Source organism: Stutzerimonas nitrititolerans (assembly GCF_003696285.1).
Classification (GTDB): Bacteria; Pseudomonadota; Gammaproteobacteria; order Pseudomonadales; family Pseudomonadaceae; genus Stutzerimonas; species Stutzerimonas nitrititolerans.
The window spans coordinates 1-92364 of the sequence record NZ_RFFL01000018.1 but is presented as its reverse complement, the minus strand read 5'-3'; the positions used below and the strand labels follow the sequence as shown (position 1 = coordinate 92364).

Here is a 92364-nt window from a genome sequence, read left to right as displayed (position 1 = left end):
AATTCGCCACCGATGTAGTTGCCGTAGCGCGGCTTGAGGGAAACGACGGCGCCTGCGGTACCGGGTTGGGCGTAGATCATGATGGGCCTCTCTTTCTTCTGCGTGTCAGAGCCTGCGCCAGAACGGACGCAGGGCATGAGCCGATCTTAGGCAGCGCCCACCGCCCTCGGTATGCACCCATGGCAGCGGAGGGTTCCTCATTTGGTAGTAGATGCCAACGGGTTCAGGGGCGCTTCGATTCGCTGCGGCTGATGCACGCGGACGCCAGGCTGAGCAGCAAGAGCGTGCTGCGCAACATGTTGCACAGCCGAGAGGTTTTCCATGAGCAAGCGCACAAACAAGCCAGCCTTCGGTTGTCTTCGGGGTCCGGTTGCCGTGCAATGATGCGCTCACGCTCGGACAAGGATGTCGCTCATGCAAGGAAAGCCTGCCGCCCGGGTCTCGGACCCAACTGCCTGCCCGGTATCGGGCCATGGCACCAGCCCCATCGTCTCCGGCTCGCCCGATGTCTTCTTCGACGGCCTGCCGGTGGCACGCCAGGGGGACCCCTCCGCCTGCGGCGGCACCCTGTCCGGAAATCTGGTACCCAACGTTTTCATCAACGGCTTGCCCGTGGCCACGCTCGGCAGCATTGGCAGCCATGGCAATGTGATCATCGGTGGCTCCGGCACGGTGATCATCGGGACGGTGCATACCGCCGCGCCGGCGTCCTCCATCTCCTCGCCGGTTGCAAAGCCTGGGCTCTGCCTGCCCTGCCTGCTGGCAGCCGCGGCGCGCAATGACGCCTTGGTGCCTCTGGAAAGCCTGGTAGCCAAGCCGTGAAGCCAGCCTCTGTGGTTCGCTCGATCGAAGAAGCACTGCGTCTGGGGCGGGCGCATTCACCAAACCTGCTGCTCTATGCGCTAATCGACGGCGCTCGCTATCGAACCCTCGGTGACCGACTCGATCGCGAAGCCGGTCTGCACTGGCAGTGGCTGCTGGCGGGCACCGAGCTGAACGACCTTCGACAGGCCGGCCCCGCCCTGGTCCGGATGGACCAGGCGAACGCATTCAGGGACTGGCTGATCACCCGCGACCGCAAGACTCCGCTGGTGTCCTGGCTGCTGAGCGACATCGACTTCGAGGCATTGGCCCGTCATCTGGGCGACCAGCTGTTCGTTCGGATGCCCGATGGACGGCGCGCCCTGTTTCGCTACTACAACCCGCTCGTGCGTCGCGCGCTCGAAAACGTGCTCTCGGGCGAGCAACGCGCGCAACTCATGGCACCCATTCCCTACTGGCTGACCTGGCAGCCCCTTGAGGATCGCTGCTTGGTCATCGATGCACAGGGGTGGCGTGATGCTTGAGTTATCCACCAAGCAGCTGACCGAGCTCGAAGCGGTGCGCCGCGACGAACTCATCGAGAAGCTCTTGCTTGAGGTTCGCGCGCAGGATCCGGACTGGTACGACCGTCATGGGTTGGCCGGCGGCATCAGCTACCTCGCCGGTTATCGGCGGGACGCTGAAACGCTCGGCCTGACCGAGCGCCAATCCATCGAGGATTTCATGCGCTACGGGATGATGTTTCCCGGCTTCAACCGCGAGCAGGCCTTCGTGGAATGGATGGCACGCCCGAGTGCGGACGATCCGGATCAGCGTTTTCGAGACTACCAGCGCGTCATGGAATTCGTGTGGCAGCTGAAGCACGGAGCATGGCAATGACAAGGAGTCGCTCGACATGACAGGTTTGATTTCGGGAGCCGGCGCGACGCTGGGCAACCCAGGGGGTGCGGCCATGGGCCTGCGGGCTGCGCCACGATTCGGACCCGGGCTCCCTCTGGCGCGCCCGCCCCTGCCCCGCTTTCCGGTGCCACCGGCTCGGCCGGCACCACGCTCGCTACCCGAGGCCTTGCCCCAGTCCGGAGCGCGTCTGGTGCCACGCCCCATTCCTCAACCGCAGGTCATGCCGCAGACTCGGACGAAGGACGACGCTCGGGAAGGCACACGGGATTGCGATGCACAGCGAGACCGCGAATGCGTGGGTTGCCCGCCCACCGAAGGCATGATGTCCGTGCCCAACGATGGCAAGGGCCACTCCATGTCCGATCTGTCGTCGCGCTACCAGGGATGGGTGACGGGTTTCGCGCCCCCTTACGAATGGCGATGGAACGCCACCTGGTGGGACGGTTTCGACGAGCCGCGCTGCACGGCTCGAAGCTAAGGCCAACTATGCCTTCATGTTCGTTCCGGTCGTGGGCATTCCGAAGCCTTGGGCACCAGTGAAGTCGGTCCTCATTGACCCGGCACGTCGACACTCGGCGAAGGCTCGGCCAACTCCGCCAGTAAGAGTGGAATGGCACTTTCTGCAACGCATTGTCTATGAGTACTGCTCGTCACAATATCGTCGGTCGGGCTTGGTGAATCTCAACGCATTCTGGAATCCGATGCCCGACACCCCGGAATATGACGACTATCGTGAGCAGCGAAGCCAGGAGCAAAGGGAACTAGAGGACTATTACCGTAGCAATCCCGATTTGCTGGCTTAAGTCTTGAGGTAATTGATGAACAACTTTCAATCCTTCGTCTTCCAGATGCGCTTCGACAAGCAAGCCATCTCGAAGGTATCGCATGACGAACAGATAGAGCGGATATTCCGTTATCTACACGCGCTGGGCGAATTGCGCCCGTTATTGGGCCGCTGGTTCTTGCAAGCAGACTCCTTGTCTGAAGCGCTCAGTCTGAACGTCATGAACGCCCCACATCTGCTGGAGCAGGCGGTCACCAAAAACTTCGATGCGGATTTCCCCGCCTGGCTTTCCCTTTCGGTCTGGAATGGCGAACAGAACCCCCTGAAGGGGGGACTTTCATTCCAGTACGACGCTCATGATATGGAGTCGGTGGCGAGCATGGGCTTCGAAGATGCCGGTGCCTTGGTTATGGCACTGGATGATCCTCAACCGATACTGTTGGCCATGATGCGCATCGCGGTTTCGATTTGGCCTGAAATCGACTGGGGTGTGATCGCTCCCGAGGAATACTACCTGGATGGCAAGGTTTTCCCGGACCGACAAACGATCGGCTGGATCGGTTTCTGCCCACATGCCCTGCACCCACGCGACTATCCCGACGCAACCAAGCTGGTCGAGCTACCCGGCAGGGGTACCCTGGTCGTGTCCTGCCCCGAGGTGATGGACCCTGCCAATCGCGAGCACTTCAGGGCGGTAGGCACGATCGACACCAAGCTGGTGGAGCTTGGTTACTTGCCGACGTTCAACAATTGACGCCGCCCCTTGGTAAGCGAAAACTGAGAGAATATCCCATTGCCAAACTCTCTGTTCAGGTAGCCATGAACGCAACCGAGACCTAAACGTATCCAGCTGCCGACGCAACAAGCCAAAAGTTCGTATTTCGTCGCGAGCTACATTGCCTGCTAGCGCCGTTTGCCCTGGATGCCCCTAAGAGCCGAGCCTGTTCTTGCGCAATTGAGTTATTCGCCGCTCGTTTGAAACCTTCCCCCTTCACGTCTCGTGCTTTACCTCGTGCAAAACGGCCCCCGCGTACCGCGAACAAAACATCAAAAAACCGACAAATAGCCACCCAAAAAACCGGCCAGTTTGACCGGTTATGCGTATGCGCAATTGACCAGAAACAAGAACGACAGAGCGCATCGAAAATATTTTCGCAAGGCAAAAAAAATCCTACCAAATGCCCGCAAAACCGACCCCAAAGTCCTATTAGTCAAGCCGTTCCAAGCACCTAGCTTCGAGGTGCAACACCGCTGTTCCGAAAACCAACCGAGGAGAAATGCCATGCAGTGGATCGATCCCGACTTCTGCGACCTTCGTCTGGGCTTCGAAGTCACCGCGTACGTCTACGTACGCTGAGCCTGGGCCGGCGCGGCGGTTTATGACCGTCGCGCCGGTCAGCGAGGAAATGGACATGACAACGAACATATCGCCGACCTGCCGTTACGAGATCCGCCCACCCTTCCTGTTCCGCTGGGAGGAGTCGCAGCAGGCCCACGTGCTGCTCTACCCCGAGGGCATCGTCAAGCTCAACGCCACCGGCGGCGAAATACTGAAGTGCTGCGACGGTAGAACCAGCGTTGCCGAGCTGATCGAGCAGCTGGCGCGCCGCTACAACGCATCCGATATCGACGCCATCAGCAAGGGCGCCCTGAATTTCCTGGAGGTGTCCCATGGCAAAGGCTGGATCCGAGCCAAGGCTTGATGGCAGCGGCAACCCGGTCTGGCTGCTGTTGGAGCTGACCTATCAATGCCCGCTGCAATGCGTGTTCTGCAGCAACCCGCGCAACTTCGCCGATTACCGCCAGGACGAGCTGAGCACGGCCGAATGGATCGACGTGATGGCCCAGGCGCGCGCCATGGGTGCCATGCAGATCGGTTTCTCCGGCGGCGAGCCTACCCTGCGCAAGGACCTCGAGACGCTGGTCGCCGAGGCGGACCGCATGGGTTACTACAGCAACCTGATCACCTCCGGCATCGGCCTGACCGAAGCGCGCCTGCGCGCGCTGAAGGAAGCCGGCCTGCGGCACATCCAGCTCGGTTTCCAGTCCACCGACCGCAACGTCGCGCACCAATTGGCCGGGGTCGACGCCTGGGAGCGCAAGCTGCGCATGGCACGGCTGATCAAGTCGATGGATTTCCCCATGGTGCTCAACGTGCCGATCACCCGGCAGAACATCGGCCAGGTGCCGGACATCATCGAGTTCGCCGTCGAACTGGGTGTCGAGTATCTGGAGCTGGCCAACGTGCAGTATTACAACTGGGCGCTGCTCAACCGCGACGCCCTGATGCCCACCCACGCCGAGCTGCAGCGCGCCGAGGATCAGGTGCAGCAGGCGCGTGAGCGCTACAGCGATCGCCTGACGATATTCTTCGTCATCCCCGATTACTACGAAGGCCGCCCCAAGGCCTGCATGAACGGCTGGGGCGCCATCCACGTGACCATCGCGCCCAACGGCGACGTACTGCCCTGCTCCCAGGCCAGCAACTTCAAGAACCTGACCTTCCCCAATGTGCGCCAGCAGCGACTGGAGCGAATCTGGCACGACTCGCCGGTGTTCAACCTCTACCGCGGCGACGCCTGGATGCCCGAGCCCTGCCGCAGTTGCGATGAAAAGGAGAAGGACTTCGGCGGTTGCCGCTGCCAGGCCCTGCTGTTGACCGGCAACGGCGCCAACGCCGACCCAGCGTGCAGCAAGTCGCCGCACCACCAATTGATTCGCCAGGCTGTCGAGCTGGCGCAGAGTGCCACGCAACCGCAAGGCACGCTGATCGCCCGCCACGCCAGCCAGGGGGTGGAACTTGAAACCGCCCCATGACTCGTTCGGCGGCACCGTCAGCACAGGTCTCGTACTGACGCTCGGCTGCTATCTGCTGCTGCGCGTGCTGATCTAGGAGGCACCATGCAGTTGCCCGTCCTCGATGTGCTGGCCCGTTATGCACACCTGCTGTTCGCATTGGTGTGGATCGGCCACAACTACGCCAATTTCATCCAGAACCCGCGCTTCGTGCCGCTGCAGAACGGCATCGACACTGCCACGCTGAACCATGACCTGGAGGTGCGGATGAAGCGCGAGCACGGCATCTTCCGCTACGCCTCGCTGGTGGTCTGGGCGTCGGGGATGTTCATGCTCTGGCAGCGCGGCTGGCTGGTCGATGCGCTGCTGCTGCAAGGCCCGCTGGCGGTCATCGGCCTCGGTGCCTGGATCGGTACGGCGATGCTGCTCAACCTCTGGCTGGTGCTCTGGCCGCACCAGAAAAAGCTGCTCGGCTTCGTTCCGGCGACGCTGGAGGAGCGCGTGCGCTGCTCGCGGATCACCTTTCTCTCCTCGCGCAGCAACACCATCCTCTCCTTTCCCTTGCTGTTCCTGATGGCGGCCGGCGGTCATGGCCTGCACCTTTTCTGAACGACTCGCCCCTTGCAGCTTCGCCGCCGGCCCGGCGATGCTGCCGCGCGAGGTGCTGGCACAGATCCGTGAGGACCTGCCGGACTGGCACGGCAGCGGCTTTTCGCTACTGGAACAGTCCTTTACCGGTACCGCCTTCAAACAGCTGATGGCCGATACCGAACAGGATCTGCGTGCGCTGCTGGCGATTCCGCACAACTACCGGGTGCTGTTCATGCAGGGTGGCGCCTCGGCGCAGTTCGGCCTGCTGCCGCTCAACCTGCTGGAACCGGGGCAATCAGCCGATTATCTGGAAAGCGGCCTCTGGGCGCACAAGGCGATCGGCGAGGCGCGCCGGCACGCACCGGTGAACGTCGTCGCCAGTGGCGCAGCCGGTGGCTTCACCGCTTTGCCGCCCGTCGCAGGATGGCGATGCAACCCGTACGCCGGCTATTGCCATATCACCAGCAACGAAACCGGCAACGGCCTGCAAATGCCGGGCTTCCCCGAACTGCCGGTGCCGCTGGTAGCGGACACGACGTCGGACTTCCTCACGCGACCGATTGCCGTCGAGCGCTTCGGGCTCATCTACGCCAGCGCACAGAAGAACCTCGGCGTAGCCGGATTGTGCCTGGTGATCGTTCGCGAAGATCTGCTCAGGCCACCGCGTCGCGGCCTGCCCTCGGCGTTCAGCTACCAGGTGCAGGCCATGCAGCAGAGCCGCTTCAACACGCCACCGACCTTCGCGCTGTATGTCGCCGGGCTGATGCTGCGCTGGATCATTCGCCAGGGCGGGCTGACGCTCATGGCGGCACGCGCCCGAGAGAAGAGTCGCCGGCTATATGAGTGCCTTGACAGTCATGACTTCTATCGCTGCCCGCAGGTCGCGGCGGATCGCTCGACTATCAATGTCTGCTTTCAGCTCGAGAACCCCGGCTTGCTCGATGATTTCTTCCATCAGGCCGCACGAAACGGGCTGCACGACCTGCAAGGCCACAGTGCGGTTGGCGGCGTACGGGCCAGCCTGTACAACGCCGTGGAGATGGCGGCCGTCGAGCGGCTGGTGCATTTCATGAACGACTTTGCGCACCACCATGGCTGAAATCACGGCGTTGCGTACGTTGCACAACCGGCTGCAGCAACGCCTTGCGCTGGACCTCGCCCAGGCCGCAAGTCGCATTCCGGCTTTCGCGGCACCCGGCCAGCCGGTACGGGTGATGGAGCTGGAGTTTCCCTCCCCGCTGGGCATCGCCGCCGGTTTCGATCGTTACGGCCACCTTGGCCGCCGTGCCTCGGCGCTGGGCTTCGGTTTCAACGAGATCGGCAGCCTCGGCCCGGCCGACATGGCACGACTGCGTTCGCCTGCCAGCAGCGGCTCGGCCCGGCTGGGCATCAATCTCAGCCTGGACGCCAGGCATTCGGCAGAGGAGCTCGGCGCCATGTTCAGGTCGGCCTGGAAACAGGCGGATTACCTGGTCGTCAACCTGATCGGACCGACCAGCGAACCCTTGATGCAGCGGACGGAGCGACCACGCCTGCGCCGGTTGCTCACGGCGCTACGGCACGAAACACACACCTCGAATCTGTCCGGCACACGCAGGGTGCCGCTGGTTGCCAAGCTGCGCAGCCTGCCGCAGCAGCCTCCGCTGGAACTGGCCGAACTGCTGCTGGAGCTGGGTTTCGACGGCCTGCTCGCCGCCCATGATCCAGGCCCGCCGGCCACCCGCCAGCGCTACCGTGACTGGCAGCACGACATGCAGCAGGCCCAGGCCTGCCGGCAGCTGGAGCAACTTCACCGCCTGTGCGGCCACGACCTGGCGCTGATGTCCGTCGGCGGCATCCAGACCGCGGCACATCTGCGAGCACGCCTGGAAGCGGGCGCCGAGCTGGTACAGGTGCATACGGCGCTGATGCATCAGGGTCCCTGGCTTGCGCGCGGTTTGCTGGCAAGGGATTCCGAGCGTTCGTGATGCGCCCGACGATGTTCCTGGACGCATGACGGACGAAGAGCTGGCCGTATCCATCGCCGTCACCTACGCCTGCAGCAATGAAAACATCGCCAACCATCATCGCCGATGATATTCACCTTTGCCTCGTTCGATTTCTGCTGCACGGCACGACCGCGCAGACTCCCGCCCATCGATAAATCCGAGTTGTGGAGTCAAGCATGGAATCTTCCCTCAACGCCTTGCGTTTCCCTCTGGTCGCGCTGGTCATGATCGTCGCCGCCGGGTGCGGCAAGGCGCCCGAGGCCACGCAGTCGGCAGCCGCGCCACCGGCAGTCAGCGTCGCCCAGGTCATCAAGCATCAGGTCACCGAATGGGACGAACTCACCGGACGTCTGGAGGCGCCGGAATCCGTGGAAATCCGCCCGCGCGTCTCCGGCTTCATCGACAAGGTGGCGTTCGAGGAAGGCGCCCTGGTGAAGAAAGGCGACCTCTTGTTCCAGATCGACCCGCGTCCCTTCGAGGCGCAGGTCAAGCGCTTGGAAGCCGAGCTGCAGCAGGCCCGCGCGATCCAGCAGCGTACTGCCAGCGAGGCCCAGCGGGGCGAGCGGCTGCGCGTCAACAACGCGATTTCCGCCGAACTGGCCGACGCACGGGTCAGTGCCGCCAGCGAGGCGAAATCCGCGGCGGCGGCGATCCAGGCGCAGCTGGAGGCAGCAAGGCTCGATCTTGGCTTCACCCGCGTCACCGCACCCATCGATGGCCGCGTGGGACGTGCGCTGATCACCGCCGGCAACCTGGTCAACGCCGGCGAAGCGCTGCTCACCACACTGGTTTCCACCGACAAGGTTTATGCCTACTTCGAGGCCGACGAGCGCACCTACCTGAAGTACCGCGAGTTGGCCCGCGAGGGCGCGCGCGGCGAGACGACGCCGGTGTACCTCGGCCTGTCCAGCGAGGACGGCCATCCGCACCTGGGCCGCATGGACTTCATCGACAACCAGGTCGATCCGCACACCGGCACCATTCGCGGCCGCGCGGTGTTCGACAACCGCGACGGCCGCTTCACCCCCGGGCTCTATGCGCGGCTGAGGCTGGTCGGCAGCGCCACCTACGATGCAGTGCTGATCAAGGACGTGGCCGTGGGCACCGACCTGGGCAAGAAGTTCGTGCTGGTGCTCGGGGAGGACGGCAAGGTCGATTACCGCTCGGTCGAACTGGGACCGAAACTCGAAGGCCTGCGCATCGTCCGCAACGGCCTCGGTGAAGGCGAAACCATCGTCGTCAACGGCTTGCAGCGCATCCGCCCGGGCAATGCGGTCGAGCCGCAGAGCGTGCCGATGGCCGACGCCGATACCCTCGCCGCGCTGCAGGAACAGCACCGAGCTATCAGTGCCGCGCTCAAGCCGCAGGTGGTGGACCGCAGCATGCCGCAGCCGCCCAGCACCTGAGCCCGGCGCTGCGCCAGCAGTCGCGCCGCACCACACAACAACAGATTCCGCCAGGGTGCGTGATGCGCACCCTCTCCCCCGGAGTGCGTCATGAATTTCTCGCAATTCTTCGTCAAGCGGCCGATTTTCGCCGCCGTGCTGTCGCTGGTGATCCTCATCGGCGGCGCCATCTCGCTGTTCCAGCTGCCGATCAGCGAATACCCGGAAGTCGTCCCGCCCACCGTGGTGGTGCGTGCCGAGTTCCCCGGCGCCAACCCCAAGGTGATCGGCGAAACCGTCGCCTCGCCGCTGGAACAGGCCATCACCGGCGTCGAGGGCATGCTCTACATGTCGTCCCAGGCCACCGCCGACGGCAAGCTGACGCTGACCATCACCTTCGCCCTCGGCACCGACCTGGACAACGCCCAGGTGCAGGTGCAAAACCGCGTGACCCGCACCATGCCGAAGCTGCCCACCGAGGTGCAGCGCATCGGGGTTACGGTGGACAAGGCCTCGCCGGACCTGACCATGGTGGTGCACCTGACCTCGCCGGATAACCGCTACGACATGCTCTACCTTTCCAACTACGCCGCGCTCAACGTCAAGGACGAGCTGGCGCGACTGGACGGCGTGGGCGACGTGCAACTGTTCGGCATGGGCGATTATTCGCTGCGCGTCTGGCTCGACCCGAACAAGGTCGCCTCGCGCAACCTCACCGCCAGCGACGTGGTCGCCGCCATCCGCGAGCAGAACCGCCAGGTCGCCGCCGGTGCCCTGGGCGCGCCGCCGGCGCCGGGCGCCACCGATTTCCAGTTGTCGATCAACACCCAGGGGCGGCTGGTCGACGAGGAGGAGTTCGAGAACATCGTGGTGCGCGCCGCCGAGGACGGCGAGATCACCCGCCTGAAGGACATCGCCCGCATCGAGCTGGGCTCCAGCCAGTACGCCCTGCGCTCCTTGCTCAACAACCAGCCGGCGGTCGCCCTGCCGATCTTCCAGCGCCCGGGCTCGAACGCCATCGCCATCTCCGACCTGGTGCGCGAGCGCATGGCCGAGCTGAAGCAGGAATTTCCCGAGGGCGTGGATTACGAGATCGTCTACGACCCGACCATCTTCGTCCGCGGCTCCATCGAGGCGGTGGTGCACACCCTGCTCGAAGCCATCGTACTGGTGGTGCTGGTGGTGATCCTGTTCCTGCAGACCTGGCGCGCCTCGATCATCCCGCTGGCGGCGGTGCCGGTGTCGCTGATCGGCACCTTCGCGGTGATGCACCTGCTCGGCTTCTCGCTCAACGCGCTGTCGCTGTTCGGCCTGGTGCTGGCCATCGGCATCGTGGTGGATGACGCGATCGTCGTGGTGGAAAACGTCGAGCGCAACATCGGCCTCGGCAAGTCGCCGGTGGACGCCACCCGCCAGGCAATGAAGGAAGTCACTGGGCCGATCGTCGCCACCGCCCTGGTGCTCTGCGCGGTATTCATTCCCACCGCGTTCATTTCCGGCCTCACCGGGCAGTTCTACCAACAGTTCGCGCTGACCATCGCCATCTCCACGGTGATCTCGGCGTTCAACTCGCTGACCCTGTCGCCGGCATTGGCCGCCACCCTGCTCAAGGCCCACGATGCGCCGAAGGACGGCTTTTCGCGCCTGCTCGACCGCTTGCTCGGCGGCTGGCTGTTCCGTCCGTTCAACCGCGTCTTCGACCGCGCCAGCCACGGTTATGTCGGCGTGGTGCGGCGCATCCTGCGCGCCAGTGGCATTGCCCTGGTGGTCTACGTGGGTCTGGTCGGCCTCGGCTACCTGGGCTTCGCCAGCACGCCGACCGGCTTCGTCCCGCCGCAGGACAAGCAGTACCTGGTCGCCTTCGCCCAGTTGCCGGACGCCGCCACCCTCGATCGTACCGAGGCGGTGATCCAGCGCATGTCGGAAATCGCCGGCAAGCACCCGGGCGTGGAGAACACCGTGGCCTTCCCCGGCCTGTCGATCAACGGATTCACCAACAGCCCGAACAGCGGCATCGTCTTCACCCCGCTCAAGCCCTTCGACGAACGCAAGGACCCGGCCCTCTCGGCCAATGCCATTGCGGCCGACCTCAATGGCCAGTTCGCGCAGATCCAGGACGCCTTCATCGCCATCTTCCCGCCGCCGCCCGTGCAGGGCCTGGGCACCATCGGCGGCTTCCGCGTGCAGGTGCAGGATCGCGGCAACCTCGGCTACGAGGCGCTCTACAGCGAAGTGCAGAACGTCATCGCCAAGAGCGCGGACTATCCGGAACTGGCCGGGCTGTTCACCAGCTACCAGGTCAACGTGCCGCAGGTGGACGCCGACATCGACCGCGAGAAGGCCAAGACCCACGGCGTGGCCATCGACCAGATCTTCGACACCATGCAGGTCTACCTCGGCTCGCTGTACGCCAACGACTTCAACCGCTTCGGCCGTACCTACCAGGTCAACGTTCAGGCCGACCAGAGGTTCCGCCTGGCGCCCGAGCAGATCGGCCAGTTGAAGGTGCGCAACGACCGCGGCGAGATGGTCCCGCTGTCGACCTTCGTCAAGGTCAGCGACAGCGCCGGCCCGGATCGGGTGATGCACTACAACGGCTTCCTCACCTCCGAGATCAACGGCGCCGCCGCGCCGGGCTACAGCTCCGGCCAGGCCGAGGCGGCCATGGAGCGCCTGCTGCGGGCCGAGCTGCCCAACGGCATGAGCTTCGAGTGGACCGAGCTGACCTACCAGCAGATCCTCGCCGGCAATACCGCGATATTCGTCTTCCCGCTCTGCGTGCTGCTGGCCTTCCTGGTGCTGGCCGCCCAGTACGAGAGCTGGAGCCTGCCGCTGGCGGTGATCCTGATCGTGCCGATGACGCTGCTCTGCGCGATCGCCGGGGTGATCCTGGCCGGCAGCGACAACAACGTATTCACCCAGATCGGCCTGATCGTGCTGGTGGGCCTGGCGTGCAAGAACGCCATCCTGCTGGTGGAGTTCGCCAAGGACAAACAGGAGGAAGGCATGGACCGCCTCGCCGCGGTGCTGGAAGCCTGCCGCCTGCGCCTGCGGCCGATCCTGATGACCAGCTTCGCCTTCATCATGGGCGTGGTGCCGCTGGTGCTGTCCAGTGGCGCCGGCGCCGAGATGCGCCATGCCATGGGCGTCGCGGTGTTTTCCGGGATGCTCGGGGTGACCTTCTTCGGGCTGCTGCTGACCCCGGTGTTCTATCTGGTGATCCGCGCCTTCGTCGAGAAACGCGCGGCGCGCAAGGCGGTATTCAAGGAGATTCGTGCATGAAGTTCTTCGCCCTTCCCCTGCTCGCCCTGGCCGTGACCGGCTGCGCCGTCGGCCCTGACTATCGGGCGCCGCAGCCCGAGCCCGCGCGCATCGCCCATGCCGAGGACAGCGACTACGACCGCTCGCGCTTCGAATCCGCCTGGTGGCATCAGTTCGAAGACCCGACGCTGGACGCTCTGGTCGTACAGGCCCTGGCCGAGAACCGCGAACTGCGCATCGCCTATTCGCGTCTGCGCGCGGCGCGAGCGATCCGCGACGACGACGCCAATGATCGCTTCCCCACGGTCACCGCTGGCGCCAGCGCCGATATCGGCAAGGCACAGCAGCCCGGCGTTACCGAGCGGCAGGTCAATGCCGAACGCTACGACCTGGGCCTGGACATGGCCTGGGAGCTGGACCTGTTCGGCCGTATCCAGCGCCGCCTGGAAGCCAGCGAAGCCCAGGCCGAGGCCGCCGAGGCCGAGCTCTACCAGTTGCAGGTCAGCCTGATCGCCGAGCTGGTCGACGCCTACGGGCAACTGCGCGGCGCCCAGCTGCGCGAGCGCATCGCCCGCGACAACCTGGCGAACCAGCGCAATTCCCACGAACTGACCGAGCAACTGCGCGATGCCGGCATGGGCAGTGAGCTGGACGTGCTGCGTGCCGACGCGCGGCTGGCCGCCACCGAGGCCAGCCTGCCGCAGTTGCAGGCGCAGCAGGCCCGTGCGCGCAACCGCATCGCCACCCTGCTCGGCCAGCGCGCCGACCGGCTCGCGGTGGACCTTTCGCCGCGCGAACTGCCGGCGATCGCCAAGGCCCTGCCGATCGGCGATCCCGCGGAGCTGCTGCGCCGGCGGCCGGACATCCGTGCCGCCGAACGCCAGCTGGCCGCGGCAACCGCCACAGTCGGCGTGGCGACCGCCGACCTGTTCCCGCGAGTGAGCCTTTCCGGCTTCCTCGGCTTCATCGCCGGGCGCGGTTCGCAGATCGGCTCCAGTGCGGCCGAGGCCTGGGGCGTGGCGCCGAGCATCAGCTGGGCGGCGTTCGACCTGGGCAGCGTGCGCGCCCGCCTGCGCGGTGCCGAAGCCGATGCCGACGGCGCGCTGGCGAGCTACGAGCAACAGGTACTGCTGGCGCTGGAAGAGTCGGAGAACGCCTTCAGCGATTACGCCCGCGCCCAGGAACGCCTGCTGTCGCTGCTGCGCCAGTCCACGGCCAGCCGCGCGGCAGCGCAACAGGCGGAAATCCGCTACCGCGAAGGCACGGTGGATTTCCTCGTGCTGCTGGACGCCGAGCGCGAGCGGCTGGCCGCCGAGGATGCCCAGGCGCAGGCGGAAGTGGAGCTGTATCGCGGCGTGGTGGCGCTGTACAAGGCGCTCGGCGGCGGCTGGCAAGCCGAGAGCTGAGCGTTTGGCGCTTGCTGCGAACGTCCGGTGCCCAGACTCCACCGGACGTTCGCCCACAGCAAAAATGTGACTTGATTCCGTTCCCGTCGTGTTGGTCATGCAAAGCGCTTTCGATCGTCATCCATCTTTGGCATAAGGAACGGCTGAAAGTCTAAACGCATCCGGCGGCTGCTTCAGACCGAACGGACGCACTGCCAACCAACCAGAATAAAGAGTCTTTCATGAAACCGATCATTACCCTTGCCGGGCTTGTGCTGGCCGTCGCCAGCGCATTCGCCCAGGCCGAACCCATCGTCATCAAGTTCTCCCACGTGGTGGCCGAGGACACGCCCAAGGGCAAGGGTGCGCTGATGTTCAAGCGCCTGGTCGAAGAGCGGCTGCCAGGCCAGGTATCGGTGGAGGTCTACCCCAATTCGTCCCTCTATGGTGACGCCAATGAACTCGAGGCACTGCGCAACAACGAAGTGCAGCTGCTGGCGCCGTCGCTGGCGAAATTCGAGCAATACACAAAGCAGCTCCAGGTCTTCGACCTGCCCTTCCTGTTCGATGACCTGGACGCCGTCAATCGCTTCCAGAAGCGCGCCAAGGGTCGCCAGCTGCTGCGCGCGATGGAAGACGAGAACATCACCGGCCTGGCCTACTGGCATAACGGCATGAAGCAGCTTTCGGCCACCCGCGCCTTGCGCATGCCCAGCGACGCATCGGGACTCGCCTTCCGCATTCAGCCTTCGGCCGTGCTGGAATCCCAGTTCGCCCAACTCGGCGCGGCGGCCAACAAGATCGCTTTCTCCAAGGTCTTCACGTCGCTGCAGGATGGCACCGTCCAGGGCGCGGAAAACCCCTGGTCGAACATCTACAGCCAGAAGATGCACACCGTGCAGCCCTACATCACCGAAACCAACCATGGCGTGCTGGACTACATGCTGGTCAGCAACACACGCTTCTGGTTCGGCATTCCGCACCAGATTCGCACCGAGCTGGAAGGCATCATCGACGAGGTCACCTACGAGGTGAATCGTGCTGCCGAAGATGCCAACCAGGCCGACCGCGCAAGCATCCTCCAGGCGGGTACTTCTGAAATCATCACCCTGACCCCCGAAGAGCGCGAAGCCTGGCGCGCGAAGATGCGCCCCGTGTGGCAGCAGTTCGGATCGGTGATCGGCGAAGACATCATCAACGCGGCACAGACCGTCAATCGTAAGCAGCGCAACTGACCATCACCCCAACCCTGGGGCCGTTCCCGTTTCGTCAACGGCAACGGACCCAGGCGTCACTCCCGCCCCGCCGCCATCGGCGGCTCTTCCTCCAGCCGATCGCTATGCCAGCCTCCACCCAGCGCGGTGATCAGCTGGACGCTCGACGTCAGCCGGCTGCCCAGCAGCGTCAGGTTGGTGCGCTCATTGTTCAGCGCCGTCGTCTGCACGGTGGCCACACTGAGGAAATCCACGGTTCCGGCGCGATACTGGTTCTCGATCAGGCGTAGCGACTCCTGCGCCGCCTCCAGCGCCTCCTGCTGCACCACCGCTTCCTCCGCCATCACACGCAGCTGCACGAGGTTGTCCTCGACTTCGCGAAAGCTGTTCAGCACCGTCTGCCGATAGCTCGCCACAGTCTGGTCGTAGCTCGCTTCGGCCTGCTCGATCTGCGAGCGGATCAGGCCGCCGTCGAACAGCGTCATGGCGAACTCGGGGCCGATGGACCAGAAGCGGTTGGGCGTCTCGATCCAGTTGTCCAGCGTGCCGCTGCGATAGCCGCCCGCCGCACTCAGGCTCAGGTTGGGAAACCATGCGGTCTTGGCCACGCCAATCTCGGCGTTGGCGGCCATGACGTCACGTTCAGCGGCGGCCACGTCGGGCCGGCGTTCCAGCAGCTGCGATGGCAGCAGGCTGGGAACCTCGGGTAACTGTGGGAGCGCATCGACCTCGGCCAAGGCAAACTCCGCTGGCGGCACGCCGATCAGCACCGCGATGGCGTGCTCCAGTTGCGCGCGTTGGTAGCGGAGATCGATGGCCTGGGCTTCGGTGCTCTTCAGCTGAGTACGCGCCTGAGCGATGTCGGCGCGCCCGACGATGCCGGCACGGTACTGGTTCTCGCTGATGCGCAGCGAGCGCGCATAGGCCTGCACCGTGGCGTCCAGCAGGCGCTGCTGGGCGTCGAGCACCCGCAGTTGCAGGTAGTTCTGCACCAGTTCCGATTGCAGGCTGAGGCGTACCGCTGCCAGATCGGCCGAGCTGGCCTGCATGCTCGCGCGGCTGGATTCCAGCCCTCGACGCAGGCGTCCCCACAGATCCAGTTCCCAGCTGGCGGCGAAACTGAGGTCGTAGCTCTGGGATATGCCCCCGCCGCCCGAACTGGTGACGGTGGAGCCGTCCGGCAACCTCGTGGTGCTGCTGCCCACGCCTCTGCCGGAGCGGGTCTTGCCGGCATTGCCGGTCAGCGACGGGAAGAATCCGGCTCTGGCGCCACGCACCAGCGCCCGGGCCTGGCGATACTGGGCTTCGGCGACCGCCAGATCCTGGTTGGAAAGATTCAGCTTCTCCACCAAGGCGTTCAGTTCGGCATCGTCATACAGCTGCCACCAGGCGTCGCCGAGGAAGTGGTCGGAGGGTGCGGCCAGTTTCCAGCCTTCGGCCTGCTTGAATGCCACCGGGGTCTGCAGCTCCGGGCGCTGGTAGTCGGGGCCGAGGGTACAGGCGCTCAGCGACAGCGCCATGATCAACGCGGGCAAGGGACGCAGGGTGTTCTTCAAGGACAGGGTACTCATAACGGATTTTCCAGGGCGGCATCGGTGCGTATGCCGCGCCAATGATTGAAGCGGTGACGCAGGCGATCCAGATACAGATAGACCACCGGTGTGGTGTAGAGCGTGAGAATCTGGCTCAACATCAGCCCGCCGATGATTGCCAGCCCCAGCGGCTGGCGCATCTCCGCCCCCTCGGCACCGCCCAGCAGCAACGGCAGTGCGCCGAGGATGGCGGCCATGGTGGTCATCAGGATCGGCCGGAAGCGCAGCAGGCAGGCACGGCGAATGGATTCGGCCGGCGCCAGACCGTCGTTGCGTTCGAACTGCAGGGCCAGGTCGATCATCAGGATGGCGTTCTTCTTCACCACCCCGATCAGCAGGAACAACCCGAGCAACGAGATCAGGCTGAACTGGTCGCCGGTGAGGATGATCGCCAGCAGCGCACCAACGCCGGCCGAAGGCAAGGTCGACAGGATAGTGAGCGGGTGAATGTAGCTCTCGTACAGCACGCCGAGCACGATGTACACCAGCAGCAAGGCGCCGAGAATCATCAGCGGCTGCCCTTCCTGGGTCGACTGGAACACGCTGCCGGTGCCACCCAGACGCCCCTGCACGTCAGTGGGCATGCCGATCGCCGCAATCGCACGCTCGATGGCCAGGGTCGCCTGGTCGAGGCTGACGCCCGGCGCCAGGTCGAAGTCGATGTTCTCGGCCGCGAACTGCCCGTCGTGGCTGACGCGGTCTTCCTCCAGGCTCCGTTCGTAGCGCGCGAACGCTGCCAGCGGCACGCGCCGGCCGTCCTCGGTGATCACGCTGATCTGCTCCAGTACCTCGGGATGCTGGGCGTAGGCCGGATCGACCTCCATCACCACTTGGTACTGGTTGAGCGATTCGTAGATGGTGGAGATCTGCCGCTGACTGAAAGCGTTGTTGAGCAGCGTGGTCACGGTGCTCATGTCGATGCCCAGTCGCTTGGCCGCGTCACGGTCGATCTTGAGGCTGATCTGCTGGGCGCCCTCGCCCTCGTTGGCATCGATGCTGGTCAGCTCGGGCAGTTCCATCAGCGCGCGATTGACCTGTGGCACCCAGGTGCGCAGAGCCCCCAGGTCGCTGGCCAGCAAGGTGTAGGCGTATTGCGAGCTGCTCTGCCGGCCGCCACCGAACTGCAGATCCTGGTCGGCCATCAGGAACAGCCGGCCGCCGGGCACCTTGGGCTGGGTGGCGCGAATCCGTTCGATGACCTGCTGCGCGGATATCCGGCGTTCTTCCAGCGGTTTGAGGCGAACGATCATGAACGCATTGTTGATGCCGCCCTGCCCGCCGATGAAACCGGCGACGCTTTCCACCGCCGGATCGGCGAGCACGGCCTTGCGGTAGATCTCCATCTTCGGCTGCATCACCTGGAACGAAAGGCCGTCGTCGCCACGGATGAAGCCGATCAGCTGGCCGGTGTCCTGCTGCGGCAGGAATATCTTCGGCACCTGGACATAGAGCACCACGTTCAGCGCGATGGTCGCCAGCAAGGTGAACAGGGTGATTCGCCGGTGCCGCAGGGCCCAGCCCAGCGAGCGGTCGTAGTGGCGCAGCAGCCACTGGTGTGCATCGTGGCTCCAGCGATGCAGGCGGCCCTCATGCTGCGCATCGTGCGGCTTCAGCCAGCGTGCGCAGAGCATCGGCGTCAGCGTCAGCGACACCAGCAGCGAGACCAGGATGGCCGCCGCCAGGGTGATGGAAAACTCGCGAAACAGGCGCTCGACGATACCGCCCATGAACAGGATCGAAACGAACACCACCACCAGCGACAGGTTCATCGACAGCAGCGTGAAACCCACCTCGCGCGTGCCGATGTAGGCCGCACGCATCGGCGAAACGCCTTCGTCGATGTGCCGGGCGATGTTTTCCAGCACGACGATGGCGTCGTCCACCACCAGGCCGGCCGCGAGGATCAGCGCCATCAGCGACAGCACGTTGAGCGAGAAGCCGAACAGGTACATTACTGCGAAGGTGCCGACCAGCGACACCGGCACCGCCAGCGCCGGAATCAGCGCGCTGCGCAGGTGACCGAGAAACAGGAACACCAGCACGATGACCAGGCCCACGGCGATCATCAGCGTGCGCTCGGCCTCGTGCAGTGTGGCGCGAATCACCGGCGAGCGATCCATGGCCACCGCCAGTTCGACGCTGCCCGGCAGGATGGCCTGCAGCGCCGGCAGTTCGCTGCGAATGCCTTCGATGGTCTCGATGATATTGGCGCCGGCCTGGCGGTTGACGATCAGCAGCACCGCCGGATCGTTGTTGAAGAAACCGTCGTTGTAGCGGTCTTCCACCGCATCGTGCACCCGGGCGACATCGCGCAGGCGCAGGGCGGCGCCATCCTGGTAGCGGATGATCAGCGGCAGGTAGTCGGCGGCGCTGTGCAACTGGTCGTTGGCGCGGACCTGCCAGTGGCGCTCCGCGTCCTCGACCATGCCCTTGGGACGCCGCACGTTGGCCGAGGCGATGGTCTGGCGCACTTCGTCGAGCGAGACGCCGTACTGCTCCAGTTGTTGCGGTTGCAGCTCCACGCGCACCGCCGGCAACGAACTGCCACCGATCTGCACCTCGCCGACACCGGGAACCTGCGACAGCTTCTGCGCGAGGATGGTCGAAGCGACGTCGTAGAGCTGGCCCTTGTCGAGGCTTTCCGAGGTCAGCGAAAGCACCATGATCGGCGCCTGTGCCGGGTTGACCTTGCGGTAGGTCGGCATGCTGCGCATTCCGCTGGGCAACAGGTTGCGCGCGGCGTTGATCGCCGCCTGCACCTCGCGGGCGGCGCCGTTGATGTCGCGGTCCAGATCGAACTGGATGGTGATGCGCGTCGAACCCTGGCTGCTGCGGCTGCTCATCTGGCTGACCCCGGCGATGCTTCCCAGGGAGCGTTCCAGCGGAGTGGCCACGCTGGACGCCATGATCTCCGGGCTGGCGCCCGGCAGGCTGGCCTGCACGGTGATCACCGGAAAATCCATGTCCGGCAGCGGCGACACCGGCAGCAAGCCGAAGCTCACGCCGCCCAGCAGCAGAATCGCCAGGCTCATCAGCATGGTGGCGACGGGACGGGCGATGAAGGGAGCGGAAAGGTTCATAGGCCAGAAGCCGTTCGAGGCTGAAGGCTGGAGGCTGGACGAAGAAAGCCGAGGTACCGGTAATGAGCTTTTCGTTCAGCCTCCAGCCTCCAGCGCTTTTTCGAAGCATTCATGCCTCTGCCCCTTGCCCTACCCCATCCCTCCGAGCAAAGCGATTACCGAGCCGATCGAAGAACAGATAGATCACCGGCGTGGTGAACAGCGTCAGCAACTGGCTGAGCAGCAGGCCGCCGACCAGCACCAGACCCAGCGGCTGACGAAGTTCGGCGCCGGAACCGGACGCGAGCATCAGCGGGATCGCGCCGAACAGCGCGGCCAGGGTGGTCATCAGGATCGGCCGGAAGCGCAGCAAGGCGGCGCGGAAGATGGCATCCCGCGGGCTCATTCCCTGGTGCCGTTCGGCCTCCAGGGCGAAGTCGATCATCATGATCGCGTTCTTCTTGACGATGCCGATCAGCAGAATGATGCCGATGATGGCGATCAGTCCCAGGTCGTTACCGGTCAACAGCAAGGCGAGCAAGGCGCCCACCGCCGCCGAAGGCAGTGTCGAGAGGATGGTGATCGGGTGGATATAGCTCTCGTAGAGCACGCCGAGCACGATGTACATGGTCACCACGGCGGCGAGAATCAGCAGCAGCGTGCTCGACAGCGAAGCGCGAAACGCCTCGGCGGCGCCCTGGAAGTGACTCTGGATGCCGGCCGGCAGGCCGATCTGCGCTTCGACACCCTCGATCACCTCGACGGCCTCGCCCAAGGACACGCCCTCGGCGAGGTTGAACGACAGCGTGACCGCGGGGAACTGGCCGATGTGGTTGATCAGCAGCGGTGCCGAGCGCTGTTCCAGGCGCGCCAGGCTCGACAGCCGCACCGGCGTGCCGCCCTCGCTCTGCACGAAGATCTGTTCCAGCGCCTGCGGCCCTAAGCGATCGCCCGCCTCCGCTTCGAGCACCACGCGGTACTGGCTGGCCTGGGTGAAGATGGTGGATATCTGCCGCTGGCCGAAAGCGTCGTAAAGCGCATCGGTGATGGCGGACACCTCGATGCCCAGGCGTGCCGCGGCGTCGCGATCGATGTCCAGGAATATCTGCAGGCCATTGCTCTGCAGGTCGCTGGTCACATCGGTGAGCTCCGTTCGCTGGCGCAAGGCTTCCACCAGTTTCGGCGTCCATTCCTGCAGCAGCTCGCTATCCGGCGACTCGAGGCTGAACTGGAACTGGGTGCGGCTGACCCTGTCCTCGATGGACAGGTCCTGCACCGGTTGCATGAACAGCTGGATGCCCGGCAGTTTCGCCAGTTCCGGACGCAGGCGATCGATCACCTCGCTGGCCGTGACGTCACGCTCGTCGTGCGGCTTGAGATTGATCAGCACCCGCCCGCTGTTGAGCGTGACGTTGTCGCCGTCCACGCCTATGTAGGAGGAAAGGCTGGCCACCGCCGGATCGGCCAGGATGATCCGGGAAAGCGATTGCTGGCGTTCGCTCATGGCGCTGAACGAAACCGACTGCGGCGCCTCGCTGATGCCCTGAATGACGCCGGTGTCCTGCACCGGGAAGAAGCCCTTGGGCACCGCCAGGTAGAGCAGCACGGTCAGGCCCAGAGTGCCGAGCGCCACCAGCAGCGTCAGCGTCTGGTGTCCCAGAACCCAGGTCAGCCAGCGCGAATAGCCGCCGATCAGCCGCTCGACCCAGTCCGGCCTGGTGCTTTCCTCCTTGGCAGGCTTGAGCAACTTGGCGCACATCATCGGCGTCAGGGTCAGCGACACCACCAGGGAAATCAGGATGGCTACCGCCAGGGTGATGGCGAACTCGCGGAACAGCCGCCCCACCACGTCCTGCATGAACAGCAGCGGAATCAGCACGGCGATCAGCGAGAAGGTCAGCGAGATCAGCGTGAAGCCGATCTGCTTGGCGCCCTTGAGCGCCGCATTCAGCGGCGTCTCGCCCTCTTCCAGATGCCGCGTGATGTTCTCCAGCATGACGATGGCGTCGTCCACCACGAACCCGGTGGCGATGGTCAGCGCCATCAGCGTCAGGTTGTTCAGCGAGAAGCCCGCCAGGTGCATCACCGCGAAGGTGCCGACCAGCGACAGCGGTACGGCTATCGACGGGATGATCGTCGCCGAGAGTTTCTTGAGGAAGATGAAGGTGACCATCACCACCAGAATGGTCGCCAGCATCAGCTCGTGCTGCACATCGGTGACCGCCGCGCGGATGGTCTGGGTGCGGTCGGTGAGAACCACCACATCGAGCCCGGCCGGCATGCTGGCGGAGACTTCCGGCAGCAGCGCCTGGATGCGCTCGACCACCTCGATGACGTTCGCACCCGGCTGGCGCTGGATGTTCAGCAGCACCGCCTGGTTTTCGTTGGCCCAGGCGGCCAGTCGTTCGTTCTCGGCCCCGTCGATGATACTCGCCACGTCGCGCAGGCGCAGGGTCGCGCCCTCCTCGTAATTGAGGATCAGGTCGGCATATTCCTCGGGGCTTTTCAGCTGGTCGTTGGCATCCAGCATGGACACCCGCGTGGGGCCGTCGAAATTGCCCTTGGGCTGATTGACGTTGGCGCTGGTGACCAGGCCGCGCACATCGGAGAGGGTCAGGCCGTAGGCGGCCAATGCCTCGGGATTGACCCGGATACGCACCGCCGGTCGCTGCCCGCCGGCGATGCTGACCAGCCCCACGCCGCTGATCTGCGCCAGTTTCTGCGCCATGCGGGTATCGACCAGGTCATGCAGCTGCGGCAGCGGCAGGCTTTCGGAGGTCACCGCCAGGGTGATCACCGGCGTGTCGGCCGGGTTGACCTTGTTGTAGATCGGTGGCGCCGGGAGATCGTTGGGCAGCAGGTTGTCCGCCGCGTTTATCGCGGCCTGGACCTCCTGTTCGGCGACGTCCAGCTTCACCTCCAGCGAGAAACGCAGGGTGATCACCGAGGCGCCGCCGGAGCTGGTCGAGGACAATTGCGTCAGGCCCGGCATCTGGCCGAACTGACGTTCGAGCGGCGCCGTAACGGCGCTGGTCATCACTTCGGGGCTGGCACCGGGGTACAGCGTGATCACGCGGATGGTCGGGTAGTCCACCTGCGGCAACGCCGCCACCGGCAGCATGCGGTAGGCGATCAGGCCTGCCAGCAGGATGGCGATCATCGTCAGCGTGGTCGCCACCGGCCGCAGGATGAACAGCCGCGAGATGTTCATCGAACCGGGCGCTCCCGGGTTTCCTCGCCACCCACCTTGGGATTGGCCGCGGCTTCTTCGGCCAGCCGGGCCTTGTCCACCACCTCCACCTCGCTGCCATCACGCAGGCGATCGGTGCCTTCCATCACGATCCGTTCGCCTACCGCCAGGCCGCTGGTCACCACCGTGGTTTCGCCATTGCTCGGGCCCACTTCGAGGGTGCGCAATTCGACCTTGCCGTCATCACCCACCACGTAGGCGAAGTTGCCGCGCGCACCGAATTGCAGCGCGGCGGACGGCATCAGAACGGCATCCTGCAGCGTCTGCACACGCAGCCGGACATTGACGAACTGGTTGGGAATGAGCATTTCCGTCTCGTTGTCGAAACGCGCCTTGAGCCGCAGCGTGCCGGTGGTGGCGTCGATCTGGTTGTCCAGGCTCTCCAGCACGCCTTCGCCGAACAGCACGCGCTCGCCGCGGTCCCAGGCCTGCACCGCCAGCTCCTCGCCCTGCCGGAAGCGCTGCAGGACCGGCAGCAGATCGCCCTCGGGCAGGGTGAAGCTGATCGCCATCGGTTGCGTCTGGGTGATGACCACCAGCGGCGTGGTGTCGTTGGCGGCGACCAGATTGCCCTGATCAAGCTGGCGCAGACCCAGGCGCCCGTCGATGGGCGCCTCGATGCGAGTAAAGGCCAGGTTGAGGCGGGCTTCGTTGACCGCGGCACGGTTGGCGGCCAGCGTCCCCTCGTACTGGTTGACCAGCGCCTGCTGGGTATCCAGGGTCTGCTTGGCGATGCTGTCTTCGGCGAAAAGACCACGATAGCGATCCAGATCGAGCTGGGCATTCTTCAGCAAGGCCTGGTTCTGCTTCAGCGTGCCTTCGGCCTGCTGCAGGGCGACCTCGTATGGCCGCGGATCGATGACCGCGAGCAAATCGCCGGCCTTGACCCGCTGCCCCTCTTCGAAACGCACCTCCACCAGTTCGCCGGCCACCCGGCTGCGCACGTTGACCGTATTGAGCGGCGTCACCGTCCCCAGCGCCTTGTAATAGACCTCGAACGCCCCTTGCTTCACCGGCGCCACACGTACGGGCACCGGACCACTGAAGGCGCCGAAACCCGGCCGCCCACCAGGGCCTTGGGACTGTTCGGGTGCGGCGGGCCAGAGCCACCAGATCAGCAGCCCGAGCGCTGCGACCAAGAGAAAAATGATCAGCCAGCGACGGGACGACTGCGCGGAAGAAGAATGTGCCTCGGACATGAACTGGGTTCGCCTGGAAAGGAGCGTGAACCTTAAGCAGTCCGAGCCCTCTCGCAAAGGGGCTTTACTGCATTTTTACGTATCAGCGCATATCCGATGCGAAGGCAGCGGCCCACCGGCTGGAACAAAGCGGGCGGCGTCCAGTCTATGCAAGGTCCGTTGGCTGCATGGACACGGCCGAGTCCGGCCGAGCGCAGGCAGTTGTCATTTGGCAAGCAGATCGAGCACGGATGCGGGTCGTGCCGTTTCAGGATCAAGGAATGAACGCATCACTGATCATACTGGCGCTGACCGTCGCCAGCTTTCTTCTCGGTTTTCTCCGCGACCTGTTCATCGCGCGGGCCTTTGGCCTGAGCTGGCAGGCCGACCTCATCTTCGTCGCGCTGATCCTGCCGATGTTCTTCGAGAACTTCCTCGGCCTGGCCCTGCGCGATGCGATGATCCCCTACCTGCAGAAGCTGCGCAGCCAGTCCGAGGCGCTGTTCGCCTCCGTCGGGCGCATGCTCTATTGGCGGGTGATGGCGCTGGGCGTCGTGGTCAGCGTCATCATCATCGCCGCGAGCCACTGGATCCTCACGCTGCTGGCGCCGGGCTGGAGCGATGCACAGATCGCCAGCGGTCAGTTGGTGTTCTGCGTCGGGGCGCTGCTGGTGGCGGTGCAGGCGGTGCTCTATTGCCAGGGTGCGCTGCTCAACCTGGACAACGTCTTCGTGCTGCCGATGACCCGCACCGTGCTGCTCAATGCCGGCGCGATCATCGGCATCCTGCTGTTCCAGCCGACCGGCATGGTGATCTTCATCGGCATGCTGCTGCCGCAACTGGCACTGATCCTGGCTCAGCATCGACGCATCGGTTATCTGCATGACTCGTCGACGTCCACTGCCCGGGGGCACGGCGGCAAGTTCGGCCTGGCCTTCGCCCCGGTACTGCTGGCCGCGGGCGCGCAACAGGCGTGCATCCTCGCCGAACGCATGTTCGCCTCGTTTCTCGACGAAGGCAGCATCACCATGCTGTCCTTCTCGTTCCGCATCGTGACCATCCCGCTGACGCTCTATGCGTTGTCGATACTGGCCGTGCTGTTTCCACGGTTCGCCTCGAGCTGGAACGACGGCGACCACGACAGCCACGCCGCGGTGATCCGCAAGGGTTTGCTGGCGACCCTGCTGTTCCTGGTGCCGGCGACCGTCGTGCTGCTGTCCTTCCCCGATGCGATCGTCTCGGTACTGCTGGAACGCGGTGCGTTCGGCTCCACGCAAACCGCCGCCACGGCCTCGCTGGTGGCCATCTATGCACTGGGTTTGCCGGCGATGGGCCTGGCACTGCTGTGGGGCCGCGCCCTGCTCGCCCAACATCGGGCCCGCCTGTTTCTGATGGTCACCCTGGCCAGCTCCGCATTGACCATCGGGCTCGACGCCCTGCTCTATCGCACCTACGGCGCCGAAGGCCTGGCCGCGGCCTTCTCCAGCGGCGCGGCCTTGCAGGCGTTGCTCATGGGAATCTTCGTATATCGGGCGTCCCCACGCGGGCTGGGTACGGCATTGCTGCTGCGCTGGCTCGCCACGGCGGCGGTCGTGGCCACGGCACTGCACTGGTTGCCCAAACCTGACGGCCTGCTGCAACTGTGCCTGTACATCGGCATGGCGCTGGCAGGATTCGCCGTGGGGGTCGGCTTGCTGGGCGAGCGCGACCTGTTCAGACCCGGCTATTGGTCGATGCGCGAGGCTTGACCGCACACGCAAAAGAACCGCTGGGCAAGCGGTTCCCTTGCGCTCTGGTTCTTCTTCAGCCGTTCAGGGCCACCCGTGTGAGCTCCAGCGGCACCGTCGCCGCCTCGGCCTGCTGCAACACGATCTCCAGCGCTCGACTCGGCAGAATGTCCACGTCGTCATAGGTGATTATCTGGCCGGGTTCGACGGCACGCTTGAGCGCCGTCTTGCGCAGCAGGCCGATGGGCACGTGGTCGGGATGCTCGGCGAGCTTCACCGCCTCGCCACGGAACTGGAAACCACCGATACCACGTTCGATCAGCTCACCCCCGCGCATGGGCCGCTTGGCGATTGCCGCAACGCCCAGCGTCGGCGCAGTCGAGTTGTTCAGCAGCACGCCACCACCGGCGAGAACCCGGCGCACCGTCTTGCCCACCTCGAGCGAGCACAGGTGGAACGGGCGAATCAAGGTGTAATAGGGACCGGGCCCCAGCTTGAAGTATTCGATCGCCTGCTGCTGTTCGGCATCATGCCGGCAGACCAGGAACACGCCGCCCGCCGGGAATCCGGAGGGAATGACGTAGTCCGTGATGGGTTGGCCCAGGCGCTCGGCCAGCATGCCGAGGACGCTGGCGCTGTCATTCAGGTTGGTCGAAGCGATCCCTTCGAGCCCCTGACGCGTGATGGTCGCCCCCAATCCGTTGCCCACCACCACCTGTTCGATCTGCACCTTGGTGCCATCGGTGAAGGACGTGGTCTGATCGACGCTGATGCCCTGGAGCCGCGCCCAGTAGGCCATGTTCTCGGGCGTTGGATCATGATTCAGATAACCCTTCATGTTGCCGTAGACGAGCGGTTTGAAGCCCATCTGCAGCGCTTCTTCATGCAGCGCTGCAAGCGAACCCGGCTGATCCCCCTCCGCCTCGGTGATGAAGCCTTTGCCGGCCAGGTACGAGCCAGTGGTCACCTGCAGTTCGGCGTTGACCGTGACCACCGGCAAGCCAGCCTCGAAAGCGCGTTCGATGACTTCGGTGCCATGGAAAACATCACCACTGCATTCGACGATAAGGTCGGAATGATCGACCAGGTCGTCGATCGAATGGGTCAGCCGTTCGGCCAGTGGAAAATCGCTGAAGGAGTTGAACGGGCGTCGGGTCAGAATCCGGGAGATTTCCAGGTCCGGATAATGTTGCTTGATCAATCGCAGGAAACCCCGCGCGATCATTCCCGTGCCGGATACACCGATCTTTTTGGAATGCGGGTTGGGCATAACTGAATCCATTCAAAAGGCATCACGTGCTAAGACCGCAACCGGCGTGAAAGATTTTTGTAATCAGGCAACTATCCGCCTGGTCACCGCCGTTGCGAACCGATCGCTGCGACTTGAGGCGCAAACGATTCTGGCAAGCTAATAGCCCGCCAAGACTCCAGCCAATTGATGGCGACAAACGGCAAGGGGATTGCCGACGGTTCTACGTCGCCGGGATTCGGAACAGAAGCGGAAGCGGCGTTCCAGAGCCTCGCCGCTTCCGCAGGTAGCAGTTACTTCAGTGAAGCGATCGCAGCCTCGTAATCGGGCTCGTTACCGATTTCAGCGACCAGCTCGCTGTGCAGTACCTTGTTTTGCTCGTCGATGACCACGACAGCGCGCGCCGCCAGACCCGCAAGCGGCCCACTGGTGATCGCAACGCCGTAGTCCCGCAGGAACTGGCTGCCACGCATGGTCGACAGATTGATGACATTCGCCAGGCCTTCCGCACCACAGAAGCGTGCCTGGGCGAATGGCAGGTCCGCCGAGATGCACACGACGACGGTGTTGGCCAGCTCGTTGGCCTGGGCGTTGAATTTGCGTACTGAGGTGGCGCAGGTCGGAGTGTCGACGCTCGGAAAGATATTCAGCACCTTGCGCTTGCCGACGAAGGATGCCAGCTCGACATCAGACAGGTCGGTGCCGACCAGACGGAACGGTTTGGCCTGCTGTCCCGCTTGCGGAAAGTCGCCTGCAATCTCGATCGGGGTGCCCTTGAGGGTTACTTCAGTCATGTGAACTCCTGATTTTTATAGTGAAGGGCCAGGGGCAGAAACCCATGGCCCAAGGATTATCAGACCGCAGGCGCCAGCCGGTCGCGCGCGAAGTATTCCTTGGTCAGCTTGACCACCACCGGGCTCAGCAACAGCAAGGAGATCAGGTTGGGAATCGCCATGAGGCCGTTGAGCGTATCGGCCAGCAGCCAGGCGAAGTCCAGCTGGGCCACCGCACCGAAAGGCACGGCCAGCACCCAGATCACCCTGAACGGCCAGATTGCTTTGGTGCCGACCATGAATTCCCAGCATTTCTCGCCGAAGTAGCTCCAGCCGAGGATGGTGGTGAAAGCGAAGACCACCAGCGCAACGGTCAGCACCGCTCCACCGATGCCTGGCATGGCCTGCTCGAACGCAGCTGCCGACAATGCCGCACCACTTTCACCGCTGGTCCAGACCCCCGAACAGATGATGGCGAGACCTGTTATCGAACAGATGATGATGGTGTCGATGAAGGTACCCATCATGCCGATGATGCCGGAGCGCACCGAACTGGTGGTGGTGCCGGCCGCCTGGGCGATACCAGCCGTCCCGAGACCCGCCTCGTTGGAGAAGATGCCGCGCGCCACACCGAAACGGATCGCTGCCATGACCGCAGCGCCAGCGAAGCCACCAGTGGCAGCGATCGGCGTGAAGGCATGGGTGAAGATCAGATTGAAGGCGGTGGGGATCGCATCGACGTTGACCACCAGCACCACGATCCCGGCGATGATGTACGCCACGCACATGAAGGGCACCAATGCCGCCGCGACCTTGCCGATACGCTTGATGCCGCCGAGGATGACCAGCCCCACGACTACCATGGTCGCCAACCCGGTAACCCAGAGTGGCACGTTGAACGTCGTCTGCAGCGCATGGGCCATGCTGTTGACCTGCACCATGTTGCCGATGCCGAAACCGGCCAGTCCGCCGAAGATGGCGAAGGCGCCGCCCAGCCAGAGCCACTTCTTGCCCAGGCCGTTCTTGATGGCGTACATCGGCCCGCCGACATGCTCGCCGCGGTCGTCCTTCTCACGGTAATGCACGGCCAGTACCACTTCGCAGTACTTGGTGGCCATGCCCACCAGCGCGGTGCACCACATCCAGAACAGCGCACCCGGCCCGCCGAGGAAGATGGCGGTAGCGACACCGGCAATATTGCCGGTACCGACGGTAGCCGCCAGGCAGGTCATCAGCGCCTGGAAGGGGCTGATCTCGCCTGTCGTCTCATCACCCTTGTCACGGCCTCGCCATATATAGGCGAAGCCAGTGCCCAGACGGCGCAACGGCATGAATTTGAGGAGGATCATCAGTATGAAACCGGTGCCCAGAATCAGCACCAGCATGGGCGGGCCCCAGACGAGGCCGTTGACGCTATTGACGAGGTTATTCAGCAATTCCATTCGAGACACCCTTTATTGTTTGTTCCAGACATCCTGGCCTTGGTGAGTCGAGTGCACGGCTAGCGAGCGCGGCGCGAAGGTACGCAATCGCCAGGCAGAATCGATCCATGCTCTCAGGCTCGGCTACATATACGAGCCATCGGTGCGAGCCGGCCCCATCGGATGCCATGCAGGGAAACGACCGACGGATCGTACCACCGTCCTAAGCGCTGGACGCAAGGTCGTTTTCAGGGTTTTGTCATTGGCGTGTCGACTGGTTTCGATACAGACGCACAAGGAAGGCTTATCGGCGGCTCCGCCCAGGCTCGATCATCGATGTCCTTGGCTCAATGGCAATCCAGGGTATCGGCCAGCACATAGGCCTGGAACGCGACCTCATCAATCCAGAACTGAACCAGCTCCTCCAGCCTGCCCTCGCCTTCCCAGGCCTGGATCAGCGCATCGACACGCGCCCTTAATGCGCCGTTCTCGGTACCGATGCGCAACACCTGCTCTGCGTCCGGCAAGGCAGGCAGCAAGGTGTTGTAGCGCCGCCATTCGGGCAGTTTGGCCATCTCGGCGAGCAGGCGATGGTCGTCGACCACTGCCCTGCACTCACCGAGCTTGAGGCCGATCAGCGCATGGGCGGCGCTGGGGTATTCGCGTGGTTGCGCACCGAAGCGCTGCACGATGAACTGCGTATAAGGGCTTGCAACGGCGATGCAGAAGGGCTGCCCCCGCAGTTGCGGCCAATCGACGGCGCCGCCTTGGTTGGCCGTCAGGGCAGCCGGTACGGCCTGGTAGTAGACCGGCCCGACCTTCGCCGGGCCCAACTGCAGGTCGGCAGCCTCGGAGCGCTCCGCAACGTCCACCGTCTCTTCCAGGGATTCAGCCAGTGCCTGCAACAATGCCGGCTCGAAGCTCTCGCTTTCGCTGCTGGACAGCACGCGATATTCGGGCAAGGCAGCGCGCAACGGCTCGGCGCACGCCAGGCCCGGCGCCAGCAGGGCCGATAGCAAGGCGAGAAACGGCAATGCGCGCATGGCGAGAACCTCAGACGTATTGGTAACGCAGCATCCGTTGCTTGAATTTTTCCAGCACCACCTGATCGATCAGCGTGGCGAGGATGGCGATCACCAGGATGTTCATCATCACGCCGCTCATGTCGGCGATCTCGCCGGAATATGCCAGTGAACGCCCGAGTCCCTGACCGAAGCCGATCAGCATCTCGGCGGAAATCAGCGCCCGCCAGGCGTTGCCGAAGGCCAGCTGGGCACCGGTGATCAACTCCGGCATTACCGCCGGCAGGTAGACGCGGCGCAGCAGCTGCCAGCGCGAAGCACCCATCACCCGCGCGGCCGACACATGCACCGGCTGCACGCTTTCGGTGGCGTTCATCACCGACAGCGCCATGGGGAAGAATGCCGCCAGCGCCACCACCACGATGATCGGCAGGTTGCCGAAACCCATGACGATGAGGAACAGCGGCACCCAGGCGATCGAGGGAATCGACTGCAGAATGACGATGGCCGAGCGCAGGATTTCGCGAAAGAAGAACAGCACCCCGCCGACCAGGCCGAAGCCTATGCCGAACAGCAACGCGAAGCTGTAGCCACTGCCGAGGCGACTCATGCTGCCGTACAGGCCTTCGCGAAACTGCGGTTCTTGCACCGTGGCGAACAGCCGTTCGAGCACCGTGGGGATTCCCGGCATCAGGAACGACGGCAGGCTCCAGGCCGCGGCCTGCCAGATCAACAGGATGAACAGGACCGCCAGCGCTACGGCGAGGTATTTCTTGGGTCCGGTAAGACGACGAGGCTGGCTCATGCCTGTGCAACCTCCGTCTTGATGCCCAGCAGGCGAAGGATCTCGGTGCGCTCGGTGGCGAACGCAGTGAGGTCGTGGCTCTTCTCGCAATGGGTGAAGTTGAAGGTCTTCAACACGCGTGCCGGGCGCGGACTGAACACCAGCACATGATCGGCCAGGTACAACGCCTCATCGACATCGTGGGTCACCAGCAACACGGTGGGCTGGTGCTCCTTGATCAGCTCCAGCAGCACATCCTGCAGTGCCATGCGGGTCAGCGCATCCAGCGCACCGAAAGGCTCATCGAGCAACAGCACCTCGGGTTTGGCAATGAAAGCCCGCGCCAACGCCGTACGCTGGCGCATGCCACCGGAAACCTGATGCGGATAATAGTGCTCGAAACCTTCCAGACTCACCCGCGCCAACCATGCCGCAGCCTGCTCGAAGGCACTGGCCTTGGCCACGCCCTGCAACTCCAGCGCCATGGCGACGTTGCCCTGCAGGCTCAGCCAGGGATAGAGCGCATGCTCCTGGAACACCAGCGTGCGCCGCGGGCTCGGCCCCGGAATCGGCTTGCCATCGGCCAGCACACGGCCCGCGCTCGGGTTTTCCAGCCCGGCCACCAGGTGCAGCAGGGTCGACTTGCCGCAACCGGAAGGCCCGACCAGCGCCACCAATTCGCCTTGGGCGAACTCGCCATTGAACCCCTTGATGACTTCGAGTTGCCCGAAGCGCTTGTCTACTTCTTCAAATCTGAGCTGCATGAAAAACCTGAAAGAACTTCACCGGCAGCAGCCGGCAGAATGAAAGCTGCCCAGCACGTGGCCGGGCAAAGGGTAATTGTTCCGTATTAGAGTTCGCGTGCGTCCTGCCAGGACAGATCCAGGATCGCGCTGGTATCGAACGGCTTGCCGTCGCGGGTTTTCAGCGAACCCAGCTCCTGAAGGATATCGGCCAGTTCCTGGATACGCGCCAGGTCGGCATCGTCCAGTTTGGCGGTGAAGTCCTGGGTCGCGATGGCTTCCTCGATCACCACTTCGCGGGGCAGCTCGCCGCGCTCCAGGGTCTTCAGTGTCGGCTCGGCGATGAAATAATCGGCGATCAGCTTGGCCGCTTCGGCCGGCTGGTTCTCCAACAATTCGATGGCATCACGCTGGGCATCGAGGGATTTCCAGACGGCATCCTTGCGCTTGGCCAGGGTCTCGCCCGAGGTGATCACCACCATGCAGGGGAACGGCCAGACTTCGCCGATCTCGTAGATCTGCTTGACCGGCGCCACCAACTGGGCGATGCGGTCATAGGGTTCGAACAGGAAAGCCGCATCGACCCGACCGGACACCAGCGACTGCACGGCAACCGCCGGACTGACGCCCATGATATTCACATCGCTGGGCTGCAGCCCGGCGGATTTCAGGGTCACACCACGCAGTACCGAATCGGCGGTGCTGCCCTCGCGCTGAGAAGCCAGGCTGTGACCCTTGAGGCCCGCGACGTCTTCGATGCCGGTTTCGTTACGCACCAGGATCGAGTGATAGCCCTGCTGTGCGCCCCCGACCACCTTCAGGTCGGCGCCCTTGGAGGCCCAGGCAACCGCGTTGGTGAAGCCGAGGACACCGGTATCCAGCTGCCCACCGACGATGGCCTTGATCAAATCCGTGCCTGAGCTGAATTCGACCAGTTCGACATCCAGGCCATGCTTCTCGTACAGCTTCGCCTCATGGGCGACCATCGCCTGGGCGTCGTCCATCACGCGAATATAGCCAACCTTGAATTTTTCCTGCGCCTGCGCGACCGCGCTCAGCAGCAACAGAGCGGGAACCAGCCAGAGCCTTGCCTTCATCTTCTACCTCACGTGCACGCTTCGCCGAGACCTTATAACCAAAAGAAAGCACATTATTCTTTTTGGTTATTTATCGTCATTGGCTTAGAACTTTACACGATCTCGTAGGTCATTCGCACCCGTCGCGTTGCCATATGACCCGCATAACCGGTTATAAGCGGAGCCGCTGCTGCGTTAGGTCTGTTCCCGTTTCGTACGCGTCCGCGCCGGAGCATGCGTCCCGCGCCTTGCGGAACGCCGCCCGGCCTGGCGGCATTTGCCGCAGCAACGCGGAGTGCGACGAAACGGAAACAGCCCCTAGAGACTGATGGTCTTGCGCCCGGCCAATGCATGAGCCAGGGTTCCGCCGTCGACGAGATCCAGCTCGCCGCCCAGCGGTACGCCATGGGCGATACGGCTGAGGGTCAGGCCCTTGGGGATCAGCAGTTGCGCGATGTAGTGGGCGGTGGCTTCACCTTCCACGGTCGGGTTGGTGGCGAGGATCACTTCGCTGAACGAACCTGCAGCGACTCGCGCCAGCAATTCCGGAATACCGATGGCCTCCGGGCCGAGACCGTCGAGGGGCGACAGATGCCCCTTGAGCACGAAATAGCGACCGCGGAAGCCGGTCTGCTCGACCGCGAAGACATCCACCGGGCTTTGCACGATGCACAGCAGGCTATCGTCACGGCGTGGATCGGCGCACTGCGGGCACAGCTCCTCTTCGCTCAGCGTCCGGCACTGCTGGCAATACCCCACCTCCGCCATGGCGCGGCTGAGTGCCTGCGCCAGGCGCAGACCACCACTGCGATCGCGTTCCAGCATCTGCAGGGCCATGCGCTGCGCCGTCTTCTGCCCGACGCCGGGGAGAATCCGCAGGGCATCGATGAGTTGGCGGATGAGGGGACTGAAGCTCATAAATAGATGTCGTTATTGAAAAAAGGAAACGGAGCAAAGGGCGTTAAGGCGGCGTGCAGGCAAGGCACGAGGAGGCGTGGGCACCGAAGTCTACTGCGCGTGCCCGCGCCTGCGAGCGACGCAGCCATGCGCGTCGCTTGGGCGGCCCGTTTTAGAAAGGCATCTTGAAGCCTGGGGGGAGCTGCATGCCAGCGGTCATGCCGGCCATTTTTTCCTGGCTGTTCGCCTCGATCTTGCGCACCGCATCGTTCACGGCGGCAGCGATCAGGTCTTCGAGGATGTCCTTGTCTTCCTGCATCAGACTGTCATCGAGACTGACGCGTTTGACGTCGTGGCGACCATTCATCACCACGCTGACCAGGCCGGCACCGGACTGGCCGGTCACTTCGGCGTTCGCCAGCTCTTCCTGCATCTTCTGCATCTTTTCCTGCATCTGCTGCGCCTGCTTCATCAGGCCGGCCATGCCACCTTTCATCATGGAAATCACCTCGGGGTCAATCAGGGTTCGGAATGTTCTACGGGTTCGATGGTGCCTTCGCGTATAACCGCCGCGAACTGTTCCATCAGTTGCTGGACGACCGGATCGGATTGAATCGACTGCTCCGCCGCTCGCTGCCGCTCCGCACGCCGCCGAGCCGCGGCCTGGGCCGGAGTCTCCTGCCGAGGCCTTTCCAGTTCGATCACCAACTGCAACGTTCGGCCGTGATACTGGCTGAGCGCATCGTTCAGACGCCGCTGCTGCGTTGCGTTGAACAAGGCGCTCTGCGCAGGGTCCAGGTGCATCAGCCAGCGATCGTCCTCGACCGAAATCAGCGTGCAGTTCGAGGCGATGCTGCCGGTCAGGCCGGACAGACCAAGCTTGAGATAGATGTCTTGCCATTCGGCCGCCAAACCGGTAGCCGGCTCCATGGCAGGCTCCGGTTCGGCAGTCGACGTTTCGGCCTGAGCCTCGTCCAGACCGTGCAGATAGACCTCGGCCTGGGTTTCGGCTTCGAAATAATCCTCGTCGCTCAGTGGCGGCTCATCATCGTCGTAGTCGTCGGCTGGCACCACCGCGACGGAAGGCTCGGGCAATTCGGCGAGTGCCTCGCCCGGCGTAGCCTGCGCGGATTCTGCGACCGCCACTGCCGGAGCCGCAGGCTCTTCCCAAGGAAGATCGATGGGCGGGGCCACTGTATCGGAGGCCGATTGCGGTGCCGGCTGCTCGGCAACGACCGCTGGCTGCGACATGACCGGCGCAGCAGCTGGTGTCACCGGTGCCGCAGCGGTGACAACCGGCTCGACTACCGGCACTGGCGGCGGTGCTGCCGCAGCGACCGGGGCGGCAGGCCTGGCGGCCACCGGTGCCGCTTCGGAATCAGTCGTGGCCGGGCTGATTCCAAGGCTCTTTAGGGGTGTTCGTGGTGCGCTTTCATCACCGGCCGGACGAAACGCGAGCATCCGCAGCAGAACCATCTCGAAACCGCTGCGCGGGTCGGGCGCCAACGGCAGATCGCGGCGGCCGATCAGGCCCATCTGGTAGTAGAACTGTACGTCTTCGGCGGGCAGCGCCTGGGCCAGCGCCAGCACGCGTTCGCGATCGCCCTGGCCGTTGTCCACCGCCTCGGGCAACGCCTGGGCGATGGCGACACGGTGCAGCACATTGAGTATCTCGGCCAGCACTCCGCCCCAGTCGGGGCCCTGCTCCGCCAGATGTCGCACCGCCTCCAGCAAGGCACGGGCATCGCCTTCCAGCAATGCCTGCAACACGCCATAGACCTGGCCATGATCCAGGGTGCCGAGCATGCTGCGCACGTCCTCGGCGAGCACCTTGCCCTCGCCAAAGGCGATCGCCTGGTCGGTCAGGCTCATGGCATCGCGCATCGAGCCGTCGGCGGCGCGGCCGAGCAGCCAGAGCGCATCCGGCTCGAAGGGTACGTTTTCCGCCCCCAGCACATGGGTCAGGTGCTCGACCACCCTTTCCGGCGGCATGTTCTTCAGCGAGAACTGCAGGCAACGCGAAAGGATGGTGACGGGCAGCTTCTGCGGATCGGTGGTGGCCAGCAGGAACTTGACGTGCGGCGGCGGCTCTTCCAGCGTCTTCAGCAGCGCGTTGAAGGAGTGCGACGAGAGCATGTGCACTTCGTCGATCAGGTAGACCTTGAAGCGTCCGCGGCTGGGCGCGTACTGCACGTTGTCCAGCAGCTCGCGGGTGTCTTCGACCTTGGTGCGGCTCGCGGCGTCGACTTCGATCAGGTCGACGAAACGGCCTTCGTCGATCTCACGGCATACCGAGCACTGTCCACAAGGCGTGGAGCTGACGCCGGTTTCGCAGTTCAGACACTTGGCGATGATCCGCGCGATGGTGGTCTTGCCCACCCCGCGTGTGCCGGTGAACAGGTAGGCGTGGTGCAGGCGCTGGCTGTCCAGCGCGTTGATCAGGGCCTTGAGCACGTGCGTCTGCCCGACCATTTCGCGGAACGAGCGCGGACGCCATTTTCGGGCTAGAACCTGATAACTCATAACACCATCGCGGGATAAAGCAGAGGACGGGTAATGCTAGCGGAGCAAGCCGCAAATTGCATCCGGCCCGTCACCTGCGCGCTAGCCTTTTAGCCTGCAGCCCAGCGCCCGTACGATCTGCTGAAGTTGCGCGTGGCTGCCCACCTCGATTTCCAGGCCGTCTATTTCCCGGCGCGGCGGATATTGTTTGCGCAAGCGATCGAATCCGGCCCGACGCTGCTTGTCGTCGCCTGCCAGGCTTCGCCGAAAGGCCGCATCGTCCCGGCGCGGGTCATACACGGCTCGGCAGATGGTCGCCAGCATATCCTCCGGGCTCGCCGTTTCCGCGAACGACAATCCGCACAACGGCGTCTCGGGCATGAGTTCGGCCAGTTCGACCTTCGGCTCCAGCCCCCGGCTGGCACAGAACGCCTGGTAGACCTGCGCGGTGCCACGTAACTTGCCGTCCAGGCTGTAGCCGGCAATGTGCGGCGTGGCGATCCAGCACAGTTCGGCCAGCGCCACGTCCACCTGCGGCTCGCCCTCCCAGACGTCCAGCACGGCCTGGATATCCGGGCGTTGCGCCAGTTGTTCGCGCAGTGCGGCATTGTCCACGACAGCGCCTCGGCTGGCGTTGATCAGCCAGGCGCCCGGGCGCAGCCGTTCGAGGCGTGCCTGGTCGAGCAGATGAAAGGTGGCGTGCTCACCCTCGAGGATCAGCGGCGTGTGCAGGCTGATGACATCGCACTCCTCGATGATCTCGTCCAGGCCGACGAATTCGCCGGTCTCCCGCGCCTGGCGCGGCGGGTCGCAGACCCGCACGTTCCAGCCCAGCCCGCGCAGCACCTCCACCAGCCGGCCGCCCACCTCGCCGGCACCCACCACGCCGTAGCGGAGGTCGGCGAGCTCGACGCCCTCGCCCTCGGCCAATGCCAGCAGGCTGCCGAGCACGTAGTCCACCACGCCGCGTGCGTTGCAGCCCGGCGCACTGGACCAGGCGATGCCCGCCTCTTCGAAATAGTCCAGATCCAGATGGTCGGTGCCGATGGTGCAGGTACCGACGAAGCGTACGCGGCTGCCCTCGAGCAGTTCCCGATCCACCCGGGTGACCGAACGCACCAGCAGCACCTCGCTGTCGCCGAGCGCGGCCCTGTTGATGGTGCGTCCATGCATGCGACGGATTTCGCCGTGCTCGGCAAAGAAGGCTTCGACCAGGGGAATGTTTTCGTCGGCAAGAATGTGCATGTCGGGCTCCGTGTGCGATTTGCCTATTCTAGACCTCGCGAACAGCGATGTGGCTTCCGGGCACGCTTCGGCGCGCGTAGACTAGCGCGCCTCTTGTATACAGTTCGGATAGCCCGGAAATGCCTACTGAGTCGAGACTCAGACGGGTACGCAGCGAACTGCGTACCCTCTTCGCCCTTGCCTTCCCCATGATGATCGCGCAACTGGCCAATACCGCCATGGGCTTCGTCGACACTCTGATGGCCGGGCGTGTCAGTTCTCATGATCTCGCGGCCGTCGCCCTGGGCAACTCGATCTGGGTGCCGGTCTTCCTGCTGACCACCGGAGTGATCCTGGCCACCACGCCGAACGTGGCGAAACGCTTCGGCGCTGGCGAACATGAACAGATCGGTCCACTGGTGCGACAGGCACTATGGATGGGCGTGGGTGTCGGCTGCTTGGCTGCGGTGCTGATGTGGAACGCCGAGCCGGTGCTGCATCTGTTGAAGGTCGAGCAGGCGCTGATCGAACCCAGCATGGCCTATCTGCGCGCCGTGGCGTGCGGCTTTCCGGCGATGGCGCTGTACCAGGTGCTGCGCTGCTACAGCGACGGCCTCGGGCACACTCGGCCCAGCATGGTGATCGGCATCCTCGGCCTGCTGCTGAACATCCCGCTCAATTACATCTTCATCTACGGCAAGCTCGGCGTGCCGGCCATGGGCGGCGTCGGCTGCGGCTGGGCAACCGGGCTGGTCATGCTGTTCATGGCCCTGGCCATGCTGTTCTGGGTACGCCGTGCCGAATATTACCGAGCCAGCCGGCTGTTCGAGCGTTTTGACGGCCCCGCCTGGCCCGAACTCAGCCGGCTGCTGGCGGTCGGCGTGCCGATCGGTGTCGCGGTATTCGCCGAGGCGAGCATTTTCTCGGTGATCGCCCTGCTGATCGGCGCGCTCGGCGCCACCGTGGTCGCCGGGCACCAGATCGCCCTCAATTTCACATCGCTGATCTTCATGATCCCGCTGTCGCTGGGCATGGCGATCACCGTGCGCATCGGCCAGGCCCTGGGCCGTAACGCGCCGCGCGATGCACGTTTCGTCGCAGGGCTGGGCGTCGCCACCGGGCTGCTCTATGCCTGTTTCTCGGCTGGCACCATGCTGCTGTTCAGCGAACAGATCGCGCGCATCTACACCACCGACCCCGCCGTCATCCGGGTCGCGGCTGCGCTGTTCTTCTATGCGGCGCTGTTCCAGTTCTCGGACGTAGTGCAGGTGACCGCCGCGGGCGCGTTGCGCGGCTACCAGGACACCCGCATGACCATGGTCTTCACGCTGTTCGCCTACTGGGGCATCGGCCTGCCGCTGGGCTACCTGCTGGGCCTGACGGACATGCTCGGCAAAGCCAGCGGGCCGGTCGGTTTGTGGCAGGGCCTGATCGCCGGCCTGAGCTGCGCAGCGGTCCTGCTTAGCATTCGCCTGGCCCGTAGCGCCCGCAAGGAGATTCGACGGGCACGCGCGACGACTCTACACAGCGCCTGAAGCAAAGCCCGGCCGCCCCTATCGCGTCGGCCTTCGATACAAGACCCGAATGCAGTATCGGCGCCGGCGGCGTCAGGTACGCCTACGGGCATCCATGACCAGATCGATCAGTCTCGTCTTGGCATCCTCCAACCGGCCGGTGTTGTCGATCGTCACGCAGCCGTCATCCGCTTCGACAAAGGACGCGTTGCGCGCCAGACGGGCGTCGATCTGCGCGGCGGTTTCTCGCTTTCTCGCCAGCAGTCGCTGGCGCAACATCCCCGGCTGCACCACCAGCAGTACGGCGAGCAGATCGGGATAACGCTGTCGGGCCACCGGCAGGTATTCGCGCGAGCCGTTGACCAGTACGTCCAGACCACTGGCCAACCAGTCATCGATCTGCCTCGGGATGCCATAGCTCAGGCCATTGGCCTGCCAGTGCAAGGCGAAGGCACCCTCCTCCACCATTCGCGCGAACGCCTCGGCGGTGACGCCGAGGGCGTCCTCGCCAACCGACTCGGCCGAACGCGTGATGACTCTCCGAGCGATCCGGCAGCCATTGGCCAGCAAGTCGTCGCTTGCAAGCTGCAGCAGGCTGTCCTTGCCGGAGCCCGAGGGGCCCATCAGATAGATCAGTTTGCCCGGCATCCAAAACCTCCCCCGACCAATCCTGTCCGCAGGGCAGCGGACGGATGCGAATCATACCGTGCTTGACGGCTGGTTCATCCGGCGCAGGCTACATCCACAGCGGGGTACGCGAGACGGGCCGTCAATCAGGTTTCGTAGCCGAGCATGATCGCGCTGAATACCAGGAAGGCACTGAACAGCACCCGCAGCATCCGCTCAGGCAGAGTGTGGGCGAGCTTCACGCCAAGACTGATGCTCAGCAGGCCGCCAACCGCCAGCGGCAAACCCAGCGCCCAGTTCACCTGGCCATGCAGCGCATAGGTGGCCAGGGTGACCCCCGTACTGGGTGCCGCCAGCGACAGCGAGAGCCCCTGCGCCACCACCTGACTGGTGCCAAACACGCTGGTCAGCACCGGCGTGGCCAGTACCGCGCCACCGACCCCGAACAAGCCGCCCAGCGCGCCCGCCGCACCGCCCAGCGCCGTCAGCCAGGGCCAGGGGTAACGCAGCTCGCCATTGTTCGGCACGGGCCGCTGGATGAGACGGAACAGGTTGTAGAGCGCCAGCGCCAGCAGGAAGCCGACGAAGCCGATCCGCATCTGCGCAGGGTCCAGCGATACCGCGATGGAAGAGCCGGCAATGGCCAGGCAGAAACTGCTGATTCCCAAGGCTGCGGCGTGGCGAATGTCGATGCGATTGCGCTGGTGATAGCGCCATATGGCCAGCAGCACATTAGGCACCACCATCACCAGCGCCGTGCCCTGAGCCAGTTGCTGATCGAGGCCGAACAGCACGCCCACGACAGGAATCGCGATCAACCCACCGCCGATCCCGAACAGTCCACCCAGCGTACCCAGCACCAGCCCCAACAGAACATTCAGCACGCTTTCCAACGGATCCATCGCCGGCATCTCTTTTTAAAAAACGCGATGCTACGCTGACAGAACTGGAACGGAAACGCACAGCCACGCACAATGGCTTTGCGCATTTTGCAAAACAGGAAAAACGCCATGCAGACCGACGCCCTTTCCGAGCAATTCGGATTGTTCCTCGATGTGCTGGATACCGGCAGTTTTTCCGCCGCCGCACGGCGCCACGCACTGACACCTTCGGCGATCGCGCGACGCATCGATGCGCTGGAGCGTTCCTTCGGCGTGCAACTGGTCAGCCGCAGCACACACGCGATACGTCCAACCACCGCGGGGCTGGCGTTCGCTGAGCGCGCCCGGCGCATCGTTCATGAACTGCACCTGGCGCGCGCCGAAGCCGCCGCCCTGGACAGCACACCGACCGGGCGCATCCGCATCGATGCGCCGACGCCGTTCGGCCGTCGGCACCTGGCGCCCGCGCTCGCAGAGTTTCTGCAGGCCTACCCTGGCGTGGACATCCAGCTGCGGCTGATCGACAGCTTCGTCGACCTGCACGGAGCCCACCTGGGTGAAGTCGATCTGGTGCTGCGCATCGGCCCGCTGGCCGATACCCGGCTGGTCGCAACCCCTCTTGCCCCCATGGTCAGGGTTCTCTGCGCCAGCCCCGACTACCTGCGTCGACGCGGCATGCCCAGCGCGCCGGAAGAACTGCTTGAACATGATGGCCTGGACTGGGATGCACTGGCGCCGCCTCACGCCTGGCGTTTCGAGCGCGACGGCAAACGTCAGCTTTTTCGCCCGCGGCGCCTGCGCATGGTCGCCAACAATGCCGAAGCCTTGCTCAGCGGCGTTCTCGCCGGCCTGGGTATCGCGCACCTGCCCACCTGGCTGATCAGCGACAACCTCTTGCACGGCGAGCTGCTGCCCCTGTTCTGTGAAAGCGGCCTGCCTGACCCCGAGCCCAGCGGCATCTATGCGCTACGGCTGACCCGCGAGGCGGACTCGCGCACGCGTCTTTTGCTGGAGTTCCTGCGCACGCGCTTCGGCCCGGTCCCGCCCTGGGACCAGGCCTTGCGCAGCGGATTGATTTTCGGGTGAGCGTGAGGCCGTCGTGCGTAACGCCTAAACCGGACTGGTGCCCAGCTCCTGGGTAACCCCCCAGCCATCGACGACACCACCAAGGGGTTCCACCAGGTTTTCCAGGTCCTGCTCGAAATCCCCGATGCCGTCGTAGGTGGCATACATCACCTTGCTCACCTGCAGGTCCCAGGCGCCGTCGTCCCTGGGAGACACCTGGGCGTTGATGCATTCACCACGGAAGTTGCTCGCCGCCGCACAGGCCTGCTCGCGGGCCGGAAACACGGCGTAGAACTCGATGGGATGGACACGGGCGAAATCGAAGCCGCCCTCCTTCATTCGCAGTAGAACGTTGCTGCTGACATCCTCATGGAAGGTGGTACTCATAAGACAACCTCCTCTCACTCATGGATGAACCGCTTTCCGGATTGGAAAGCCCTAGCCTCGTTGTGAGTTATCAACTGTCGACACTACAGTCGACAGCCCCTGCCTCCTTCTGTTCGAACGGCTGCGGCGTGCAGCTTCTTGAAGCATAGTCGCCGCGCTGCCCCCCGTGTCATGCCGACTCTTTTCAGCAGCCGGCGCAGTCATTCAGTCGTTGCTGGGTTTGCCAATGGCCTGCAGCACATACTGCGGCAGCGCGAAAGCGGCCAGATGCACGTGCGGGTTGTAGTAGCGCGTGACGATGCCACTGCCGGCAAATCGCTGGCAAAGCGTTCCCAGTGAAAGCTTGCGGCTCTCGCTATCGCATGCGCCCCAGGCGAAGGCCATCGCCCCGCCGATGTAGGTCGGCACGGCAGCCTGGTAGAAATGCCAGTCGGGGAACAGCCCGCTCATTCGCTTGGCGGTGGCCTGCACTTCGTTCAGTTGCAGAAAAGGCGTGCCGTTCTGCGCGACGAGAATGCCGCCATCGTTCAGGCAGCGGCGACAGGCCTGATAGAACTCTTGCGAGAACAGTGCCGCACCCGGACCGACCGGGTCGGTCGAATCGACGATGATCACATCGAACTTCTCTTCGACGCTCAGGACGAAACGCAGGCCGTCGTCGATCAACAGATTCAGGCGCGCATCCTCGAACGCTCCCCTGGAATGCTCGGGCAGGAACTCCCGGCACATCTCCACCAGCTTGCCGTCGATCCCGGCCATGGTGATGCTTTCGACATCGCGGTGCTTGGCGACTTCGCGCAGCATCCCGCCATCGCCACCGCCGATGATCAGCACCCGCCGGGCCAGGCCGTGAGCCAGGATCGGCACGTGGGCGAGCATCTCGTGGTAGATGAATTCGTCGGCCTCGGCGGTCTGCACCACACCGTCGAGCGCCATGACGCGCCCCATGCGGGCGTTCTCGAAAATGGCCAGATGCTGATGCTCGGTGCGACCTTCATACAGCATCCTGTCTACCGCGAAGCGCTGGCCGTATCCCTCGTAGAGAGTTTCCTGATAGTCGCTCATGGGTATCTCCCGTGATGGATGGCATAAAAGGCAGCTGAATTTGCGTACCGCCTGGGTATACAAGAAAGCAGCGCATTCTACTTTGGTCCAATGGCAGGCGAAACCGAGAGCTGCTTTCGCGATGAGCAAATTCATTCGGATTACCGCAACTGGTGCCATGGGCGTTACGAGACATCGGGACAGAATCGCTCGGGAAGGCTATCGTCACGGCATGAGCGAACTCCTGTACCTGCCCTATCTTCCGCCTTGGGACTGGCAACAGTTCCATCGTTATTTCGCCCTGAGGTTGCTACCCGGCGTCGAGGTGCTCGAACCGCTGCGCTACAGCCGCAGCGTGCGCCTGGGTGATGGATGCGGCTGGTTCGGCATCCGCCCGCTGCCCGAGCAGAACCGCCTCGAACTGCAGCTCGGCGACAGCCTGGCCGAACAGGCTCCATCGCTGGTGCCGCGAATAAGCAAGATGTTCGACCTGAACACCGATCCCGCCGCCCTGCTCGCGCATTTCGCCGCTGATCCGCTGCTCGGCCCGGTGGTTGCGGCCAACCCTGGGCTGCGCCTGCCAACCGCCTTCGACCCCTTCGAGCAGAGCGTGCGAGCGATCGTCGGTCAGCAGGTTTCGGTCAAGGCTGCCGTGACCATCACCCGACGTCTGGTGGAACGCCTGGGCGAGCCGCTGTCCCAGGGCCCGGATGGCTTGTGCCTGCTGTTCCCGACCGCCGTCGCGATTGCCGAAGGCTCGCTGGACAACATCGGCATGCCGGGCAAGCGCGTAACGGCGCTGCAACGCTTCGCGGCCGCAGTGGCCGAGGGCGCCTTGCGGCTGCATGTGGAGACAGGAGCGGATGAACTGGTAAGGCGCCTGTGCGAACTTCCGGGTATCGGCCCCTGGACCGCCGAATACATCGCCCTGAGAGGTTTCGGCGAGCCGGATGCGTTTCCAGCGGCCGATCTCGGCCTGCTCAAGGCACCGCTGTGGGGCGCGGAAACGCCATCGGCCAAGGCGCTCCTGGCCCGAGCCGAAGCCTGGCGTCCCTGGCGGGCCTATGCGGCCGCGCATATCTGGCACAACTACGGTTGAAGCACCGGCGCGCTTCATGAGGCCGCATCTCCGTGCGATGCAGGCGCCAGTCCTCTTGTAGGAGCCAGCTCGCTGGCGAAGCTCTACGCCCGAATCGCGAGCAAGCTCGCCCCTACAGGCATCGCCTTCGCCTTGCTGAAGAGCCAATCAACATATCGACTCGACCGTTACAGCCGCACCTTGCCGATACGGCTCATGGCGACGAACCACATGATCAAGCCCACCACCGGCAACAAGGCAATCACCAGGCTCCAGATGATCTTGCGCCCGGTCTCGATACGGGTCCGCCACACCTGCACGATGGCCAGTACATCCAGCAGCAGGATCAGCACCGCCAGAATGCCGTTCAGGTCATCCATGGTGGCCTAACGCCCGATGTTGCTGCGCTCATCCGGGCGGTTGCCGCGGGGCCCCATGATGCCCCAGAGGATCAGGCCCAGCACCGGCAGGATGACGATGAGCAGCACCCAGAGGATCTTCTTTCCGCTTGCCGCGTCGCTACGCACCACACTGATGATGGCCCAGATATCCAGCGCAAGGATGATCAGGCCAAAGATACCGCCGAAGGCATCGGTCATGGGTGGCTCCAGATTACGGTGGGTTCGTAATTAGGATGCCCGACAGGTTCGAGGGTTCAGTGACGCCCACTGGCGGCCGGACCGTCAAGGACAGCGCTGCAGCCGATATCGGTCCGTCCCGCTCAGTCCTCCAGACGTGGGAAGCGGCTGGCGATATCGTCGCCGGTGTACTGCGCGACCCAGCCTTCGGAATCGCTGAACAGGCGGATGGCCACGAAATGCGGATCCTCGCCCATGTCGAACCAGTGCCGGGTGCCGGCGGGCACCGAGATAAGGTCGTTCTTCTCGCACAGCACGGCGTAGACCATGTTCTCGATGTGCAGGCTGAACAGGCCGCGACCGGCGACGAAAAATCGCACCTCGTCTTCGGCATGGCGGTGTTCGTCCAGGAACCTGGCGCGCAGCTCGGCCTTCTGCGGGTGATCGCGGGTGACGCTGAGCACGTCCACGGCGGCATAGCCACGCTCGTTCATCAGGCGGTCGATCTGCGGTCGGTAAGCGGCAATCACCTCGTCAGAGCTGGCCCCTGCGGAAAGACGCGCGCCGGCTTCCCAGCGCTCGAGCTGCACGCCCGCTTCGGCCAGGGTGGCGGCGATATCCTCGACATGGGTGAGTACCTTGAAGGGATGCTCGGGCGCACTTTCGTGATAGACGCTGAGGATGCTCATGGTCGTTGTCTCTCCGGTCCGGGCGTGGCTCCCGGTTGGTCGTCATGGTAGGTGAAGGCCGCGTCAGGACAGCGCAGAACGTATTCGCGCTCAGTCCCCGCTCTCCTTCAAACAGGCGGCAATGATAACGGCAGCGGCCAGCGCTGCCACGCTGGCGATGGAGAACGCCCAGACCGGCCCGAGGCTGGCCCAGCTGTAGCCGGAATACAGCGCGCCCAATGCGCCACCGATACCGGCCAGCGTCGCGTAGAGCGCCTGCCCCTGACCTTGCTGGCGGTGGCCGAAGTTGCGCTGGACGAAATGGATCGCCGCCGCGTGGAAGCTGCCGAAGGTCGCCGCATGCATCAGCTGCGCGACCAGCAGCACCGCCAGGTGATCGGCCAGCGTACCCAGCAGCAACCAGCGCACGGCGGCCAGCAGAAAGCTCGCGGCCAGTACCTGGCGCACCGAGAAGCGCTTGAGCAGTGCTGCCATCATCAGGAACAGCAGAATCTCGGCGATCACGCCCAGGGCCCACAGCAGGCCGATGGTCCCTCGCTCGTAGCCGAGCGCTTCCAGGTGAATACTGAAGAAGGTGTAGTAGGGTCCGTGGCTGACCTGCATCAGCCCGACGCAGACATAGAAAGCCAGCACGCCGGGGCGGCACAGCTGCCGCAGGAAGCCGCCCTGCCCGGGCGCATCCGGACGCTGCTGCGGTTGGGCATTGGGCACCCAGGCGCTGCCCAGCAGGATACCGGCCATGATTCCCATGATCGCCAGCGGATAAACATCCAGACTGAGGCGGTCGAACAGCGCACCGAGCCCCACCACCGCAACGATGAAGCCGATGCTGCCCCACAGCCGAATCTGACTGTAGCGCGCCGCCTGTTCGCGCAGGTGCGCCAGGGTGATTACCTCGAACTGCGGCAGCACCGCGTGCCAGAAGAAGGCGTGCAGCGCCATGACCAGCGCCAGCCAGGCGTAGCTCCTGCTGAAGAAGATCAGCCCGAACGACAACAGCGTGCAGAGCGCTCCCAGGCGCACGATGGCCAGGCGCTGACCGGTCGCATCGCCGAGCCAGCCCCACAGGTTCGGCGCCAGGCATCGCATCAGCATGGGGATCGCCACCAGCTCGCCGATACGTTCGGCGGAAAAGCCGAGGTGATCGAAATACAGGCCGAGAAACGGCGCGGTCGCGCCCAGCAGGGCGAAATAGAAGAAATAGAAGCCCGAGAGGCGCCAGTAGGGTAGCTGTAGGGACATGCGATCTGCCATTTCGCTGAAAGCTGGAGGCTGAACGCTGGACGAAAAAGCGGCTCGTACTCGTCCAGCCCCCAGCGTTCAGCCTTACGCCGCAGGCGTCGGCCGTCAGGCCTGCCCCAACACCGGCGTATCCACCTGCACATCCGCATTCTGTGCGCGATGACGCAGCAGGTGATCCAGCAGCACGATGGCCATCATCGCCTCGGCGATGGGCGTGGCACGGATGCCGACGCAGGGGTCGTGGCGACCCTTGGTGATGACGTCCACCGGCTTGCCGTGGATGTCGATCGAACGCCCCGGTGTGGTAATGCTCGACGTGGGTTTGAGCGCGAGATGGGCGACGATCGGCTGGCCGCTGGAAATCCCGCCGAGAATGCCGCCCGCGTTGTTGCTGAGGAATCCCTCCGGGGTCAGCTCGTCGCGGTGCTCGGTGCCGCGCTGGGCGACGCTGGCGAAGCCGGCGCCGATCTCCACGCCCTTGACCGCATTGATGCTCATCAGCGCATGGGCCAGCTCGGCATCCAGGCGATCGAAGATCGGCTCGCCCAGCCCCGGCGGTACGCCCTCGGCCACCACGGTGATCTTCGCGCCAACCGAATCCTGGTCGCGGCGCAGCTGATCCATATAGGCCTCCAGCTCCGGCACCTTGTCCGGATCAGGGCTGAAGAAGGCGTTCTGCTCCACCGATTCCCAGCCCCTGAAGGGGATCTCGATCGGGCCCAACTGGCTCATGTAGCCGCGCACCTGGATGCCCAGGGTCGCCAGGTATTTCTTGGCAATCGCACCGGCGGCGACGCGCATGGCCGTCTCGCGCGCCGAGCTGCGGCCACCGCCGCGGTAGTCGCGCAGGCCATACTTGTGGTGATAGCTGTAGTCGGCGTGGGCCGGGCGGAACTGATCCTTGATCGCCGAATAGTCCTTGGACTTCTGGTCGGTATTGCGGATCAGCAAGCCGATCGGGCAGCCGGTGGTGCGGCCCTCGAAGACCCCGGAAAGAATCTCGACTTCGTCGGCTTCCTGGCGCTGAGTGGTATGCCGGCTGGTGCCGGGCTTGCGCCGGTCGAGGTCACGCTGCAAATCTTCCAGCGACAGCTCCAGCCCCGGCGGGCAGCCGTCGACGATGGCGACCAGCGCCGGCCCATGGCTCTCGCCAGCGGTGGTGACGGTGAACAGCTTGCCGTATGTGTTGCCGGACATGCAGGGAGCTCCGCGATCGACCTGAACAAAGGGCGGGAAGTATAACCGGGCCCGCGCAGGTTTCGCCGCCGGGAACCGCTGAAAAACGGCTACGCTTTAGCCAGGCCACATCAAGTCGTTTCAAAATGCTCATTTACGCTCGGCAAACTGCGCTTTTTTCGCCGCATCTCGCCTCGCCTGGCAACCGCTCGCTACGCTTTTCAGAGATTCCCGGGTGTAAGCAGCGCATACTGCGGGCGCGAACACGGCGCCGCCGTTCGCGTCCAACCCGCTCCGCCGGTCACTGAAGTCTGCCCATGCGTCTTTTGCTCATCCTTCTCCTCGCCATGATCAGCCCTTTCGCCCAGTCCATGATATTGCTGAACCAGACGCCGGTTCTGGAAGTGCCGGATGGTCACCTGCATGGCAGCCTGCTGCTGCCCAAAAGCGATCGGCCGCTCCCCGTGGCGCTGCTGATCGCCGGCTCGGGCCCGACCGATCGCAACGGCAATAACCCCATGGGCCACAACGACAGCCTCAAGCGGCTGGCCCAGAGCCTGGCGAAACAGGGCATCGCCAGTCTTCGCTACGACAAGCGCGGCGTGGGCAAAAGCCTGGCGCTGGCCCCCGATGAGCGCGACCTCAGCGTGGAAGCCTACGTGGCCGACGCCGCTGCCTGGATCGAAAAACTCCAGGGAGATCCTCGCTTCTCTTCGGTGATCCTGATCGGTCACAGCGAGGGCGCGCTGATCGCCAGCCTTGCCGCCGCCAGGCAACCGGTCGCCGCCCTGATAACACTGGCGGGCAGCGGCCGGCCCATTGACGATGTGCTGCGCGAGCAACTGCAAGGACGCCTGCCGCCCGCCCTGCTCGCCAGCAGCCAGTACCTGATCGACGAACTCAGGGCCGGACGCACTCATCAGCCGGTCCCGGAAGCCCTCGAGGTGCTGTTCAGGCCCAGCGTCCAGCCCTACCTGATCTCGCTGTTCCGCCAGGACCCGGCACAGGCCTTCGCTCAGGCGGACGCGCCAGCCTTGATCATCCAGGGCACGCATGACATGCAGGTCGGCATCGAAGACGCCCGTGCCCTGCAACGCAGCCGACCGGATGCGGAGCTGGCGCTGATCAGCGGAATGAACCACGTTCTGCGCATCGTACCGGCGCAACCGCAGCAACAGCTGGCTTCCTACAACGAGCCTGATCGGCCGATCGCTCAGGCACTGACTGAACGAATCATGAAATTTCTCGACTCACATGGCATAACGCCAGCCTCCAGTTAATCGTCCGTTGGCCGATAGCGACTTATCAGTTTCAGAACAGGTGCTCCGCACCCGACGGCCGATGGACGCTGCAGCATGACCGAGACACCACTCACATCAGACGCCGACCCGGCACAAACCGCCGCGAAAGAGGCGACGAAACCGGAGCCGACGCCCGCGCAACATCCGTGGGCCGAACTGGCACCGGATCGCTTTCGCCTGTTGCGTCTGGCGCCGCTGATGACCGACCCGGTCAGCGGTGCCCGCCCGCTGCGCTTCGTCGAGCTGGCCCAGTTGGAGCGTCACACCCCTCAGCAAAGCCTGCTGCGGCTGTTCATTCACCTGCCCGGCGAAAAGCATTCGAAGAAAACCAATGTGCTGGAAGTCTGGGCCGACCATGGCACCAAGGAGCTGCGTTTCGGGCCTGACTCGGGCCTGCGTATCGAGCCGGCCAACCGCGGTCTGGGTCGTTTCCTGCTGGCGCAGGGTATTTCCTGGGCACAACGACGCTGGTCGCATTACCTGGTCGAAGGCGGCACCCTGGCGGCGAAGGACGCCCTCGATGAGCGCATGCGACTGCATCGCGATCACTGCCTGCAGACGCAGGGCTTCGACATCGAATACGTCGAATCGCAGAACAAGGCGAGCTATGGCGCCCCGCGCGTCAGTGCGCTGCGCCCCGACTGGAACCGGGAGAAGGTGCAGATCCTCGAACTGCAGGATGCGGCGGCGATGCTCGAGCAGGCGGACCGCAAGCTGCTGGAACAGGAAAACGAGGTTCACAGCCTGCAGGAGCGCCTGAGCAGGCTCCGCCGCGAAGATGGCTCGCTGCGTTTCACCATCGCCTGCCTGGTGGCCTTTGCGCTGTTCCAGGCCGGATTGCTGATCTGGATCGCTACGCGCTGATGGCGTAGCGGCAAGCCGAAAACACTCCGCGAGCGCACTGCCGCGCCCGCATTCGTTACCGCAGGCGCTCGCGGAACAGCGCCTGGTGCTCGCGGCACTGGCTGGCCGCCAGCAGGAACACACCATGCCCGCCCCGGGCGAACTCCAGCCAGGTGAACTCCACCTCCGGGTAAAGCGCCTCGACGTGCACCTGGCTGTTGCCCACCTCGACGATCAGAGTACCGGTCTCGGTGAGATGGTCCGCCGCCTGCGCCAGAATGCGGCGCACCAGGTCCAGCCCATCCTCGCCACAGGCGAGCGCCAGGGCCGGTTCGTGGTGGAACTCGTTCGGCATGTCGGCGATGTCTTCGGCATCGACGTAGGGCGGGTTGGACAGGATCAGGTCGAAACGCTGCTTCGGCAGCCCGTCGAAGCCATCGCTCTGAACGGTGTAGACCCGATCTTCCAAGCCATGATGCTCGATATTGCGGTTGGCCACTTCCAGGGCTTCGAACGACAGGTCGGCCAGGGCCACTTCGGCCTCGAGGAACTCGTAGGCGCAGGCGATCCCGATGCAGCCCGACCCCGTGCACAGGTCCAGAACCCGCGCCGGCGCCTGCGCCAGCCAGGGCTCGAAGCGCCTGTCGATCAGCTCGCCGATGGGTGATCGCGGAATCAGCACGCGCTCATCGACGATGAACGGCAGGCCACAGAACCAGGCCTGCCCGAGCAGATAGGCGGTCGGTACGCGCTGCTCGATGCGCCGCTGCAGCAGATCCTGCAAGTGCGCACGCTCATCGTCCTCGAGGCGGCAGTCGAGGTAGCTGTCGGCCATTTCCCAGGGCAGGTGCAGTGCACCCAGCACCAGTTGGCGCGCCTCGTCCCAGGCGTTATCGGTGCCGTGTCCGAAGAACAGTTGTTCGGCTTGGAAACGGCTGACGGCCCAGCGAATGTAGTCGCGCAAGGTGCGCAAACGGGAAGGCGAAGCGGTCACGGCAGCATCTCCTGTCAAAAGCGCGGAAGTTTAGCCGAAGGGCCGCAGTCTTACCTGTGCTTCTGGTGTTTATGCGCTGATCGGGCATTCGATATCGAGAATCATAAGGACTGACGGTTCACATCTCGGTCATCTGGCGCCACAATCAGGCCCCCACAAAACAAGGAGAGTCAGTCATGTCCAAGCCACAGACCTTGCTTCAGCTCAGTGGCCGAAGTTATGCACCGGCGACTCTGGCCAATGCGACGCTGCTGATAATCGATGCGCAGGAAGAATATCGCATCGGCGCCATGGCATTACCGAACCTGCAGCCGGCTCTGGACGAGATCACCCGCCTCCTGGCCATGGCTCGCGAAGCTGGCACACCCGTGGTTCACGTTCATCACCTCGGCATCACCGGTGGCCTGTTCGACCCACAGGGGCTGCGCGGCCAGATCATGCCCGAGGCGGCCCCGCTACCAGGCGAAGCCGTGGTAGCCAAGCGCCTGCCCAATGCCTTCGCCGGTACCGAACTGCATGATCTGCTGCAGCAGCACGGCCATCTGGACCTGATCGTCTGCGGCTTCATGACCCATTCCAGCATCAGCACCACGGTCCGGGCCGCCAAGGACTACGGCTATCGCTGCACACTGGTGGACAAGGCCTGCGCTACCCGCGACCTCCCCATGGGCGATGGCGCCATCGATGCCGCTCAGGTACATCGGATGGAGATGACCATTCTGGCCGACAACTTTGCCGTCTGCGTCGCGGACGCCGCCGCTCTCAACTGACCACTCAAGCGTCGACCGTTACCTGCCAGACGAGTGAACCCGATCGGCATACCCCGATCACAGTCATGTTCCAAGCGAGGTAACCCGAATGAAACATACCGATGGTTTCGATGCACGACGCCTGCGCCCACGCGGGCCCAGGAGCTGGCGCCTGCGCATCGTCTTCGCCGTCGGTGTGCTGCTGGCCATCGCCGGCGCGCTTCTCGCCCTGTTCGCCGCCGCCGCATTGCTCGGCAGCCCGCAACTGGCCGAACTGATGGTCGAGCGCGATGCCGGCGTTGCGCTCCTGGCCGTGGGCATCGGCCTGTTCCTCATCGGTCTGCTGCTCGGCCGAAGCGCACGGCGGCGCTTGCGCGCATCCGGCGACCTGAGCATGTCACGCCATCTGATGAGAAGGCGCTGAGCGCAGCGGACCTCGCTTATCGCTTTTGAGATAAAATCGCCGGTCAATGCGGAGGTTCCATGCAAGACGACGATTTCTCTCTGTTCCAATCCGCCGTTCGCGGCGTCAAGCCCCTCGCCCATGACCGTGCCGATGTGGGCAAGCCCCGCACCAACAAGAAGCAGATCGCTACCCGCCGCGCCAACGCCACGCTCAGCAACGGCGAAACCCGTATCGACGGCCTGTCCGATCAGTTCGTGATCGACGTGTCGGCCGAGGACGAGCTCTACTGGGCCCGCGATGGCGTGCAGGAAGGCCAGATGCGCAAACTCAAGGCCGGCCAGATTTCGTTCGAAGGCAGTCTTGACCTGCATGGGCTGAGCGTTGAGAAAGCGCGCGAGCTGCTCTGGGATTTCCTTGCCGAAGCCGTTAAGTTCGAGATTCGCTGCGTGCGAGTGACCCATGGCAAGGCGGCACGGGTCGACGGCAAGCGCCCGATGATCAAGAGCCACGTCAACACCTGGTTGCGCCAGCATCCCCAGGTGCTCGGTTTCACCTCCTGCCTGCCCCGCCACGGCGGCACTGGCGCGCTGTACGTGATGCTCAAGCGCAACATGCTCGAAGGACGGGACGAGTAGTCGGGAAATCCGCTCCCGCGGCGGGACGACCGCATCGACTGGAATCCTCTTTCGCCACCGTGCTTCGCGCCGCTTTTCTCGTCTTGCCCTTTTCCCCTTGCCAGCGCGACAGGTGCACCCTACCCTTCGCGCTTGCGCTCATGAAGCCCGACAGGTAGCTCAATGTCACTGGAACAAAATTACACCGCGATCCTTGGCCAGCTCGGCGAGGACGTCACCCGCGAAGGTCTGCTCGATACACCCAAGCGCGCCGCCAAAGCCATGCAGTATCTGTGCAAGGGCTACCAGCAGACGCTGGAGGAAGTCACCAACGGCGCGCTGTTCAGCTCCGACAACAGCGAAATGGTGCTGGTGAAGAACATCGAGTTGTACTCGCTGTGCGAACACCACATGCTGCCATTCATCGGCAAGGCGCATGTCGCCTATCTGCCCAACGGCAAGGTTCTGGGCCTGTCCAAGGTCGCGCGGATCGTCGACATGTATGCCCGCCGCCTGCAGATCCAGGAAAACCTCACCCGCGAAATCGCCGAGGCGATCCAGCAGGTGACCGGCGCCTGGGGCGTGGCCGTTGTGATCGAGGCCCAGCACATGTGCATGATGATGCGCGGCGTGGAGAAACAGAACTCGTCGATGGTCACCTCGGTGATGCTCGGCCAGTTCCGCGAGAACGCCGCCACTCGCAGCGAATTCCTCGGCCTGGTCCGATAAGGCCAACGCTGCACGAACACGCAGGATGGGTCACGCGCCGGTGATTCCATCCTGCGTCACGAAAGTGAATGCAAAAAGCGAACATCCACCCTACTCGCCCAAGCCACTCTCCGCCTGACCTCCAGCCGCTCCTGCCGCTCTTCTAATCGAACATGCCGACGTGCCGTGGATGGCTCGCGACTCGCTCCAGCCAGGCGCGGATCGCCGGGTAGCCTTCCAGTTCGAAGCCACCCTCCTCGGCGACGTGGGTATAGGCATACAGCGCCACATCCGCGATGGAATAGTGATCACCCACCAGGTACGGGGTACGCACCAGCTGCTGCTCCATCACGTTCAGCGCGTGATAGCCATCGTAGCGCTTGGCTTCGTACTCCTCGCGGCGCTCTTCCGGCATGCCGAGGTGCACCTTGATGTATCTGGCGACCGCCAGAAACGGCTCATGGCTGTATTGCTCGAAGAACTGCCACTGCAGAACCTGGGTCCGTAGCCGCGCATCGCCCGGCAGGAACTCGCTGCCCTCCGCGAGGAAGTTGAGGATGGCGTTCGACTCCCAGAGGCAGGAGCCGTCGTCCAGTTGCAGCACTGGGATCTTGCCGTTGGGATTGAGCTTGAGAAACGCCTCTTCCCGCGTTTCGCCGCGCAGGATATTCACCGGCACCCACTCGTAAGGCAGCCCGAGCAAATGCAGCATGAGCTTGACCTTGTAGCAGTTGCCGGAACGATAGTCGCCGTAAACCTTGTACATTTCATTCACCCCTATGAATGCATGTCGAAGCGAGGGTCTGTTGCCGTTTCGTCGCGAGCCGCGTTGCAGCGAGAAATGGCGCCAAGTTAGGCGTAGGACGCAGGCAATGGTCACTCCCTTGCCAAGTCCTACAACGACAGCTGGCGCCATTTCCCGCGCAACCCGAAGGGCCGGGCCTGTTTTTACGCGATGCGGTTACTCGTCGCTTATTTGGAACAACCAAACTTCGCTTCTCGTGCCTTGCCTCGCGTAAAAACAGGCGCCGGCGCGCCCGCGCACGAAATGGCAACAGACCCTAGGCCGCTTCGGCGGTAGTTGCCTGACGAACCACAGCTGCCAGGCGGCGTATCCCTTCAGCCAGCCGCTCCGGTGCCACGTGGCTGAAGTTAAGCCGCAAATAGCCGAGGTTGCAGTCAGGATTCATGAAAAAGGGTTCGCCAGGCATGAACACCACATCTTCTGCCAGCGCAGGTTCGAGCAGCGTGCGCGTATCCACCGGCTGATTCAATTTCAACCAGAAGAACAAGCCACCCTGGGGAAGCTGCCACTGGGCAAGGTCGGCGAAATGCTCGCTCAGCGCTGCCTGCATGGCATCACGACGTAGCCGGTAGAAGCTGCGCAGTTCAGCCAGGTGCTCGCGGTAACGCTCACTGCCCAGCCACTGCAGGGCCTGCCACTGGCCAACACGGTTGGTATGCAGATCTGCCGACTGTTTCAGGCGCAGCAGATAGGGAAACAGGTCGGGCGTTGCGATCAGGTAACCGACGCGTAGCCCCGGCATCAGCGTCTTGGACACCGTGCCGGTATAGATCCAGCTGGCGCTTCGCGAGCGGCCTGCAATAGGCCGTGCGAGTTCATCATCGAAAACCAGCTCGCGGTAGGGCTCGTCCTCGATCAGGGTTACGTCGAACTCGTCGAGCAGGGCCGCCACGGCATCGCGCTTCTCTTCGCTGTAACGCACCCCGGACGGATTCTGAAACGTCGGGATCAGATAGGCGAAGGCCGGCCTGTGATGCGCCAGTCGCTCGCGCAAGGCTTGCAACTGCGGACCATCGTCCTCTTGCGGCACAGCCAGGCAATCGGCACCAAACAGCTGGAACGCCTGCAACGCCGCCAGGTAGGTCGGTGCCTCGAGCAGCACTTCGGTACCCGGATCGATGAACAGCTTGGCCGCCAGATCGAGCGTCTGCTGCGAGCCGCTGACGATCAGTACCTGCTCCGCACTGCAGGGTACGCCTCGCTCGCGTGCCTCGGCGGCGATGGCTTCGCGCAGTGCCGGCTCGCCCTCGCTCATCCCGTATTGCCCCATGTCCACCGGCATATCCGCCCACTCGGCATGGGGCAGCATCGCCGCAGCCGGCAAGCCGCCGGCAAATGACATCACCTCGGGGCGCTGCGCCGCAGCGAGAATTTCACGAATGAGCGAGCTTTTCAGGCGGTCGATGCGTTCGGAGAAGGCCATTGGAGTACCGGATGCGAAGGCGAGAGAAATAAGTCAAACTACTTGACCGAAATTACGCTCACTCCAACAAATACGTCAATATGCCTGACCTAAAAAAAAGCAGCGATCAGCGTCTGATCATGGAGCGTTTCTTTCTCGGCTACCAGGCGTTCACCGCCAAGCCAGACGAAATGCTCGCGCGCCGTGGTCTGTCCCGCGTACACCACCGCATCCTGTTCTTCATCGCCAGCTATCCCGACCTGAGCGTCAAGCAGTTGCTTGGCTACCTGGGGGTCAGCAAACAGGCGCTGAACACCCCGCTGCGCCAACTCATCGAGATGCATCTGGTGGAGAGCCTCACTGCCGAGGACGACAAGCGCAAACGCATGCTGCGCTTCACCAGGGAAGGCGCAAAACTTGAACAGGCGCTGCGCCGGGAACAGATACGCCTTATCGAGAAGGCATTCAACGAGGCGGGCGAAGAAGCCGTCAGCGGCTGGCTGGCGGTCAATCAGGCCCTGACCAACCTCGCCCACCGCAACTAGGGTCTGCTCCCGTTTCGTCGCACTCCGCGTACGAAACGGGAACAGACCCTAAGCCAGGCCACTGCGCCTGCAAGAAATCCCAGGCACAAAAAAGGGCGACCGAAGTCGCCCTTTTTCAGTGGATCACCGAACTCAGTTCTGGTTTTCCATCTGCGCGCGGATCAGATCACCAATGGTGGTCGGGCCGGCGGAAGGCTCTACGTCCTGCTTGGAGCGCAGTTCCTTGATTGCGTCTTTTTCGTCCTCGACGTCTTTCGACTTGATGGACAGGCTGATGACGCGGCTCTTGCGGTCGATGCTGATGATCTTGGCTTCGACTTCGTCGCCTTCCTTCAGCACGTTGCGCGCGTCTTCGACGCGATCACGGCTGATTTCGGACGCTTTCAGCGTGGCTTCGATATCGTTGCCCAGATCGATGATGGCGCCTTTGGCGTCAACTTCTTTCACGGTACCGCGAACGATGCTGCCCTTGTCATTGACGGCGGCGTAGTTGGAGAACGGATCGTCTTCCAGCTGCTTGATGCCCAGAGAGATGCGCTCACGCTCCGGATCGACCGACAGGATGACGGTATCCAGCTCGTCGCCCTTCTTGAAGCGACGCACGGCTTCTTCGCCAGCTTCGTTCCAGGAGATGTCGGACAGGTGAACCAGACCGTCGATGCCGCCGTCCAGACCGATGAAGATACCGAAATCGGTAATCGACTTGATGGTGCCGGAGATGCGGTCGCCCTTGTTGAACTGGCCAGAGAAGTCTTCCCATGGGTTGGACTTGCACTGCTTGATGCCCAGGGAGATACGACGACGCTCTTCGTCGATGTCCAGAACCATGACTTCCACTTCGTCGCCGACCTGTACGACCTTCGACGGGTGGATGTTCTTGTTGGTCCAGTCCATTTCGGAAACGTGCACCAGACCTTCGACACCCTCTTCCAGCTCGGCGAAGCAGCCGTAGTCGGTGAGGTTGGTGACGCGGGCCATGACGCGGGTGTTTTCCGGGTAACGGGCCTTGATGGCAACCCATGGGTCTTCGCCCAGCTGCTTCAGACCCAGGGAGACGCGGTTGCGCTCGCGGTCGAACTTCAGCACCTTGACGTCGATCTCGTCGCCAACGTTGACGATCTCGGAAGGATGCTTGATGCGCTTCCAGGCCATGTCGGTGATGTGCAGCAGGCCGTCCACGCCGCCCAGGTCGACGAATGCGCCGTAGTCGGTGAGGTTCTTGACGATACCCTTGACCTGCTGGCCTTCCTGCAGCGATTCCAGCAGCGCTTCGCGCTCGGCGCTGTTCTCGGCTTCGAGGACGCTACGACGGGAAACGACAACGTTGTTGCGCTTCTGGTCCAGCTTGATGACCTTGAACTCGAGTTCCTTGCCTTCCAGGTGAGTGGTATCACGCACCGGACGGACATCGACCAGGGAACCTGGCAGGAACGCACGGATGCCGTTAACGTCGACAGTGAAGCCGCCCTTAACCTTACCGTTGATAACGCCCTTGACCACTTCCTCAGCGGCGAAAGCTGCTTCCAGAACGATCCAGCACTCGGCACGCTTGGCTTTCTCGCGGGACAGCTTGGTCTCACCGAAGCCATCTTCAACCGCGTCCAGCGCAACGTGAACTTCGTCACCCACGCTGATGGTCAGCTCGCCCTGCTCGTTGTAGAACTGCTCGACCGGGATGACGCCCTCGGACTTCAGACCGGCATGGACGGTGACCCAGTCACCATCGATGTCGACCACGATGCCGGTGATGATGGCGCCCGGCTGCATGTCGAGGGATTTCAGGCTTTCTTCAAAAAGTTCTGCAAAGCTTTCGCTCATGTTTATTCCTGCTGTTTTCGGGCGAGGATCCGCCCTATCTCCACGCCCCAGATAACGTGGGTTCATTCATATAAAAAAAGGCCTGCGGGACTGGATCTGGTCTCCCACATGCCTCCTTGTTGGCAGCCTCGAGGGCTGCTGGGCGCCTCTCGACGCCCGCTCATCAGGCGAGATCGCGCTCGGCGACCTCGCTCAGAATCTGTCCTAGCACCTGCTCGATGGACAACGCCGTGGAATCCAGCTGTATGGCATCGTCTGCCGGCTTCAGCGGCGCCACCGCGCGTTGGGTATCGCGCTCATCGCGCGCCCGTATCTCATCGAGAAGACTCGCGAGATTAACATCATCACCCTTGGCCTTCAACTGCAGGTAACGTCTGCGCGCCCTTTCTTCGGCGCTGGCGGTGAGGAATATCTTCAGCGTAGCATCGGGGAAAACCACCGTACCCATGTCGCGACCATCGGCTACCAGCCCGGGCGCCTCACGAAAGGCCTTCTGCCGTTGCAGCAGGGCCTCGCGCACCGCCGGCAAGGCTGCGACCTGGGAGGCTCCGGCACCGACGACCTCGTTGCGTATCGCCTCGGTGACGTCCTCGCCTTCCAGCACGATGCACATGCCCTGACCGCTCTCGGCGGTATCGAACTGCACATCCAGGTGAGCGGCCAGCACCTTGAGGGCTTCCTCATTGGTGAGATCGACCCCATGGTTGCGCGCAGCAAAGGCGAGCAACCGGTACAGCGCCCCGGAATCGAGAAACTTCCAGCCCAGCTTCGCCGCGAGCAATGCCGCGACCGTGCCCTTGCCGGAGCCACTCGGTCCATCGATGGTAACGACCGGAATCTGGCTGATCATGAAGCGCCCTCCACGGAAACACGCATGCCTGCACGCTCGGCCAACGCCAGGAAGTTGGGGAACGAGGTCGCGACGTTGGCGCAATCGTGAATGCGGATCGGCGCACTGGCGCGCAACCCGGCCACGCTGAACGACATGGCGATGCGATGATCGCCATGCGCCCAGACTTCACCACCCCCCATGGGGCCGCCCTCGATGACGATGCCGTCGGGCGTCGGCTCAGCCTTGACGCCCAGGGTCTGCAGCCCATCGGCCATCACCTGGATACGATCCGATTCCTTGACCCGCAGTTCCTCGGCGCCACGCAGGACGGTACGCCCCTGTGCGCAAGCCGCCGCCACGAACAGCACCGGGAATTCATCGATGGCCAGCGGCACCAGCGCCTCGGGAATCTCGATGCCCTTGAGCTGCGCAGCCCGCACACGAATGTCGGCGACCGGCTCACCGCCCACCTCGCGCTGGTTGGACAGCTCGATATCGGCACCCATCAGCTTGAGGATATCGATCACGCCGGTGCGCGTCGGATTGATGCCCACGTGTTCCAGGGTGACGTCCGAGCCTTCGGCGATGCTGGCGGCGACCATGAAGAAGGCGGCTGAGGAAATGTCCGCCGGCACTTCGATCTGAGCGGCGTTCAGCTTGTAGCCCGGCTCGACGGTCGCCGTGCTGCCTTCGACCCGGACCGGGTAGCCGAAGCCCTGCAGCATCCGCTCGGTATGATCACGCGTGGGCGCCGGCTCGGTCACGGAAGTCTGGCCGGCCGCATAAAGCCCCGCCAGCAACAGGCATGACTTGACCTGGGCGCTGGCCATCGGCATGTCGTAATGCATGCCGGACAGCTTCTGCCCGCCGCGAATGGTCAGCGGCGGACGGCCCTCGGCAGCGGTTTCGATCACTGCGCCCATCTCGCGCAGTGGCTTGGCGACGCGATTCATCGGCCGCTTGGTGAGCGAGGCGTCGCCACTCAGGGTGGTATCGAACGGCTGCGCCGCGAGCAGGCCGGCCAGCAGACGCATGGAAGTGCCGGAGTTGCCCAGGTAGATCGGCCCGGGCGGGGCCTGCAGGCCGTGCAAGCCGACACCATGCACGGTCACGCGGCCCTGGTGCGGTCCCTCGATGACCACGCCCATGTCGCGGAAGGCCTGGATGGTGGCCAGCGCATCTTCGCCCTCGAGGAAACCCTCGACTTCAGTGGTGCCCTCGGCCAGCGAGCCGAGCATGATCGAGCGGTGGGAAATGGATTTGTCGCCTGGCACACGCAACTGGCCAGTCAGGCTGCCGCCAGGGTTGGCGAGGAAGATCAGGTCATTGGAATGCATAACGTCCACATAGGCTCTGCGAGCCAGTATTTTGCTGAAATGTTCCCGGGCCGCCCTGGCGCGCGTGAATACGCCCAGCAGTTTATGCCCGTCTCCTTCATCGACCGCGGCGCGCAAGGCATCGAGGTCGGTACGAAAATCATCCAGGGTAGCCAGCACTGCATCACGATTGGCCAGGAAGATGTCGTGCCACATCACCGGATCACTGCCGGCTATCCGCGTGAAGTCGCGAAAGCCGCCAGCGGCGTAGCGGAATATCTCCAGGTTCTCATGCCGTTTGGCCAGCGAATCCACCAAGCCGAAGGCCAGCAGATGCGGCAGATGGCTGGTCGCCGCCAGCACCTCGTCATGATGATCGACGTCCATATGCTCGACATCCGCACCCAGCGCCGTCCACAGCCGGTCGACCAGTGCCAGCGCCTGCGAATCCGTGCCGTGCACGGGCGTCAGAATCACCTTGTGCCGACGAAAGAGCGAGCCGTCGGCGGCGGTGATACCGCTTCGCTCCGAGCCGGCGATGGGATGCCCGGGCACGAAGCGCGCCGGCATGCCACCGAACGCACGGGTCGCACAACGCACCAGATTGCCCTTGGCGCTGCCGACGTCGGTCAGCACCGCATCGCCCAGCTCCAGCCGCGACAGCTGTTCGAGCAGCGTCTCCATCGCCAGGATCGGTGCCGCCAGCTGGATCACACAGGCATCACGACAGGCTTCTTCCAGGGTATCGACGCAGCGATCCACGACCCCCAGCTCCACGGCCAGCACGCGACTGTCGGCATTCGGATCGAAACCCACGACCTCTCGGCACAATCCCGATTCGCGCAGGCCCTTGGCGAACGAGCCGCCGATCAGGCCAAGCCCGATCACCACCAGGCGATCAATGATAGGTTTCTGCTGTTGCAAGCTGATGTCGTGGGTCACTGATCGAGCACTACGCGCAAGGCCTCGAGGAAGCGGGCATTCTCCTGCTCGGTGCCGATGGACACGCGCAGGAAGGTCGGCATGCCGTAGCCGGCAATCGGCCGGACGATGACGCCCTCGCGCAGCAGTCCGGCATTGATAGGCGCCGCATCGCGCCCCAGATCGACTGCCAGGAAATTGCCCCGCGAAGGAATCCACTTCAGCCTCAGCTCGGCCAGCCCCTGCTCCAGCTGCGCCATACCGGCGCGATTCACCCGCCGCCCTTCAGCCAGATACTGCTCGTCATCCAGCGCGGCGCAGGCCGCCACCAGCGCGAGGCTGTTGACGTTGAACGGTTGGCGCACCCGGTTGAGCACATCGGCAATCTGCGGCGACGAGGCGGAGTAACCGACCCGCAGCCCCGCCAGGCCGTAGGCCTTGCACAGCGTGCGCGAAACCAGCAGGTTGGGATAGCGATCCAGGTAGTTCAGGCCGTTGGGCAGTTCGTCGCCTTCGGTGAATTCGATATAGGCCTCGTCCAGCACCACCAGCACACGCTCGGGGACACGGTCGAGGAAGCTCTCCAGTGCCTGAGCGCCGAGCCAGGTTCCCGTGGGGTTGTTCGGGTTGGCGATGAAGACCACAGCGGTCTGCTCGTCGATGGCCTCGAGCATGCCGTCCAGGTCGTGACCATAGTCGACGGCCGGCACCACGCGGCTTTCGGCACCCGCGGCCTGAGTGCAAAGCGGATAGGCCGCAAAGGCATGTGCGCTGAATACCGCGTTACGGCCCGGCGCCAGCCAGCAGCGGGCGACCAGGTCGATGATGTCGTTGGAGCCATTGCCCAGGGTGATCTGTTCGGACTTCAGGCCGAAGCGCTCGGCCAGCTTGGCCTTCAGCCGGAAGCCGCTGCCGTCGGGATAGCGGGTCAACTCGGACAGCTCGCCGCGAATGGCCTCCAGCACCCTGGGGTTCGGGCCCAGCGGATTCTCGTTGCTGGCCAGCTTGATGATCCGCGCCGGCTCGATGCCCAGCTCGCGCGCCAGCTCGTCGATCGGCTTGCCGGTGACGTAGGGGGACAGTTTCTGTACGCCTGGTACGGCCAGGGTGAGGAAATCAGCACTCATGTTCAGCTCCACTCACAGCCGGCTGAGCCGGCGCTTGAGGCTGTAGGCTTGAGGCTGGACGATCAGCCTCCTCGCCCACCTTCATGTTCATCGGCACGCCTGCTTTCAACAGCGCACCATACTTATCGTCGAGCCTTCAGCCTCAAGCCTCCAGCCAAAGCCGTACTTACAGCACGGCTTTCGGGTACGAACCCAGCACCTTGAGCGCCACGGCTTCGTGGCCGATCTTCTCCAGCACGTCCTTGATCAGCGGGTCCTGGTGATGGCCCATGCAGTCGATGAAGAACACATAGGTCCACTTGCCACTGCGCGACGGCCGCGTCTCGATCCGGGTCAAGTCGATGCCGTTGGAGTGGAACGGCATCAGCAGCTCATGCAGCGCGCCCGGCTTGTTGCGCATGGAAACGATGATCGAGGTCTTGTCATCGCCGGTCGGCGGCACTTCCTGGCTGCCGATGATCAGAAAGCGCGTGGAATTGTCCGGGCGGTCTTCGATCTTCTCGGCCAGCTTGCTCAGCCCATACAGCTGCGCCGCCATGTCACCGGCGATGGCCGCCGAATTCCACTCGCTCTTCACTCGCTTGGCGGCGTCGGCGTTGCTCGATACCGCCACGCGCTCGACGTTGGGGTAGTGCGCGTCCAGCCACTTGCGGCATTGGGCCAGCGACTGGGCGTGGGAATAGATGCGCGTGATGCGATCGGTCTTGGTCGTCTCGCCCACCAGCAGGTGATGGTGGATGCGCAGCTCGACTTCGCCGCAGATGACGATGTCATGCTCGAGAAAGCTGTCCAGCGTGTGGTTGACCGCGCCTTCGGTGGAGTTTTCCACCGGCACCACGCCGAAGTTCACCGCACCGGCGACCACCTCGCGGAACACCTCGTCGATGGCCGCCATCGGCTTGCTGATCACCGAATGACCGAAATGCTTGAGCGCCGCTGCCTGCGAGAAGGTGCCTTCCGGGCCGAGATAGGCGACCCGCAGCGGCTGCTCCAGAGCCAGGCAGGAGGACATGATTTCGCGGAACAAGCGCGCCATTTCCTCGTTGTCCAGCGGCCCCTTGTTCAGCTCCATGATGTGCTTGAGCACCCAGGCTTCACGCTCGGGGCGGTAGAACACCGCCTCCTCGCCTTCGGCCAGCGACGCGGTCTTGACCCGCGCCACTTCCTGGGCACAACGGGCACGCTCGCTGATCAGGTCGAGAATCCGCTCGTCCAGACTGTCGATGCGTACGCGCAGGGCCTTGAGCTGGTCAGCCTCGCTCATCAGCCGTGCTCCTTCTCGAACTCGGCCATGTAGGCGACCAGCGCCTGGACGGCATCCAGGCCCACCGCGTTGTAGATGGAGGCGCGCATGCCACCGACCGAGCGATGCCCCTTGAGGTTGAGCAGGCCGCGCGCATCGGCACCGGCCAGGAAAGCCTTGTCCAGGCGCTCGTCCGCCAGACGGAACGGCACGTTCATCCAGGACCGGGCGTTCTCCGCGATCGGGTTGGTGTAGAAGTCGCTGGCGTCGATGAAGCCGTAGAGAAGCTCCTTCTTGGCCCGGTTACGCTGCTCCATCGCCTCGACGCCGCCCTGCTCCTTGAGCCACTCGAAGACCAGGCCCGACAGGTACCAGGAGAAGGTCGCCGGCGTGTTGTACATCGAGCCGTTGTCGGCGGCGATCTTGTAGTCGAGCATCGTCGGGCAGCTGGAACGCGCCTTGCCGAGCAGGTCTTCACGCACGATCACCACCACCAGGCCGGAGGGGCCGATGTTCTTCTGCGCACCGGCGTAGATCAGGCCGAACTTCGACACGTCGACGGGACGCGACAGTATGTCGGACGACATGTCCACCACCAGCGGCGTATCGCCGAGCTCCGGCACCCAGTCGAACTGCAGCCCGCCGATGGTCTCGTTGCTGGCGTAATGCAGATAGGCGGCGTTGTCGCTCAGCTGCCATTCGTTCTGCCCGGGAATTGCGAAGTAGTCGTAAGGCTTGGCGCTGGCGGCCAGGTTTACGTTACCGAAGCGGCGCGCTTCCTCGATGCTCTTGCGCGACCAGATGCCGGTGTCGACATAGTCCGCCACGCCACCCTCGGGCAGCAGGTTCAACGGGATTTCCGCGAACTGCTGGCTCGCGCCGCCCTGCAGGAACAGCACCTTGTAGTCGGAGGGAATCGCCATCAGGTCGCGCAGGTCCTGCTCGGCCTTCTCGGCGATCGCAACGTAGGCATCGCTGCGGTGGCTCATTTCCATTACCGACAGGCCACGGCCCTGCCAATCAAGAAGCTCGGCCTGGGCGCGGCGCAGCACCGCTTCGGGAAGCGCGGCGGGGCCGGCGCAAAAGTTAAAGGCGCGTTTGCTCACTGCTGTTTCTCTCATGCTCGTTGCTCGGATTCACCGCAAGGGTACAAGCGCCTTGCCGGGCGCTTCGTCTAAGGGCTCAGCCACCTCAACCGAAAACAGGCGCATCCGCAAAACGGATACGCCTGGCTTCGGTCATTCCTGGTCGTCGGTCGGCACCACATCCGGAGGTACGTCACCGCCGCCGCCGAGCAGTTCATCCTCGTCCGGCTCGGTGCTGACCACCGGCATTTCCTTCTCCAGCGATTCTTCGTCGAGGCTGGCTTCGACGTCTTCCAGCACATCCTCTTCGGAAGGCTCCTGGACGCGCTCGAGGCCGACCAGGTGTTCGTTCTTGCCCAGCTTGATCAGCGTCACGCCCTGGGTATTGCGCCCCAGCGAGGACACCTCGTCGACGCGGGTACGAACCAGCGTGCCCTGGTCGGAAATCAGCATGATCTCCTCGCCTTCCAGCACCTGTACCGCGCCTACCAGCGCGCCGTTGCGTTCGTTGGTGACCATGGCGATCACGCCCTGACCGCCACGCCCGCGCCGCGGGAACTCCTCCATCGCCGTGCGCTTGCCGTAGCCACGCACCGAAGCGGTAAGAATCTGCGCGCCCGGCTCGGGGATCAGCATGGAGATGATGCGCTGCCCCTCCGGCAGGCGCATGCCGCGCACACCGCGAGCCGTACGACCCATCATGCGCACCTTGCTTTCCTTGAAGCGAATGACCTTGCCGCCGTCGGAGAACATCATCACTTCCTGGGCGCCATCGGTCACGGCTGCGGCGATCAGGGTATCGCCCTCCTCCAGCCTCAATGCGATCAGGCCGGAGCTGCGCGGCCGGCTGAATTGCACCAGCGGGGTCTTCTTGACGGTTCCCTTGGCCGTGGCCATGAAGATATAGGCGCCGGTCGGCTCATCCTTTTCATCGCCGTCGGCATCGTCACCATCGACATCATCGATTTCGTCGTGCTCGATGACCTGGCCGTCAGCGTCATCCAGCTCCTCGTCATCATGGGGCGCCTGTTTGCGCAGGGCCTCCAGATCGACCTGAAGCATGGCGGTGATGCTCTCGCCGTCATCCAACGGCAACAGGTTTACCAGTGGGCGTCCACGCGAGGCGCGCGAGGCTTCGGGAATTTCGTAGGTCTTGAGCCAGTACACCTTGCCCTTGCTGGAGAACAGCAGCAGCGTGGTATGGCTGTTGGCGACCAGCAGGTGCTCGACGTAATCCTCTTCCTTGACGCCGGTAGCCGCCTTGCCGCGGCCGCCGCGGCGCTGCGCCTGGTAGGCCGCCAGGGGCTGCGACTTGGCATAGCCGCCATGGGAAATGGTGACGACGCGTTCTTCTTCGGTGATCAGGTCGGCCAACGTCAGGTCCAGACGCGCTTCGAGGATCTCGGTGCGGCGCGCATCGCCGAACTCGGCCTTGACGCCTTCCAGCTCCTCGCAGATGACTTCCATCAGACGCACGGGACTGGTCAGGATACGAATCAGCTCGCCGATCTGGGTCAGGATTTCCTGATATTCGCTCAGCAGCTTCTCGTGCTCGAGACCGGTCAGGCGGTGCAGGCGCAGATCGAGAATGGCCTGGGCCTGTTCCGGCGACAGGTAGTAGCGGCCGTCACGCAGCCCGTACTGCGGATCGAGGTCCTCCGGGCGGCAGGCATCGGCGCCGGCGCGCTCGACCATCGCTTCCACCGCACTGGACTCCCAGGCGGTCGCGATCAGCGCATCCTTGGCTTCGGCGGGCGTCGGCGAGGCCTTGATCAGCGCGATGACCGGATCGATATTGGACAGCGCAACCGCCTGACCCTCGAGGATATGGCCGCGCTCGCGCGCCTTGCGCAGCTCGAATACCGTACGCCGCGTCACCACCTCACGGCGGTGGCGAACGAAGGCCTCCAGCAGTTCCTTGAGGTTAAGCGTGCGCGGCTGACCGTCGACCAGTGCCACCACGTTGATGCCGAATACGCTCTGCAACTGCGTCTGAGCGTAGAGGTTGTTGAGGATGACCTCCGGCACTTCGCCGCGACGCAGCTCGATGACGACACGCATGCCGTCCTTGTCCGACTCGTCGCGCAGCTCGGTGATGCCTTCGATCTTCTTTTCTTTCACCAGCTCGGCGATCTTCTCGATCAGCCGCGCCTTGTTCAACTGATACGGCAGCTCGGTGATGACGATCTGCTGGCGACCGCCGACCTTGTCGATGTCTTCGATGGTCGAGCGGGCGCGCATGTAGATGCGGCCACGGCCGGTGCGGTAGGCCTCGATGATGCCGGCGCGACCATTGATGATGCCTGCAGTCGGGAAATCCGGACCGGGGATATGAGTCATCAGCTCATCGATGCTGATATCGGGGTTGGCGATCAGCGCCAGGCAACCGTCGATCACCTCACCCAGGTTGTGTGGCGGGATGTTGGTCGCCATGCCCACGGCGATCCCGCTGGAGCCGTTGACCAGCAGGTTCGGAATCTTGGTCGGCATGACCGCCGGAATCTGCTCGGTACCGTCGTAGTTCGGCACCCAGTCCACGGTTTCCTTGTGCAGGTCGGCCAGCAGCTCATGGGCCAGCCTGGCCATGCGCACTTCGGTGTAACGCATGGCCGCGGCGCTGTCGCCATCGACCGAACCGAAGTTGCCCTGGCCGTCGACCAGCAGGTAGCGCAGCGAGAATGGCTGGGCCATGCGGACGATGGTGTCGTAAACCGCCAAGTCGCCGTGAGGGTGGTATTTACCGATCACGTCACCCACGACACGGGCCGATTTCTTGTACGGCTTGTTCCAGTCGTTACCCAGTTCGCTCATGGCAAACAGCACACGGCGATGCACGGGTTTCAAGCCGTCTCGCGCATCCGGCAGCGCCCGTCCGACGATTACGCTCATGGCGTAGTCGAGATAGGACTGCTTGAGTTCGTCTTCGATATTGACCGGGAGGATTTCTTTGGCCAGTTCGCCCATGGAAGCCTGGTTCCTTATAGTCAGCAGGGTCCTGCGATTAAGCGCGGAATGTTATCACAAGGCGGCATGCCGCTGGGGCCGGAGGAAGGAAAGCGCTCGCTCGTCAGCCTTCCGGCCGTTTCTTTCGTTTCTTCGTTACCAGGGTCTGTTGCCGTTGCGTCGCGAGCGCACGAAACGGCAACAGACCCTAATGCAGCCTCTTGGGGCTCATCAGCGCCGCCAGCTTCGCCGCTCCGGGGCGGTCGACGACTCCCCTCTCTGTGACGATGGCATCGATCAAGTCGGCCGGCGTCACATCGAACACCGGATTGAATACCTCGACATCCGCCGCAAAGCGCCGACCATCGACTTCCAGCAGCTCGCTGCCGGCACGCTCCTCGAGCGGGATGTCATCACCCGTTTCCAGCGTCATGTCGATGGACGAAGTCGAGGCCACGACCATGAAGCGCACACCGTGGTGCATGGCGAGCACGGCCAGCTGGTAAGTGCCTATCTTGCTGGCCACATCGCCGTTGGCAGCGACCCGGTCGGCGCCCACGACGACCCAGGTGATGCCTCGCTCTTTCATCAGATGGGCCACCGCCGAGTCCGCGCCGAGCCTGACCGGCACCTCTTCGCCGGCCAGCTCCCAGGCCGTCAGACGCGAGCCCTGCAACCAGGGCCTTGTCTCGTTGACGTAGACGCACTCGACCAGCCCTTCCAGATGCGCGGCGCGGATGACGCCCAGCGCGGTGCCGAAACCGCCGGTGGCCAGCGCGCCGGCATTGCCATGGGTCAGCAGATTCTGTGGATTGCCCTGATAGCGGCGAATCAGCTCCACACCGAATTGCGCCATGGTCAGGTTGGCTTCGCGATCGCTCTGGTGAATCGAGATTGCCTGGGCTTCCAGCGCCGCCAGCGGCGCCTCGCCCGGCTTGAGTCGCCCCAGCCGCTCGCGCATCTGCTCGAGCGCCCAGAACAGGTTCGCAGCGGTTGGCCGGGAGGCGGCCAGCACCTCGAAATCCGCTTCCAGCGCTGCTCGCCAGTCGTCACCTTCAGCCAACCGGGCCTTCAAGCCGAGCACCAGACCGTAGGCCGCGCTGATGCCGATCGCCGAGGCGCCACGCACGACCATGGCGCGGATCGCCTGTGCGACCTCGGTGGCGGATTCGCACGCATGCCAGACCTCTTCCGCCGGAAGCCTGCGCTGATCCAGCAGATACAGTCGAGCGTCACGCCAATCGATGGCTTTCACTTTCTCCGTCGCCAGCAAGCGCTCGCGCATGCGACTCCCTCTTCTTCCGATATGACATTGATTGCGGCATCGCCGGTGCACGTACTCGCACCACCGCTACGCGGACCAGCATTCACGCAACAAAAAGCCCAGCCTTACCGAAGCGAGCGTCCCCGGAGCCAGCTACGGTCGAAACGCCTCGCTCGGCCTCCCACTCGGCGGCGGATCATAAGCGATTGATATTGATAGCACTAGCGAGGTACCAGCCCCTGTCTCTCGCGGAGCGAGAAACCCGATAGCGCCCCCTGACGCAGCGACACAACGAAACGCTATAATCATTCGCGTTTGCATCAGAGCATCATTCCCATGCAGTTCTGTTCCGGCCAACAGATTCTGGCCATCGAAGACGACCCTATCCTGGGCGCGCACCTCAAGACGTCACTGGAAAGCCGCGGCTTCCAGGTCACCCTCGCCGACGATGGCGGAACCGGGCTGGCGCTGGCGCACCAAGCCGATTACGACCTGATCCTGCTGGACGTGCTGTTGCCCGGCCTGGGAGGCATGGAGCTGCTCACTCGCTTGCGCGACAAGCGCCGCACGCCGGTGCTGATGATGTCCGCGCTGGGTGGCGAAGCCCACCGTATCCAGGGCTTCGACTGCGGCGCCGATGACTACCTGCCCAAGCCCTTCAGCATCGCGGAATTGCAGGTCCGCATCGCGGCCATCCTGCGTCGCGTCGCCTATGAACGACCGGCACCCGCCGCAGCGAACGACGACCCGCTGCGCTTCGACGATGGCCGCTGCGATCTCGAACATGAAGGCCACTGGGTCGGATTCACCGCGACCGAGTACCGCCTGCTGAAGCTGCTCTACAGCTCGGCGGAAGAAGTGCTCAGTAAGCCCTTCCTCTACCAGCAGGTGCTGCATCGCGGCTATTCGCAGCATGACCGCAGTCTGGACATGCACATCAGCAATATCCGCCGCAAGCTGACGCGCGCGAAGATCACCGGTCTGCGCGTCGAGGCCGTATGGGGCAAGGGCTATCTGCTGAGCAGGCAGGAGAGCTGATGCCTGGTCGCCACTCGATATTCTGGCGTCTGGTCGTTCTGGTTGCCGGCTTCTGCCTGGCGATGATCTGGGCCGCGGACTACATCGGCAAACAGATCGACCACCGCACCTCGTACCTCTCCGAGGACGCTCGCACCATTCTCGAAGACTATGCCGCCGAAGCCGGCGCTGCCCTGCGTCAAGGCCCGCAGGTGCTGGACCGATGGCTGACGGAGCTGCGACGCAAGGAAGACAGCTGGGCGGTCGTGGTGGATCGCAACCTGCATCCGCAAGGCAGCCAGAGGCTCAGCGACGACGAGCGCCAGCTGCTGACCTTCGTGCGCCACCACGACTGGCCGATGAGCCGCCGTGGCGAGCGCCTGCCACTGATTTCCGTACCCCTGGGCGAGACGGGTGACCAGCTGATCATGCGCCTACCCGAACGCCTGCGGCCCTGGCGCAACCACACGGTGCTGACCTTGCTGGCCGTGTACCTGCTGCCTGTCGTGTTGTCGGTGCTGTTCTGCTGGCTGCTCTACTCCCTGCTGATTTCACCGCTGGAACGCCTGCGCCGACAGGCCAACGCCCTGCGCGGCAATGAGCTCGATACGCTGATACCGCCATCGATCGCTCGGCGCCGCGACGAACTGGGCGAGCTGGGGCGGTCGCTCGAATACCTCACGCAGCGCCTGCGCGACGTCATCGCCCAACAACAGCAGCTGTTGCGCGACCTGTCCCACGAGCTGCGCACGCCATTGAGCCGCCTGCGGGTCGCCTGCGAAAGCGAACTACAGGGTGAAGAGCTGCGCGACCGGGTGGAACGCGAGGTGGGCAGCATGCAGCAGTTGGCGCACAACACCTTGGAACTGGCCTGGCTGGACAGCGAGCAGCCCCGCTTCGAGTGTCAGCCGGTGGACATCGAAGCGCTGTGGGAGGTGCTTTGCGAGGACGCCTGCTTCGAATCGGGCTGGCCACGCGAGCGCATCCGTTCGGAACTGCCGGAGGGCTGCCAGGTACTCGGCAACCTCAATGCGCTGGCCCAGGCCATGGAGAACGTGCTGCGCAACGCCATTCGTCATTCTCCCGAACAGGGCATCGTCTGCCTGACGGCCAGGCGCTCGGAGGGCTGGTGGAACCTGAGTATCGAAGACCAGGGGTCCGGCGTGGCGGAAAACGACCTGCAGGTGATCTTTCGCCCCTTCTCCCGCCTCAGCGCCGCCCGTCCGGGGGGCGACGGTTTCGGCCTGGGCCTGGCCATCGCCCACGGCATGGTGCGCATGCAGGGTGGGCGGATCTGGGCGGAAAATGGCCACAAGGGGCTGCGGGTGACCATTCGGTTACAAGATGTATAGTTTGTAAATGATCTTTACTCACAAATGAGAATACATAGCATTCACGCCTGATCGGCACAGCCCTACCTGTGCCCAGCCGCGTCGGCATCGGTTTATCCGGACGCTGAAAACAATGATGCGTGATGATTCTCAGGGAGTTGTTGTGATGGTCATGCTCAAACGAAACAGACTGGCTTGTGCAGTAGCCGTAGCCGCGTCCATGAGCGGCCTGGCCCATGCCCAGGATGCGCTCGAGCTGCAGCCGACCACCGTGGTCAGTGCGTCGGGCTTCGAGCAGAACATCAAGGATGCGCCAGCCACGATCTCCGTCATCACGGCCGAGGAGCTGAAGAAGCGTTCCTATACCGACATTACCGATGCGTTGAAGAACGTGGCGGGCGTGCAGATTGCTGGCGGCGGCGTTGAACAGTCGATCATGGTCCGGGGCATGACTTCGGCTTACACCCTCTTCCTCATCGACGGTCGCCCCGCTCAGGGTAACGATGCGTTTTCCGAGAGGGGCTCTCAGCAGGGCACCCCTATCAACTTCCTCCCGCCGCTCGAGTCCATCGAGCGCATCGAGGTCATCCGCGGCCCAGCATCGGCCCTGTACGGCTCCGATGCCATGGGCGGCGTGATCAATATCATCACCAAGAAGGTGTCGAACGAGCTGAGCGGCAGCGTCACCACCGAATACACGGTGCCGTCCAAGTCCAACGAGCTCAATGAAGATACCTGGCAAACCAGTGCCTACCTCAACGTACCGCTGATCGAGGATGTCCTGGGCCTGCAGCTGACCGGTGCCTACCACGATCAGGACGAGAGCAACTTCGTAGGCGGAAGTGACGCTGCAGCCACCGATCCCAAATACGAAAAGCGTAATGCTGGCGGAAAGCTGTCCTGGAATATCAACGAGCAAAACAATCTGACGCTCGGCCATAGCTATACCAAGCAGGAACGTTGGAAGAATCCGGGCAGAAGCCTGCTCGAGACTGACGACCCGACCTACAACGAGTCCATCAAGAAGAACTACTTCATCGAACATGAAGGCAACTACGACAGCCTTCTGCTGAAGTCCTACGTCAACTATGACCACTCTGAAAATGCCACCACGCTGAACCCCGAGACCGGCAAGGGCATCGAGTACGAGGTAATCACCGCCAATACCCAGGCGACCTACTTCATCGGCTCCCACGCCATCACCGGCGGCCTGACCCACAAGTACGAAAACCTGGAACACAACTCCAATGGCCTCCGCGAGCCCGTCGTTCCTGACGCCAACGCCACCGTCGAGATGAACCGTTATCAGAACTCGATCTTCCTCGAAGACAACTGGAACGTGACCGACAGCTTCATCCTGACCCTGAGCGGGCGTCTCGACGACAACCAGGCCTTTGGCAGCCAGTTCAGCCCCAAGGTCTATGGCGTCTATCACCTGAACGACAACTTCACAGTCAAGGGCGGCGTCACCACGGGCTACAAGGCACCTGACCTGCGTTCCAGCGCCACGGACTTCGGCTCCACCTCCATGGGCGGCGTGATCATCGGCAACCCCGACCTGACGCCTGAAACCAGTGTGAACCGCGAGATCGGCATCGCCTACGAAGAACAGGATCTGGGGCTGCTCACCACCCTGACCGCCTACGTGATCGATTACGAGGACAAGATCAACCGTACCGGCCGGGTTTGCCCTCAGGACCCCACCGAGAGCGTTCCATGTGTTTACAACGGTACGACGTACCCAGGTCATCGCTTCGGCTACACCGCCTACGAGAACGTGGACGAGGCGGAGCTGCGCGGCATCGAGTGGACCCTGGACTACCGCCTGCTCGACAACCTGACCTATCGCCACAGCTACACCTACACCGAGACCGAGCAGAAGTCCGGCGACTTCAAGGGCAAGCCGCTCAACGATATTGCCAAGCACATGTTCAACGCCTCGCTTGACTGGCAGGCCACCGACCGGATCAACGTCTGGACCCAGTACAACTACCGTGGCAAGACCTCCGGCCGCTGGCAGACCGGTACCAGCGGCTCCAACACCAACGGTTTCCGCTATCCGGCATACAGCTTCGTCGACGCTGGCGTAGCCTTCAAAGCGACGAACAACCTGACCTTAAAGGCAGGCGTCTACAACCTTGGCAACAAGGAAGTGACCACGGATGGTGAGTACGCCTACAACCTGGACGGCCGACGCTTCATCTTCTCGCTGACCCAGGCGTTCTAAACCACTGCAAGCGATGCTCCCTGCCGATCCGTTTTCGCCAGGGAGCATTCGCGTGTATGGCATTCACGTATCGAAGGCGGCTCCGATCGCTCGGCTCGATGAGGTCCAAGGCGACATGAATACACATGATGGCTACGTGATGGACGTGGCCTACCCGCCGCATTTCCACAAGGAAATCCAGCCCGTCTGGCTAGCCAGTCTGGCTCAGTTCCTCGGCACGGCTGCTCCCGACATCACCAGGCCCTACTCCTGTTGCGAGCTGGGTTGTGGCATGGGCATCAACCTGCTGGTCGCCGCTGCGACGAATCCGCTGGGCCAGTTCGTTGGCGTGGATGCCAACGACAAGGCGCTGGCCATCGCCAGAGCGGCAGCAAAATCCGTCGGCCTGACGAACGTCCACTTCGTTCATGCGGATTTCGCCCACTTTGCCCAAAGCAACAACCTCTTCTTCGATTTCATCGTCAGCCATGGCGTCTGGTCGTGGATCGCGCCGAACCAACAGAGGAACATCCTTCAGCTGGTGGCCAAGTTCCTGAAGCCCAAGGGTCTCTTCTATCTGCACTACATGTGCCATCCCGGAGCCACGCCGATGGTTCCGATTCAGGCGCTGCTCAACGACTTGGCCAAACAGTTGCCCGGCACCTCCGAGGAGAAACTGAGTGCCGCCCTGGACTTCGTCTGCCAACTGGACCTTGCCGGCGCTTTCGTCGACCAGCCGCAACTTAGCGACAAGATCCGTGCGCTCAAGCAGAAGCCCCCCGGCTACCTGGCCCACGATTTCCTGACCGATCATTGGGCGCCCCAGCATTCGGTCGATATTCACCGCCTCGTGGCTCAGGCAGGCATGACTTTTCTGGGCAGCGCAAACGCCTTGGAGAACCTCGACAAGCTCTCCGTACCGGGGGCGATGCAGCCATTGCTGTCGAACCTCGCGTCACCAGCGCTGCGAGAACGAGTCAAGGACCTTGCACGCAACCAGCATCAACGCAGCGACCTGTTCCAGCGCGCCCCGACGCCGCTGGGACAGCAGGATGCGCTGCGTCAGGTCGATGCCCTTCGCTTCCAGGCGTTACCGAAGGCATCGCTACCAGGTGCAGTGACTTTTAAAACACCCATTGGCGAAATTCAGGGTCCGTCGGAGGTCTTCTCTCCGCCACTGGAAAGATTGGCCGAAGGCCCCGCCACCTTCGCCGAACTCCGCCAGTTACCGGCCTTCTCAGACGCACTTGGCACGCTTTCGCAATCCCTGCAGATGCTGATGTGGAACGGCGACATCCATCCGCAACGACCCGACGGCCTCGACACCTCGGAGCACGTGAGCCGACTGGCGGCCTGGATCGAGAGGAATCAGCTGAAGCTCCAGATCGCTGCCGACTGCGGAACGGCCGTCCATCGTCTCGATGACGACTGAAGCAGCCACCAGCCTTCGCCGGCCCACTTCGACACGATCCAAGCCCCTGGAACCCAACAAGAACGACATGAAAAAAGCCTCACTCCCATATTGGCCGGTGGTCTCTCGCACCCTGGCTGCCATAGTCGGCGGCTATGCCGTCACCTACTGCTTCACCGCGGCCCTGGCCCGCCTGCTGCCGCTGGATCGCTTCGATGCCACCCTGGTCGCTTCGCTGGTCTCGTTCATCATCTACCTGGCGTTCATTCTCTGGGTATTCGCCACGCATTCGTTACGACGCGTCGCAGCCAGCCTGCTGATCATTCCGCCGCTGGCGCTGATCGGCTTCTGGCCGCAATTGCTGGAGAGGCTGGGATGAAACCGAAAACCATCACCCAGTCCATGTCCTGGCTGCATACCTGGTGCGGGCTGTTGCTCGGCTGGGTGCTGTTCGCCATCTTCCTCACCGGCACGATCGCGGTCTTCGACAAGGAGCTGAACGTGTGGATGCAGCCGGAGCTGAGCCTGCGCGGACTGGATCAATCGACAGCGACCCGGACGGCCCAGCGCTGGCTGGAAGCCGAGCATCCGCACGCGGCGAGCTGGAACATCAGCCTGCCGACCGAGCGCGCGCCTGCGCTGGCGGTATCGACCGGTGAACAGCGACGCGGTGAGCGTACCTATCTCGACCCGCTCAGCGGCGAGGTGCTGGAACCGCGCGAGACGGTAGGCGGCAATTTCTTCTTCCGCTTCCATTACACGCTGCACATGCCGCGCATGCTGGGCATCTGGCTGGTGGGGTTCGCCGCGATGGCGATGCTGGTGGCGCTGATCAGCGGCATCGTGATCCACAAGAAGATCTTCAAGGAGTTCTTCACCTTCCGGCCGGGCAAGGGCCAGCGATCCTGGCTGGATGGCCACAATGCCAGTGCCGTCCTGCTGCTGCCGTTCCACCTGATGATCACCTACACCGGGCTGGTGATCTTCTTGCTCATCTACATGCCGGCGGCGCTGGATGCGCTTTACGACGGCGACCGCAACGCCATGTTCCGCGACGGGCGCTCCGGCGCGGCACAACAGCAGGCGCCACGCGGACAGGAACGGGAGCGCGGCGGCCAACGGACCCCATCGGCAGCGGCCGAACTGTTGCCGCTGGAGCAATTCATCGCCAGGGCCGAAGAGCACTATGGTCCCGGCACGCTGTCCGGGCTGTCGATCGACAATCCCGGGCGAGCCGATGCCAAGGTGACCGCACGCCCGCTGCTGGGCAGCCGTATCGAACTGACCAAGGGCGAAGGCATCACCTTCAGCGGCGTTACCGGCGAACTGCTCCAGGCGCCACCGCCTTCGCGCGCCAGCCTGCTCACCCAGCGCGTAATGGCCGGTCTGCACTTCGCCCAGTTTGGCGGCTATCCGATGCGCTGGTTGTATTTCGTCTGCGGGTTGATCAGTTGCGCCATGATCGCCACCGGGCTGGTGCACTACACCGTGAAGCAGCGCCGACAGGCCAAGGGCAGTCGACGCTTTCTGCACGCAGCGGAAAGCCTCAACGTCGCCACGGTCGCCGGACTTTCACTGGCGTGCGGCGCCCTGCTCTGGGCCAACCGGCTGCTGCCGGTGGAACTCGCGGGCCGAGGTGATTGGGAATTGCGCCTGTTCTTCGGCACCTGGCTGCTCACGCTGTTTCACGCCAGCGTCAGGGCTCCGCTGAACGCCTGGCGCGAGCAGCTATACGCTGCCGCGCTGCTGGCCCTGGCGTTGCCTGTGCTCGATCTGCTGAGCACCACCGGCATGCCGGACGGCCTGCGCCTGGGGGTAGATGCCAGCGTTGCGGCCCTCGGCCTGTTGCTGGGCTGGATCGCCTGGCGAATTCCCGCGCAGCCGGTCTCGAGCCGGGCGACCCGTACCGCCGCACGGCCGGCTACAGGAGCAGGACAATGAACGGACCTGCATTCCTGGTCAGCCTGGTGCTGGCCTATGGCGGCATGCTCGGCTTCTGCCTGGGCATGGAAAAGCACTGGAAGCACCTGGGCGACCCGCGCCTGCCCGACATTGTTCGGCATCTGTGCAGGCCGCTGGGGATTGGCCTGCTCGGCCTTTCCCTGTATGCCGCCAGCTTCGTCTGGCCAGGCGGCATGGCGCTGGTCGGATGGTTCGGGCTGATATCGGTAGGCGGCCTGATGCTGCTCATGCTGCTGCCATACGCACCGCGGCTGGCGCTCTGGCTGCCGATCGGCGGCGGCTTGCTCTGCGGGGCACTCGCCCTTTACTGAGACCTCGGCGCACTCTCGCCTGCGGGAAACCTTACCCGCACGCGCAGACCGCCCAGTGCGCCCTGGTCAAGCTCAATGCTGGCGCGATGGACTCGGCTGACTTCACCGACGATAGCCAGGCCGATGCCGGCGCCGTGACGCTGATGCTGCACGCGGTAGAAGCGCGTAAAGACGTTCTTGCGCTCCGCAGGCGGGATTCCCGGGCCATCGTCTTCGACTTCGAGTACCGCATCGGCCAGTACCCGCAGCACCACGTTGCCGCCGCGCGGCGTGTGGGCCAGCGCATTGTCCAGCAGGTTGCTGATCAGCTCGCTGAGCAGCGTCGACTCCCCCTCGACCCATACCGGCCCTTCGGCTTCCAGGGCCAGTGAGATCCCGCGCTGATGCGCCAGCGCCGCCATGGCCAGGCCGACTTCGCGGGCAAGCTCGCTCAAGTCCAACCGCTGGGCGCCGCCTTCGGCAATCGTCTGCGCGCCGCTTTCGATTCGCGCCAGTGACAGCAGCTGGTTGGCCAGATGAATGAGGCGATCGGTATGCTCCTGGGCCTCCTCCAGCGTCTGGCGCCAGCGCTGCGGCTGCTGCTCGCGCAGGCCCAGCTCGATGCGCGCCTTGAGTGCCGCCAGCGGCGTGCGCAGCTCATGGGACGCATCGGCGATGAAGCGCGCCTGCCGTTCGAACTGCCCGCGCAGGCGCTCGGTGAAATGGTCGAGCGACGCCACCAGCGGCATCAGCTCGCGCTGCACGCCCAGCGGCGGCAGAGGGCGCAGGTCGTCGGGCTGGCGCTGTTCGACTGCTTCACTGAGCTTGCCCAGCGGACGCAACGCTACGCTGATCGCCAGCCACACCAGCAGTAGCGCCGCCAGGGCGAGTGAACCGATACGCCAGAGCGTACCAATGAGCAGGTCACGCGCCATGCGTTCGCGCGCACCCTGCGTCTCGGCGACACGGATCTCGGCCATGCCGTTGTGCCCCGGCTCGGTAACCGGTTGCAGCAGGCTGACCAGGCGCACGCCCTGCCCTTCGTATTCGCCGTCATAGAAACGCGCCAGCGCCGGATAGTCGTCGGTACGCGGCGTTCCCGGCGGCGGCTCCGGCAGGTTCTCGTAACCCGAGACCAGCCGCCCGCGGATATCCAGCACCTGGTAATAGATGCGCCCGGCGCTGTCGTAGGCGAAGGTGTCCAGCGCAACGTAGGGCACGTTGGCCCGCAGCTGGCCGTCACTGGCCACCAGCCCGGCGGCGATGGCACGAGCCGAAGCCAGCAGCGTCCGGTCGTAGGCGGTGTCGGCGGCGGTGCGCCCGTTCCAGTAGGCGCTGACGCCCGAGACCAGCATCAGCAGCGCCAGGACGATCGTCAGGCGACGCAGCAGCCCGGCGCGCAGGCTGCCCAGCTTCGGCGGGGTCGCTTCCACCTCACTCATCCACGGCTTCCAGCAGATAGCCCAGGCCGCGGAAGGTGACGATGCGCACCGCGCCGCCCTCGAGTTTCTTGCGCAGCCGATGGATGTAGATCTCGATCGCATCGGCGCTGGCGTCCTGGTCCAGACCGAACACCTGGGCTGCCAGCTGATCCTTGCTCATGACCCGCCCGGGTCGCGCGATCAGCGCCTCGAGCACGGCCTGCTCGCGCGAGGTCAGGCTCAGCGGCTGCTGGCCCAGACTGAAGCGGCGAGCGTCCAGGTCGTGGACCAGTGCCCCGCAGCGCTGCTGACGCTCGCCACCGGCCACGCTACGGCGCAACAGCGCCTTCACCCGTGCTTCCAGTTCGGCCAGCTCGAAGGGCTTGGCCAGGTAATCATCCGCGCCCAGATTCAGCCCATGAACCCGATCGCTCACCTCGCTGCGCGCCGTGAGCATTAGTACCGGCAGGGTCTTGCCGCGCCCACGCAGGCTCGCCAGCACCTGAAAACCATCCAGTCGAGGCAGGCCGACATCGAGGATCGCCAGGGCGTAGTCCTCGCTGGCGAGGGCGAGATCAGCGGCGACGCCATCGTGCAACACGTCGACCGTCCAGCCCGCCGCACGCAAGGCCTGGGCCACGCTTTCCGCGAGCTGTAGATGATCTTCCACCAGGAGAATTCGCATTGGCGCTCTCTGCCCTTCACCGAATCGGCGGCCAGTGTAACGGCAAGACCATCGATGCTTACAACCGTTGAAAGCCTGGCGAAAGCTTGGGCGCCTAGCATCGTCCACAGGTGGCTCGAACCACCGAGTGCGGCACAGCGCCGCAAACTAACAAGAACAATGATGGAGACACCCGATGCTGAAGATCAGCGGATCCACGCAAGCCCGTCTTGCCCTGGCCGTTACGACCGCCACCCTGGCACCACTGGCCCAGGCCGGTTTCATCGAAGACAGCAGCGCCACCCTGCATACCCATAACATCTACCTCAACCGGGACTTCCGCGAAGGCGACGGCCAGGCCAAGCGTGAGGAATGGACGCAAGGCTTCCTGCTCGACATAAGGTCCGGCTATACCGAAGGCGATGTCGGCTTCGGGCTCGACGCGCTGGGCATGCTCGGCATCAAGCTCGATTCGGGCCGCGGCCGCAGCGGCACCGACCTGCTGCCGGTGAGCGAGGACGGCAGCACCCCGGACGAGTTCAGCCGCCTGGGACTGACTGCCAAGGTCAAGTTCTCCGAGACCGAACTTCGCTACGGCTCGCACATTCCCGAGTTGCCGGTGGTCAAGGCCAGCACCAGCCGCACCCTGCCGCAGGTCTACGAAGGCGGCCTGCTGACCTCCGAGGAACTGCAGGGCCTGACCTTCACCGGCGGGCGGCTGGACAAGGTCATCGACCGTTCCTCGACCAATTCCGAAGACCTCACGCTGAACAACAAGAACAGCCGCTTCGCCCGTAGCGCCCAGGCCGATCATCTGGATCTGGCCGGTATCGACTATAGGTTCAGCGACAAGGTCACCGGCCGCTATTACTTCGCCGACCTCGACGACATCTACCGCCAGCACTTCTTCGGCCTGCTCGCCGAACAGCCCGTAGGGCCCGGTAAACTGAGCGCCGACCTGCGCGTGAGTCTGAGCAAGGACAGCGGTGCGGCCAACGCCGGCAAGATCGACAACCAGGCCTGGAACGGCATGCTCGGCTACAGCCTGAACGGCCACAAGGTCAGCCTCGCCTACCAGCAGATGCGCGGCGATACCGGCTTTGCCTATGTCGACGGCAGCGACCCCTTCCTGGTCAACTTCGTGCAGATCAACGACTTCGCCAATGCCGACGAGCGCTCCTGGCAGGCACGCTACGACTACAACTTCGCCGCCATCGGCGTACCCGGCCTGACCTTCCTGACCCGCTACATTTCCGGCGACCATGCCGAGATCGCCGGCAGTACCGCCACCGGCAGCGAGTGGGAGCGCGATATCGAGCTCAAGTACGTGGTCCAGAGCGGGCCTCTGAAAGATGTCTCCATACGTCTGCGCAACGCCATGTTCCGTTCCGATTTCGCCCGTGACGCCGATGAGAACCGCTTGATCGTCAGCTACGCCCTGCCGATCTGGTAACACACAAAACAAAACTCCAATGGAGACCCGCTCGATGAAAATGCCCCTCTTCGCTACCCTGCTGGCCGCCACCTGCCTGCCCCTCGCCGGTCCGGTCGCCGCCGATGAACCGCGCCGCCCCGAATGCATCGCCCCGGCCGCGCCCGGTGGTGGTTTCGACCTGACCTGCAAACTGGCGCAAAGCGCGCTGGTGCAAAGCAAACTGCTGAAAGCGCCGATGCGCGTGACCTACATGCCAGGCGGCGTCGGAGCCGTGGCCTACAACGCCGTGGTCGCCCAGCGCCCGGCCGAAGCCGGCACCATCACGGCTTTCTCCAGCGGCTCGCTACTCAACCTGGCCCAGGGCAAGTTCGGCCGCTTCGACGAAAGCGCGGTGAAGTGGCTGGCCGGCGTTGGCACCAGCTACGGCGCCATCGCCGTGCGCGCGGACTCGCCCTACAAGACGCTCGACGACCTGGTGCAGGCGATCAAGGCCGACCCCGGCAAGGTGGTGATCGGCTCCGGCGGCACCGTGGGCAGCCAGGACTGGATGCAGACCGCGCTGGTCGCCCGGTCTGCCGGCATCGATCCCCGCAAGCTGCGCTACGTGGCCATGGAAGGCGGCGGCGAGCTGGCCACCGCGCTGCTCGGCGGGCACATCCAGGTGGCGAGCACCGATATCGCCGACTCCGTGCCGCATATCGAAAGCGGTGACATGCGCATCCTTGCCGTGCTTTCCGAAGAGCGCCTGCCCGGTGAATCGGTCGCCGACATTCCCACCGCCGTGGAACAGGATTACGACGTGGTGTGGCCGGTGATTCGCGGCTTCTACCTCGGCCCGAAGGTCAGCGACGAAGCCTACGCCTGGTGGAAGAACGCCTTCGACCAATTGCTCGCTTCGGAAGATTTCGCCCAGCTGCGCACAGACCGCCAGCTCTATCCCTTCGCCATGTCCGGCGCGGAACTGGATGCCTACGTCAAGCAGCAGGTCATGCAGTACAAGCAGCTGGCCACGGAATTCGGGCTGATCCAGTAACCCGCGACTCGCAGCCATGGATGCCATGGCTGCGACTCACCTCCGGAACCGAACCCGCCGCCCAGGGCGCCAGGGATGGCTGCCTTGCGCGTGCCCGCCCGACAGCCACCCAATATCGAGAATCTCCTCATGTACCAACGTATCTTCGGCCTGGTGCTGCTCGTTGCCAGCGTGGCGCTGAGCATCACCGCCTGGAACTACCAGGCGCCTTTCTCCTATGAACCGGTCGGCCCCCGTGCCTACCCGGTGCTGCTGCTGGCCCTGATAGGCCTGGGCGCGATCTACCTGCTGCTCAAGCCCGCCACCGCCAGCGCGCATTCGGCAGAACCACCCATGGATCGCCATGTACTGCGCAAGGTCGCCGGTTGCGTACTGGTACTGGTGATCTACGCCACCCTGTTCGAGCCCCTGGGCTTCATTCCGGCCAGCGTCCTGTTCGGCATCGCGATGGCGCGCCTTTATGACGGTAGCTGGCGTACCAGCCTGATCACCGGCACCGCCGTTGCGATCGGCCTCTACCTGCTGTTCGACAAAGTCCTCGACGTACCCCTTCCGCTGGGCATCCTGTCCGCCCTGGAGAACTGAACCATGGAAACCTTGAGCTACCTCGGCCAGGGCTTCGGCGTCGCCCTGAGCCCCTACAACCTGATCACCGCTCTATGCGGCACTCTGATCGGCACCGTCGTCGGCCTGCTGCCGGGCCTCGGCCCGATCAACGGCGTGGCGCTGCTGATCCCCATCGCCTTCGCCCTCGGCCTGCCGCCGGAGAGCGCGCTGATCCTGCTCGCCGCGGTGTACCTGGGCTGCGAATACGGCGGACGGATTTCCTCGATCCTGCTGAACATCCCCGGCGAGGCCTCGGCGGTAATGACCACCCTCGACGGCTACCCGCTGGCGCGCCAGGGCAAGGCCGGCATCGCCCTGTCGATCTCCGCCTGGAGCTCCTTCGTCGGCGGCCTGATGGCCACCTGCGGCGTGGTGATCTTCGCCCCGCTGCTGGCCAAATGGGCGGTGGCCTTCGGCCCGGCGGAATATTTCGTGCTGATGGTGTTCGCCATCGTCTGCCTGGCCGGCATGGCGGGGAACAAGCCGATGAAGACCGCCATCGCGGCCTGTATCGGCCTGTTCCTTTCCTGCGTCGGCATCGACTCCAACAGCGGTGTGTATCGCTTCACCTTCGGCAGCCTGGGCCTGGCCGACGGCATCCAGTTCGTGGTGCTGGTGCTCGGGCTGTTCTCGGTCAGCGAGATCCTGGTGCTGCTCGAACGCACCCACTTCGGCCAGAAGGCCATCGAAACCAAGGGCCGCATGCTGTTCAACCTCAAGGAAGGCGCCTCGGTGCTGGCCACCAATCTGCGCAGCGGCGCGGTCGGCTTCGGCCTCGGTATCCTGCCCGGAGCCGGCGCGACCCTGGCCAGCGCGGTGGCCTACATGAGCGAGAAACGCCTGGCGCACAAGGACAACAGATTCGGTGACGGCGACCTGCGCGGCTTGGCCGCCCCGGAAACCGCCAACAGCGCCTCGGCCTGCGGCTCCATGGTGCCGATGCTGACGCTCGGCGTACCCGGCTCGGGCACTACCGCGGTGATGCTCGGCGCGCTGACGTTGTACAACATCACCCCCGGTCCGCTGCTGTTCCAGAACCAGCCGGAGATCGTCTGGGGCCTGATCGCCTCGCTGTTCGTCGCCAACCTGATGCTGATCGTGATGAACGTGCCGATGATCAAGGTGTTTACCAAGATCCTCGCCGTGCCCTACTGGGCGCTGGTGCCGGCCATCGCCATCATCACCTCCATCGGCGTTTACGCAATTCATGCCACTGCCTTCGACCTGTACCTGATGATCGGCATCGGCGTAGCCGGTTACATCCTGCGCAAGATGGATTTCCCGCTCTCGGCCATCCTGCTCGGCTTCATCCTCGGCGGCCTCATGGAGCAGAACCTGCGCCGCGCCCTGTCGATCTCCAACGGTGACCTGGGCATCCTGTTCGCCAGTCCGATCACCTGGGGCGTTTGGAGTCTGGTGGTGCTGATGATCGTTCTGCCGATCTGGCGCACCTGGCGCAAACGCGCCCAGCAGAAGGCTCAACTGGCGAATGCTTGAAGCGGGCAATGCATTGAGAAGAGCTATCCGCAAGCTGCCGGACTGGTGGCTGACGCCCCTGTTCGGCGCTGTCGGCGGCTACCTGGCGAGCCTGATCGGCTGGCCTCTGCCCTGGATCATCGGTTCGCTGCTGGCGGTGATCGCGGTACGTTGCGGCGGCTGCATGCTCCAGGAAGTGCCACACGGCCGGGCCACCGGGCAATGGTTGATCGCCAGCGCCATCGGCCTGCATTTCACCCACGAGGTGATGCAGCAGGTATTGCAGCACCTGGGGGTGATACTGGCCGGCGCCCTCGGCACCCTGCTGCTGAGCCTGATCGGCATCTTCGTCCTGCTGCGCAGCGGCACCGACCGCGCCACGGCGTTCTTCGCCAGCCTGCCGGGCGGTGCCAGCGAGATGGTCAACCTGGCGAGCCGCCATGCCGCACACCCGGCCAAGGTCGCCGCGGCGCACAGTACTCGTCTGTTGCTGGTGGTGCTGATCGTGCCCGCGCTGTTCACCTGGAGCCTGCCGGCGGTCGAGGCGCCACCGCCGGCGCCCGTGAGCTGGCCATGGCTGGCCGTGCTGCTGCCTGGCGGCGCCGTGCTGGCCATACTGTGGAAAAGGCTCCGGCAACCGAATCCCTGGATGCTCGGACCGCTGACCGTCTGCGCGGTCGCCAGCGTCGTGTTCGACCTGCATATCGGCCTGCCCGAAGGTCTGGGTCAGCTGGGCCAGTGGCTGATCGGCTGCTCGCTGGGTTGCCATTTCGATCGGCAGTTCTTCCGCAGCGCGCCGGCTTTCCTGCTGCGCATCCTGCTGATCACCCTGCTGGCGATGCTGGCCGCCACGACGCTGGCCGCTGCGCTGAGCTGGCTGACGACGCTCGACGGTACCTCGCTGATGCTGGGCATGATGCCCGGCGGCATCACCGAACTCTGCCTGACCGCCGAGGCGTTGCAGCTTTCGGTGGCCTTGGTGACTGCGCTTCAGGTGCTGCGCCTGTTCCTGGTGATGTTCCTCGCCGAACCGCTGTTCTGGCTCTGGCAGAAGAGGACGGCCTGAAGAGACGACTCACACAACATCCCCAAAAAAAATGCCAGTCAGCTCAACTGACTGGCATTCCGGATGGCAGGTGACCCGCCTTACAGCGCGAGCTTGCGATTCGACGCCTTGATGAATTCCTGCTTCAGTTCGGCGAAGGTATGCACCGCGGGGAACTGCGGGAATTCCTGGATGACGTTGTCCGGTGCATGGAACAGGATGCCGGCGTGGGCTTCGCTCAGCATGGTGGTGTCGTTGTAGGAATCACCCGCCGCGATCACGCGGTAGTACAGGCTCTTCAGCGCGATGACCGATTGGCGTTTGGGATCCTTCTGGCGCAGCTGATAATCGACGACCCGATCGTTGTCGTCGACGATCAGCTTGTGGCACAGCAGCGTGGGGAAGCCCAGCTGGCGCATCAGCGGCTGCGAGAACTCGTAGAAGGTGTCCGACAGGATCACCACCTGGAAACGCTCGCGCAGCCAGTCGATGAACTCGACGGCACCGTCCAGCGGCTTGAGGGTCGAGATCACCTGCTGGATGTCCGACAGTTTCAGGCCATGCTCATCGAGGATGCGCAGGCGCTGCTTCATCAGCACGTCGTAATCGGGAATGTCGCGCGTAGTGGCCCGCAGCGATTCGATTCCGGTAGCCTCGGCAAAGGCAATCCAGATCTCCGGAACCAGGACACCTTCCAGGTCGAGACAGGCTATTTCCACGGGCCACTCCTCACAGCAGCAAAAATGAAGCCGGCACTCTAACGGCAAGGGCTGAACGACGCAACGGAGCGGCTTATTCCCGAAATGCCTCTCAACCCACCGTAAAGGTTATTTAGCGATATAAAGCCTCTTTGTTAACATCCGCAGCCTCCAGAGCGCACCAAGCGCCAACCAAGGAAGCCGCCTGATGAGCCACTCTATCGATGTTGCCGAGCTTGCCTCTGCTTATGCCGGCAAATCCCCGCAAGACATTCTCAAGCTCGCCTTCGACCTGTTCGGCGACGACCTGTGGATATCCTTCAGCGGCGCGGAAGACGTCGTGCTGGTGGACATGGCCTGGAAGCTGAACAAGAGCGTCAAGGTGTTCAGCCTCGACACCGGCCGCCTGCACAGCGAAACCTATCGTTTCATCGAGCAGGTCCGCGATCACTACGACATTCCTATCCAGATCATGACCCCGGACCCGAAATTGCTGGAGCCGATGGTCAACGAAAAGGGCTTGTTCAGCTTCTACCGCGACGGGCATGGCGAGTGCTGCGGCATCCGCAAGATCGAGCCGCTGCGCCGCAAGCTGGCCGACGTACGCGCCTGGGCCACCGGCCAGCGCCGTGACCAGAGCCCTGGCACACGCAGCCAGGTCGCCGTGCTGGAAATCGACGGCGCCTTCTCCACGCCCGAACGCAACCTGTACAAGTTCAACCCGCTGGCGCAGATGAGCAGCGAGGAAGTCTGGGCCTACATCCGTATGCTCGAAATCCCCTACAACAGCCTGCATGAGCGGGGCTTCATCAGTATCGGCTGCGAGCCTTGCACCCGCCCCGTCCTGCCGAACCAGCACGAGCGCGAAGGCCGCTGGTGGTGGGAAGAGTCCACGCAGAAGGAATGCGGATTGCACGCCGGGAACCTGATCGCCAAGGCGTAAGGTGGAATCAGGCGCGGGACTGAAGACTCAGAGGCGGTTTTTCGCCCCGCCCCCGCTTTCAGCCTCCAGCTCGCCTCTATCAGTACGTCGGCAACTCCACGCCCTCGAACATCTCTTCCAACTCGACCTTGTTGCGACACTGGATGGCCTTGTCCAGCGTGTCGCGATCAAGGTGTGGCGCGAAGGTCTGGATGAAGTCGCACATGAACCCGCGCAGGAAGGTACCCCGCCGGAAGCCGATTCGGGTGACGCTGGACTCGAACAGCTCGCTGGCATCGAGCACCACCAGATCACTGTCGAGCTTCGCATCCACCGCCATGCGCGCGACGATGCCCACGCCGAGCCCCAGGCGAACATAGGTCTTGATCACGTCGGCGTCGGCCGCGGTGAACACTACCTTCGGCGACAGGCCTCGGTGCGAGAAGGCCTCGTCCAGCTTTGAGCGACCGGTGAAACCGAACACGTATGTCACCAGAGGATGTTCGGCCAGAGCTTCCAGGGTGAGTTTCTCGAGCCTTGCCAGGGGATGTCCCTGCGGCACCACCACGCAGCGGTTCCAGCGATAGCACGGCATCATCACCAGATCGCCGAACAGCTCAAGCCCCTCGGTGGCGATGGCGAAGTCCACGGTACCGTCGGCCGCCATCTCGGCGATCTGCATGGGCGTGCCCTGATGCATGTGCAGGGACACCTCGGGGTACTGCTTGATGAAGGTGCTGATTACCGACGGTAGCGCGTAGCGGGCCTGGGTGTGAGTGGTGGCGATGCTCAGGGTGCCGCGCTTCTCGTTGGAGAACTCCTGCGCGATCTGCTTGATGCTTTCGCACTTGCGCAGGATTTCGCCAGCGGTATTGATGATGCGCTCGCCGGCAGGCGTAACGCGGGTCAGGTGTTTGCCACTGCGCGCGAAGACCTCGACGCCCAGTTCGTCTTCGAGCAGACGGATCTGTTTGCTGATGCCGGGTTGCGAGGTGAACAGGCTTTGTGCGGTTGCCGAGACATTGAGGTCATGATGCGCCACTTCCCAGATGTAACGCAGTTGTTGAAGCTTCATAAAAATCCCTCAAAGACCGATGACATAACCCGAGTGCCATCCTTATAACTACAGGTGCTAGGAAAATCGGATTCTAGATCATTTTCCTATGAATGCCCTTAGACTTTTTGCCTCACCCGTGAACGGATCGTGGAATGCCCCAATGAGCTGGTTCCCCCTCGCGATTCCGATTGAGCTTAGCAGGGCGGAGGCAAAGCACTAATGACCCCGACGACGGCACACCTGCAATGAGTCGGAACATGAGCGACGTCACGATACTTCGCCAGTCTCCGGCAGCCGGTCCACTCGCTTCACGGTTCCGCTCTGCCGCAAACCACTCGGCACGGCAGTCACCCAGCGAAGAATCAGCGCAGGGAGCATGCGTCAATTCCATTGTCTAGCCGCGGCAATACGCGATAAGGTTCCGGTTTCCCGCTGCACCTACGCTCTGCTCCGCCGCACCGGGATGGCTGGCGGACGGCATCCGTGACCCTGACGAGTAACACGATGGCTGATTTACCGATCGACGACCTCAACGTTGCCTCCAACGACACCCTGATCACACCGGAGCAACTCAAGCACGAACTGCCCCTGACCGCTTCCGCATTGCAGACCGTATCCCACGGACGCCAGGTGGTGCGCGACATTCTCGATGGCAAGGATCATCGACTGTTCATCGTGGTTGGCCCCTGCTCCATCCATGACCTGAAGGCCGCACGTGAATATGCCGAACGCCTCAAGGTGCTCGCCGAGAAGGTGTCCGACAGCCTGTTCCTGGTCATGCGGGTGTATTTCGAGAAGCCCCGTACCACGGTCGGCTGGAAGGGACTGATCAACGACCCCTTCATGGATGATTCCTTCAAGATCCAGGATGGCCTGCACATCGGTCGCAAGCTGCTGCTCGAACTTGCCGAAATGGGCCTGCCGACCGCCACCGAAGCGCTCGACCCGATTTCGCCACAGTATCTGCAGGACCTGATCAGCTGGTCCGCCATCGGCGCTCGCACCACCGAATCCCAGACCCACCGCGAGATGGCATCGGGCCTGTCCTCGGCCGTGGGCTTCAAGAACGGTACCGACGGCAGCCTGACCGTCGCGATCAATGCCCTGCAATCGGTCTCCAGCCCGCATCGCTTCCTCGGCATCAACCAGGCCGGCGGCGTCTCCATCGTCACCACCAAAGGCAACAGCTACGGCCACGTGGTGCTGCGCGGCGGCAACGGCAAGCCCAACTACGATTCGGTCAGCGTCGCACTGTGCGAGCAGGAACTGGGCAAGGCGAGCATCCGCCCTAACATCATGGTCGACTGCAGCCACGCCAACTCCAACAAGGACCCGGCGCTGCAACCGCTGGTGATGGAAAACGTCGCCAACCAGATCGTCGAAGGCAACCAGTCCATCATCGGGCTGATGGTCGAAAGCCACCTGGGCTGGGGCAACCAATCGATTCCGAAAGACCGCTCCGAGCTCCGCTACGGTATATCGGTGACCGATGCCTGCATCGACTGGGACACCACCGAAAAAGCCGTACTGAGCATGCACGCCAAGCTGAAGGACGTATTGCCCAAGCGCTCCCGCGGCTAACCCTAATCAGGCGTCCAGGTCATCAGTGGCCTGGTCGCCGGGCCGATTAGCCGGCCTCCCCGTCTGCCTGCTTGCTCTGTCGTTCGATATAGCTTTCGACGTATGAACAGGAAGGAATCACCGCATAGCCCTCACGCTTGGCGTAATCCAGCGCATGCTGCGCCAGCGCTGCCGCAATCCCTTTGCCTCTCAACGCATCCGGAACGAAGGTTCGGTATATATCCAGGGTCTGTTTGCCCAGGTCCACATAGGCAAGATAGGCGCGGTGACCGTCCACGGTAGTTTCGAATTGGTGCCCCGCCCGATCATGGTGGATGGTCAATTTGTCGCTCATCTTGCCTCCTTAGCAGGTCCGCCTTCGGCGTCCGGAATGACCACGTGATTGGATACATGCCGCCCGTCTCGACAGCATGCTACCGCCTGGCGCTATTCGCCCACAATTCTATCGTTATGGGTGCTTTCCACTTTGCGATCATTGAACAAAGCAAAGGGATAGCACGAACTTTTCATCCAACGCAGAGTCCACTTTTCGGTACGGTGGCAGAGCGGCATTTAACCTCGAAAAGGTTCAAGCCGTTTCAGGCCAGTCAAGCCGTTGAAAAACACGCAAGCCTTTACTTTGGCTCAGTTTACTTAGCGTAACTAACAGGTAATATGTGCGCGCCAACTTTCCACACCGGAAGTGGCCATGGATTTCATCCTTAAGGGGAACACGATGAACAACGTTCTGAAATTTTCTGCTCTGGCTTTCGCCGCCGTTCTGGCCACTGGTTGCAGCAACAGCATGACCAAGGAAAGCGAAGCTCGTCTGACCGCTACCGAAGACGCCGCAGCCCGTGCTCAGGCTCGCGCCGACGAGGCTTACAGCAAGGCCGACGAGGCTCTGCAAGCCGCTCAGAAGGCTCAGCAGACCGCTGACGAAGCCAACGAGCGTGCACTGCGTATGCTGGAACGCGCCAGCCGCAAGTAAGCTTCAGGCAATGAAAAAAGCCGACCTGCAAACAGGTCGGCTTTTTTATGTGCGTCAGTAATATCGACACCCGCTTCAACACTTTAGAACAACGATTCTTCCTGGCTGGCCAGCGCCTGGTTCTGCTCGGCGATCTGAATGGGCAAGCCATCTTCACCGGCAATGATTTCCCGCACCGTCTCCCAGTCCAGCCGCAGGCTGCCGGCATCTTCGTCGCGTTGCAGCAGCGTATTGACCACCGCTGCGTGCCTGTCCATCAGCGTCAGGTTCTTTTCCTCGCTGCCCAGCGGCGTATGGGCTTCCAGATAGACCTTCTGCTGGCTGATACCGAACTTGTACGGCTCGTCGATGATGCGCACCGAAGTGCCCACCTTGACCCGCCCGGCCAACTCGAGCACGTTGTGGTTCAGCATGCGGAAACAGCCATGACTGACCTGCATGCCGATACCGAACTTCTTGTTCGAGCCGTGGATCAGGTAACCCGGCATTGCCAGGGTCATCTTGTACGGTCCCAGCGGATTGTCGGGACCTGGCGGCACCACCCGCGGCAACGGGTCGCCTTCGGCAGCGTGCTCGTCACGGATCGACTGGGGCGGGTACCAGGCCGGGTTGCTGGTCATGGCGGAGATATGGGTTTCGCCCACTGGAGATCCCCACCCTTCCCTCCCGATGCCCAAGGGGTAGGTGTGCACCACGTTCTGGCCTTCCGGATAGAAATACAGACGATACTCGGCCAGGTTGATCACGATCCCCTCGCGCGGCCCCGGCGGCAGGATGAAACGCGTCGGCAGCACGATATCGGTGCCTTCGCCGGGCAGCCAGGGATCGACGCCCGGGTTGGCGGCGACGAGCTCCAGATACCCCAGATCGTACTGCTCGCCCAGCGCAGCGAAGGTGTCCTCGTACTTCGCCTTGATGACCTGAATCTCGCCGACCAGATCCTCCCCTTCGGGGGGCAACGGCAACTCCAGTGCCGCGCTCTGTCCCGCAGAAAGCAAAGCGGCGAAGGAGACACACAAGGCAAGAGCGGACGCGCGCGGAAACATTCAGGATTCCTTGGTCGAGAGGGAGGCGTTCATCGGGCGATTGTACGCGAAGCGGCCGTCAGCGCCGAGCTACCAGGCGCTGATCGCAGACGGAAGGCCCTTGCGTCGCGCATCGAAGGCTTCGCGGCACAACGGGCACAAGCGGCGGTCCTTCAACAGACCACGGTCCGGCTCGGCCCAACGTGGATGCGCAGGCAAAAAGCCGCCGCAAAGGGTGCGGTCAACCAGGCCATTGAGTTCCAGCTGCCGTAATGCCAGATGCAGACGGTTCTCGCGACAGGCGAACAGGTCGAACTGCTCGTCCGGCACGATGAGTCGATAGGCGAAAAGGGATGAGGCCGAGCGCGACATCGAGAGCTCCAGTGAGGGGCGCGACAGTAGCCGCGCCGCCGCCTCAAAGCAAGGGTTCGAGCACCGGCCAGACGTTATCCAGCATCAATTCCTGGGCCTGCGCCGTGGGGTGGACACGATCGGCCTGCATCATGCCCTGCACGCCACCGATCCCCTCGAGCAGGAACGGCACATAGGGCAGGTCCTTCTCTGCGGCGAGCGAATCGAAGGCATCGGCAAAGGCGCTGGTGTAGCGCTGTCCCAGGTTCGGCGGCATGCGCATGCCCAGCAACAATACCTTGGCGCCGGCTTGCTGCGCCTGCTCGGCCATCGCCGCAAGATTTCGTTTCAATCTGAAGGATAGAGGCGAGACCCCAGTAGCCACAAGGGTTTCAGCCGATGGACACTCAAGCCGAACCGTCCAATGGGGTTCTACCCCGTTTCCACGGACGGTTTGAAAAGGGCTGAAAACTTCAGATCTTACCTGGCGACTCTACGACGCATTCTCGGGTTGTGAAACCGCTCGATGTAATCGAATAGATCTGCTCGTGCTTCATCGCGAGTTCGATACGACTGATGGGCAACCCGCTCCCGTTTGAGCTGACCGAAGAAGCCTTCACAGGCAGCGTTGTCGCCGCAATGCCCGACGGCACTCATGCTGCAAACCAGCGTGTTGCGATTCAGAAAGCGCTGGTAGTCAGCACTGGTGAATTGGCTGCCGCGATCCGAATGCAGGATCACTGACCAGTCACCCTGGCGCTGCCAGATTGCCATCTCCACTGCTCGGATCACCATTTGCCGATCCTGGCGGTGATGCATCGACCAACCGATCACCAGCTTGCTGTACAGGTCGAGCACTACGCACAGGAAGAGTTTGCCTTCCAGTGTGGCTATTTCCGTGATGTCCGTGACCCACTTGCGCTCCGGTTCCTGTGCAGTGAAATCGCGCTCCAGGAGGTTTTTCACGCCTGCTGGGCGGCCACTGACGGCTCTTCCAAAGCCACGTCGTTTCCGGCGTGGCCAGCCTTGAATTCGCTCAGCCG

86 protein-coding genes and 1 pseudogene are annotated in these 92364 nt (G+C 63.7%); 42 read left to right on the top strand and 45 right to left on the bottom strand.

Going from position 1 to position 92364, the window contains the following annotated elements; genetic code table 11:
- On the bottom strand, nt 1–80 hold an 80-nt coding region (locus EA795_RS21465; RefSeq protein ID WP_240645049.1), incomplete at its 3' end, for a hypothetical protein.
- Nucleotides 81–414: 334 nt separating this feature from the next.
- Between EA795_RS21465 and EA795_RS19125 the strand changes: the two genes are divergently transcribed.
- From EA795_RS19125 to EA795_RS19055, 16 genes are all read left to right on the top strand, one after another.
- On the top strand, nt 415–822 hold the full coding sequence (locus EA795_RS19125; RefSeq protein ID WP_122078978.1) for a PAAR domain-containing protein: 408 nt from the start codon (nt 415–417) through the stop codon (nt 820–822).
- A complete protein-coding gene (locus EA795_RS19120; RefSeq protein WP_122078976.1) occupies nt 819–1346 on the top strand; it encodes a DUF4123 domain-containing protein in 528 nt (175 codons plus the stop codon). The genes EA795_RS19125 and EA795_RS19120 overlap by 4 nt, the downstream gene beginning before the upstream one ends.
- On the top strand, nt 1339–1701 hold the full coding sequence (locus tag EA795_RS19115; RefSeq protein WP_014853091.1) for a hypothetical protein: 363 nt from the start codon (nt 1339–1341) through the stop codon (nt 1699–1701). Before EA795_RS19120 ends, EA795_RS19115 begins: the two co-directional genes overlap by 8 nt.
- A gap of 16 nt (nt 1702–1717) precedes the next feature.
- Nucleotides 1718–2200, top strand: a complete 483-nt coding sequence (locus EA795_RS21540; protein WP_276310939.1) for a Tox-REase-5 domain-containing protein — start codon at nt 1718–1720, stop codon at nt 2198–2200.
- Between the two features lie 16 nt (nt 2201–2216).
- Complete coding sequence (locus EA795_RS21535) at nt 2217–2525, top strand: hypothetical protein (RefSeq protein WP_276310938.1); 309 nt, start codon at nt 2217–2219, stop codon at nt 2523–2525.
- Nucleotides 2526–2540: 15 nt separating this feature from the next.
- Nucleotides 2541–3260: an Imm52 family immunity protein gene (locus EA795_RS19105; protein WP_014853093.1), complete on the top strand. Its 720-nt coding sequence runs from the start codon at nt 2541–2543 to the stop codon at nt 3258–3260.
- A gap of 528 nt (nt 3261–3788) precedes the next feature.
- Nucleotides 3789–3863 carry a pyrroloquinoline quinone precursor peptide PqqA gene (gene pqqA / locus EA795_RS21640; protein ID WP_003282509.1) on the top strand — a complete coding sequence of 25 codons (75 nt, stop codon included), beginning with the start codon at nt 3789–3791 and terminating at the stop codon, nt 3861–3863.
- 49 nt (nt 3864–3912) lie between these two features.
- The gene (pqqD, locus tag EA795_RS19095) at nt 3913–4209 is read left to right on the top strand and encodes a pyrroloquinoline quinone biosynthesis peptide chaperone PqqD (RefSeq protein WP_170162251.1); all 297 of its coding nucleotides are present in this window, start codon (nt 3913–3915) and stop codon (nt 4207–4209) included.
- Nucleotides 4178–5323 carry a pyrroloquinoline quinone biosynthesis protein PqqE gene (gene pqqE, locus EA795_RS19090; RefSeq protein ID WP_122078974.1) on the top strand — a complete coding sequence of 382 codons (1146 nt, stop codon included), beginning with the start codon at nt 4178–4180 and terminating at the stop codon, nt 5321–5323. Before pqqD ends, pqqE begins: the two co-directional genes overlap by 32 nt.
- Before the next feature lie 84 nt (nt 5324–5407).
- Nucleotides 5408–5911: a urate hydroxylase PuuD gene (locus EA795_RS19085; RefSeq protein WP_122078973.1), complete on the top strand. Its 504-nt coding sequence runs from the start codon at nt 5408–5410 to the stop codon at nt 5909–5911.
- Complete coding sequence (serC, locus tag EA795_RS19080; protein ID WP_122078971.1) at nt 5892–6992, top strand: 3-phosphoserine/phosphohydroxythreonine transaminase; 1101 nt, start codon at nt 5892–5894, stop codon at nt 6990–6992. Before EA795_RS19085 ends, serC (EA795_RS19080) begins: the two co-directional genes overlap by 20 nt.
- On the top strand, nt 6985–7860 hold the full coding sequence (locus EA795_RS19075; RefSeq protein ID WP_043942819.1) for a phosphoserine aminotransferase: 876 nt from the start codon (nt 6985–6987) through the stop codon (nt 7858–7860). Before serC (EA795_RS19080) ends, EA795_RS19075 begins: the two co-directional genes overlap by 8 nt.
- A 197-nt stretch (nt 7861–8057) precedes the next feature.
- Nucleotides 8058–9287: an efflux RND transporter periplasmic adaptor subunit gene (locus EA795_RS19070; protein WP_122078970.1), complete on the top strand. Its 1230-nt coding sequence runs from the start codon at nt 8058–8060 to the stop codon at nt 9285–9287.
- Nucleotides 9288–9377: 90 nt separating this feature from the next.
- Entirely contained in the window at nt 9378–12548 is a 3171-nt protein-coding gene (locus EA795_RS19065) for an efflux RND transporter permease subunit (RefSeq protein WP_122078968.1), read from the top strand.
- Nucleotides 12545–13933, top strand: a complete 1389-nt coding sequence (locus tag EA795_RS19060; protein ID WP_122078966.1) for an efflux transporter outer membrane subunit — start codon at nt 12545–12547, stop codon at nt 13931–13933. The genes EA795_RS19065 and EA795_RS19060 overlap by 4 nt, the downstream gene beginning before the upstream one ends.
- A gap of 221 nt (nt 13934–14154) precedes the next feature.
- Nucleotides 14155–15147, top strand: a complete 993-nt coding sequence (locus EA795_RS19055) for a TRAP transporter substrate-binding protein (protein ID WP_058074880.1) — start codon at nt 14155–14157, stop codon at nt 15145–15147.
- A gap of 56 nt (nt 15148–15203) precedes the next feature.
- On the opposite strand, the gene EA795_RS19050 is transcribed toward EA795_RS19055, so the two are convergent.
- The 4 genes from EA795_RS19050 to EA795_RS19035 all read right to left on the bottom strand — a co-directional run bounded on the left by EA795_RS19050 (nt 15204) and on the right by EA795_RS19035 (nt 24226).
- Nucleotides 15204–16697: an efflux transporter outer membrane subunit gene (locus EA795_RS19050; RefSeq protein ID WP_276310937.1), complete on the bottom strand. Its 1494-nt coding sequence runs from the start codon at nt 16695–16697 to the stop codon at nt 15204–15206.
- Nucleotides 16694–19798, bottom strand: coding sequence for a multidrug efflux RND transporter permease subunit (locus EA795_RS19045; RefSeq protein ID WP_014853104.1), 3105 nt, complete (start codon nt 19796–19798; stop codon nt 16694–16696). The genes EA795_RS19050 and EA795_RS19045 overlap by 4 nt, the downstream gene beginning before the upstream one ends.
- Before the next feature lie 109 nt (nt 19799–19907).
- Nucleotides 19908–22988, bottom strand: a complete 3081-nt coding sequence (locus EA795_RS19040) for an MdtB/MuxB family multidrug efflux RND transporter permease subunit (protein ID WP_115027721.1) — start codon at nt 22986–22988, stop codon at nt 19908–19910.
- Nucleotides 22985–24226: an MdtA/MuxA family multidrug efflux RND transporter periplasmic adaptor subunit gene (locus EA795_RS19035; RefSeq protein WP_058074883.1), complete on the bottom strand. Its 1242-nt coding sequence runs from the start codon at nt 24224–24226 to the stop codon at nt 22985–22987. The genes EA795_RS19040 and EA795_RS19035 overlap by 4 nt, the downstream gene beginning before the upstream one ends.
- Nucleotides 24227–24486: 260 nt before the next feature.
- On the opposite strand from EA795_RS19035, the gene EA795_RS19030 reads away from it, so the two are divergent.
- Nucleotides 24487–25953, top strand: a complete 1467-nt coding sequence (locus EA795_RS19030) for a lipid II flippase MurJ (protein WP_058074884.1) — start codon at nt 24487–24489, stop codon at nt 25951–25953.
- A 55-nt stretch (nt 25954–26008) separates the two neighbouring features.
- On the opposite strand, the gene EA795_RS19025 is transcribed toward EA795_RS19030, so the two are convergent.
- The 11 genes from EA795_RS19025 to pdxB form a co-directional block, all read right to left on the bottom strand.
- Nucleotides 26009–27157: an NAD(P)-dependent oxidoreductase gene (locus EA795_RS19025; protein ID WP_122078983.1), complete on the bottom strand. Its 1149-nt coding sequence runs from the start codon at nt 27155–27157 to the stop codon at nt 26009–26011.
- A gap of 317 nt (nt 27158–27474) precedes the next feature.
- A complete protein-coding gene (gene tpx / locus EA795_RS19020; RefSeq protein ID WP_122078964.1) occupies nt 27475–27975 on the bottom strand; it encodes a thiol peroxidase in 501 nt (166 codons plus the stop codon).
- A 59-nt stretch (nt 27976–28034) separates the two neighbouring features.
- Nucleotides 28035–29396 (bottom strand): alanine/glycine:cation symporter family protein, encoded by a 1362-nt coding sequence (locus EA795_RS19015; RefSeq protein WP_058076747.1) that lies wholly within the window; start codon nt 29394–29396, stop codon nt 28035–28037.
- Between the two features lie 326 nt (nt 29397–29722).
- A complete protein-coding gene (locus EA795_RS19010) occupies nt 29723–30418 on the bottom strand; it encodes a type 2 periplasmic-binding domain-containing protein (protein ID WP_122078963.1) in 696 nt (231 codons plus the stop codon).
- Nucleotides 30419–30428: 10 nt separating this feature from the next.
- The gene (locus EA795_RS19005; protein WP_058074887.1) at nt 30429–31202 is read right to left on the bottom strand and encodes an ABC transporter permease; all 774 of its coding nucleotides are present in this window, start codon (nt 31200–31202) and stop codon (nt 30429–30431) included.
- Entirely contained in the window at nt 31199–31945 is a 747-nt protein-coding gene (locus tag EA795_RS19000) for an ABC transporter ATP-binding protein (RefSeq protein ID WP_058074888.1), read from the bottom strand. The genes EA795_RS19005 and EA795_RS19000 overlap by 4 nt, the downstream gene beginning before the upstream one ends.
- Nucleotides 31946–32031: 86 nt before the next feature.
- Nucleotides 32032–33021, bottom strand: a complete 990-nt coding sequence (locus EA795_RS18995) for an ABC transporter substrate-binding protein (protein ID WP_014853114.1) — start codon at nt 33019–33021, stop codon at nt 32032–32034.
- 297 nt (nt 33022–33318) lie between these two features.
- The gene (gene recR, locus EA795_RS18990; protein ID WP_014853115.1) at nt 33319–33918 is read right to left on the bottom strand and encodes a recombination mediator RecR; all 600 of its coding nucleotides are present in this window, start codon (nt 33916–33918) and stop codon (nt 33319–33321) included.
- Between the two features lie 151 nt (nt 33919–34069).
- Entirely contained in the window at nt 34070–34396 is a 327-nt protein-coding gene (locus EA795_RS18985; protein ID WP_014853116.1) for a YbaB/EbfC family nucleoid-associated protein, read from the bottom strand.
- Nucleotides 34397–34416: 20 nt separating this feature from the next.
- Entirely contained in the window at nt 34417–36420 is a 2004-nt protein-coding gene (gene dnaX / locus EA795_RS18980; RefSeq protein WP_014853117.1) for a DNA polymerase III subunit gamma/tau, read from the bottom strand.
- An 81-nt stretch (nt 36421–36501) separates the two neighbouring features.
- Nucleotides 36502–37644 (bottom strand): 4-phosphoerythronate dehydrogenase PdxB, encoded by a 1143-nt coding sequence (gene pdxB / locus EA795_RS18975; RefSeq protein ID WP_122078961.1) that lies wholly within the window; start codon nt 37642–37644, stop codon nt 36502–36504.
- A gap of 119 nt (nt 37645–37763) precedes the next feature.
- On the opposite strand from pdxB, the gene EA795_RS18970 reads away from it, so the two are divergent.
- Nucleotides 37764–39158 (top strand): MATE family efflux transporter, encoded by a 1395-nt coding sequence (locus EA795_RS18970; RefSeq protein WP_043942620.1) that lies wholly within the window; start codon nt 37764–37766, stop codon nt 39156–39158.
- 72 nt (nt 39159–39230) lie between these two features.
- Here EA795_RS18970 and phnN read toward each other — a convergent pair whose 3' ends face one another.
- Together phnN and EA795_RS18960 are read right to left on the bottom strand one after the other, a co-directional pair.
- Complete coding sequence (gene phnN / locus EA795_RS18965) at nt 39231–39785, bottom strand: phosphonate metabolism protein/1,5-bisphosphokinase (PRPP-forming) PhnN (protein WP_122078959.1); 555 nt, start codon at nt 39783–39785, stop codon at nt 39231–39233.
- 125 nt (nt 39786–39910) lie between these two features.
- The gene (locus tag EA795_RS18960) at nt 39911–40666 is read right to left on the bottom strand and encodes a sulfite exporter TauE/SafE family protein (protein ID WP_065983377.1); all 756 of its coding nucleotides are present in this window, start codon (nt 40664–40666) and stop codon (nt 39911–39913) included.
- 108 nt (nt 40667–40774) lie between these two features.
- On the opposite strand from EA795_RS18960, the gene EA795_RS18955 reads away from it, so the two are divergent.
- Nucleotides 40775–41731, top strand: a complete 957-nt coding sequence (locus EA795_RS18955; RefSeq protein ID WP_115027714.1) for a LysR family transcriptional regulator — start codon at nt 40775–40777, stop codon at nt 41729–41731.
- A gap of 24 nt (nt 41732–41755) precedes the next feature.
- Here the strand turns inward: EA795_RS18955 and EA795_RS18950 are convergent, their stop codons facing one another.
- The gene (locus EA795_RS18950; protein WP_122078957.1) at nt 41756–42097 is read right to left on the bottom strand and encodes a ribonuclease E inhibitor RraB; all 342 of its coding nucleotides are present in this window, start codon (nt 42095–42097) and stop codon (nt 41756–41758) included.
- A gap of 204 nt (nt 42098–42301) precedes the next feature.
- Nucleotides 42302–43162 (bottom strand): polyamine aminopropyltransferase, encoded by an 861-nt coding sequence (gene speE / locus EA795_RS18945; RefSeq protein WP_122078955.1) that lies wholly within the window; start codon nt 43160–43162, stop codon nt 42302–42304.
- A gap of 211 nt (nt 43163–43373) precedes the next feature.
- Here speE and EA795_RS18940 point away from each other — a divergent pair, with 211 nt between their 5' ends.
- Nucleotides 43374–44240, top strand: a complete 867-nt coding sequence (locus tag EA795_RS18940) for a DNA-3-methyladenine glycosylase family protein (protein ID WP_122078953.1) — start codon at nt 43374–43376, stop codon at nt 44238–44240.
- A 167-nt stretch (nt 44241–44407) separates the two neighbouring features.
- Here EA795_RS18940 and EA795_RS18935 read toward each other — a convergent pair whose 3' ends face one another.
- The 5 genes from EA795_RS18935 to aroC form a co-directional block, all read right to left on the bottom strand.
- Nucleotides 44408–44599 carry a PLDc N-terminal domain-containing protein gene (locus EA795_RS18935; RefSeq protein ID WP_014853126.1) on the bottom strand — a complete coding sequence of 64 codons (192 nt, stop codon included), beginning with the start codon at nt 44597–44599 and terminating at the stop codon, nt 44408–44410.
- 6 nt (nt 44600–44605) lie between these two features.
- On the bottom strand, nt 44606–44818 hold the full coding sequence (locus EA795_RS18930) for a PLD nuclease N-terminal domain-containing protein (RefSeq protein WP_014853127.1): 213 nt from the start codon (nt 44816–44818) through the stop codon (nt 44606–44608).
- 122 nt (nt 44819–44940) lie between these two features.
- Complete coding sequence (locus EA795_RS18925; protein WP_122078952.1) at nt 44941–45486, bottom strand: 1,2-dihydroxy-3-keto-5-methylthiopentene dioxygenase; 546 nt, start codon at nt 45484–45486, stop codon at nt 44941–44943.
- A gap of 90 nt (nt 45487–45576) precedes the next feature.
- Complete coding sequence (locus EA795_RS18920; RefSeq protein ID WP_122078950.1) at nt 45577–46728, bottom strand: MFS transporter; 1152 nt, start codon at nt 46726–46728, stop codon at nt 45577–45579.
- A gap of 105 nt (nt 46729–46833) precedes the next feature.
- Nucleotides 46834–47925 (bottom strand): chorismate synthase, encoded by a 1092-nt coding sequence (gene aroC / locus EA795_RS18915; RefSeq protein ID WP_058076737.1) that lies wholly within the window; start codon nt 47923–47925, stop codon nt 46834–46836.
- A 296-nt stretch (nt 47926–48221) separates the two neighbouring features.
- Between aroC and EA795_RS18910 the strand changes: the two genes are divergently transcribed.
- Nucleotides 48222–49184, top strand: a complete 963-nt coding sequence (locus EA795_RS18910; RefSeq protein ID WP_122078948.1) for an alpha/beta hydrolase — start codon at nt 48222–48224, stop codon at nt 49182–49184.
- Between the two features lie 75 nt (nt 49185–49259).
- Nucleotides 49260–50069: a hypothetical protein gene (locus EA795_RS18905; protein ID WP_122078947.1), complete on the top strand. Its 810-nt coding sequence runs from the start codon at nt 49260–49262 to the stop codon at nt 50067–50069.
- A gap of 55 nt (nt 50070–50124) precedes the next feature.
- Here the strand turns inward: EA795_RS18905 and prmB are convergent, their stop codons facing one another.
- On the bottom strand, nt 50125–51042 hold the full coding sequence (prmB, locus tag EA795_RS18900) for a 50S ribosomal protein L3 N(5)-glutamine methyltransferase (RefSeq protein WP_122078945.1): 918 nt from the start codon (nt 51040–51042) through the stop codon (nt 50125–50127).
- A 176-nt stretch (nt 51043–51218) separates the two neighbouring features.
- Between prmB and EA795_RS18895 the strand changes: the two genes are divergently transcribed.
- The 4 genes from EA795_RS18895 (at nt 51219) to folE (ending at nt 53540) form a co-directional block, all read left to right on the top strand.
- The gene (locus tag EA795_RS18895) at nt 51219–51812 is read left to right on the top strand and encodes a cysteine hydrolase family protein (RefSeq protein WP_058074902.1); all 594 of its coding nucleotides are present in this window, start codon (nt 51219–51221) and stop codon (nt 51810–51812) included.
- An 88-nt stretch (nt 51813–51900) separates the two neighbouring features.
- A complete protein-coding gene (locus EA795_RS18890) occupies nt 51901–52215 on the top strand; it encodes a hypothetical protein (RefSeq protein WP_122078944.1) in 315 nt (104 codons plus the stop codon).
- A 59-nt stretch (nt 52216–52274) separates the two neighbouring features.
- Nucleotides 52275–52832: a Smr/MutS family protein gene (locus EA795_RS18885; protein WP_122078942.1), complete on the top strand. Its 558-nt coding sequence runs from the start codon at nt 52275–52277 to the stop codon at nt 52830–52832.
- A gap of 162 nt (nt 52833–52994) precedes the next feature.
- Nucleotides 52995–53540, top strand: coding sequence for a GTP cyclohydrolase I FolE (gene folE, locus EA795_RS18880; protein ID WP_014853137.1), 546 nt, complete (start codon nt 52995–52997; stop codon nt 53538–53540).
- A gap of 142 nt (nt 53541–53682) precedes the next feature.
- Here the strand turns inward: folE and EA795_RS18875 are convergent, their stop codons facing one another.
- Together EA795_RS18875 and EA795_RS18865 are read right to left on the bottom strand one after the other, a co-directional pair.
- Nucleotides 53683–54285 carry a glutathione S-transferase family protein gene (locus EA795_RS18875; protein ID WP_122078941.1) on the bottom strand — a complete coding sequence of 201 codons (603 nt, stop codon included), beginning with the start codon at nt 54283–54285 and terminating at the stop codon, nt 53683–53685.
- 295 nt (nt 54286–54580) lie between these two features.
- Nucleotides 54581–55747 carry an aminotransferase-like domain-containing protein gene (locus EA795_RS18865; RefSeq protein ID WP_122078937.1) on the bottom strand — a complete coding sequence of 389 codons (1167 nt, stop codon included), beginning with the start codon at nt 55745–55747 and terminating at the stop codon, nt 54581–54583.
- Nucleotides 55748–55827: 80 nt separating this feature from the next.
- Between EA795_RS18865 and EA795_RS18860 the strand changes: the two genes are divergently transcribed.
- Nucleotides 55828–56271, top strand: coding sequence for a MarR family winged helix-turn-helix transcriptional regulator (locus tag EA795_RS18860; RefSeq protein ID WP_043942621.1), 444 nt, complete (start codon nt 55828–55830; stop codon nt 56269–56271).
- A gap of 132 nt (nt 56272–56403) precedes the next feature.
- Here the strand turns inward: EA795_RS18860 and rpsA are convergent, their stop codons facing one another.
- The 8 genes from rpsA to mtnA all read right to left on the bottom strand — a co-directional run bounded on the left by rpsA (nt 56404) and on the right by mtnA (nt 68841).
- Nucleotides 56404–58089 carry a 30S ribosomal protein S1 gene (gene rpsA, locus EA795_RS18855; RefSeq protein WP_014853141.1) on the bottom strand — a complete coding sequence of 562 codons (1686 nt, stop codon included), beginning with the start codon at nt 58087–58089 and terminating at the stop codon, nt 56404–56406.
- A 163-nt stretch (nt 58090–58252) separates the two neighbouring features.
- A complete protein-coding gene (cmk, locus tag EA795_RS18850; RefSeq protein WP_014853142.1) occupies nt 58253–58939 on the bottom strand; it encodes a (d)CMP kinase in 687 nt (228 codons plus the stop codon).
- Nucleotides 58936–61167 (bottom strand): bifunctional prephenate dehydrogenase/3-phosphoshikimate 1-carboxyvinyltransferase, encoded by a 2232-nt coding sequence (locus tag EA795_RS18845; protein WP_312842370.1) that lies wholly within the window; start codon nt 61165–61167, stop codon nt 58936–58938. The genes cmk and EA795_RS18845 overlap by 4 nt, the downstream gene beginning before the upstream one ends.
- Before the next feature lie 8 nt (nt 61168–61175).
- On the bottom strand, nt 61176–62285 hold the full coding sequence (gene hisC, locus EA795_RS18840; protein ID WP_122078935.1) for a histidinol-phosphate transaminase: 1110 nt from the start codon (nt 62283–62285) through the stop codon (nt 61176–61178).
- Between the two features lie 166 nt (nt 62286–62451).
- The gene (gene pheA, locus EA795_RS18835) at nt 62452–63549 is read right to left on the bottom strand and encodes a prephenate dehydratase (RefSeq protein WP_014853145.1); all 1098 of its coding nucleotides are present in this window, start codon (nt 63547–63549) and stop codon (nt 62452–62454) included.
- Entirely contained in the window at nt 63549–64634 is a 1086-nt protein-coding gene (serC, locus tag EA795_RS18830; RefSeq protein WP_122078933.1) for a 3-phosphoserine/phosphohydroxythreonine transaminase, read from the bottom strand. Before serC (EA795_RS18830) ends, pheA begins: the two co-directional genes overlap by 1 nt.
- A gap of 132 nt (nt 64635–64766) precedes the next feature.
- Nucleotides 64767–67577, bottom strand: coding sequence for a DNA gyrase subunit A (gyrA, locus tag EA795_RS18825; protein ID WP_122078931.1), 2811 nt, complete (start codon nt 67575–67577; stop codon nt 64767–64769).
- Nucleotides 67578–67764: 187 nt separating this feature from the next.
- Nucleotides 67765–68841 (bottom strand): S-methyl-5-thioribose-1-phosphate isomerase, encoded by a 1077-nt coding sequence (mtnA, locus tag EA795_RS18820; RefSeq protein WP_122078930.1) that lies wholly within the window; start codon nt 68839–68841, stop codon nt 67765–67767.
- A 315-nt stretch (nt 68842–69156) separates the two neighbouring features.
- Between mtnA and EA795_RS18815 the strand changes: the two genes are divergently transcribed.
- From EA795_RS18815 to EA795_RS18785, 7 genes are all read left to right on the top strand, one after another.
- A complete protein-coding gene (locus EA795_RS18815) occupies nt 69157–69858 on the top strand; it encodes a response regulator transcription factor (protein WP_115028537.1) in 702 nt (233 codons plus the stop codon).
- Entirely contained in the window at nt 69858–71189 is a 1332-nt protein-coding gene (locus tag EA795_RS18810; RefSeq protein WP_122078928.1) for a sensor histidine kinase, read from the top strand. Before EA795_RS18815 ends, EA795_RS18810 begins: the two co-directional genes overlap by 1 nt.
- A 145-nt stretch (nt 71190–71334) precedes the next feature.
- Entirely contained in the window at nt 71335–73395 is a 2061-nt protein-coding gene (locus tag EA795_RS18805) for a TonB-dependent receptor domain-containing protein (protein ID WP_240645048.1), read from the top strand.
- Nucleotides 73396–73510: 115 nt separating this feature from the next.
- Nucleotides 73511–74806: a class I SAM-dependent methyltransferase gene (locus EA795_RS18800; protein WP_058076866.1), complete on the top strand. Its 1296-nt coding sequence runs from the start codon at nt 73511–73513 to the stop codon at nt 74804–74806.
- Between the two features lie 67 nt (nt 74807–74873).
- Nucleotides 74874–75164, top strand: a complete 291-nt coding sequence (locus EA795_RS18795) for an iron transporter (RefSeq protein ID WP_122078924.1) — start codon at nt 74874–74876, stop codon at nt 75162–75164.
- Nucleotides 75161–76726: a PepSY-associated TM helix domain-containing protein gene (locus EA795_RS18790; RefSeq protein ID WP_122078922.1), complete on the top strand. Its 1566-nt coding sequence runs from the start codon at nt 75161–75163 to the stop codon at nt 76724–76726. Before EA795_RS18795 ends, EA795_RS18790 begins: the two co-directional genes overlap by 4 nt.
- Complete coding sequence (locus EA795_RS18785; protein WP_122078921.1) at nt 76723–77058, top strand: DUF3325 domain-containing protein; 336 nt, start codon at nt 76723–76725, stop codon at nt 77056–77058. Before EA795_RS18790 ends, EA795_RS18785 begins: the two co-directional genes overlap by 4 nt.
- Here EA795_RS18785 and EA795_RS18780 read toward each other — a convergent pair.
- Both EA795_RS18780 and EA795_RS18775 read right to left on the bottom strand, forming a co-directional pair.
- Nucleotides 77052–78479, bottom strand: a complete 1428-nt coding sequence (locus EA795_RS18780) for a sensor histidine kinase (RefSeq protein WP_122078919.1) — start codon at nt 78477–78479, stop codon at nt 77052–77054. The genes EA795_RS18785 and EA795_RS18780 overlap by 7 nt on opposite strands.
- Nucleotides 78472–79143: a response regulator gene (locus tag EA795_RS18775; RefSeq protein WP_058074921.1), complete on the bottom strand. Its 672-nt coding sequence runs from the start codon at nt 79141–79143 to the stop codon at nt 78472–78474. Before EA795_RS18775 ends, EA795_RS18780 begins: the two co-directional genes overlap by 8 nt.
- 175 nt (nt 79144–79318) lie before the next feature.
- Between EA795_RS18775 and EA795_RS18770 the strand changes: the two genes are divergently transcribed.
- The 5 genes from EA795_RS18770 to EA795_RS18750 all read left to right on the top strand — a co-directional run bounded on the left by EA795_RS18770 (nt 79319) and on the right by EA795_RS18750 (nt 84738).
- Nucleotides 79319–80575, top strand: a complete 1257-nt coding sequence (locus EA795_RS18770; protein ID WP_122078917.1) for an OprD family porin — start codon at nt 79319–79321, stop codon at nt 80573–80575.
- Nucleotides 80576–80609: 34 nt separating this feature from the next.
- Nucleotides 80610–81590, top strand: a complete 981-nt coding sequence (locus EA795_RS18765) for a Bug family tripartite tricarboxylate transporter substrate binding protein (RefSeq protein ID WP_122078916.1) — start codon at nt 80610–80612, stop codon at nt 81588–81590.
- 129 nt (nt 81591–81719) lie between these two features.
- Nucleotides 81720–82175: a tripartite tricarboxylate transporter TctB family protein gene (locus EA795_RS18760; RefSeq protein WP_122078914.1), complete on the top strand. Its 456-nt coding sequence runs from the start codon at nt 81720–81722 to the stop codon at nt 82173–82175.
- 3 nt (nt 82176–82178) lie between these two features.
- A complete protein-coding gene (locus EA795_RS18755) occupies nt 82179–83693 on the top strand; it encodes a tripartite tricarboxylate transporter permease (RefSeq protein WP_122078913.1) in 1515 nt (504 codons plus the stop codon).
- A complete protein-coding gene (locus tag EA795_RS18750; protein ID WP_205891503.1) occupies nt 83686–84738 on the top strand; it encodes an AbrB family transcriptional regulator in 1053 nt (350 codons plus the stop codon). Before EA795_RS18755 ends, EA795_RS18750 begins: the two co-directional genes overlap by 8 nt.
- An 80-nt stretch (nt 84739–84818) precedes the next feature.
- Here EA795_RS18750 and thrH read toward each other — a convergent pair whose 3' ends face one another.
- Nucleotides 84819–85436: a bifunctional phosphoserine phosphatase/homoserine phosphotransferase ThrH gene (gene thrH / locus EA795_RS18745; RefSeq protein ID WP_014853163.1), complete on the bottom strand. Its 618-nt coding sequence runs from the start codon at nt 85434–85436 to the stop codon at nt 84819–84821.
- Nucleotides 85437–85623: 187 nt separating this feature from the next.
- Between thrH and EA795_RS18740 the strand changes: the two genes are divergently transcribed.
- Nucleotides 85624–86358: a phosphoadenylyl-sulfate reductase gene (locus EA795_RS18740; protein WP_014853164.1), complete on the top strand. Its 735-nt coding sequence runs from the start codon at nt 85624–85626 to the stop codon at nt 86356–86358.
- A gap of 79 nt (nt 86359–86437) precedes the next feature.
- Here the strand turns inward: EA795_RS18740 and cysB are convergent, their stop codons facing one another.
- Nucleotides 86438–87412 carry an HTH-type transcriptional regulator CysB gene (gene cysB / locus EA795_RS18735; protein ID WP_122078911.1) on the bottom strand — a complete coding sequence of 325 codons (975 nt, stop codon included), beginning with the start codon at nt 87410–87412 and terminating at the stop codon, nt 86438–86440.
- A 486-nt stretch (nt 87413–87898) separates the two neighbouring features.
- Between cysB and EA795_RS18730 the strand changes: the two genes are divergently transcribed.
- Nucleotides 87899–88975 (top strand): 3-deoxy-7-phosphoheptulonate synthase, encoded by a 1077-nt coding sequence (locus EA795_RS18730; RefSeq protein WP_014853166.1) that lies wholly within the window; start codon nt 87899–87901, stop codon nt 88973–88975.
- 46 nt (nt 88976–89021) lie between these two features.
- Here the strand turns inward: EA795_RS18730 and EA795_RS18725 are convergent, their stop codons facing one another.
- Nucleotides 89022–89309 carry a GNAT family N-acetyltransferase gene (locus EA795_RS18725; RefSeq protein WP_014853167.1) on the bottom strand — a complete coding sequence of 96 codons (288 nt, stop codon included), beginning with the start codon at nt 89307–89309 and terminating at the stop codon, nt 89022–89024.
- A 381-nt stretch (nt 89310–89690) separates the two neighbouring features.
- On the opposite strand from EA795_RS18725, the gene EA795_RS18720 reads away from it, so the two are divergent.
- The gene (locus EA795_RS18720; RefSeq protein WP_014853168.1) at nt 89691–89945 is read left to right on the top strand and encodes an Lpp/OprI family alanine-zipper lipoprotein; all 255 of its coding nucleotides are present in this window, start codon (nt 89691–89693) and stop codon (nt 89943–89945) included.
- A gap of 83 nt (nt 89946–90028) precedes the next feature.
- Here EA795_RS18720 and EA795_RS18715 read toward each other — a convergent pair whose 3' ends face one another.
- From EA795_RS18715 to EA795_RS18700, 4 genes and pseudogenes are all read right to left on the bottom strand, one after another.
- Nucleotides 90029–90991, bottom strand: coding sequence for a L,D-transpeptidase family protein (locus tag EA795_RS18715; RefSeq protein ID WP_122078910.1), 963 nt, complete (start codon nt 90989–90991; stop codon nt 90029–90031).
- Nucleotides 90992–91060: 69 nt separating this feature from the next.
- Nucleotides 91061–91342 (bottom strand): hypothetical protein, encoded by a 282-nt coding sequence (locus tag EA795_RS18710; protein WP_014853170.1) that lies wholly within the window; start codon nt 91340–91342, stop codon nt 91061–91063.
- Between the two features lie 43 nt (nt 91343–91385).
- Nucleotides 91386–91697 (bottom strand): annotated as a pseudogene (locus tag EA795_RS18705) (SGNH/GDSL hydrolase family protein); the annotation flags it as partial.
- Between the two features lie 104 nt (nt 91698–91801).
- A partial coding sequence (locus EA795_RS18700; protein WP_122078979.1) for an IS3 family transposase occupies nt 91802–92364 on the bottom strand: 563 nt, incomplete at its 5' end.

Bases quoted from the DNA above. Each gene is read 5' to 3' on its own strand.
- EA795_RS18930 (WP_014853127.1), bottom strand. From the start codon at position 44,818: ATGACCGATGCCTTCGGCGGTATCTTTGGCCTGATCATCCTTGCGCTG.
- EA795_RS19055 (WP_058074880.1), top strand. From the start codon at position 14,155: ATGAAACCGATCATTACCCTTGCCGGGCTTGTGCTGGCCGTCGCCAGC.
- EA795_RS18765 (WP_122078916.1), top strand. From the start codon at position 80,610: ATGAAAATGCCCCTCTTCGCTACCCTGCTGGCCGCCACCTGCCTGCCC.
- EA795_RS18725 (WP_014853167.1), bottom strand. From the start codon at position 89,309: ATGAGCGACAAATTGACCATCCACCATGATCGGGCGGGGCACCAATTC.
- EA795_RS19050 (WP_276310937.1), bottom strand. From the start codon at position 16,697: ATGAGTACCCTGTCCTTGAAGAACACCCTGCGTCCCTTGCCCGCGTTG.
- EA795_RS18730 (WP_014853166.1), top strand. From the start codon at position 87,899: ATGGCTGATTTACCGATCGACGACCTCAACGTTGCCTCCAACGACACC.
- phnN (WP_122078959.1), bottom strand. From the start codon at position 39,785: ATGCCGGGCAAACTGATCTATCTGATGGGCCCCTCGGGCTCCGGCAAG.
- speE (WP_122078955.1), bottom strand. From the start codon at position 43,162: ATGAGCGACTATCAGGAAACTCTCTACGAGGGATACGGCCAGCGCTTC.
- EA795_RS18935 (WP_014853126.1), bottom strand. From the start codon at position 44,599: ATGGATGACCTGAACGGCATTCTGGCGGTGCTGATCCTGCTGCTGGAT.
- EA795_RS19065 (WP_122078968.1), top strand. From the start codon at position 9,378: ATGAATTTCTCGCAATTCTTCGTCAAGCGGCCGATTTTCGCCGCCGTG.
- EA795_RS19070 (WP_122078970.1), top strand. From the start codon at position 8,058: ATGGAATCTTCCCTCAACGCCTTGCGTTTCCCTCTGGTCGCGCTGGTC.
- EA795_RS18955 (WP_115027714.1), top strand. From the start codon at position 40,775: ATGCAGACCGACGCCCTTTCCGAGCAATTCGGATTGTTCCTCGATGTG.
- recR (WP_014853115.1), bottom strand. From the start codon at position 33,918: ATGAGCTTCAGTCCCCTCATCCGCCAACTCATCGATGCCCTGCGGATT.
- EA795_RS21540 (WP_276310939.1), top strand. From the start codon at position 1,718: ATGACAGGTTTGATTTCGGGAGCCGGCGCGACGCTGGGCAACCCAGGG.
- EA795_RS19085 (WP_122078973.1), top strand. From the start codon at position 5,408: ATGCAGTTGCCCGTCCTCGATGTGCTGGCCCGTTATGCACACCTGCTG.
- EA795_RS18710 (WP_014853170.1), bottom strand. From the start codon at position 91,342: ATGTCGCGCTCGGCCTCATCCCTTTTCGCCTATCGACTCATCGTGCCG.
- rpsA (WP_014853141.1), bottom strand. From the start codon at position 58,089: ATGAGCGAAAGCTTTGCAGAACTTTTTGAAGAAAGCCTGAAATCCCTC.
- EA795_RS18755 (WP_122078913.1), top strand. From the start codon at position 82,179: ATGGAAACCTTGAGCTACCTCGGCCAGGGCTTCGGCGTCGCCCTGAGC.
- EA795_RS18715 (WP_122078910.1), bottom strand. From the start codon at position 90,991: ATGTTTCCGCGCGCGTCCGCTCTTGCCTTGTGTGTCTCCTTCGCCGCT.
- hisC (WP_122078935.1), bottom strand. From the start codon at position 62,285: ATGAGTGCTGATTTCCTCACCCTGGCCGTACCAGGCGTACAGAAACTG.
- dnaX (WP_014853117.1), bottom strand. From the start codon at position 36,420: ATGAGTTATCAGGTTCTAGCCCGAAAATGGCGTCCGCGCTCGTTCCGC.
- EA795_RS18985 (WP_014853116.1), bottom strand. From the start codon at position 34,396: ATGATGAAAGGTGGCATGGCCGGCCTGATGAAGCAGGCGCAGCAGATG.
- EA795_RS19025 (WP_122078983.1), bottom strand. From the start codon at position 27,157: ATGATCGCGCGGGGTTTCCTGCGATTGATCAAGCAACATTATCCGGAC.
- EA795_RS18790 (WP_122078922.1), top strand. From the start codon at position 75,161: ATGAAACCGAAAACCATCACCCAGTCCATGTCCTGGCTGCATACCTGG.
- EA795_RS18815 (WP_115028537.1), top strand. From the start codon at position 69,157: ATGCAGTTCTGTTCCGGCCAACAGATTCTGGCCATCGAAGACGACCCT.
- EA795_RS19075 (WP_043942819.1), top strand. From the start codon at position 6,985: ATGGCTGAAATCACGGCGTTGCGTACGTTGCACAACCGGCTGCAGCAA.
- EA795_RS21535 (WP_276310938.1), top strand. From the start codon at position 2,217: ATGTTCGTTCCGGTCGTGGGCATTCCGAAGCCTTGGGCACCAGTGAAG.
- pqqD (WP_170162251.1), top strand. From the start codon at position 3,913: ATGGACATGACAACGAACATATCGCCGACCTGCCGTTACGAGATCCGC.
- EA795_RS18875 (WP_122078941.1), bottom strand. From the start codon at position 54,285: ATGTACAAGGTTTACGGCGACTATCGTTCCGGCAACTGCTACAAGGTC.
- EA795_RS18740 (WP_014853164.1), top strand. From the start codon at position 85,624: ATGAGCCACTCTATCGATGTTGCCGAGCTTGCCTCTGCTTATGCCGGC.
- EA795_RS18950 (WP_122078957.1), bottom strand. From the start codon at position 42,097: ATGAGTACCACCTTCCATGAGGATGTCAGCAGCAACGTTCTACTGCGA.
- pqqE (WP_122078974.1), top strand. From the start codon at position 4,178: ATGGCAAAGGCTGGATCCGAGCCAAGGCTTGATGGCAGCGGCAACCCG.
- EA795_RS18760 (WP_122078914.1), top strand. From the start codon at position 81,720: ATGTACCAACGTATCTTCGGCCTGGTGCTGCTCGTTGCCAGCGTGGCG.
- gyrA (WP_122078931.1), bottom strand. From the start codon at position 67,577: ATGGGCGAACTGGCCAAAGAAATCCTCCCGGTCAATATCGAAGACGAA.
- mtnA (WP_122078930.1), bottom strand. From the start codon at position 68,841: ATGCGCGAGCGCTTGCTGGCGACGGAGAAAGTGAAAGCCATCGATTGG.
- EA795_RS19015 (WP_058076747.1), bottom strand. From the start codon at position 29,396: ATGGAATTGCTGAATAACCTCGTCAATAGCGTCAACGGCCTCGTCTGG.
- EA795_RS19010 (WP_122078963.1), bottom strand. From the start codon at position 30,418: ATGCGCGCATTGCCGTTTCTCGCCTTGCTATCGGCCCTGCTGGCGCCG.
- EA795_RS19040 (WP_115027721.1), bottom strand. From the start codon at position 22,988: ATGAACATCTCGCGGCTGTTCATCCTGCGGCCGGTGGCGACCACGCTG.
- EA795_RS18910 (WP_122078948.1), top strand. From the start codon at position 48,222: ATGCGTCTTTTGCTCATCCTTCTCCTCGCCATGATCAGCCCTTTCGCC.
- EA795_RS18800 (WP_058076866.1), top strand. From the start codon at position 73,511: ATGAATACACATGATGGCTACGTGATGGACGTGGCCTACCCGCCGCAT.
- cysB (WP_122078911.1), bottom strand. From the start codon at position 87,412: ATGAAGCTTCAACAACTGCGTTACATCTGGGAAGTGGCGCATCATGAC.
- EA795_RS18805 (WP_240645048.1), top strand. From the start codon at position 71,335: ATGGTCATGCTCAAACGAAACAGACTGGCTTGTGCAGTAGCCGTAGCC.
- EA795_RS18925 (WP_122078952.1), bottom strand. From the start codon at position 45,486: ATGAGCATCCTCAGCGTCTATCACGAAAGTGCGCCCGAGCATCCCTTC.
- EA795_RS19045 (WP_014853104.1), bottom strand. From the start codon at position 19,798: ATGAACCTTTCCGCTCCCTTCATCGCCCGTCCCGTCGCCACCATGCTG.
- EA795_RS18720 (WP_014853168.1), top strand. From the start codon at position 89,691: ATGAACAACGTTCTGAAATTTTCTGCTCTGGCTTTCGCCGCCGTTCTG.
- cmk (WP_014853142.1), bottom strand. From the start codon at position 58,939: ATGATCAGCCAGATTCCGGTCGTTACCATCGATGGACCGAGTGGCTCC.
- EA795_RS18895 (WP_058074902.1), top strand. From the start codon at position 51,219: ATGTCCAAGCCACAGACCTTGCTTCAGCTCAGTGGCCGAAGTTATGCA.
- EA795_RS18905 (WP_122078947.1), top strand. From the start codon at position 49,260: ATGACCGAGACACCACTCACATCAGACGCCGACCCGGCACAAACCGCC.
- EA795_RS18750 (WP_205891503.1), top strand. From the start codon at position 83,686: ATGCTTGAAGCGGGCAATGCATTGAGAAGAGCTATCCGCAAGCTGCCG.
- EA795_RS19035 (WP_058074883.1), bottom strand. From the start codon at position 24,226: ATGTCCGAGGCACATTCTTCTTCCGCGCAGTCGTCCCGTCGCTGGCTG.
- EA795_RS19125 (WP_122078978.1), top strand. From the start codon at position 415: ATGCAAGGAAAGCCTGCCGCCCGGGTCTCGGACCCAACTGCCTGCCCG.
- tpx (WP_122078964.1), bottom strand. From the start codon at position 27,975: ATGACTGAAGTAACCCTCAAGGGCACCCCGATCGAGATTGCAGGCGAC.
- EA795_RS18890 (WP_122078944.1), top strand. From the start codon at position 51,901: ATGAAACATACCGATGGTTTCGATGCACGACGCCTGCGCCCACGCGGG.
- EA795_RS18860 (WP_043942621.1), top strand. From the start codon at position 55,828: ATGCCTGACCTAAAAAAAAGCAGCGATCAGCGTCTGATCATGGAGCGT.
- EA795_RS18885 (WP_122078942.1), top strand. From the start codon at position 52,275: ATGCAAGACGACGATTTCTCTCTGTTCCAATCCGCCGTTCGCGGCGTC.
- EA795_RS18960 (WP_065983377.1), bottom strand. From the start codon at position 40,666: ATGGATCCGTTGGAAAGCGTGCTGAATGTTCTGTTGGGGCTGGTGCTG.
- EA795_RS18810 (WP_122078928.1), top strand. From the start codon at position 69,858: ATGCCTGGTCGCCACTCGATATTCTGGCGTCTGGTCGTTCTGGTTGCC.
- aroC (WP_058076737.1), bottom strand. From the start codon at position 47,925: ATGTCCGGCAACACATACGGCAAGCTGTTCACCGTCACCACCGCTGGC.
- EA795_RS18795 (WP_122078924.1), top strand. From the start codon at position 74,874: ATGAAAAAAGCCTCACTCCCATATTGGCCGGTGGTCTCTCGCACCCTG.
- EA795_RS18995 (WP_014853114.1), bottom strand. From the start codon at position 33,021: ATGAAGGCAAGGCTCTGGCTGGTTCCCGCTCTGTTGCTGCTGAGCGCG.
- EA795_RS18940 (WP_122078953.1), top strand. From the start codon at position 43,374: ATGAGCGAACTCCTGTACCTGCCCTATCTTCCGCCTTGGGACTGGCAA.
- pheA (WP_014853145.1), bottom strand. From the start codon at position 63,549: ATGAGCGAGGCTGACCAGCTCAAGGCCCTGCGCGTACGCATCGACAGT.
- EA795_RS19060 (WP_122078966.1), top strand. From the start codon at position 12,545: ATGAAGTTCTTCGCCCTTCCCCTGCTCGCCCTGGCCGTGACCGGCTGC.
- pdxB (WP_122078961.1), bottom strand. From the start codon at position 37,644: ATGCACATTCTTGCCGACGAAAACATTCCCCTGGTCGAAGCCTTCTTT.
- EA795_RS18920 (WP_122078950.1), bottom strand. From the start codon at position 46,728: ATGTCCCTACAGCTACCCTACTGGCGCCTCTCGGGCTTCTATTTCTTC.
- EA795_RS18775 (WP_058074921.1), bottom strand. From the start codon at position 79,143: ATGCGAATTCTCCTGGTGGAAGATCATCTACAGCTCGCGGAAAGCGTG.
- EA795_RS19005 (WP_058074887.1), bottom strand. From the start codon at position 31,202: ATGAGCCAGCCTCGTCGTCTTACCGGACCCAAGAAATACCTCGCCGTA.
- EA795_RS18770 (WP_122078917.1), top strand. From the start codon at position 79,319: ATGCTGAAGATCAGCGGATCCACGCAAGCCCGTCTTGCCCTGGCCGTT.
- EA795_RS18970 (WP_043942620.1), top strand. From the start codon at position 37,764: ATGCCTACTGAGTCGAGACTCAGACGGGTACGCAGCGAACTGCGTACC.
- EA795_RS19115 (WP_014853091.1), top strand. From the start codon at position 1,339: ATGCTTGAGTTATCCACCAAGCAGCTGACCGAGCTCGAAGCGGTGCGC.
- EA795_RS18785 (WP_122078921.1), top strand. From the start codon at position 76,723: ATGAACGGACCTGCATTCCTGGTCAGCCTGGTGCTGGCCTATGGCGGC.
- EA795_RS18780 (WP_122078919.1), bottom strand. From the start codon at position 78,479: ATGAGTGAGGTGGAAGCGACCCCGCCGAAGCTGGGCAGCCTGCGCGCC.
- folE (WP_014853137.1), top strand. From the start codon at position 52,995: ATGTCACTGGAACAAAATTACACCGCGATCCTTGGCCAGCTCGGCGAG.
- EA795_RS18865 (WP_122078937.1), bottom strand. From the start codon at position 55,747: ATGGCCTTCTCCGAACGCATCGACCGCCTGAAAAGCTCGCTCATTCGT.
- EA795_RS19030 (WP_058074884.1), top strand. From the start codon at position 24,487: ATGAACGCATCACTGATCATACTGGCGCTGACCGTCGCCAGCTTTCTT.
- EA795_RS19000 (WP_058074888.1), bottom strand. From the start codon at position 31,945: ATGCAGCTCAGATTTGAAGAAGTAGACAAGCGCTTCGGGCAACTCGAA.
- EA795_RS19105 (WP_014853093.1), top strand. From the start codon at position 2,541: ATGAACAACTTTCAATCCTTCGTCTTCCAGATGCGCTTCGACAAGCAA.
- serC (WP_122078971.1), top strand. From the start codon at position 5,892: ATGGCCTGCACCTTTTCTGAACGACTCGCCCCTTGCAGCTTCGCCGCC.